This window comes from Desulfomicrobium norvegicum (genome assembly GCF_900114595.1).
In the GTDB taxonomy this organism is placed as follows: domain Bacteria; phylum Desulfobacterota; class Desulfovibrionia; order Desulfovibrionales; family Desulfomicrobiaceae; genus Desulfomicrobium; species Desulfomicrobium macestii.
On record NZ_FOTO01000015.1, the window covers coordinates 1 to 94,471 of the forward strand.

The following is a 94,471-nucleotide window of genomic DNA, read 5'->3' on the forward strand; positions in this document are numbered from 1 at the left end:
CGAACAGATGCCCCAGGTAAAAATGGCGATGTAAGAATGGCGGAGATTCCACCTAAAAATCAGGCGAATCTGTTCAAACAAACTGAGCCACTTCTGAGGTTTCAGTGGTCTCAAGTTTGCGATGCGTCTCCTCAAGTGATTTACGTAGATTGTCAGCACACTCAGCTCGGGCCTTCCACTCAGCAACCTGCTTCATGATATCCGTTTCGCGAACGGCCCAGGAAGCTTTGAGCACGCCGATTGCTTCGGACTGGTCCCGTAGCTCCTGGATTTTCAGGCGCAATTCGTCGACCTCGATTACGAGTTGAGATCCTTGGCTCTTCGCCTTCTGGAGTTCGAGCTTCAAGGCTTTGTTGTTCTCGACAAGATCTTTGATTTGTCCCTGAGCCTCTTCGGTCACCTTATCTGCTCGAGCTTGCACTGACACAGCTCCCTGCTCGGCTAGGAAAATCGTTGCTGCCATATGTTCAAGCGCTCTTTGCAGGAATTTGGTTATATCAGGCATGCTGCTCATGGCACTTGATAGCATCGGGGCATTGAGCTTCAGATTGGGTTGTTGAGTTTCGTAACTGGTTAATAACTCATTGAAAGCTTCTTCGGCTGTGCCCTTGCCTATACGAGCCTTGAAGGCTTCAAAGCGATCCCTCGTATCTCCGCTTACCCTTAATGACATCGGTTCAGTTTTCGTGTTGCTCATGGTTCTCCTTATGAATTATGTTTAATGTACACATGTTTACGATGTAAACATGTGTACATCTGGGTTAATCGTTAATTGGCCGCTAGCTTTGAGTTATGAAGCATGCGCTGTACGGTCGAGCGCGGAATGCCCGTGGCGTCTGCGATAGCCCTGGTCGTATTACCGTCTGCGGCAAGTTTTAAAACTTTGTCGAGTCTTTGGTCCCGCTTTTCACGCACTGCGTCCGAAGAGAGGGGCTTGCTTTGCCAATTGATTCCAGCCTCGGTGATCGACATTTCAAGCGAGAATGGCTTAGCGTCTTTGCCAACGATGCTCCGAGCTTTTTCAAAATGAACGTTAAAACGTGTTATTTCTTCGATTGAGGTGCTCTTCTGAGGCTTTAGGGACAAGACAACGTCCAGACTGTCTTCCCTGCTGCTGGTTCCACGCTGCTGTCCGTTTTTTCCGGCATGGTGTATGATGACAACAGCTATTCCAAGCTTGCGAACGTATAAGAGCCATTGCTTAAAGGGCCCCCAGCTTTCGGCATCGTTTTCGTTGATGCCCGAGGACAAAGATGAAATATTATCAATAAATATGACGTCAACGTCTCTGAGGAATGGCCCAAAGTCGTCTTGTCCGAAAGGACTAGCAATGTTTGGCATCTGCCCTTTGCAGAGGTCTGGCGTCATTATCCGAAAGTTATTCACGACTTCTGGCGGGATCTTCCCCCCCGAGATCGTCAACAGTCGGGACTGCAATTCGTCCGCCGCCATTTCTCCGTCGATATACAGCACCTTGCACGCCTTTTTTGCCTGGTATCTCTCAATGATAGTTATGCCGGTTGCTGCTGAATACGCGAGCGAAAGGCAGAACCAAGTTTTTCCCGCACCGCGAGGCGCATAGATCATCGCATGTCTGCGTTCGCAAAGTATCGGATGAAGGATATATTCCGCCGGAGGAATTTTTAATTCCAAGAAATCTTTTATATTGTAGCAGACTAGATTGTTTCCTGTTTCCATGAGCGGGTCGTGCCTGCTGGGCATGCCCGGAACGTCAGAGGTAGTTTTGTTTGTATTATCGATTATTTCCACAGAGTTTTTCCTATTCATATTGAGTTAGTTTGCTAGTAATGATTATTAATAAATTTCAATCATTAAACGTTAGTCACGGAGTCGATTGTTCAGCTCATTGGACTGACGGTACATCCATCAAGTACCCACGCCCAAGCCGTTTAATCATCGGCATGGCGGAGTTCCGAATAACTCCGCCATGCCTCAGGATCGATCACGCAGTGGAGTCCTTGGCCGCTAGTAGTTTTTATCAGTGCTCAACTCTCGAATCTCCAATAAATGTATCAAGGTCAGACAGTAAATAGCGAACAGATCGGCCAATTTTAACATATACTGGGGGCAGAGAGCGGAATCTTCTCTGTCGTAGCGTGTGGACGCTAAGTTCGAGATACTTTGCGGCGTCTTTTTCACACAATGCATTTTTTGAGTTACCTTTATCATTATACATGCTCATAATCACTCCATTTACTATTTTTAAATTTTGATAATCTTTGCCATGCATTTCAATCTGAAAAAAGTTTGAGATGCTCCATTGTTTATATATTTACACCATTTTAGGTGATCGTGCAAGCATTTTTTGGATTTCTTGTGCTTCAGCCCCTCAAAAGCAGTCATTTTGGTACTTATTGCGCTTTATTACTATTAATTCCGTGATTGGTGCATTATTATGATAAAATTATAATCACATAATCACAGAAAACGGCATCATCTGAAAAGGAGCTTGGCCGAAAACCTGTCAAGTGCTAAAAATCTGTCAAGTAGTTTGTGTGGGGCGGCGGCAATTAGGGTGGGTTAGAAGGAGAGGGTCTAGCGGTTGGCCAGGTCGGAGGGGGGAATGCTTGAGTTTGCTGACTAGGAAGATTGGATTGAGCGTTACTAGGTGACGATCATATCCTTATATATGCTCGAACCCGACGGGATCTTTTATGTCACGGACTGGGGATGGGGTAGTGTTTACAAATGGTGTTGCTGGACTTGACGATGATCGAAGCCGATGGGGGCGATTTCTTTCGTTTTGATGGACCACAATTCAGAAGCGGTTGGCTGGACTGCCCAGGGGGGGCTGCGCGATTTCATGAGGGGGCTGGGTTCAGAAGGGCGCTTGTCAACGTAGACGAGGTTATACGTGACGATGATGTGAGCTTGCTCAGGGGCGCGGATCTCGTGTTTCCAATGAAATCATTTACCCGGTCCGGGTTCACACCGGCGAAAGGCTTCGGCGGCTTGCAAGAAGAGCAACGTCCTTTGGATTGGCGGTACGGCGGAGACTCTTCAAAACTCTTTGCTGCGTTTCAGGTGTCCAGAATACCCGTAAGCGCTCACGCGCTCGAGTTACGGCAGTGTAAAAGATGCTATGTGTGATGTCGTCTTCGTTGGCTTCTGTGACAACGATTTTGACGGAGTCATACTCAAGGCCTTGCGCCTTATGGATCGACACGGCGTAAGCCACCTGGAAGGGCACGGTGGTGTTCAGAGAGTCGTCGTCCTCGTCGCTGGTGTCGTATTCGTAGACGGAGAATCGCACGGTAGAGTCACCCATCCATTCTAGATCATCGTTGACAATATCGAATGAGCTGAGTGGTCGATCGAGGGCTACGTCGAACTGGATCCGGCCAGGGACGTGGTCGATACTGACGATTCGGCCCTTTAAGTTGTTATAGATCACCGGTCGGAACCGCTCGGTTTCGTGGAAGAGCACAGGGTCACCGACCTTATATGTGGAAACGCGCCAAGTGATCGCTTCACCGGGGTTGCTACTTTGCAGAAATCGGTTGATGTTATTGATACCATAAAGGCCGTCATAGTTCAGGCATAGGATGATCTCGTCCTGGCCTTGGGCTTCGAACAGTGTTTTATCGAGCACGGTTGAGTAGCCGTTGCGTGCCATGATCTCGGCGATGTCGTCTTCGATGGATCGAACCTTGTCCCAGAAATTCAAGAGCGAGGCATTCTTGGTTCTGAACGGTGTCGTCAGTTCGAACACCGATGTGCTCGGGATGAATGAGCGTATAATTCCAAACCAGTTGCCGAACTGGATCGACTCGATTTGGAAGACGTCGCCGACGAGAACGAGCAACTTGAATGAGGTCTTGGACAGTACCTTGATCAGGTCTGCGTTGCTCACGGTGCTGCATTCGTCAATGATGAGGAGGTCGTAATCCTGAACGTCGGTACTCTTGGTTATCTGGCTGTGGATCGTTCTGAAAGTCGAGTTCTGCGCGGTTACCTTGCGCTTGAGGTTGTCGATTGCTGGATTGGTGTGAGCGAGGAATAGTTTCTCCTTGTCGATGAAATAATGCGCGATGTGGTCCACCATTGTTGACTTCCCAGTGCCAGCCGCTCCGTAGATCAGGGCTACGCGCGACTGGTGGAACAATTGCTTGAGTGCTTCCCTCTTGATCTTGTCGTCGATGCAGCGCGAAGTTTCGTCGAGCCAGCGTTCGACAGCTTGGGTGTAGCCATCGATCCCAGCCGATGAGTACTCTTGGAGCTTTTCAACGATGGAGACAGTGTCGTTCTCATAGCCGCGAATGAAAACGTGCCCTTTGTCAAGCTCGAGTTGGCGCTCCTTATGTGTTTTGTAGAGCTTGTTGTTGTAAGTGGAGATCAGAATGGGAACGTCTCCGAACTCCTCAAGGTCGGCAATGGGGGTGTAAAGGATTCCGTGATGTTCCACGTTGTTTTTCACGCGTCGGGCGAGTAGTTCGTGTTTCCGGGAGGTCGCATCCAGGCTCTCGGCGAGGTCCCAATACCGTGGGTTGTGTCCGCGCAAAGAGGTGCAGAACGGCATGGTATCAAAAGGAATGCAGCCGAACTGGAGTTTCATGCCGGAAAGGAGGCTGCACTCGTCCCGGTTGAGTTGAGGCTTGATGAATTGGTTGCGCATTCGCAACATAAGATATCGAAGGACGTTGTGGCCCGGATTGGCTGACCGCACAATGCGGCGTACTTCATCCAGCACGGGAAAGATCTGAGGCTTGGCAAGGCCAGTCGTACCTTCCGCCTTCATCATCGCGTATTGGGCATCAGGCATATCGACAAAATCGATTAGGCTACCAGATCCTGCCGTCAGTATGCGCATCAGATAGCGATATTCCTCAGACTTGGTCTGAACGGCGATGGAGAAGCCCAAGACGCTCGCGAAGTTGATGAATTCACATGGGCGGATCGAGACTTCCCATGCGCTGATGATCGTGATTGGCATCGTCTGGCCGAGTACTTCGATTGAGTCCCGCCGTAGCGTTAACATGGCTGCGTATTTGTCAGTCATGTCGATTTTGGTGAAGGCGATGATCCGGTCGAATTTGCTCACCTTGTTGACTGCACGATAGAAGGTGACTTCGTAGTAGATGCGGCCACTCAGGAAGAATGGTCGCGTTTTGTGGATGTAATACCGGTCCCGAGTGCTGCTCTTAGGAGTGGGGCGGACCTCCTCAATCCTTGCGACGATTTTTTCGTGGTATTCCCGTAGCGACGGATCGAGGTCGACCGGGAAGGCTTCCAGGTTGGCCAGTACCTCAATCCCGCTGTTTTCTTTTAGCAAGCTGCGGATGCGATGGAGGTATTCGTAGTACTTGAGCATCAAACGTTCGGAAGCGTCACCGTCGAGGGTATAGTGTGAAGCGCTTATTTGAATCAGTTTGTGAAATTTGCCGAGGAAGTTGAACTTTGCCTTGCTTTTGACGAAGGCGAGCCCCGGATCAACCGCTGCGTAGCTGAATTCGGCATCGAGTGAGCCAGTGTGGAGATGAACAGCAACTCCTTCGACTAAGTTTCGGAGTTGCGAAAGGACGTTTTGCGAGAGCAATGCCCGATGGTCGCTGAGCAATTCGATATTCCGACAGATCGTCTCGTCAGCGCTCTGGATCTGCGTGCTAACCGAAGTCATTAGCTAAAACTACCAAGTTTTGCTTGATTAAAGAAAGTCATGGGTGTCCCCTAGTCTTCGGCTCAAAACATTCGCGTTATAGGTTTGGGAAGAGATTGCCATTCTTCATTAAACATCCTCCGCTTTGGCTTCTTGTCGTGATGGGCGGGTGGTCGCGCTAGCTTTCATCAGAGTTGGCGTTTACGCCGATAGCCGCTAAAAGCGAGGATCGATTTTGAGCACATGGCAGACAAGCTGCCAAACCTCATAAACTAAGTGGATCTTACTTGCAATTTCAGCTAGAAGAGATGCACGAGAGGACAGCTAATTGGTGTTCGATAGGGCGTTGTCGCCAAGGTCGCGAAGGAAAGAATGAGGCTGGGTGCTGGGAATAATGCTGGGAAAAAATTTTTAGTAAACGAAAAGGGGTTAGATTTTTACATCTAACCCCTTGATTTTATTATGGCGCGCCAGGGAGGACTCGAACCCCCGACCGATTGCTTAGAAGGCAATTGCTCTATCCGCCTGAGCTACTGGCGCGCAAAATGGAAGCATTCCCTATTTTTTCCGGGGCTGAAAGTCAAGTGCAGGTCCGGGCTTTTTCTGTTGCTCCCGGCCCGGGAAACTTCTATGAATTCTCTTCGGATTGTCGGCCCTTGCGGCTTCAGTCTGTCGCCGCACCCGCGTTTTGACTCCCATTTTTCCGGGGCGGCTTTTTTTCAATCTTTTCCCCCAAATACACATGACCTTTGCCTCCTTTGCCGAATTCGAATCCCATCTGGACAGTCTGGGGCTTTTTTCCATGCAGCTCGGCCTGTCGCGCATGCACGAGGCCCTTGGGCTCATGGGCCTTGAGCGCCCCTCCGCCACGGTCGTGCATGTGGTCGGGACCAACGGCAAGGGTTCCACTTCGGGATTTCTGGAGGCGCTGGCGCGGGCTCATGGCCTGACCACGGGGCTCTACAACTCGCCGCATCTGGCCAGCGTGCGCGAGCGCATCCGCCTGCGCGGGGCCATGATCCCCGAGGACGGATGGCTGGCCGCTGCCAATGCGGTCATGGACAGGTGCGCGGGCGTGGGGCTGACCTATTTCGAGCTGCTGACGGTCATGGCGCTCTACATTTTTGAGCGGGAGGGCCTTGACCTGATCATCCTTGAGGCGGGGCTCGGCGGCACGCATGACGCCACCTGCGCCTACCCGGCCGACCTTGCGGTCATGACCCCGGTGGGCCTGGATCATGAGCAGATCCTGGGTCCGGCCCTGGCGGACATCGCCCGCGACAAGAGCGGGGCCCTGGGCCGCTGCCCGGCCGTGACGGGCGCGCAGGAAGAGGCCGTGATGGAAATTTTCCGGCAGGCCGGGGCAGGGCATCCGCTCCTGAGCCTTGAGGACTGCCGCACCTCCTCCGGATTTCTCATCCCGGCGGGCGCGGCATCCCTGCTACTGACTCCCGCGTCCCTGCCCACCCATCCGCCGTATCAGCTGCGCAACGCCGCCCTGGCCGCCCTGGCCTGGAGCCGTCTGGCCCTGGCCCGGGGCTGGCAATTTGACGCGGCACTGTGTACACAAGTCCTTGGCACGACGCGATTTTTCGGACGGTTTTGCAGGCATGGGCGGATTCTGGTGGACGGTGCCCACAATCCCATGGGGCTGACCGCCCTGTGCGAGGCGCTGGAGGCGGCCGGGGAGCATTTCGACGTGCTCGTCTTTCAGGCCATGCGCGACAAGACGCTGGAGCCTGCCGTGCTGGAACGCCTGCGGGCGCTGGCGAATACGGTCGTGATTCCGGGCCTGCCCATGGAGCGCGCCTTCGACGCTCGTGAACTGGCGGCGCGTTTCGGCCACGGTGCCAGGGCGGCGCACGACCTGCGCGAGGCCCTGCGCCAGGAAGGCTCGGTACTGCTTTGCGGCTCCCTGTATCTGGTGGGGGCCTATTACGAACTTTTTCCGGAACAGCTTTTGTAGGGAGGTCCGGTGTCTTCTCTTTTCAGACATATTCCGTCCGTCGACCGTTTTCTGCAGGACCTGGAACAGGATCGCTCTCTGGCCGATCTGCCGCGTCAGATGCTCAAGGATCTGGTGGGCGAGTTCCTGGATCTCTGCCGCGAGGAGATCCGCGCTGGAGTGGTCACGGACGAGAGCGCCCTGGCCTTCACGACCCTGGCCGCACGAGCCGGGGCCTACGTGCGGACGCGTTCCCGGCCGCATTTCAGGCGGGTCGTCAACGCCACGGGCGTGGTCATCCACACCAACCTTGGCCGCTCCATCCTGGCCGAAGAGGCCGTCCTGGCCGTGGCCGAGGGCTGCCGCCATTATTCCAATCTGGAGATGGACCTGGACACGGGCCAGCGCGGGAGCCGCTATTCCCACGTCGAGAAGCTGCTCTGCCGCCTGACCGGGGCCGAGGCGGGGCTGGTGGTCAACAACAACGCCGCCGCCGTGCTGCTGGTCCTCGACACCCTGGCCAAGGGCCGCGAGGTCGTGGTCTCGCGCGGGCAGCTGGTCGAGATCGGCGGGTCGTTTCGCATCCCCGAGGTCATGAAGAAGAGCGGGGCCGTGCTGCGCGAGGTCGGGGCCACCAACCGCACCCACCTGCGCGACTACGCGGAGGCCATCGGCCCGGACACCGCCATGCTCATGAAGGTGCACACCTCCAACTACCGCATCATCGGGTTCCACAAGGAAGTGGACCTGCCCGATCTGGTGGCGCTGGGCCGTGAGCGGGGCCTGTCCACCTTCGAGGATCTGGGCAGCGGCAATCTTTTCGATTTTTCCCCTTATGGGTTCATGCCCGAACCCACGGTGCAGCAGGTGCTAAGGAGCGGAGTGGATGTGGTCACCTTCAGCGGCGACAAGCTGCTGGGCGGCCCTCAGGCCGGGGTGATCGTCGGCCGCCGCGAATTCATCGAGCGCATCAAGAAGAACCAGCTCAACCGGGCCCTGCGCATCGACAAGATGACCCTGGCCGCCCTGGAGGCAACCCTGCGCCTGTACCTCGATCCGGAACAGGCCCGGCGCACCGTGCCGACCCTGGCCATGATCACGGCCGCGCCGAAGGAACTGCATGCCCGGGCCGGGCGTCTGCGGCGCAGGCTGTCCCGGGATCTCGCCGGGCTGGCCTCGGTGGCGGTCAAGCCCGGATTTTCGCGCGTGGGCGGCGGCTCCTTCCCGGAACAGGACCTGCCGACCACGCTGGTCAGCGTCGCGCCCACGGGAATGGACGTCGACTCCCTGCGTCAGGGCCTGTTGGCCGAGGACATCCCGGTCGTGGGGCGGGTGGAGGACGGCGCGTTCTGCCTCGATCCGCGCACGCTCATGGATGCGGAGTTCGCGCTGGTGGCGGGTGCCATGAAGGCGGTCCTCGCGCGGTGATGCCCTTGGCGCCCCGGCAGGGCGTCTGCTTCATGCCTTTTGAACGAATTTTTGCAAGCCGCGCATGCGGATAATCGAAGGGACGCGCATCCCGGCACAAGGGGGCGCGGCAAAGGAGAATGTCAATGACCAAGGTTCTGGTGCGGCCGGAGATGGAGGGTTTCAAGCCCTATTCGCCCGGCCTGTCCATCGATGAGATAAAGAAACGTTACGGCCTGCCCCGGGTCATCAAGATGGCCAGCAACGAGAACCCGCTGGGCACGTCCCCCGTGGTTCAGGAGCGGCTCAGAAATGTCAGTCCCCTGGCTTTCCGCTATGCCCAGGCCGGATCTCCGGCCCTGACCGAGGCCCTGGCCGCGCATCTGGGCGTGTCCGCGTCCTGCGTGGTGGCGGGCAACGGCTCCGACGAGATCATCGATCTTTTGCTGCGCGTGGTGGCCCGGCCCGGCGTGGACAACGTGGTGGCCTTTAGGCCCTGCTTCAGCATCTACGACGTGCAGTCCCGGCTGTGCGGGGTGGAGTTTCGGCAGGCCAGGCTGAACGCCGACTTCTCCTTTCCCTTCGACACGCTCCTGTCCCTGGTCGACGAGAACACCGCCCTGGTTTTCGTGACCAACCCGGACAATCCCTCGGGCCATGCCTGTCCGGCCTCGGATCTGGTCGAGCTCGCAGCCAGGCTGCCGAAGCGCGCGCTCCTGGTGGTGGATGAGGCCTATGTCGATTTCGCCGAGCCGCTGGAGGCATTCAGCATGCTGCCGCACCTGGGCGAGATCCCCAATCTGGTCGTCCTGCGCACCTTTTCCAAGATGTACGGACTGGCGGGGCTGCGTCTGGGCTACGGGGTCATGCCCGAGTGGCTGGCGGATCTGCTGCTGCGGGTCAAGCTGCCCTTCAGCGTGAACATCCTGGCCGAGCAGGCCGGGCTGGCCGCCCTGGACGACGACATCTTCGTGTCCCAGACCCTGCTTGTCGTGAGCGAAGGGCGCCGCCTGCTGGAGCGCGAGCTTTCGGCCATGGGCTGCAAGGTCTGGCCGTCACAGGCGAATTTTCTGATGTTCGAGCCGCCCATGGACGCGCGCACCCTTTTTGAGGCATTACTTGCCAAAGGGGTTATCATCCGGCCCCTTGGCAGCTATGGCATGCCCGAAAAGCTGCGTGTCAGCATCGGCAACGAGGAAGAGAATCTGGAATTTCTGGCCAAAACAGCGGAGGTGCTGCGTGATCACGATCGTCACTCTTGATGGACCGGCCGGGGTAGGCAAGACGACCATCGCCCGCGAGCTGGCGGACCGCCTGGGCATCGCCTATCTGGACACTGGAGCCATGTTCCGCTCCGTGGCGCTTTTTTTCGGGGACGGCGGCTGGGAACGGCCCGTTGATCAGCTGGTGCCCGAACTCAATCGTCTCGATTTCGACCTGGAAGGCACGGGAAAATATTCCGAGCTGCTCCTGAACGGGCTGCCCCTGGCCCCGGAGATCCGCAAGGAGGAGGTCGGCCTGTGGGCCTCGCATCTGGCCCGCATCCCGGTGGTGCGCGATTTTCTGCGCCGCAACCAGCAGGCCATCGGCCGGAGCACCTCGCTTGTGGCCGAGGGCCGGGACATGGGCAGCGTGGTGTTTCCGGGCGCCCGGCACAAGTTCTTCATGGACGCATCCATCGACGTGCGCGCCAAGCGCCGTCATGCGCAGCTCAAGGCCATGGGCATGGACGAGGACCTGGAGCGCATCCAAGGTCAGATCCGCATCCGCGACGATCAGGACCGCAACCGCGTGGTGGCGCCCCTGAAACCCGCCCTGGATGCGGTGATCATCGATACCAGCGCCTTGGACGCGGATCGGGTGCTCGAGAAGATTGTCGACCATATCCGGGAAAAAGGCCTCTGAGACCGCTGAAAATCGATTCTGGACTGCGTTGCGAACCGTTTTTCAGCGGTCTTGCCGATTTATTGGGGGGAGGGCGGCCACGCAGGGCCGCCCCTACAGTTTTTTCGGGATGGGATATCGTTCACGCAGGGCTGCCCCTACGGTTTTTTCGGGATGGGAGGGCGTCCACGTAGGGTCGCCCGTACGTTTTTTTCGGGGTGAGATATTGGTTACGTGGGGTCGCCCGTAGGGATTATCGGCGGGTGGCTTTGATTTCGTCCCAGAGGTTGTCCATTTCTTCCAGGGAGAGCTTGTCCAGTTCCAGGCCGCGTTCCCTGGCCAATTTCTCCATGGCTTCGAAGCGTCCCAAAAACTTGGAGTTGGCCACGGCCAGGGCCGAGTTGGCCTTGATTCCGCGCCGTCTGCCGTATTCCACCAGCGAAAACAGATAGTCCCCGAATTCCTCTTCCCGTGCCGCCGCGTCGTCCGTGGCCAGGGCGGCCTGCAATTCGTTCCATTCCTCGGCCAGCTTTTTCTCCTGGTCCGCGTCCGTGGCCCAGGTGAAGCCCGTGCGGGCCGCCTTGGAGTTGATGCGGTAGGCGCGCAGCAGCGGCGGCAGGCTTGCGGGCAGGGAGGCGAACACGCCGGGATCCTTGTCCTTTTCGGCCTTCTCCTGCTTCTTGATCTGTTCCCAGTTCTTGATCACTTCGGCCACGTCGGCGGCTTTTTCGCCATAGACGTGGGGGTGGCGGCGGATCATCTTGGCCACGTTGCCGGCCAGCGCGGTCTGCAGGAAATCCGGGATCTCCCGGTCGTGGCAGCGGCCGATGAAGAGCAGCAGGAAAAGCACGTCGCCCAGTTCTTCGGCGATCTCGGACTTGTCGTCCTGACGGATGGCCTCCACCAGCTCGAAACATTCCTCCACCAGGTAATCGCACATGGACTGCGGGGTCTGCTCCTTGTCCCAGGGGCAGCCGTCCGGTCCGGTCAGGGTGTCGATGACTTCAATGATGCGTTCGAAATTATTCTTTTCCACCAGGGGTTCCTTTCATTTCCTTGAGTTTTTCCACGACTCTCTTTTCCCACTCCTGCTGCAGCTCCTGGCTGCGGATCAGGAACTGGTCGCGCATTTCCTTGGGCAGGGCGTTCGAGAGCATGGTGTTGAAGGTGTTGACGTAGGGCATGATCTTCGACTCGGTCAGCATCGGGGACTTTGACGGCAGAAAGGCCGTCAGGGCCATGACGATGATGCTGCACAGGAGCGCGCCCTTGAAGAGGCCGAGCGCTCCGCCGCCGATGCTGTCCACCCAGCCGAGCATGATCATCTGCAGGAGTTTTCTGATCAGCGAGGCGAGCAGGAAAACCACGGCCACGACACCCAGAAAAATGGCCAGATAGGCTGCAAGCTTGGCCATGCCGGGGCCGCCCGGGAAGTTTTCGAACATTGTCGCGAGCTGCGCGTGATAGGTATTGGCCAGCACGAAGCCAAGGATCAGCCCCAGAATGGAGGCGATCTCCTTGACGAGTCCGCGAAAAATGCCGCGCAGGCCCAAAAATCCCAGAATCACGCAGAAGACGATATCCAGAGTGTTCATGCTTAACCTCCCGGTCATTGTGAGGGTCGGCTATCACAAAGGATGCTGATCGGAAAGGGCGCACCGGGCACGACCTTGACAGTGCAGGGCGCACCTCGTAGACACGAAACCTCGGCTCGTCCGGACTTTTCTGACGGGCGCACGAGTCCAGAAACACGATGAGGTGACAATGTACGATATCAGATTGGTGAAGTTGGTGAACGGCGACATGGTGCTCGGCAAATGGAACGAGGAGAAGGGGATCATCGCTGATCCGGCCATCCTGCAGACCATTCCCACGCAGCAGGGCGGCATGCAGATGCTGCTGCTTCCTTTCGGCTATCCCTTTGATCAGGAAATGACCGGAGAGATCGAGCTCAAGCACGTCATCTACCAGTACAAGACCGTACCCGAGGAACTCAAGACCAAGTATCTTGAGGCGACCACCAACCTGACCCTGTCCGCCCCCGGCGGCCTCGGCAATTTGGGCGGCATGGGCGGCGGTGTGGCCGATTTCAGCAAATTCTTGAAAAAATAACGCAGCAGGCGCTGCCGGGAAAAGGGTGGCTTTCCACCCTTTTTTTTTCTGCCCGGCCCAGCGCACGGCAAGGACCCATGAAGGCTCTGCTCCCCCTCTTTTCCCGCCCCAGTCATTACCTCGGCACCGAGATCAACAGCGTCCACAAGGACCTGAAAACGGTCCGGGCCCACGTGGCCCTGGCTTTTCCGGATCTCTACGAAGTGGCCATGTCCTATCTTGGACAGAAGATCCTGTACGACGTCGTCAACGGCACGGAACATTTCTACGCCGAACGGGTCTTCGCGCCCACCGAGGACGTGGCCGAGGTGCTCCGGGCCCACGACACGCCCCTGGCCACCCTGGAGAGCGACACGCCGCTCAGGGATCTGGACGGCGTGCTCTTCAGCATCACCCATGAGCTGTGCTACACCAACGTGCTCTACATGCTCGACCTGGGAGGGATTCCTCTTCGTGCGGCGCAGCGTGGCGACGGGCATCCGCTGGTCATTGCCGGAGGAGGCTGCACCTTCAACGCCGAGCCGCTGGCCGCTTTTGTCGATGTCATGGTGCTTGGCGACGGGGAGGAAATCCTGCCCGAGATGCTCGGACTCATCGCGCGCGGCAAGGACGAAGGCTGGACCCGCGTCGAACTGATCAGGCGCCTGGCCGAGGTGCCCGGCGTGTACGTGCCTTCGTTTTTCGAGGACGACGGCCATGGGGCCATGCGTCCGGTGGACGGCGAGACGCCCCGGGTCGAGAAGCGCATCGTCATGGACATGAACGCGGTCTCCTTCCCGACGCGCCAGATCGTGCCCTTCGGCAAGCCCGTGCATGACCGCTATTCGGTCGAGATCGCGCGTGGCTGCACCCGTGGCTGCCGCTTCTGTCAGGCGGGCATGATCTACCGCCCCGTGCGCGAGCGCGAGGTGGACGTGCTCGGCTCCATCATCGATCGCGGCCTGGCCGACACGGGCAGCGAGGAGCTGTCCTTCCTGTCGCTCAGCACCGGCGACTTCAGTGCGCTGGAAGCTCTTTTTCTGTCCTCCTACAGTCATTGCAGGCAGGAGCAGGTCTCCATCTCCCTGCCGTCCCTGCGCGTGGGCTCTGTTTCCGAGGATCTCATGCGGCTCATGGGCAAGATCCGGCACACGGGCATGACCCTGGCCCCCGAAGCCGGCACCCAGCGGCTGCGCAACGTCATCAACAAGGGCGTGACCGAGGACGAACTGCTCGATCACACGGAGAAGGCCTTTCGCCTGGGCTGGCAGCAGGTCAAACTGTATTTCATGATGGGCCTGCCCACGGAGACCCGCGAGGATCTGCACGGCATTCTCGATCTGTGCCTGAAGGTCGCGGCCAGCGCCGGAAAGAACGTCAGGCGCCTTCAGGTCACGGCGGCGGTCTCGCCGTTCGTGCCCAAGCCGCACACCCCGTTTCAGTGGGAGCGGCAGATCTCCATGGCCGAGATCGAGGAACGGCTGGCCTATCTGCGCAACATCTTCCGCCCCTACAAGAAGCTCAAGCTCAAGTGGCACCATTCGCACATGACCTGGCTCGAAGGGGTCTTCTCGCGCGGCGACAGACACCTGGCCCCCGCCCTGGAGGCCGCCTACGCCAAGGGCGCGCTCTTCACCAGCTGGTCCGATCATCTGCGCCTTGAGCCGTGGCTTGAAGCCTTTGCCGAAACCGGCATCGACGCGGAGTCCTATCTGCGCGAGCGCGATCCGGAGCAGCCCCTGCCCTGGGACCACCTCGCTTCCGGGGTCAGCCGCAAATATTTGCTCACCGAACGCCGCCGCGCCCTGGAAGAAGCCGCGACTCCCGACTGCCGCTATGAGGCGTGCCGGTCCTGCGGGGTCTGCAACCTGGACGGCCGTGAATCCGAGCTGGAGCGACAGGCCGCGAACCACGATATCGCGCCGGTCATCAACCGCGCCACCCGCGATCAGGAAGACGCCGGGCTGGTGGACGAGCCGCCAACGGAAAGTTCGGCTCCCGCCATCGACCTGCACAACAAGGAACAGCGCTTTCGTCTGTGGTATTCCAAGACCGGCCCGGCCATGTACCTCAGCCAGCTTGAACTGCAACGGATTTTCGAGCGCGCGTTCCGCCGCGCGCGCATGCCCCTGGCTTTCAGCAGCGGCTTCCACCCCGCGCCGCTCCTGTCCTTTGCCCGGGCATTGCCGGTCGGCGTAGGCAGCGTCTGCGAGTGGATGGATTTCTTCGTGCGCGAGCACATGATCGTCAAGGACCTGCCCGCCTTGCTTGAAGCCGAGCTGCCCCAGGGCATGCGCGTGGTCAAGGTGGACGAGCTGCCCTGTCAGGGCAAGGCGCCCATCTCGAACCACGAGCGCTTTTCCCTCGGGTTCGTGCGCGCGGAAGACAGCCAGCGCTTCGCGGCCCGGCTTCCGGCCTTTTTGGAGGCGGCGGAGTGGAAGGTGTTCAAGCGGACCAAGAAGGGTGAACCGGGAGAAGTGGACGTGCGGCCCATGGTCAGATCCATCACGGAAGACGAAAAGGGCTTTGCCATCGATTTCGACTGGCAGGCTCTCTATGTCAGCCCCATCTTCGTGCTGCAGGCCGTGGACCCGGAATTCACGATGCTGCAGGGACGGCTGATCAAGACGGCCCAGTTTTTCTGAGGCGCAAAATGAAAAAGGCGAAGCATGTGCTTCGCCTTTCAGGTTGGTACAGAGGCAAGATTACTTCTTGACCCGTTTTTCCCAGAGCTTCATGTCCTGCATCTTCTTGCGGCGGTCACGAGCCAGGGATTTGGCCACCAGGGACGTGCCCTTCTTGTAGCCCCATTTTTCCCGATATTCCTCGGGGGTGAGGCCGTGGGTTGCCAGGTGGCGTTTGGTCAGCACCTTGAACGACTTCGAGCATTCCATGCAGATGATGCTTTTTTCGCGGATGGCTTTTTTGGCATCATCAAGGGACAGGGTTGCTTCGGGTTCGGGCTGGTTTCCTTCGGCGACGTTCTTGATTCCTTCGGTCAACGAACGAATCATGGACGTCAGCTCTTCCTCGGTCATGTTGCGCACACTGGCTTGTGCTTTGACGATTTCGAGCGCTTGTTTTACATAATCTTCCATGTGTAACCTCCAACTATCGCGTATTTGTAATTCGTAGCATTAGTTTCGTTCTGTAAATTTGTCAACACGCTATAAATGTTTACGATGATACATCCAAAATTGAGTGCACGATATTTTTTCATTCAGGAAAACTAATCGATAATCACGCTACAGGGAGAAAAAAATGGCAATTCCGCACAATGCGATGAACGACATGGCCCAGGTTTTTCATTTTGAATTTTGGCTTCGCTATTATTTTATCGAAGAGCAGGAAGGCGGTCTTTTTATTAAATTGACTGAAGAGCAGGAAAAACAGATGCAGGCCAAATTCCCCGAGTACTGGGAATTGGTGGAAAGCGTGCAAGGCCGCCCTCTGTCCCCCGAGCTGTCCCAGCAGGCCGTGGTCGAGTTTCTCCAGGTCAACTTCGAAGGCAAGAAATACCCGGCCAACACCGTTTTGAAGGTTCTGGACAGCAAGGATTTTTCAGTTGAGATGTATCTGTTCGACACCTGGGTGGATCTGCATGAAGATCAGCTCATGCAGAAAATTTTTGGGTTCGACTACTGGATGCAGATTTACGGTGAATGGAAGACGACGGAGAAGGCGCAGCAATTGCTTCAGTCCCTCAAGCTGCAGATGCAGGGCGAGCACGGAGCCATGAACTGAAAAACGCTTGAGCGTCGGGTTTCGGACATAATTCTCGGACAAGGTGGGTGACGGGCAGCAGCATGGCTACTGCCCGTCACCCATTTTCACGCCCACGGCCGCAAGTTCAGCCCTAAGCTCCGGCAGCGCTTCCCGGGCCTTGTCGTAGAGGGCCTGTTGGGCCGCTTTTTCTTCGGCCTGCCGGGCCTTGAACTCGTCGTAGGCGATCTTGCTTTCCTTGAGGGCGGCTTCGTATTCGGACTGGGTCATGCAGGGGGCGAAGTTGATTTTGGGGAGGCCTTTGATGTATTTTTGGGCATGAAATTCGGCCGCTGCGCCAGCTTCAGATTTTTTTTTATCCTTCGAATACTCGCCATCATGGTCAAGTCGGACCGCCAGTGAAACATAGAAAAAAGCCTTTTTGCAGTCTTGCTCAGTCACGATATGTGTCCCGTGATCAGTATTTATACCATGTTCAAAGATGAGCGATAGCCACGCGGCTGCATTAGAGTAACCAAACCGAGCAGCCCGGTCCCAATAGTACAGGACCATGCGGCTTGTTTCCTCCACCGGCCAGCCTGGCTGCACATGTGCATATTCGCTTCCGACGAAAGCATTGGCCCAGGCATCCCCCAATTCCGCAGCCCGCACCGTCCAATACCATTTTTCCCGTTCCCCTTTCGCGATATAGTCCGGCATGGGATGCTTTAGTTCCTGGCCATGGGGCGGGGTGAAGTCGTCCCCTTTGGGGACGTGGCCGCTGGTGAAAAGCATGGACTTGCGGTTCCCGGCCAGGGCGCTTTTACGGAAATGGTCCGGGGCGTTCATGTACACGGGTGCGTGACTCAAGGGCGGGAAGCCGGAGAGCCAGTGCAGGTAGAACACGCCCAAAAGCCAGTGCCCTTCGGCCTCGCCCAGGTTACGGATGAGCCACGGCTCGATGGGCGAGACGTCAATGCCTTCGGAGAACTCCGGGTCCACATGTGGCAGGACGGCAGCCATGGCCAGGGCGTGGATGTCGCCCTGGAGGCCATTGGTGAGGAGCTCCTTGAACACGTATTGTTTTTCCTTCGCATCCATTGGGCGTCCGGATTGGGACATGGAAGAGCGGTATGCATATCTGATGATCCGGACATCCACGGACAGTTCCTTGTCTGTAGGGCCGGACGCCTCCTCGTAAAAGAACTTGGCTTCCTCGGCGGGCGTGGCAAAGACCACGGCCGGGAGGAGGGCCAGGCTGAACAGCACGGAAACAAGGCATAAAAGGTGTTTCATGATTTCGTCCCGCATGGTTGAGGTCTCGTTGGCGTCAACGCAATACGTCATCCGGCTATGCCGAGGATGTCCTGCTCGGAGAAGTCCGGTTCGGTAAGGTCCCGTTGCAGAATGATCCTCAGGGGCGCTCCCTCTGATCTGGCAAAGAGTTCCATGTCCGCGCTGTGCATGTGGAACACGGCGGCTGAAGGCTGAATCGTGTATTGCTGTTGTCTGCTGGAGTCGTATGGATCGACCCGGGGGGCACCCAGGACGTCTTTGGCCTGTAGAAGGATCTTGCTTACGTCGAATTCGAGGACGCTTTCCAGAATGCCGTTCTTTTCCTGCTCCACGGGCTCACGGGCGAGCTGTCCGCCGTCCAGGTTGCGTATTGGTCCATCACCGAAGAGTCCGGGAACGCACACTCCGACCCCGGCCGACGCCGGGCCCAGCATGGCCAGGCGGACGCAGCGCGTGGTGACGCGCAGGCGCTTGCCCACGACGTCGACGCTAATCCGCGGACCGAGTTCTCGGATAAGAAGGCTGACGGGCAGGGGCATGGCTTATTGTCCTTCCTCGATCTTCACGCCCACGGCCGCAAGTTCAGCCCTAAGCTCAGGCAGGGCTTCCCGGGCCTTGTCGTAGAGGGCCTGCTGGGCCGCTTTTTCCTCGGTTTGCCGGGCCTTGAACTCGTCGTAGGCGATCTTGCTTTCCTTGAGGGCGGCTTCGTATTCGGCCTGGGTCATGCAGGGGGCGAAGTTGATTTTGGGGATGCCTTTGAGGAATTTTTGGCCATAGATTTCGGCGACGGCACCTTTTTCGGATTTTTCTTTGTATTTCGAATATTCGCCGTTAGTATAATACCTTGCCCGTAGCGCAATATAAAAAAATGCTTTTTTACAGCTTTGATTTGTTACAATATTTGTTTCCTGCTGAGAACATTCACCGTCATCAAATATTTGAGTTAGCCATAAACTGGTCGCCGCATCTCCCAAAATAGCCGCTCGTTCCCAATAGAATAAAACCCTCCGACTTGCTTCCTCCAGAGGACGTCCTGCATGTTCCTCCGCGTATTGCAGTCCTGCGAAATAATTCGCCCACGCATCTCCCAGTTCCGCAGCTCGTACCACCCAGTACCATTTCTCTCTTTCACCCTTGGCGATATAGTCCGGCATGGGGTTTTTGATTTCCTGTCCCGGCAGGGGCGTGAAGTCGTCTCCCTTGGAAGAGTACTCACTGATGAACATCATGGATTTGCGGTTTCCGGCCAAGGCGCTTTTGCGGAAATGCTTCGGGGCGTTCACGTACACGGGAGCATGACTCACGGGTGGAAAACCGGAGAGCCAGTGCAGGTAGAGCACGCCCAAAAGCCAGTGCCCCTCGGCTTCTCCCAGATGCCGGATGAGCCACGGCTCGATGGGCGAGACGTCAATGCCTTCGGAGAACTCCGGGTCCACGTGCGGAAGGACAGCGGCCATGGCCAGGGCGTTGATGTCGCCTAGCATCCCTAATCGTATGAGTTCATTGAATACGATTTGTTTTTCGGCTGCGCCCATGCCGTTGCCAGAGCGGGAAAGAGCGGTCTTATAAATATAACGTATGAACTGCACTCCGCTGGACAGTTCCTCATCGGCAGGTCCGGAAGCTTTTCTGTAAAAGAACTTGGCCTCATCGGCCGGTGTGGCCTGAGCGCTGGGCAAAAGGGAAAGATTCCAGGCAGTTATTGCGATTGCCACGATTAAATATTTCATCGCCGCTTTATTGGTGGCTTGGGCTTCCGTCATGAGAAGTTCCCCTGAATCTGGGCGATGTCATTCTCAGAAAAGTCTTCAACCGTGACGTCGCGCCTCAATATCACCTCGATGAAGCACCGTGCCGAAGAGAAGAGCTCCATGTCTTCATTGAACATGTGGAAGACGGCGGAAGGCAGGACGATGGAGTAGTCACCTACTCCGGGAGTCTTTTCGAGACGATCCTTCACGTGTAGCAGGATCTTGGCCACGTCGAATTCGAGCACGGTCTTCTGAACTCCATCTATAGCATAATCCTGGGGCTCCGCGGCCAGTTGCCTGCCGTCCAGATCGACGGTCACGCCGCCCGCCCCGGACGCATCACGCACGATGATGCCCACGCCGGCTGCCACAGGGTTCGGACTCATTGCCCATCCCCGATCTTCACGCCCGCGACCGCAAGTTCGGCCTTCAGCTCAGGCAGGGCTTTTCGGGCCTTGTCGTAGAGGGCCTGCTGGTTCGCTTTTTCTTCGGCCTGCCGGGCCTTGAACTCGTCGTAGGCGATCTTGCTTTCCTTGAGAGCGGCTTCGTATTCGGATTGGGTCATGCAGGGGGCAAAGTCGATTTTGGGGAGGCCTTTGAGGAATTTTTGGGCATGAAATTCGGCCACTGCGCCAGCTTCAGATTTTTTTTTATCCTTCAAATACTCGCCATCATGGTTAAATCGGACCACCAGTGAGATATAGAAAAAAGCTTTTTTGCAGTCTTGCTCGGTTTCGATATGCGTCCCTTGTTTGGTATATTCTCCATCCTCAAAAATGAGCGATAGCCACGATCCAGCTTTATAGTAGCCAAACCGCGCTGCCCGATCCCAATAGTACAAAACCATGCGGCTGGTTTCCTCTACTGGCCAACCGGGTTGTACATGTGCATATTCGCTTCCGGCAAAAGCATTGGCCCAGGCATCACCCAGTTCCGCAGCCCGCACCTTCCAGTACCAGTTCTCCCGTTCCCCTTTCGCGATATAGTCCGGCATGGGGTGCTTCAGTTCCTGGCCAGGGGGCGGGGTGAAATCGTCCCCCTTGGGCGCGTAATCGCTGGTGAAGAGCATGGACTTGCGGTTTCCGGCCAGGGCGCTTTTGCGGAAATGGTCCGGGGCGTTTATGTACACGGGCGCGTGACTCAAGGGGGGGGAACCGGAGAGCCAGTGCAGGTAGAATACGCCCAGGAGCCAGTGGCCCTCAGCCTCTCCCAGATGGTTGATGAGCCACGGTTCGATGGGCGAGACATCAATGCCTTCAGAGAATTCCGGGTCTACATGCGGCAGGACCGAAGCCATGGCCAGAGCGTGGATGTCGCCCTGGAGACCACTGGTCAAGAGTTCCTTGAACACGTATTGTTTTTCCTTCGCATCCATGGGCCGTCCGGATTGGGACATGGAAGAGCGGTATGCATATCGGATGATCCAAACATCCGCGGACACTTCCGTGTCCGTGGGACCCGAGACAATGACATCATAAAAATACTTGGCCTCCTCGGCCGGCGTGGCAAAGGCCACGGCCGGGAGGAGAGTTAGGCTTAAGAGCACCGAAACAAGGCATAGGTGATGTTTCATGATTTTGTCCCGCATGGTTGTAATCAAGAGGGCGTCAGGCCAGGAGGCTCGCTTTCGTGATGCTGACGATATCCTGTTCGGAGAAATCCAGCTCAAGGATGTCCCTCTTCGAAATGACCTGCCAGGTTCCATTGTATTTTGTGAAAAGCTCCATGTCCGCGCTGTGCATGTGGAACACCGCGGTTGAAAGCTTCAGGAGATATCGATACCTGCCCCAGTCGACTTCCGCTTTTCTGCCAGTAGGCAGATGTATGGTGTCTTTGGCCTGCAGGAGGATCTTGACCATGTCGAATTCGAGGACGCATTCCAGCATGCCGTCCTTTTCCTGCTCTTCAGGCTCCCGCGCGAGCTGTCCGCCATCCAGGCTAAACGTCCCATTCCTGATCACCCCGACCCCGGCCGAGGCCGGACCGAGCATGGCCAGGCGGACGCAGCGCGTGGTGACGCGCAGGCGCTTGCCCACGACGTCGACGCTGATCTGCGGGCTGAAGAGCTCGACCACGTTCTCGTGCATGCTCTTGAAGAAGGCGAACCAGTCCTCCACGGCGAAGGGCGATTTGATTGTATGGATGGGACACGCATCCAGTTTGGTGCGGGCGTCCGTGGCCCAGTAATTGTTCTTGGCGGCCGATTCCAGGACTCCGTCCTGAAGCGAAGCCGCCGCGACGGAGAACGCGATGACGAGGACGAAGCCTCCCCAGCCCAGAACGGGCACGACCGCCAGGGAGGCCGCGGATGCGGCGGTGAAGAGGGCCGCGTCGTAGTCCCGGGTCTTGTACAGCTTGCAGAAGTCCATAAAGGTCACGATTTGGGCGATGGCTATCGTTGTCACCCGGCAGGCGGACGACGTGAACAGCCTGGCCAGCAAGGTGCTGGCGGAGCGCGTCACCCTGGTAGCCAAGGCCCACTGTATGAGCGTCAGGCCGTCCGCGGTCGCGGACAGCAGATCGCGCACAAAAGGCATGGGATCCCTGCGGGCGGACCGCAGCTCCTCGGGCAGACGGTGGACGGCCATGACCAGATTGACGGCGCTCAAGACGCCGTCCAGGGCGTTGACGGCCTGGCCCAGGCGGGTGATGAAGTGATGGCGGGTTTCGGCGTGATGGAGTGTCGTCTCTGCATTGAACCTTTCAATATGAGATACGCCGAATTCAACGCCTCTCACCCCATATTGCGCATAACTCTGCCGCCAACTCAGCTCCCTCTTTTCCAGCTCGGTCCGGAAGGCCTTTTCCAGCTTTTCAGCGGCCTCCTCGGCTTCTTTGCCCTGCGCCAAGCTCTCGCGCAGGTCGTCCAGCCGTGTCTGCAGGCCTAGAACCTCCCCTACGTGGGCGACGCGCAGGTCCGTAACGCTCATGGACACGCCCAGATCACCGCAGTTGATTTGATATTTCTGAATAAAGAGGATGTGTTCGCCGTCGAATTTGATCCTGGCGATTTCAGCTTCCTTGAAGATTATGTTCATGGATTTGCCCACACCCAAAGGATCGCGCCGGATCTCCACATCCTGTACAGTTAACCACTCCATGTTCTTCTGCGCCTTGGCCAGGTCAGCCTTTGCGTCAAGAACTGCGTCTTCCGGGCCGTACGTGCTCCCGGCCCTGCGCGCGGCATGGTGGTCATCAATGGTCCGGTTCAGATTGGCCCGAGCCTGGGCAAGGGCCCGTTCGCTTTCCGCAGGCCGCTCACCGCTTTGCGCCAGCCTGCGCTGGGCGTCCCGCTGGAGCTGTTGCGCCTCGTCGAACTTCGCCTTCGCCTCTTCGAGTTTTTCCAGGTCCTTGGCCAGGAAGGCTTGCATGGGCACGGACAACGCCTGGGCGCTGGTCTTCAGGATGCCCATGGCCCGCTCTGCGTCGGAATCCTCACGGATTTCCTCCAGCCCCGGGACGGGGGCGTATTCGCTTTTGTTCATCCAGGTCTCGGCCAGAAAGAGCCCCCGGCCCAAGGTGTTGGCCGGTTCGGCCGCAGGCAGGCCGAGGCGTTTGTTGAAGGCGGATATGAGCGGCAGGACTCCCTGGATCGTCTCCTCTTTCCTGGCTCGCTCCGCCAGATATCCCGTCAGGCTGGTGAGGATGAGACCGTATTCGTTGCCGGGCACGGCACCCTCGCCAACCGTCTTTTGGAACAGCTCCGCCAGGGGCGAATCCTGGGCTAGAAGTTTGTCGAGGATGGCGAATGATTGCGGCCTGGACGCGATATTGTGAAACGCCCCGGCCAGGATGGCCAGGCGGGCCACGGTCAGGGGATCGGCTGGGATTTCATCGCTGTTGAAGGCCGTGGCGGGGTCCACCGGGCAAGGATTTTTCTGGTCGTCGCTCAGGAAGAAATTCCCGAGCTGGAACTGGAAGGAGTAGATGGGCCTCGTGTCCTGCACGAGGGCCTGCCAGCTCCCGGTGATGAAATTCAGGCGATCCTCCAGATATTCCAGCGCTTCGGAGTGGCTTCGTTTGAAATTGTTGTAGGGCGCGAGGTCCGGCAGGAACGCTGCCCTTGGCTGCTCAGGTTCGTAATGGCAGTCGCCGGGCCTGACGGGCGGCTTGATGACGCGATTGTCCTTCCTCCCCTTCGACTCCACATAAAGCCTGGTCAGCTCCCCCGAAACGATCATGGGTTCGTGCCAACGCGCATACAGGGACAGATCTTCCAGACCATCGCTATACGCCGCGACCATGTCGTAGATCATGCCCACGGGGTCGGCCAGACAGGCCACGTGGGTGTCGTGGTGTGTCGACTCCGGCAACGGTTTGGCGCTAAAGGGCGAGGCCGAGGCATCCCAGCGTTTCCAGGGGGAGAGTCTGCCGCACAGTTCCTGCGGCGACCATTCCTTGCTTTCCGCCGGTTTGCGTTCCTCGAAAAGGTTGACCCCCGCGCCCTCTTGGCGCAGCCGCAGCAGGCAGCCGGGCTCTTCGGCGTATTCCTCCACATGGTTGGGCAGGTCGTCGGCATGAAAGCAGGTTGGGGATGCTTCATAGGAGTACTGGCGCAGTCCGGGGTTCACCGCCTTGCCGAGGGTCACGAGTTGCATCTGCCCGAAAGGGTCGGCCGCGAGGTTTTTGCGCATTTCCTTCCAGACGTTCCGGGTGCGGTCGTCGGGCCATTGCTCCTCGGATTCGGGGATGCGGATGAAGAGCATGTAGAGCTGGCTCACCTCCCGTGGCACCGCAATGGTGTCCGGCCTGCTCGCAAACCCCGTGCTGCGGGGTCCGTCAAGCATGGTCAGTCTGCCGCCCTTGGCAGCGAAGACGGCAATGTTTTCTTCGGTGGGGTTGGAGTTCCACGTGGCGAAGACATATCCGTTGTCCAGGGTGCGCAGAGTGTAGGTGTGGTTGACCTTGGGCAGGTTCGCGCCCGGCTTGAAGGCCCTTAGCACGTTGTCCGGGATGGTGCAGTCCGTGTGCGTGCAGAGAGCGAAGCGTACGGGGATGATGTGTCTGAAACTGCAAGGGATGATTTTTACCTCATTGATTAGCGGCATAAGGCGATCCTCCGGTGAGCGGGTATGGTCGTCTTCAGCAGATGCGCATCGAAGTCTCCGGTCGACTCCGGGTTGCCGTGCAGCAGCGTTCGGATATCCAAAAGTTGTGAGAAGTCTGTGATGCCGTATTTCTTCTGCAATTCGTGGCATTCGGCCCTGACCGCTTCCCGTTCGGCCTCGTTGACGGGTCCGTGGGAACGGCTGGACATGATGCGGACATCGCAGCCGTGAAAACGTCTCGAAAAGGTTTTTTCGCGCTCTGTGAGGTCGCCCTTCAACGTCGCGATATGACGGTCGAGAAGCCGCGTTTCCCGGAGTTCATGGAAGTCGTCCAGAAAGGAGAGCGGGATGCGCAACGCTTCTCGCACCTGCGTTCGGTCTTCCGGAATTTCGCAATGGACCCAGGCTCCGATGCTCTCGGCAATGTCGGCGCGCAAAAGAATGGAGAACAGGCCTCGCACCACAAACGGAAACACTGCCGGAATCTGCATGCAGTCGCACAGCACCTGCGGGTCCTGCCATCGGCACAAGGTGTGGCCCCCTGCTTCCCTGGACGGAAAAATAGCCTGGGTCAGCGTGGCGGCGGTCGTTTCGTGATCGCCCGGTCCCGAAAGAAAGACGCCGAGACAGGAACATCGATCTTCCGTGAGAAACCACTCCACCAGAGGGCTTTGCGCGGTTACGCTCACCAGCATGGGGCTCAGGGAGAGCAATGCTCCAAGTGACGGGTTCGACGCAAACAGGAATGCGTATTGAGGATTCTGCTCAAGGCTGAAAATGTCTTGCAGGCAGTCGTTCTTTGCCGCGCCTTCCAGGAGCAGCCAGGTGCGGCGTCCGGATTCGACTTGGAGCCGGAACCACTCATCGACCAACGTAGTCGCCTTGATCATGAGTCCTCCGTATGGATGAAACCCTCGCGGTCTTCGCATGCCTTGCACAGACATTCGGCCTTCGGACCCGGCGGGACATCCGGAATTTCCGAAACAATCGGCAAAAGCGGCCTCGCTCCAGACCCCGAACCCGGTCCGCCTCCGGCGTTCATCTTCACGATCTTGCCGACGATGGTGATCCCGGAGGCGTTGAGTTTGACGAAGTTGCCGCCGACCTTGAGGGTCAGCTCGCTCCCAGCCTCCAGCACGGTCTTGACGCCAGCTCTGGCGTGGACCTCGCCTCCTGTGCGCAGCAGCCATTTCCGGCCGATGCTGCCGTGGCTGCTGCCCCTGACCGTCAGGTGGTCGTCCGAGAGCAGTTCGACTTTGCGGTCTTTTTCCACTGTCTGCTGGTCCTCGCCTTTCACCAGCGAGTAGGAAAAATTGTCGATGGTGCGGTGCTGGTCGCGCAGGATGTGTTCCTTCCAGTCATTCTTGACGTGGACGTTCACGTCCTTTTCGGCGTGGGCGTAGATTTCTTCCTGGCCCTTTTTATCTTCGACCCGCAGCTCGTTGAAGCCTCCGCCGCCCGGCGAGGACAGGGTTTTAAGGACCGTGCGCGTCTTGTTTTCGGGCAGCTGGTAGGGGACCGGGTTTGCGGCGTTGTAGACCCGGCCGGTGATCAGCGGCCGATCCGGGTCCGCCTCCAGGAAGGAGACGACCACTTCGTGCCCGATCCTGGGGATGGCCAGGGTCCCGTACTGACTTCCGGCCCAGCCTTGGGAAACCCTGATCCAGCAGGTCGTTTTTTCGTTGTGGGCGCCCTTCCTGTCCCAGTGGAACTGCACCTTCACGCGGCCGTATTTGTCCGGGAAGATCTCTTCGCCCGCCGGGCCGGTCACGATGGCCGTCTGTCTGCTCGCGATGCGCCTCTTGCGATGCTCCGACGCGGGTACGAAGCGCGTCGTGTTCAGGATCGCCTGAACATGGGCCGCGTACGTCATGCCCCGGTCGGGGGCCTCGTGCTCCAGCACCTGCGGCTGCTCGCCCCGGTGTTCGACGCGCACGAGCCACCAGCGTGAATTCATGTCCGGGCGTGCATGACCGTGGAGTTCAAAGGTGAACCCGGGGATCATCCGCGACACGTCGGTTCTGGCGTCGATGCGGCGGCTTTGGTTCATGTGCCTGAGCATCTCGATGTCGGCGTAGCGTTTGCCTTCCTTCTGCTGCCGGTAGAGGTGCGGATAACGGTACTGCTCAAGCATCATGCCCGGCGGAACCGGTGCCTTGCGTGCGTCCGTCTCGGTCTGGGCGGCCGTGAGGCCGAGGCGCGTCTTCTCGAAGTTCCATTCCCTGAAAGTGGCGGAGTCGCTGCCTATGGTCTGGCTGAGTTCGATGGATTTTATGGTGGCGGCGTCCGTTTCCGTGCCCGCGCCGGGATGGAAACGCAGCGTGCTCTCGCCATCTATCAAAGGCCCGCCCTCGCGGTCCGAAAAGCAGAGCACATGCCGGTCCTCGGAGTGCTCGAAATAGAAGTAGATGCCTTCCTCCTCGCACAGCCGGGAGATGAAATGCAGCGCGGTTTCGCCGTACTGTACGCAGTATTCGCGGGGTGCGTAGTCGAAGAAGCATTTGAAGGCGTACGAATCCCCGGTGAAGTTCTGTTCTTTGAGGATCTGCTCGATGATCTGCGGCACGCTCATGTTCTGGAAGATGCGGTGGTCCGTGGTCAGGCCCAGGAACCAAAGGCGCGGGACAAGCAGGCAGCGGTAATGGGTGTGGTACTTGGTTGAATGCAGCTGTGACAGTCCGCGGATGATGCCATGCACATGACGGACTCCGCCGCTTTTGTCGGCTATACTCAGACAGGCCGGCTTGCGCAGAAGCTCTGCGAAATCGACGCGCGCAGAGTCGTGAACGAGCTCGATTTCATATTCGAAGGGTTTGTGGACTTCTTCGGCCCCGGAAAAGGCGTAGACTCCAAGGCCTGTTTCGGATGGTGTGCTGAACGTGAACCACTGGGTGTCGGCTGGCGGCGGATGCGGCATGGAACCTCCCTGTCCGCAGTTTGGCTGGCGGACGTTTTCTATCCATGTTGCCAGCTAGTTCCAGACCGCGCATTGGGGAGGATGTGTAATTTCAGGGTAATTGTCTGGGGATCAGGAGGGGGTATGCGATGGGTTTGCGAAGACGCAGACGGGAGATGAAACCCGAGATCGCAGGGTGCAAAAAAGAACCGCAGGCTCGCGCCCGCGGTTCTTTCATGCGTCTTAAAAACGACGGGGGCTTACTGGAAGAGCGCCCCCTGGCTGGCGAAGAACACCTGCGAGGTTCCGGCCGCGCCCAGCGTGTTTTTTTCCGCCGTCAGTTCCATGCGGTAGCCAAAAGAGATGTACAGCGGGCCGGACGAGCCCAGTGATTCGGGCGTGAGGTGGAATTCGAAGGGTACGCCCTTTTCGTGGTCCAGGCTCGTGGGCAGGTAGAGGCGCAGGTCCTTGGCCAGGACGCGGCTCTGGTCGTCGCTGAGGTAGATCTGCATCCACAGGTCCTGAATCCAGGTCGCCCATTCGGGGATGGCGCCGGCCACGGGAATGGCCGTGCCGGAGACGATCAGCCTGTTATCCTCCAGGCGGCTCGTGTAGTTGAATTCCCAGTAGCGCATGACAAGGGTCTCCTGCTGACCGAGGGTCCAGGGGTTCTTGTCCAGATGCACGACGCTCAGATGCGCGCACCCCGTAAGCAGCAAAACCGCAATCACAAGCGAAAATATCAGACGTGGACGCATGCTCGTCTCCTTGCATTTCATCGTGATCATCACAATTTGGGACTGCCCTGCACTATCATCTCGGCCAGGGTCAGATCAACCCGGGGCAGGGCGCGGATTTGCCTGGGGCCGACGAACTGCACTTCGAGCTCCATGAGCCTGGTATAGAGCGCCGTGCGGTCCAGGACAGGAAAGGAGTCCGCCCCGGCGCACAGCTCTTGGCTGCGGAAACAGCCTGGGAAATCGATGGCGCGGCCATCGGGGTAGCGCAGCCTGTTGGGCACGCCGTGCAACCTGCAGATCATCAGCCGGTGGGCGTAGACGCCGCAGCGCCCGTCGTCGTTCAGCGGACACATGATCGACGGGCGTTCGCCCCGGGACAGGGCGTCCGTGGCCTCGCGCACATAGGCGCGCGCCCGCTCCTCGTAGGCGGCCCGGCGCTCGGCAGGCAGCTCCTGAAGGCCGTGCAGCAGATAGGCCCACTCGATTCGGGTGTGGTGCTGAAAGAAACTGGTGCAGCAGTTCTGCGGGCAACCGTTGCAGCTCAGGCCCAGGGTCTGCGCGTGGGCGGAGTAGCTGGTCTGCATGTCGGCGTAGAGGGCGGCCAGTTTCCGGAAGGCCTGGGCGGGAAGTATTTTCTTGATCACGGCTCGTCCTGTGTGGTTCGGGATAGTCCAAGGATGATGGCGGAGCAGGATTGATCGGGAGTTGCTCCGTCAGTGTCCACCGTCAGCTGGGCGTAGCGTGCATACAGGGGGGCGCGTTCGTCGTAAAGGTCTTTGAGGGTCTGGCCGGGGCCGATGGCCAGTCCTCTGGAGGTCGGATTGGTCAATCTGTGGGAGATGGTCTCAAAGGACGACTGTATGTAGACAATGTGCCCCTGGCCACGCAGATGGGCCATGGCCGCCTCGGAATAGACCACGCTGCCGCCAGTGGCGATGACGCATTGGCTCAAGTGCACGCGCTGAATCTGCTGCGCTTCGGCCTGCACGAAGGCCTCAAGGCCCAGGTGATCCCTGATCTGCTGCAGGGGCGCGCCCCACCAGGCTTCCATGAGCAGGTCCGTGTCCACGAAGGCCCAGCCCAGCCGCCTGGCCAGACGCCTGCCAAGGGTCGATTTGCCTGTGGCGGCCATGCCGATGAGGATGATGTTCTGGTGATTCATGCTTTCGATCCGTCAAAAAAAATGAAGCCCAAGCATGACGCCCGGGCTTGTTGGAACACGGGAGGCGCCGAGGCCGTCAGCCTCCGAGATACGCTTTTTTCACGTCGGGATTGTTCATCAGTTCCCGGGCGTTGCCCGAGGCGACGATGGCCCCGGTATCGAGCACATAGCCCCGGTGCGCGAACTGCAGGGCGATACGCGCGTTCTGCTCGATCAAAAGCAGGGTCATGCCCTGGGAATTGAGTTCCTTCAAGGCCCGGAACATGTCGTACATCAGGAGCGGCGCAAGCCCCATGGAGGGTTCGTCGAGCATGATGAAGTTGGCTCCGGTCATCAGCGAGCGGCCCACGGAGAGCATCTGCTGCTCGCCGCCGGACAGGGATTCGCTGCGCTGTTTGCGGCGCTCGAAGAGCCGAGGGAAGAGGTCGTAGACCCGCTTGAAATCCACCTGGATCTGGTCGTTGTCCTTGCGCGCGTAGGTGGCGAGCTGCAGGTTCTCCTCGACGGTCAGGTTGCCGAAGATGTGCCTTCCCTCGGGGGACAGGGCGATCTTGAGGTCCTGTACGACCTTGTGCGCTTCCGTGCCGATCATGCTCTTGCCCTCGTAGAGGATGTCGCCCTGGGTGATCTTCGGTCCTTCCGGCGGCGGGACGCGGGTGATGGTGTGCAGGGTGGTCGTTTTCCCCGCGCCGTTGGCCCCGATCAGGGTGACGATCTCACCCTTGGCCACGGTGAAGGAAATGCCGTGCAGGGCTTCGATGTTGCCGTACTTCACATAGAGGTTTTTGACTTCGAGCAGCATTATATATTCTCGTCTCCAAGATAAGCTTTGATGACATCCGGATTGTTCTGGATCTGTTCCGGAGTTCCTTCCGCGATGGTCACGCCGAAATCGACGACCTTGATCCAGGAGCACAGCGACATGACCACGTCCATCTGGTGTTCGATCATCCAGATGGCGATCTTGAATTCCTTGTGAATCCAGCCGATGAGCTTGATCAGATCGTTGACGTCGGACGAGTTGAGCCCGGCCGCGGGTTCGTCGAGCAGCAGCAGCGCCGGGTTGATGGACAGGGCGCGCGCTATTTCGACGCGTCTTTGCAGGCCGTAGGGGAGGTTCTTGGGCTTCTCCTCGGCGAACTGCCGCAGATCGAGGGCTTCAAGGATCTCATAGCCCCGGTCGGCGATGCGCTTCTCGTTGCCCATGTAGCGGCGGGTGCGCAGGAAGGCGTCCACGAGATTGTAACCGAGGTTGTAATGCTGGGATATCTGGATGTTCTCAAGCACGGTCATGTCGTGCCAGAGGCGGATGTTCTGGAAGGTCCGCGCTATTCCCATGGCCGTGACCTGATGCGGCTTGAGACCGGCCAGGGACTTGCCCTTGAAGACCAGGGACCCTTCCGACGGCGAATAGAATCCGGACACCAGATTGAACACCGTGGTCTTGCCCGCTCCGTTGGGACCGATGAGGGCCATGAGCTCGTTGCCTTCGATGGCAATGGAGAAGTCCGACACCGCGCACAGGCCGCCGAAGGTTTTTGTCATGTTTTGAATCTGCAAAAGGGACATAGAAGCTCCGGATGATGAATACGATCGCTTTTCGCTGTTGTGAGCGCGTTACTTGAACGAGTAGAATTTTTTCAGTTTCGGGAAGATGTCGGACAGCTCCCGATTGCCCATGATGCCTTCGGGCCTGAACTGCATGAGCAGGATGAGGATGAGGGGAATGATGACCCATTTCCAGACCTGACTCAGCTCATAGCTGTCGGGGAGCAGGTGCATGTAGTGCATGGCGGTGTCCATCCAGGGGATGATGAAGCGTAGCGATTCCAGGAGCAGGGTGAACAGGATCGCGGAGATGACCGAGCCGCTGAGCGAGCCCATTCCGCCAAGATAGACCATGACCAGGCATTCCGTCGACTTCAGGATTCCGAAGGAATTCGGGTTGATGTAGCCCAGAATGTGGGCAAAGAGGCCGCCCGCGATGCCGGCCAGGCCGCTTGAAAGCATGAAGGCCACCAGCTTCATCCTGTTGGTGTTGACGCTCATTATCTCCGCGGCCACCTCGTCCTGCTTGATGGCGATGATGCCCTTGCCGTAGGTCGAGGTCACGTAGCGGCGGATGATGAACACCGTGCCGAAGGTGAAGACGATGACCCAGAGCAGAATCCAGGGGATGTCGTAGCTGTCGCTCATGGCGAAGAGCACTTTCTTCATGCCCATGAAGCCTCTGGCGCCGCCGATCTTGTCTATGTTGATGATGGTGCTGATGATGATGAAGTTGGCCGCGATGGTGATGATCGCCAGGTAGTCGTCGCGGGTCTTGAACGAGGGAATGGCCACCAGCACGCCGGCCACCGCCGCGGCGGCTCCGCCGATCAGCAGGGTGAAGGGGAAGAGATAGACGGCCGTTTCCGGGGGCAGCAGCGCCGCGCCGAAGACCTTGTCGTCGGTGAAGAGCATCACGTTGATGACGGACGTCACGTAGGCGCCAACGGCCATGAATCCGGCATGCCCGCAGGCGAACTCGCCCATGTAGCCGTTCACGATGTTGAAACTGCTGGACAGGATGATGTTCACACCCATGAACATGATGACGGACTGAATGTACAGGTCGATGTATTCCTGATGGGACATGAATACTATCACACCGGTAATCGCCAGCAGGAGCGTGGGGACGGTTAATTTTCGCATTGAATTCCTCGAGTACCAAATGAAAAAGAAGAGAACGCTCGATCCGATTCTGTATCCGTCTTCAGATCTTGGTCGTGCCTGCCACGCCGAACATGCCCGTGGGCTTGATGCACAGGATGGTCATCAGGATGGCGAAAGCGATCAGGTCCCTGTAGGTCGACGGGAAAACCGCGACGACGAGAATTTCCACGAAACCGAGGAGAAAGCCGCCCAGGAAAGCCCCGCGAATGTCGCCGATCCCTCCGACTACGGCGGCGATGAACGCCTTCCAGCCGATCATTGCGCCCATGTAAGGATCCAGGATGGGATAGGAGAGGGCGAAAAGCAGTCCCGCCAGTCCGGCGAAAGAGGAACCGAGAATGAACGTGAAGACGATGACCGTATCGATGGGGATGCCCATGAGCGGTACCGCGAACTTGTCGTAGGAGATGGCGCGCATGGCCATTCCGATCTTGGTCTTGGTGACGATGAAATGCAGAAAGATGAAGACCAGGATTGCTGAAAACACGACTCCGATTTTCAGGTTGGTCATGCTCAGATCGCCGACGGTGTAGACGACCTTGTCCACGAGTTCGGGAAAGCTCTTGCGGCTGGCACCGAGCAGCGCGAGGTTGCCGTTTTCAAGAACCAGCCCGCACATGAGCGCGGTGATGACGACGTACAGGCGATGTGCGCCCTTGCGGCGCAGCGGCCGGTACGCGATGCGTTCCAGCGATACGCCCACCAGAGCGGTGAGGATCATGGTCAAGGGTATGACCATGGCCAAAACCACCCAGCCTGGGAGCGAGACGGCCATGCCCAGGATGGCCGTGGCGATGAAGAACGCGATGTAAGCGCCAACCATGAAAATGTCGCCGTGCGCGAAATTGATCAAACGCAACACGCCGTACACCAGCGTATAGCCAAGCGCGATCAGGGAGTAGAAACTTCCCCACTGAAACGCGTTGAAGAGGTTCTGGATAATACTTGCGAGCACGAGTTTTCCCCTATGAGTCCAGTGTCCCGTTGACTTCTGTTGACAATGAAAGGCCCCGCCGGGCTTTGAAACAAAAAAAGTGCGCGGAGTTCAAACCCCGCGCACCTTGATCAATCTGTTACGGGCAAACGGATTTGGTGAACACGAATTCGCCCTGCTCGCTGATCTTGACGACCACCGCGCATTTGATGGGATCGCCTTCGGCGTCGAACTTCATGTTGCCGGTGATGCCCGGGAATTCGGGGATGGCGGCCATGGCGTCGCGGATGGCCTTGCGGTCGGCGCGGGTCTTGCCGGACAGTCCGCCGGTGTTCTGGACGGCCTTGAGCACGAGGTTGGTCGCATCCCAGGTCAGCGCGGCCACGTCGGCGGGCTCATAGCCATACTTTTCCTTGTAGCGGTCGATGAAGACCTTGGTTTCGCCGGTGGCGCCGGCGGCCGCGTAGTGGGTCGAGAAGTACTGGCCCTTGCAGTTGTCGCCGCAAAGCGCCATCAGCTCGGAGTTGCCCCAGGCGTCGGCGCCCATGAAGGGGTTCTTCCAGCCGAGGTCGTGAGCCTGTTTGATGATCAGCGCAACTTCGTTGTAGTTGTTGGGCAGGAAGATGAAATCGGGCTTGGCGGCCAGGATGGTGGTCAGCTGGGCGCTGAAGTCCTGATCCTTGGAGGAGTAGGATTCGAAGCCAACAACGGCGCCGGCGCCGTTCTTGGCGTTGAAGTCATCACGGAAAATTTCGGCCAGGCCCTTGGAGTAGTCGTTGTCGAGGGCATAGAGGACGGCGGCCTTCTTGGCGCCGAATTGCTCCATGGCGAAGTCGACGGCCACGGGACCCTGGAAGGGATCAAGGAAGGCGGCGCGGAAAACCCAGGGGCGGTCCTTGGTGGTGTCGGGGTTGGTGGACCAGGGCGAGATCATCGGGGTCTGGTTGTCGTCGCAGACCTGACCGGCCGGAACGGCCTGCTTGCTGGAGTTGGGGCCGACAATGGCCAGCACGCTGTCGCGCTCGATGAGCTTCAGGGCGGCGGAGACGGCGGATTCAGCCTTGGACTCGTTGTCTTCGTAGATGAATTCGAGCTGGTACTTCGTGCCACCGACATCAAGGCCGCCTGCGGCGTTGATGTCTTCCTTGAGCATCTCGGCGGCAAACTTTGATTCTTCACCCACTTTGGGGATGTCGCCGGTCAGCGGGATGTTGAAACCGATCTTGAGGGTCTCGGCTCCAGCAGCCGCGGCAAAGAGCAGCACACATGCCAGGGCAAGTAAAACACGGGCGGATTTCTTCACAAACAACCTCCATGAAGTAAGTGTTACAAAGTGATGGCTTTTCTAATGGAAATAACCAAAAAAAGAAAGTTATTTTAGGTGCGTGCACGCTTTTCGACGAAATTGCGGGTCCCGCAAAAGAACTTCGTGATTCAGCACCTTTAGCCCTGAATTGATTGTGCAATCATTATGCCTGAACGACACGAAGGCGAGATGCGGTCCCTGAGAGTGCGCCAATGTTTGACAATCCGGATGGATTGGTATTTTTGAAAAAGGGCAGGTGGGTATTTACTTGGGGGCTCGATGTCGAAATTGTCAAAACAAAGAGCGGCCCTGCGTGGTATATTTACATATTTGTGCAAAAGGCCGGGCTTGATGCGAGGAAGAAAACCTTGCCAAAGGGCAGGGGGGGACTTAGAAACCATGGTCCTGTTCAACGAGCCGGGAGGTGTCCATGACGGAGCGGGTGCACAAGATCATAACGGACCATGCGCATGAAGGCGCCGTGCTGCGCAAGACCTTTTTTGCCGACAATGCCGCCCAGGTGGCCGAAGTGGCCCGGGCCATGGCTCTCAGCCTCACGGCCGGCGGAAAGATCCTTTTCTGCGGCAACGGCGGCAGCGCCGCCGATGCGCAGCATTTCGCGGCCGAGCTGGTCAACCGCTTCATGATGGAGCGGCCTCCGTTGCCGGCCATCGCCCTGACCACGGACACCTCGGCCCTGACCGCCATCGGCAACGACTATTCGTTCGACCGGATTTTCAGCAAGCAGGTCCAGGCCCTGGGGCGCCCGGGGGACGTGCTGATCGGCATCTCCACCTCGGGTCGCAGCGCCAACGTCAACGAGGCGCTGCGCGTGGGGCTGGAGAACGGGCTGGTCACGGTGGGCCTTGGCGGAGGCGGCGGCGGAGCCATGCTCGCCCACTGTCATCACGCCCTCATCGTGCCGGACACGCGGACGCCTCTGGTCCAGGAAATTCACGGAGCCATCGGCCACCTTCTGTGCGGTCTGGTGGACTATTATCTGTTTGAAGCGGTTGCGGAGCTCGAACCTTTCCTGGGTTCGGAGCAACCATAAGGAGGAAACATGCCCATCTTCGAATATGTCTGCAATTCCTGTCACAAGGAATTCGAGGAAATCGTTCTTGGCGGGGAGCAGCCCGTCTGTCCGACCTGCGGAGCCGCGGACACGACCAAGCTCATTTCGCGTGGCGTGTTCCGGACCGGAGGCCCCATCGTCATGGGCTCTCCCTCTGCCAGCGCCATCACCACCAGAGGCAAGAGCGGTTGCGGTACCTGCTCCGGCGGCAATTGTTCCAGCTGCGGCTAAAATCCTAAGGATCCATTCTTGATGAACACCATTCGCATCGCCACCCGTGGCAGCAAGTTGGCCCTGTGGCAGGCTCATCACATTTCCGGTCTGCTTCGTGCCCAGTATCCGGGCATGACCGTCGAGCTCAACATCATTAAGACCAAGGGCGACAAGATCCTCGATGTGCCCCTGGCCAAGATCGGCGGCAAGGGCCTTTTCGTGAAGGAAATCGAGGAAGCCCTCCTGGCCGGCGAGGCCGACATCGCCGTGCATTCCATGAAGGACGTGCCGGCGCAGCTGCCCGAAGGTCTCAAGCTCGGCATCATCCCCGAGCGCGAAGTGCCTACCGACTCCTTCCTGAGCGTCAACTACCCTGACATCGCGTCGCTTCCGGCCGGAGCCCGGGTCGGGACCAGCAGCCTGCGCCGCCAGACCCAGCTCATGGGTTTGCGCCGGGACCTGTGCATCCTCTCCCTGCGCGGTAATCTGGACACGCGGGTGGGCAAGCTCATGGCCGATGAATTCGACGCCATCATCGTGGCCACGGCGGGCATGAACCGCCTCGAACTCTCCGCTCCGCACATGCAGGAGCTGGCCCCGCCCATGTTCTATCCGGCAGTGGCCCAGGGGGCGCTTGGCATCGAGTACCGCGCCGACCGGCCGCAGCTGGACGAGCTTCTGGCCTTTCTGGACCATGCGCCTTCCAAGGTCTGCGTGGAGGCGGAGCGGTCTTTTCTGTTCGGTCTGGACGGAGGCTGCCAGGTGCCCATCGCCGGCTACGCGACCCTCAGCGGCTCGGAACTCACCCTCACGGGCCTGGTGGCCGATCTCTGCGGTGAGCGGGTCATCCGTCGCCAGGCTACGGCTCCGGCAGACGCGGCCGTCGCCCTTGGCGCGGATGTGGCACGGGCCGTGCTGGCCGACGGCGGCAAGGATATTCTCGACGAGGTCTACCGGAGCGGCGCGGCGGTCTGAGTCGGATCCTGATCTGGAGTGCAACGAAAAAGGGCAGGCGGTTTTTCCGCCCGCCCTTTTGACATTTCGGGCAGGGTCATGGCTGCTCGTCGCTATTCTCCGCTGTGTACGCCGGCCGCCGAGAACGTGGCCATGTCGGTGTAGAGGTTGGCCGCGCTGCGCAGGATGAAGATGGCCATGGCCGCGCCGGTGCCTTCTCCGAGACGCATGTCCAGGTGCAGGAGCGGGGTGGCCTCCAGACGCTGCATGACGGCGGCGAACCCGGGTTCTGCCGAGGCGTGGGAAAAGAAGGCGTATTCGGCCACCAGCGGGCAGATGGCGCGGGCCGCGACATAGGCGCTGGACGAGATGAATCCGTCGATGACCAGAGGCATGCCAAGGCTCGCTCCGCCCAGGATCATGCCGGCCAGGGTCGCGATTTCAAATCCTCCGAGGCTGGCCAGGATATCGATGGGGTCGGCCTTGGCGATGGTGGGGGCGTGCAGGGCCAGGGCCTTTTCGATGACCGCGATCTTGTGGCGCACCCCTTCGGCCCCAAGGCCCGTGCCGGGGCCGGTGATGGCGGCGGGGGTCAGGTCCAGGCAGGCGCAGAAGAGGGCCGTGGCCGGGGTTGTGTTGGCGATGCCCATCTCTCCGGTGCCGAGGGTCACGATGCCGTCAGCGTGCGCGGCCTTGGCCAGGGCGATCCCGTTCTCCAAGGCTCTTACGCATTCCTCACGGCTCATGGCCGCCTCTGTGCTCAGATCCCTGGTGCCGGGCGCGACCTTGCACTGGACAAGGGCCGGGTGATCGGGAAACCTGCCGCCCAGGCAGCCCGCATCCACGACCTTGAGGTCCACATCCGCGGTGCGGGTCAGCACGTTGATGGCCGCGCCGTTCATGACGAAATTGGTGACCATCTGCCGCGTCACTTCCTGGGGGAAGAGGCTCACGCCCTGGGCGGCCACTCCGTGATCCCCGGCGCAGGTGTAGATGCGGGCCGGGTCGACCCTGGGCGCTTCGCCACCTGCCATGGCCACCAGTCGGCAGGCGACCCGCTCCAGGACACCGAGGCTGCCTTTGGGTTTTGTCTGGGAATCGAGGTGGGCCTGGGCTTTTTGGAAGAATGCGCGGTCAAGGGGGCGGATCTTGGCGATGGTGGACTGAAGCATGGATATGAAGCCTCCGGAATTTCACGTTATTTTGATGCGAATTATCGCGTTCAAAGGGCTACAGGATGGAGAAAACGATGACAAGAACGGATTTGAAGGACTACGGCCCCATTTTGGTCAGTGCCTGTCTGCTCGGGATCTATTGCCGCTATGACGGACGCTGCGAGACGGACGAGAGGGTCATGGCCCTGTCAGAGGGTCATGTCCTGATCCCTGTCTGTCCGGAACAGCTGGGCGGTCTGCCCACGCCGCGTTCGGCCGTGGAACTGCTCGATGGCCGGGCCGTGACCAGGGACGGGGCCGACCTGACCGAGGCCTTCGAACGCGGTGTCCTGCAGGTAGAGCGAGTGGCCCGTCTGACCGGGGCCCGGGCGGCCGTTTTGCAGCCGCGCTCGCCGAGCTGCGGGCGGGACATCATTTATGACGGCACCTTTTCCGGTCGACGCATCGAGGGGGACGGCGCCCTGACGCAGTATCTGCGGGCGCAGGGTTTTTTGCTGCTCGTGCCCGACGAACTTGACTGACCCGGGCTCTTTTCTTTTGTCACGGATGAATTAACAATACTGGAATCATCCGGATGAACGGAGGGAGCAATGACAAGCACGGCAAACAGGCGCGAATTCGAGCGTCAGCGAAAAGAGGTGAGGGTGCGGTACAGTCTGCTCGGCAGCGAGGAATACAGCGATGCCCGGCTCGTGGACGTGAGCGAGGGGGGGCTTTGCATGGAGACCAGCACGCCGCTCAGGACCGGCACCCAGATCTATGTACAGCTTTTGAACATCAATCCCGAAATTTCGGGGCTGGCCGCGCACAGGACCTCCCACGGCAGGGTGCGCTGGACCAGGGATTTGGGCTGTTTGGAGCAAACCCGTTTCGGGATCGGGGTGCAGTACACGCATCCTGTCTGTCACTGATGAACGCAAGCAGGAAGAAGCATGTCCGCATTTGAACAGGAGCTTGAGGCGACCGGGGAACTGTTGAAGAATGAGAAAATTTCCAAGGAGTTGGCGCGGGCTCATGCCAGATCTCTGGCCTGGTTCAGACAGAACCTGGCCGAGCTTGAAGCGGCGGGCTGGAGCGTTGACGAGCTGTACCGCATCGGCACCCTGTCGTTTCCCTATTCGGAGTGGGGGCCGGGCTGGCTGACCTTGTGGAACAATGAAAAATGTTCGCCCCGGCTGGGTCGTCGGGGCGAGATAGAGTTCGTCCTGCACGAGGCGGGTGGGGACGTTGTACAATCCTGCCGCCTCGACAAGAGTTATTTGTCCTGACTTATTGTCCCTGGCCCAGGGTCTCGTTGCCCGTCGGCACCGGGTCCACTTCCGGCTGGGGCTCCAGGGCTCGTTCCTGCACGGCTTCCGCCGTCCTGACCAGAAGATCTCCGGCCTTGGCCACGCCGGCCATTGATGCCGGGTCATCCAGACTGCGCCGGTGCACCCATTGCGCCATGTAGATCAGCTCAGAGGCGTCCATGCCCTGCGGGTTCGAAGCGCTGACGATGGCTTGCAGGAGACGCTGGCGCGAGATCTCGCGGGTCTGAATGGTGGTCTTGATGCGGGCGCTGGCCTCGTTTCTGGCCGAGATGGTTGCCTCTTCCCCCTGCATGTTCCAGAAGGCCAGGTGCGCCTGGCTGACACTCTCCATATCCTCAAGATATTTCGTGACCAAAAGCCGGATCGAGTCCGTTCTGGCCAGGCTGCTCATGGTCTTGCCGATGGTTTTCAGCCGCGCCGCCAGCAGCGTCAGCATTTCCTTGCGCTGGGCCTCGCTCACGACGGCCATCTGTCCTGAAGGCAGGGTGTAGGTGGTAGATTGCAGCGCCCGCTCCAGGCTGTCCAGAAAGAGCGGCGTGTATGCCGCGTGCAGAAAATCGAGCACGGGCTCCTTGAGCACGTGGGTGAAGATGACCTTGCGCGCTCCCAGCGTATCGGCCGGATCGACGTTCAATCCGTTGAAATCGACTCCGTAGCGAATGTTCACGGACTTGACGTTGAGATCGAAACGTCCCTCGGCTCCCGGATTCTTCTTGGTCCCGCCCGGCAGATAGCGGTCGACCAGATAGCGGCTCATATCCTCGATGAAGTCATGGCGCACGATCTCGTCGGCCGGGAAGGCAGGCGCGGTGGCATTGCCTTCTGCGGTGGCGTTGTCTTCAGGCGTGGTGACGGTCGCGTTGACGGGTTCCTGCACGGCAACCACGGGGGCCGGCTGTCCTGTGCCTACCTGCCAGCGCTGCGGGGCCACTTCCGTGGCGACCGGTTTCGGAAAAAAACGGTCGCGGTTCTGCATGAACCAGTAGCCGCCGGCCAGAGCCAGAATGAAAGCGATGGCGAGAATACGTTTCATGAGCTTCTATGCCTTTGTGGCGCAGTTAAACATGGATTGGGGTTGTCCGGTGGATTCCATGACCGATCTCCAGTAGTTGGAGTAGATGTTGAGCTTGCGCCGCTTGGCGGTGACCAGGGGCAGGGGCAGGTAGAGGTAGCGCTCCTGCAGTTTGGACACGACCATCCCGGTCTTGCCGGCCATGGCCGCGTGCACGGCATGCTGTCCGAGGAAGCCGCAGTAGATGCGGTCGTTGGAATTGGCCGGGATGGAGCGGATGATGTAGCTTGGATCGATGTATTTGAGGGTGTAGGGAAAGTCCTCGGCCGCGAAGAATTTTTTTATTTCCGAGCGCAGCACATCGCAGATGTCGCCCAGGATGGGGTTGCCCGAGAGATCGACCTGGTTGTCGATCCGGCAAAGGTCCTGACCGGCCCCTTCGGCCACGACGATGACCGCGTGCTGCCGCTGCTCCAGGCGGGTTTTGAGCTGAACCAGAAAGCCGTCCGGGCCGTGCAGCTCGAAAGGCGCTTCGGGGACCAGCACGAAATTGACCTCTTTCAGGGCCAGGCTGGCCTGGGCCGCGATGAAGCCCGACTCCCGGCCCATGAGCTTGACCATGCCGATGCCGCCGGGTGCTCCCAGGGCTTCGATGTGGGCGCAGCGGATGGCCTCGGTGGCTTTTTCCACGGCCGTGTCGAAACCAAAGGAGCGGGTCACGAAGTTGATGTCGTTGTCGATGGTCTTGGGGATGCCGATGATGGAGATCTTGAGCCCCCGCCGCAGGACCTCCTCGGTCACGGAGCCGGCAGCCTTCATGGTCCCGTCGCCGCCGATCATGAACAGGACCGAGATGTTCATGCGTTCCAGCGCGTCCACGATCTCTTCCGGAGCCTGGGGCCCGCGCGAGGAAGACAGGATGGTGCCGCCGAATTCATGGATGTCGCGGACGCTGTCCGGGGTCAGTTCCATGATGTCGTGCTTGTATTTGGGGATGAAGCCCTGCAGGCCGTAGCGGATTCCGTAGATTCCGGAGATGTGATAGTTGTGGTGGGCGCTCATGACGATGGCCCTGATCACGTCGTTGATGCCCGGACACAGCCCGCCGCAGGTCACGATGGCGCATTTGGTCTTGGGCGGATCGAAATAGATTTTTTGCCTGGGTCCCGCCTCCTCGAATTCATAGACGTTTTTTGACGTCGCGCCGTCGAGGATTTCGCTGGAGAGATAAAGGGGCATCTTGGAACTGTCGTCGATATGGTGGCAGTAGGGCAAGGGATTGTCGACCTTGCATGGGCCAAGGGTGGGGACGGAAGTATCGATGCGTGGCGCGGTGCCCATTGCGTCTCCATGAGGTTGCGTTCTTGAAAAGGGCGTTGAAATGAGAAAAGCTTCCTGTTTGTTAAGCCAGGGTGGCCTAAAAAACAAGAAGCGCGGCGAGTTGTAATAATTCAGGAGGAGCGTGCGGTCTTGAATGCGGGGATGATGTCGGCCAGGGCCGCGTCAAGGTCCGGAAAGGCGAATTCGAATCCAAGGCGCACAAGTGCCTCGGGCTGGCAGCGCTGACCGGTCAGGAGCATGCCGGCCGCCTCCCCGAGGGCCAGGCGCAGCGCGAAGGCGGGTACGGGAAGAATGGCCGGCCGGCCCAGGCTCTTTGCCAGGCTGTGGGTGAAACTCGCGTTGGTCACGGGTTCCGGGGCGCAGGCGTTGAACGGGCCCGAGGCTTCAGGCGTTTCCAGCAGAAAGCTCATGACCCGCGTCAGATCGTTGATGTGAATCCAGGAGAACCACTGCCGCCCGTGCCCTATCCTGCCGCCGAGGCCCAGGGAGAAGGGCGTGATCATCTTGGCCAGCGCGCCGCCATGGCCAAGAACCACCGAGATGCGCGGGATGACCACCCTGTGTCCGAAATCCCGGGCATGCAGGGCCTCGGCTTGCCAGGCCTTGCAGACCTCGGCCAGGAAGCCGTTGCCGCGCGGGGTTTCCTCGGTGCAGACGGTGTCTCCGGCGTCGCCGTAAAAGCCTATGGCGTTGGCGCAGAGCAGTGTCTTGCCCGTGGTGCGGGCCAGGGCGTCGACAATGTGCCGCGTGCTCATGACCCTGGATTGCAGGACGGCTTCCTTGCCGGCCTTGTTCCAGCGGGCCATGACCGGGCTTCCGGCCAGGTTGACCACCGCGTCGTGCTCGCCGACCAGATCCTGCCAGGGGCCCGGCGTGACCGGATCGGCGGTCACAACGCGAATCGGAGGGGAAAATCTGGCCTTTCCGGAGCGGGCGGCCACGGTAACCTCGTGGCCGCGCTCGGCGAGATGGGGCACAAGGTGCGCCCCCACGAATCCGGTCGCGCCGAAAGCAAGGATCTTCATGGAAGCCTCCCGTCCGTTACAGCCCGAAGTGTTTCTGAATGTAGCCCGACATGACCGCCTGTGCGTTCTCGTGACATTCCCCGCAGCCGGTGCCGATCTTGGTCATGTCCTGCAGTTCCGAGAAGCTTCTGACGCCTTCAAGGACGGCGTGCTCGATGTCCTCGTCCGTGACCTGCATGCACTCGCAGACGATCTTCGCGCTCTGGGTCTTGATGCGGTCTTCCATGCCGTTCTTGCCGTAATAGTCGTCGATGGCGGCCCTTAGAGCCTTGTCGCCAAGCACCGAGCAGTGCACCTTGTTGTCCGGCAGTCCGCCCAGCTCTTTCAGGATGTCCTTGGCGGTGATGGCGTAGGCCTGGTCCAGGGTCATGCCGATGACCATCTCGGAGAGGATGGAGGTGCTCGCGATGGCGCTGGCGCAGCCGTATGTCCGCCACTTGCACTCGGTGATGGTCAGGTCCGCGGGGTCGACCTTGATGTAGACGATCATCTCGTCGCCGCACTTGATGTTGCCCGTCTGTCCAATGCCGTGAAAGTCCGCCTCGTTGTCCTCGCGCAGAATGTTGCGTGGGTTCATGAAGTGGTCCTTCACCTTGTCCGAATAGGTCCATTTTGACATGTTATTTTCTCCTGTACGCAGTGGACATGGTCCGGATGCGGTCGATGATGATAGGGAGGTGGTGGAGCATGTAGTGCACGTCTTCCAGGGTATTCTCGCGGCCAAGGCTGATGCGTACGGAGCCGTGGGCGTTTTCCACCGGCACGCCCGTGGCCATGATGACATGTGACGGGTCCAGGGAGCCCGACGCGCAGGCCGATCCCGTGGACACGGCGATGCCGACCAGATCGAGGTAAAGAAGGATGGCTTCGCCCTCGGCCCCGGCAAAGGAGACGCTCAGCGTGCCCGGAAGACAGTGCTCGGGGTGGCCCATGAAGAGCGCGTCCGGGATGGCTTCGGCGATGCCGGCCTTCAGGATGTTCTTGAGCTCGAGCAGGCGTTTTTCCTCTTCTTCCATTTCTATGGCGCGCAGTTCCATGGCCTTGCCCATGCCGATGATGCCCAGGGAATTTTCCGTGCCCGCGCGGCGGCCGCCTTCCTGATGTCCGCCCAGGATGAGCGGGCAGTAGGGCGCGCCCTTCTTGACGTACAGGGCTCCGATGCCCTTGGGGCCGTAGAGCTTGTGGGCCGAGATGGTCAGAAAATCCACGTCCAGGTCGCGCACGTCCACCGGGATCTTGCCCACGGACTGCACCGCATCGGTGTGAAAAAGGGCTCCGCCCTCATGGGCGATGCGGGCCGCGGCCTTGATGTCCTGAATGGTGCCGATCTCGTTGTTGGCCATCATGATGGAGACCATTCCAACCTTGTCCGTGACGGCCCGGCGCAGTTCCTCAAGATCGATGCGACCGTGTTTGTCCACGGACAGATAGGTCACTTCGTGGCTCTTGCGCCCGAGGTCGCGGGCGGTGTTCAGCACGCAGGGATGTTCTATGACCGTGGTCACCAGGCCGCTGCGTCCGCTCAGCGCGCACGAGCAGCGCGTGCTGTCGCAATGCAGGAGGGACAGCACCGTGTTGTTGGCCTCGGAGCCGCTGCCGACAAAAAGGATTTCGTCGGCATCCGCACCGATGAAGGACGCGACTTTTTCCCGCGCATCCTCGATCCTTTCCCGCGCCTCGCGGCCGAAAGCATGCATGCTGGAAGGGTTTCCAAATATTTCAAGACCCTCGATCAGGGCTTCTTTCACGCCCGGATGCAGGGGAGTGGTGGCATTGTTGTCAAAGTAAACGGTTCTATTTTCCATGGCGGCTCCTTGTTTCGCAAAATTACGATGAAATCTTAAGCCCTAATCCGGACCTGTCCACCCCGAAAAGGGGTGAAGAATGCCTGGACTCGGGGATTTCGGCTCTTCGCCGTCTTCGTGCCAGAGTCCGTCTTCCCAGCAAAAGAGCTGGTGCGGATGGAACCCGGCCTTGTAGGCCATGCGTTCACACCCAGGCACTACATAACCCAGGTAGTAGTGGGCAAGCCCCCGTTTTTTCGTCTCCTCGATCTCGCGCAGCACGCTGAAAATGCCTGGGCTCAGGTTCGACGCGGCGGGATCGAAGACGAAATAGACGGAACTCAGGCCATCGCTGCCAAGGTCCAGATATCCGGCCCCAAGCAGACGACCGTCCTCCTCGTAGCGGGCCAGCAGGTTCGGGCAGGGCGAGGAGTGCAGGTTGGCGATGAATTCGTCGAAGGTGCTCTCTTGTCCGAAACGAACCCTGGAATGTACATGATACAGGTCAAAAAGTTCTTTTTCGTAGCGAACTGGGCCAAAGCTGACGCCGACATGGCTGCAGCGGCGCAGCACGCGTTTTTGCCCGCGGCTGGGCTGGAATCGGTGCACGGGTATGCGCAGGGGGGTGCAGGCCCGGCAACCCGGGCATGCGGGACGAAAGAAATAGTGGCCGAACTTGCGCCAGCCCCGGGACAGAAACCAGGAAAGCTCGGCGGCGTTCAGGCTGTCGGCAAAGAAGAAGGAATAGACCAGGGTCCTGTCCGGCAGGTAGGGGCAGGGCGCGGGCGGCGAAAATTCGGGTTGGGAGTAGAGAATCATGGCCGCGCCCAATGCTCCTTGCGCACACCGGACGACATGCGGGATTCGTCCCGCTCGATGCCGTCCGGCCTGCTCATTGCCGTTCTATTTCGCCGTCTTGGACCAGGAATCACGCAATGTGACGGTCCTGTTGAAGACCGGGCGGCCAGGCCCGTGATCATGGCGGTCCGCGCAGAAAAAGCCCTGCCGCTCGAACTGGAAGCGCGCCTCGGGCGCGGCCTGGATCAGGGATTTTTCGACCTTGCAGTCGGTCAGCACCTCCAGGGAGGCCGCGTTGATCTGGGTCAGGAAGTCGGCGTCCTTGCCCGGTGATTCCACCGTGAAGAGGCGGTCATAGAGGCGTACCTCGGCCTGTGCGCAGTGCCGGGCGCCGACCCAGTGCAGGGTGCCCTTGACCTTGCGCCCGTCGGGGGCGTCCCCGCCCCGGCTTTCGGGGTCATAGGTGCAGATCACGGCCATGATGGTCCCGTCGGATTTTTTGAGCACATCCTGACAGGTCACCAGATAGGCTCCGCGCAGGCGCACCTCGCGACCGGGCGAGAGGCGAAAATACTTGCCGGGCGGGTTTTCCATGAAATCCTCGGCTTCGATGAAGATCTCGCGCGAGAAGCCGACCTTCCGGCTGCCCATTTCGGGGTTTTTGGGATGGTTGGCCAGTTCGAAGAACTCTTCCTTGTCTTCGGGGTAGTTCTCGATGATCAACTTTATGGGCCGCAGTACGGCCATGGCCCGGGGGGCGGCCGCGTCCAGATTCTCGCGCACGCAGTTTTCGAGCACGCCCATGTCCACGCAGCTGTCCGAGCGGCTGACCCCGATGCGCTCGCAGAAGTCGCGGATGGCCGCGGGCGGAAAGCCCCGGCGGCGCAGGCCGGAGATGGTTGGCATGCGTGGATCGTCCCAGCCCGCCACGACGCCGCCATCGACCAGGTTCTTGAGCTTGCGCTTGCTGGTCACGGTATAGTTGATGTTCAGACGGTTGAATTCGTACTGAACGGGACGGCTGGGAACATCGAGCTGGTCGAGGAGCCAGTCGTAGAGGGGCTTGTGATCCGCGAATTCGAGGGTGCAGATAGAGTGGGTGATGTGCTCCAGCGAATCGGACAGGCCGTGGGCGAAGTCGTACATGGGGTAGATGCACCACGCATTTTTCGTGTTCTGGTGCTCCTGATGCAGGATGCGGTACAGGGCCGGGTCGCGCATGTTCATGTTCGGCGAGGCCATGTCTATCTTGGCCCGCAGGATGTGCGCGCCTTCGGGGAATTCCCCTGCGCGCATGCGGGAGAAGAGATCCAGGTTTTCCTCCACGGAGCGGTCGCGGTAGGGGCTGTTTTTGCCGGGTTCGGTCAGGGTGCCGCGATACAGGCGCGTGTCTTCGGCGCAGAGCGAACAGACATAGGCCTTGCCCTTGGTGATCAGCTCAACCGCGAAATCATGAAGGCGATCGAAGTAGTCCGAGGCATGGTAGAGGTGCTCACCCCAGTCGAAGCCGAGCCAGCGCACGTCCTCCTTGATGGAATTTACGTAGACCGGATCTTCCTTGCCCGGGTTGGTGTCGTCGAATCGCAGATGGCAGCGTCCGCCGTAATCGCGCGCCAGGCCGAAGTTCAGGCAGATGGACTTGGCGTGACCGATATGCAGGAACCCGTTGGGCTCGGGGGGAAATCGGGTGCAGACCCGGCCGTCGTTCTTGTTGCTTCTGAGGTCTTCTTCGATGATGGCGCGCAAAAAATTTGAGGGTGCGGATGGCGTGTCCATGGTGATCCTTGAATGCTGCGTGGCGTCTTTGGGGTTATGAGTGTTGATCGCTTACGGTCAGGGGCATGGGCTCACAAGCCCGCCCGTTGATATGGGCCAGGAGCGCGTCGCGGGTGCTCGGAAAGGCCAGCTTGTCCCAGGGTATCTGCTCGCGCGTGAAGAGGCCGAGGTCTTCGGTTTCCTCGCCCGCGCTGGGTTCCGCCGTGTCCATGTGGGCGCTGTAGACGATGATGACCGGCGGCCATCCTGCATAGGAGAAGACGCCGACCAGTCCGTCCAGGGTGATGTCGAGATTCACCTCTTCGCGGATTTCGCGGATGGCGGCCAGTTCGACGGGCTCGCCCTCATCCACGTAGCCTCCGGGCAGGAGCCATTTGTGGCTGTCGTCCGGGCGCTTGCGGCGCAGGAGCAGGATCTTGTCGCCGATTTCGAGAATGACGCAGGTCACGACCTTGGGGTCGAGATAGACTACGCCGGCGCATTTCGAGCAGACCAGGCGGGGCGGCTCGTCCGGGCGCAGGCGTTGCAACTCCAGGGGGGCTCCGCAGGCGGGGCAGAAACGGTAGCGGTCGTGGCGGATGGGACCGGCGGTTGTGGTCATGAGTAGGTATTGGTCCTGATCGTGTGATCCTTGAGGGTTTCGCGGGCGTGACCCGCGAGGGATTTGGCCGGATACCCGATGCTGATGATGGATTCAACCCGCAAATGGGGTGGTATGTGCAGAATCTCGCGCACGCGGTCCTCGGCCGATCTTTCCTGGTCGTGGGGGCGCAGGCGGATCTGCACCCAGCAACTGCAAAGGCCCAGGCTTTCGCATGCCAGCTGCAGGATGATGGAGGCGATGGCGCAGTCCTCGATCCAGGTGTCGGCCTTGTCCTCGTTGCCGAGCACGGCCACGCCCAGAGCCGCCTCGCGCAGAAAATGCGCGCCGTGCGGTTTGGCCGTGGACAGGGCCTCAAGGAGGGGCTTGTCCGTGACGAAAATGAATTCCCAGGGATCGAGCCCCCGGGATGACGGCGAGCGCAGCACGGCCTCCTTGAGCTGGGCCAGGACTTCGGGCTCGATGGCTTGCGGAGTGTAGTGGCGGATGCTGCGGCGTTTGCGCAGGATTTCGAGCATATTTTCTTCTCCCGGGCCGATCTTCAAGGATCGGCCATGGTGGTTGTGCGCGCACTCCTTGATCAGTGCGGACGCATACCGTATCAAAGCCCTCATTGGGCGGCAATCGCCTAATCCTGATGCTATCCCAGGAGGAACAATGGAGGAACAATGGATGGACTGATTCTCGTCTTGACAGCGCTGGCCGGGTGTCTCATGCCGGTCCAGCCGGCCGTTAACGCCGTGACCGCACAACTGATGAGCAGTCCGTACCTGGCCTCGTTCTTTTCCTTTCTGACCGGAACGTTGGTCTTGGGCCTGTTGTGCCTGACCCTGCGCCTGTCCTGGCCCGACGGGAAAATCATGATGAGCCTGCCGTGGTGGGCCTGGACGGCCGGGCCCATGGGGGCCTTCTTCGTGACCATGACCATCGTCGCCGTGCCGCGCCTTGGAGCCATGAGCGTCATGGCTCTCTTGATCGCCGGACAGATGGGCATCTCCCTGGTTCTCGATCATTTCGGGTGGCTTGGAATCCCGGCCCAGCCCATCTCCCTGTGGCGGATTCTGGGCGCGATCCTGCTCTTCACCGGCGTGGTGCTGATCCGCAAATTTTAAGGAGCTTGCTTATGAAAACAGCGCTGTTCGTATTCAACGGCGACCCCATGTGCTTTATCCACGTACTTCTGAACGCGCTCGACATGCACGCCGCCGGTCACGAAGTGCGCATCGTCATGGAAGGCGCGTCCGTGGCCCTGCCCCCGGCCCTGGTCAAGCCCGAGCACCCCCTGGCCAAGCTTTTCGCCAAGGTCCGCGAGGCCGGGCTGCTTGACGGCGCATGCAAGGCCTGCTCCGTCAAGCTCGGCGTCGCCGCCGAGGTCGAAGCCGCGGGTGTCGCGCTCATCGGCGACATGAACGGCCATCCGTCCATGCGCTCCTACATGGAAGCGGGATGGCAGGTCATCACGTTTTGATCCGGGACAGCCAGACCTGCCGGGGTGATGACGCTCCGCTGGTCATCCGGGTCGGTTCGCTCAACCCGGTCAAGCTCGGAGCCATCCGCGAGGTCATGAGCGGGCCTTTCCCCCTGGCCCGGTTCGAGCCCGTGTCCGCTCCCTCCGAGGTGCCGGATCAGCCTCTCGGGCTGGAAGAGACCCTGCGCGGAGCAAAGAACCGCGCCAGGAACGCCTTTGCCGGTTGCACCCTGTCAGTGGCCCTGGAATCGGGGCTCATCGAGGTGCCCGGATCCAACACCGGCTATATGAACCTGACGGCCTGCGCCATTTTCGACGGCCGTGAAATGTATCTGGGGCTGGGTCCCGCCTTTGAGCTGCCCCCGGAAGTGACCCGGCTGGTAGTGGTCGAGGGCCTGGAACTTGATCCGGCCGTGCGTCGGGCCGGGCTGACCGAAAACGAGCGTATCGGTTACGCCCAGGGCATCATCGGGGTCTTGAGCTGCGGCCGGGTCACGCGCATGGATTACAGTCGCCCGGCGGTGTCCATGGCCCTGGTCCGCATGGGGCTTTAGCCGCCTGACCCCGTTCCGCGGGCTGTCCGCGTCGCCTTGAAAAAACCGATTTTAGTGTGCATTGTCATGCCCTGCGGTCCCGGTTTTCTTGGCGCGCCCAATTTTGTTGGTCCACCTGCAGGAATCGTTTTAAAATAATCGTACGTTCAACCATATTGCCAACGAGGAAAATATGTCCCGCTCATATCTGGTCTATCGCTGCAAGGAAGGAGAGGTGCTCAAGAAGCCCGAGGCCGTCATCGCCCTTTGGGACGAGGATGTGCCGCGTTTCTCCGAAATCCTGGACGAGGCCACTGCCTCGCATCCCTCAAGGGCCCGCAAGCCAGGGGAATACTGGGAGATCGTGACCAAGGAAAAGGCCGACCCCTATGACTGGGAAAAGGTCGTGGCGCCGGTGAAGAACAAGGACCACGATCCGCTTGGCGACATGTGGAAGGAGCGCGCCAAGATCGAGAAATTGATGGAAGAGGGCGCGAGCCTGGAGCAGGCCCTGGACGTCATGACGCCGTTCAGCCACACTTTTCGCTACGAATCCGAGGCTCCAAAAAATCTTCTTCCCAAGATGGGCGAAGTCGAATCGTAGCATTTTCGGGGCCCCGGCGCCCCGCAAAGGAGACGCTCATGCGCTGGATCATGCTGTGCCTGCTTCTCATTCCCCTGCCCGGATTTTGCGGCGGCCCGGTTCTGTCCTCGGGCCAGTTGCTTTACGTGCCCGTGTATTCGCACATCTACACCGGGGACAAGGAGCGGCCGTTCAATCTGGCCGTGACCCTGTCCATCCGCAATACCGATCCGAGCGGCAGTCTGAAGCTTACGGCGGTGGACTATTACGATACCGACGGGCATTTGGTCCGACACTACCTTGACGCGCCTTTGGTGATGAAGCCGCTGGCCTCGATTCGTTACGTGGTGGCCGAAAAGGACGTAAAGGGCGGTTCGGGCGCCAATTTTCTGGTGCGCTGGGAGGCCTTGGATGCAATCAATGTCCCGGTGGTGGAGTCGGTCATGATCGGAGCCCAGTCGGGACAGGGTATTTCATTCACTTCCCAGGCGAGGGAAATTCAAGAACACTCACACGATTAGGGAGTACGGATGGAGAACGTGATGGAAGAACTTGAGGCGTTTGTCTCCAAGTGGGACACCTGCGACGCCAAGGAAGCATTTCTGGTTTTCAGACAGGCTCTTGAGGCTGTCGATGGCGTAACCCTTGATTTCAAGGCCCGCCCGGGCATCACCTATTCCCTGCGCGGCGCGCATCCGGCCCAGCAGGGGCGGGACCTCTTCGCGCTGATCGACGTCATAGACGACGATCCGGAACAGCGCTGGCTTTCGGTCTGCTTTTACGACGATCTGGTCACCGACGAACAGGAGCAGGGCGACTGGGTCCCCGGCGGTCTCATGGGCGAGGATGCCCGCTGCTTCAACGTCGACGAGGCCGACGAGGATCTCGTGGCCTATGTGGTCGAGCGCATCCGCGAAGCCGGAGCCGGCGCGGCAAAATAGGGCGGCTCGGCTTTTTTGACCGAAGAGGGCGTGTCCTTGCCGGTCACGGCCCATACCCTGCGGACGTTGAGCGGATCACTGCTGTTATGTTCAGGAGCAGCGCATGGCTTATATTCTGGCCGCCGACATCGGCGGGACAAACAGCCGTTTTGGTCTTTTCGGTCATTTTCCGGGCCAGGATCCGGAACTTCTGGAGTCATTTGACGTCCTGACCGACTCTGTCTCTTCCCTTGAGCAATTGCTGGGGCGGATTCGGGAGGAGGGCTTGGGCCTTGACCCCATGGACGCGGATCAGGTCGTCCTGGCCGTGGCCGGACCTGTTCGGGGCGGGAAGAGTTGCAGCTTGACCAATGCCTCCTGGGACATCGATCTGCGTGAGTCCACGGGCGGATTGCCGTTTGAGCGAACCGTCCTGATCAACGATTTCGTGGCTCAGGCCCTTGGCTGCCGGACCCGCGACGCGGCTGGGTCCTCCATTTCGATACAAAAGGGAGTGCCCCGGCCCGGAGTGGTGGCGGCGGCGGGCCCGGGGACGGGGCTCGGCCTTTGCGCCCTGGCTCCCCTGGCCGCCGGGTGTCCTGATTTTCTGGCCCTGCCCTCCGAGGGCGGGCACGCCCCCCTGGCCTTTGTCACCGAACACGAGTTCGAGTTTCTGCGCTTTCTCAAGGACCGAACCGGCCATTCCCACGCATGCGGCGACATCGTGGTTTCGGGACGGGGCCTTGTCGCCATGCACCTGTTTCTGACGGGGCGCGACCTGTCTCCGGCGGAGGTTGCCCGGGAGATCGGGCCCGAAAGCGAAACGACTGCCTGGTTCGCACGGTTCTTCGGCCGCGTGTGCAGGGGCTATGTTCTCAATGTGCTGGCCTTGGGCGGCCTTGACCTTTGCGGCGGGATAGCGGTCAAAAATCCCTTTTTTGCCACTCACGACGAATTTTTGCGCGAATTTTGCGATTGCCCGACCTATGGGCATCTTCTGGCCGAGGTTCCCATCCGGCTTATCACCATCCCCGACACGGGCCTTCGCGGCGCTGCCAGCCACGGAAGATCGCTTCTTGACGCGGGAATAAAGGACGCCAGCCACGTTTTTGTGAGGTAGCAACCTACGAAAGTGTCGGTATTTTTTAAGCGTCAAGTATAAAAATCAGATAGTTGTGGCTGGCACAAGAGCTGCTTCAGTCTCCTCAACAGGAGGCTGCCATGCCCGTCATCACAACGCCTTTCGGAGTTCTTGAAACCCTTCCCGACATCGAGTTTTTTTCGGGCGGCGCCGTGCAGTCCTGCATCGCCGCCCGGTCCTGTACCCTGTCCACGCCCCTTGGTCCCCTAGTCCCCCAGTTCACCGCCAGCAGCCTGCGCAAGCGCCAGTTGCCGGCCATCTCCTTTCATCCAAACGGCATGATCCGCAATCTTCCGCTGGAAGAGCAGGTCATGGTCCCGACTCCGCTGGGCATGCTGCCTGCCGAGCAGGTCACCTTCTACGATACCGGAGCCGTCAAGCGCGTCTTTCCCTTGAACGGAACCTTGAGCGGCTACTGGACCCAGGAGGACGAGGCCGCCATGGCCACGCCCCTGGTCCTGGACACGCCCATCGGATGCGCCCGGGTCAAGGCGGTCTGCGTCTATTTTGGTCCCGAAGGCAATCTGCGCAGCCTGACCCTGTGGCCGGGCACGGTGCTCGAAGTGCCCACTCCGCTTGGAAACATCGGCGCACGGTCCGGAGTTTCGTTTTTCGACAGCGGCGTGCTGCGCTCCTTGGAACCGGCCAGCCCCGTGGCCGTGCGGACGCCTCTGGGCGAACTTCTGGCCTTTGATCAGGATGCGGTGGGTATCTGCGGCGATCAAAATTCACTGCGCTTTCGCGAGAATGGAGCCTTGCTTGGCCTGACGACGTCGGCTCACGCTTTCGAGGTGGAGCTGGAAAACGGCCGCAGGAGGTCCCTGACCCCGCCTTTGCGCCGTCACCCTTGTGACGGCGAACGCATGGAGGCGGGCTCCATCACTCTTGATTTCAGCCCTGGACAGGTCAGCTTCACGTTCGCGGATTCCCCGCGCATCAAGGTCAGGACCGAAGGAGTCACGGCGTCCCGATTTTTTCTGCCGCTGCCCGGACTGTCGCCCATGTGTTCCATGGGCGCGGGCAAGTGGTAGACCCACACGAACCAATCTGCAAAGGAGGAACTGTGAACGTAAGTTGTCTGGAAAAAGTGGTGGAATACGCATCCATGCCCCTGCATGGGACACTCTCGCGCAAGCTCAGAAAAGGACTCAAGATTCAGATCAACGAAGGCCGAACCTATGAAAAGGCCGTCCTGTTCCTGGGTTCCGACTTTCTTCGCGTGACCGAGAAGGAAGAGGGAATGTCCGTAAATACCTACTATGGCTGGGAGGAGATCGCCTCCATCCGTACGTACAGTTCGGAACCGGAGGAATAGCCTTACGGGGCCAGCCCCCCGGACCAAGACCGGTCCCACCGAGGCATCGGTTGGGACCTGGTCATTTCAATGCTGAATTTTCCCGCTTGCCCCTGACGGAATCGAAAAACCGGAAATGACTGACGCCAGACATTTCCGGTTTGACCCGCGCGGGTTTCCTTTTTTCATGGGTGCTGATTGCGCGGCCTATCCCGCCATCCGGCGCAAGGCGGTGAGGAAGCTCGAGCGCAGCTTTTCGCCGAGGAGCGCGCGTTTGACCGGCGGGAGTTTCAGGAATCCGCCGACAAGGGCGCGCATGAACTCCTGGGTGCGGCTCTCAGGATTGTCGAAGATGAAGGTCTGGAAGGTGTCGCGCTCCAGCGCCTGCAGCATGACCCGCTCGAAGCTGTCCTCGGGGTGATACACTTTTTGCGGGCGAGGCTTAAGGGTGAGCGCCCCGGTCGGACATTTCAGGGCGCAGACCCCGCAGCCCAGGCACACGGCTTCGATCCGGGCCAGTTTCGCGGGTTTGCGGGACGCACTGGCGGCGTCTTCCCGTGGGTGCATGCTCACGGCGTCGACCGGGCAGGCCTTGGCGCACAGGCCGCAGCCCGTGCACAGGTTTTCGTCCACCACGGCCACGAAGTTCGATGTGACCAGGATGCCCGTGTAACCGGTCTCCCGCACGCCCTGGAGCAGATTGCAGCAGCAGCCGCAGCAGTGGCAGATGAAGCCGGCGTCGCGGCGGACGTTGTCGGCGGTCAGGGTCAGGCCCTGGTCCCGGGAGCGGGCCAGGATGTCGCGCATCTGCATCCTGTCTATGGGTTTGGCGAAGCCGTTGCGGATCAGGAAGCGCGCGCCGGTGCCCATGGAGGTGCAGGTGTCCATGGGCGTGCGGCAGGGCGCGTGCCCGAGATGGTGCTTCTCGTGGCGGCAGGAGCACAGCCCGAGTGAAAATTCCGTGTGTTCCTCGATGAGCGCGGAAGCCTTCTCGTAATCCAGGATCTCCACATGTTCCCCCAGCGCCTCTTCGTGCGGCAGGGTGCGCATGACCGAGGTGGCCTGGCCGTCCCCGAAATTGGCGTGCAGGAAATCCTTGTCCCCGAACATGTAGGCCTGAAAAAGCTCCGCCCAGCGTGCACGCGGCAGATCCGGCCCGGTGCGCATCATCGTGAACTCGAAGAAGCCGATGACAATGGGGCTGACCATGTACTGGTAGCGCGCGCCGTCCCAGATATCTATGACCAGCCCTTTTGCGCAGAGTCCCTCGATCATGGGGCGCAGGGCGTCTTCGGGTTCGCCCAGCATGGTCGAGATGCGCTCCAGGGTAGAGGGGCGGTAGGGCATGCGCGCGACCAGTTCGGCCTCGGGCCGGGAATACAGCTCTTCCACCAACTGTCTGAAGATCGGTGTCCATGGAGTGCGCACCGGGGCCTGGTCGAGGCGGTGTCCAAGTTTGCGGAAGATGTCCTTGCTTGTGATGTGTCCCATGATGATCCCTGGTTGCGCGGTTGATGGGTGATGATGCCTCCGCCCCGGCCGGAATTGCAAGCACGAATCCGTTCATTCGCGCCACGCGGCGTTGACAAGCGCGTCAGACTGGTTCAGACATTGGTCCTACCAATTTATCGGGTCGTTCGCGGCATGTCCTGCGCGGCCTCCATCGGGAGGATCTCATGTTTGAAGTAGTCGCTTTGTATCTGGCCGTGGGCGCGGTGGCTGGCGTTCTGGCCGGATTGCTGGGCATCGGGGGCGGACTTGTCATCGTGCCCATGCTGGTTTTTTGCATGGAGTTGCAGAATCTGCCCCAGGAGCTGATCATGCATCTGGCGCTGGGCACCTCCATGGCCAGCATCATGTTCACCTCGGTTTCGAGCTTCATGGCCCATCACCGCCGGGGCGCGGTGGAGTGGAGCGTGGTCAGGCGCATCGTGGCGGGCATCCTGGTCGGTACGTTCCTCGGAGCCTGGGTGGCCGCGCAGATGAGCACCGGGGCGCTCAAGATATTCTTCGTCATTTTTCTTTACTACGTCTGTTACCAGATGCTCTCCGGGAAGAAACCCAAGCCGTCGCGCGTGATGCCGGGAACGGCAGGGATGTTTGGGGCCGGCAATGTCATCGGGGTGGTTTCGAGCCTGGTCGGCATAGGCGGGGGCACCCTTTCCGTGCCGTTCATGGTCTGGCACAACATTCCCATCCATAAGGCCATAGGCACTTCCGCCGCCATAGGCTTTCCCATCGCCGTGGCAGGAACGGTGGGCTACATCATGAACGGCTGGGGCGTGGACACCCTGCCGCCCTATTCCCTGGGCTATGTCTCTCTGGTGGCCTTGGTCTCCATTGCGGTCATGAGCGTCATCACCGCTCCCTTGGGCGTGCGTCTGGCACACAGCCTGCCCGTGGACAAATTGAAGCGGGTGTTCGCGCTGATCCTCTTTCTGGTCGGCACCAAGATGCTGGTTTCGCTTTTCTAGCCGGGGTGGGGCGGCCGGGTCTTTTGCGGTCCCGTTTTTTTTGCCCGGCCGGATGATTGCGTCTTTGAGTGATCCGGAACGATTCTCCCAGAGCGGGGAATCGTTCCGTTTTTTTTTGGCCTTTCGCCGGGCGCTCTTGGCTGCGTTCAGCCGAAAGGGAGCCGGAGCGTTCGGCTTTGGGACAGGGGCGGTCCTACATGTACCAGCGCCAGCTCTGCCCGGCCCGGAAGAGTTCACGCAGGGTGAGCGGCCTGTTGCCGGCGATCTTCTTGGCCAGATAGATGAAGAGGTAGGCTGTCTGGAGGGCATCGCCCAGGGCATCGTGGGCCGTGAAGCGGGGTAGTTCAAACTCCCGGGCCAGGTCGGTCAGCACATAGGAGATGCTCAGGTTGTACTGTTCGTAATGCGAGGGCGTGCGTTTCTCGCGCCACAGCATGGCCATGCGCATGGTGTCGAGGCAGGGGTTGGCCAAGGGGCGGCCGTGATTCTTTTTGCAGGCCCTGTTCAGGAAACTCATGTCCAGCCCCACGTGGTGCCCGACGATGAGGGTGCCCTTGCAGAATTCGATCAGTCCGGGAAGAACCTCGGCCAGGGGCGGAGCCTCGGCGATGGCCTCGGGGGTGATGCGGTGGATGAGGGTGCTTGTCTTGGGGAGCGGGATGCTGGGCCGCACCAGAATGCTGAAACTTTCGCCCGGCACGATGGCCAGTCCGCGCACACGCACGGCTCCAATGGAGACGATCTCCTCCTTGCGAGCGGAGAGGCCGGTCAGCTCCGTGTCCAGCACCGTGTAGACGTACTCCTCCAGGGGGCGGGTCTGGTCCAGCTTTCGGCACAGACGGTTGTTTTCGTCCAGCGCGGGCAGGCTTGAGGCCCTTTGACCAAGCCCCATCAGGGCGAGCAGATTTTTCGGTGTGGGAAGATTCATGCTCATGCCATGTTCAGCCGGAAGACTTCGCGCAGCACTCCGTGCAGCGGGGTGATCACTCCAAAGGCTTCGCGCAGGGTTCTTTTTTCCAGGGCCGAGAGGGTCCCCGGGTCAAGGCGGTTATCCGGTGGCACGCCCTGCTCCATCTGTTCGAGCTGGTGCATGAGCCGTGAATGCAGCAGGAATTCGAAGGCCTCCCGCGCTTCGTGGAACAAATCGCGCGACAGATGCCCCTCCTGATGCAGCAGTTCAAGCCTGCCGAGGGTGCTCGTTTCCCGGATGCCGTGATAAAGGGCCATGACCCGCGCAAAATCCATGAAGGGCAGCAGGCCCCTGGTCTTTATGTCCAGTGTGTTCTTGTGGGCTCCATCCTTTTCGACCATGAAATTCTTGAAAAATGTCAGCGGCGGTTTGGAGTTCAGGCACTCGACGGCCATGTAGCGCAGAAACAAATCTTTGCCGGCGCAGGCGTTGGTGACGTGTAGACGCAGGTTTTCGGCCAGATCCTTGTGCCCGTAAACGCCCCGGAAATCGAAAAAGACGGAGCTGGCCAGGACGCGCTCGGGTTCCGGTGCGGTGGTCCAGGTCGTGACCCGGTTTTTCCAGGCATCAAGCGAGCCTCGCCATTGGGGGTTCGAGGCCATCATGTCTCCCGGGCAGCGCGGAAAGCCGCAGTTTATGAGATGGGCGACCATGCGTTCCGTGAAGGCCGAAAAATAGGTCTCGGCCGCGCGCTCCAGAAAATCCACTCCGCAGTTTTCAGTCACCAGGGCGTTGTCCTGGTCCGTGGCAAAGGTCTGCTCACGGCGGCCCTCGCTGCCCATGAGCAGGAGGCAGAACTTGACCGGAGGCGGCCCCAGTTCGCGCAGCATGAGATCAAGGAGCTTGGACATGATCTGATCGTTCAGGATTGCGATCATGCGGGTGATGTTGCCCGCCTTGGCCCCTTGCTGAACCAGGGTGCGGATGACCGGGGTGATGCTGTCGTGCAGCGGATAGAGCCCGGGGATGGTGGTGCGCGAGGCGATTTCCCGGAACACGGACATGGGCGAACGACCCTGCAGGAGCATGATGTCGTGGGAGCTGATGATGCCTTGCAGCCTGTTGTTGGACTTGACCACGAGATGATGGATGTTCTTGGACATCATGGTCAACAGGGCGTCGAAGCACACCGCGCCGGCGTCGATGCTTTCCACCGGCGTGGTCATGATGGTCTCGGCCGGGGCCTGCAGGTCGAGGCCCAGGGCCATGGCCTTGCGCAGGTCCGTGTCCGTGATGATGCCGCAGATCTCCCCCGAGGGTTCACGGAACAGAAGCGAGCCCGTGTTGTGCCGGATCATTTCCTTGGCCGCGGCCTGGATGCTCAGGCCAAAGGGCACGCTGACGGGTTCGCGGGAGACGAGATCGCCGACGGGATTGCTGAAGAGGTGCAGGCTGTGGTCTTCATGAGCCGGAAGGGTCTTGCAGCGCATTTCCTCGAATGCCTTGGACAGGAAGGTGTCGGCGAAGGACTTGAGATAGAAGCGCGGGATGCCCGGGTTGAGATGCACGGCTTCGAAAAAGCGTTCGCGGGGAATCTTGATGATGAAGGTGTCTTCGACCGTTTCCGCATCCATGGCCGCCTTTTCACCGTTGAAAAGCGACAGCGCGCCAAGGGATGCCCCTTCGGTGCGGATGTCCATGAGAATGCCCTCGTCCTCCAGAAAAAGGCGGATGGCTCCTTTCTGGATCAGATAGAGGCCGTCGACCTCGGTAATCCCCCGGCGCAGCAGGCGCGTCCCGGCCGGAAAGAAGTCCACCAGGCAGCCTCGGGCAAGACGGACAAGACTCTGCCTCTCCAGTTCGGAAAAGGGCAGAGTGCTCTCAAGAAAGGTGATGATGCTGTCGTATCCCGCAGGCTGGATTCCCGCGTTCATGGCGTTGTCCTTGGGTTGTGGGGCCGGTTTCCCGGCCCCTGTTTCATTTGGCTAGTGATCGATGGCCGCACCCGCTCCGCGCGGGATGCGCACGCTTTCCACCATCTCCTGCACGGCGAGCGGCGGAGCCTTGGTGATCATGGAGACACCGTATGTGACCGCGAAGTTGATGACCATGCCCACCGTTCCTATGCCTTCGGGGCTGATGCCGAAGAACCAGGGAGACACGCCCATGAACTTGGTCTGCACGATGTAGAGCATGGTGAATCCGATGCCGCTGATCATGCCGCTGATGGCTCCTTCCTTGGTCGCGCGTTTCCAGAAGATGCCGAGCACGATGATGGGGAAGAAGGAGGACGAAGCCAGTCCGAAGGCCAGCGCCACGACCTGGGCGACAAATCCCGGAGGGTGGATGCCGAAGTATCCCGCGATGATGACGCCCACGCCGATCATGACCCGGCCCACGAGCAGGCGTATCTTTTCCGAGGCGCCGCGGTTGATGATGCGGTAGTAGAGGTCATGGGAGATGGACGAGGCGATGACCAGCAAGAGTCCGGCCGCCGTGGACAGGGCCGCTGCGAGTCCGCCTGCCGCGACCAGGGCGATGACCCAGGGCGGAAGCTGTGAGATTTCGGGTGTGGCCAGGACCATGATGTCGTTGTCTATGTAAAGTTCGTTGGCGTTGTCGAGAGGCGTGTTCGTGACCAGACGCTGCCCGTGTGCGCCCGTTTCGCCGCTGTAGGTCGGTTTGCCCGCGAAGGCCGCGCCGGCCCGGTAGGTGATGATGCCGTCATTGTTCTTGTCCACCCAGGCCAGAAGACCTGTCTTTTCCCAATTGCCGAACCAGGCCGGTACCGAGGAGTACGGTGTTTCGCTCAGTGCGTTGGTCAGGGTATAGCGGGAGAACGCACCCAGGGCCGGAGCCGTGGTATAGAGGATGGCGATGAAAAGGATGGCGTAGAAGGCCGAGAGGCGCGCGGCCCGGACGCTGGGCACGGTGTAGAAGCGGATGATGACGTGGGGCAGGCCGGCCGTGCCGACCATGAGGCACATGGTGATGGCGAAGACGTCGATCATGGGTTTTGTGCCCGCGCCAAAGGCGCTGGTGTACTCGGCGAAGCCCAGATCCCTGCCGATCTGGTTCAGGGTTTCGAGCAGATACTTGCCCGAGTCGGCTCCACCGAGGATGGTGCCTCCAAAACCTACCTGCGGGATGGGGTTGCCGGTCAGCTTGAGCGAGATGGCGATGGCCGGAATGAGGAAGGCCGTGATCAGCACGCAGTACTGGGCGACCTGGGTCCAGGTGATGCCCTTCATGCCGCCGATGGCCGCGTACAGGAAAACCAGGACCATGCCGATCATGACTCCGGTGTTGACGTCGACTTCCAGGAAGCGGCTGAAGACGATGCCGACCCCGCGCATCTGCCCGGCCACGTAGGTCAGGGAGACGAAGATGGCGCAGATCAGCGCCACGAGCCTGGCCGCCGAGGAGTAATAACGGTCGCCGACGAAATCAGGGACCGTGAACTTGCCGAACTTGCGCAGATACGGGGCCAGGAGCAGGGCCAGGAGCACGTAGCCGCCGGTCCACCCCATGAGGTACATGCAGCCCGCGTAGCCCATGAACGAGATCATGCCGGCCATGGAGATGAAAGAGGCGGCGCTCATCCAGTCGGCCGCCGTGGCCATGCCGTTGGCCAGGGGCGGAACTCCGCCTCCGGCGACGTAGAAGCCCTTGGTGTCCTTGACGCGGGAAGTCCAGGCGATTCCTATGTAGAGGGCGAACGTCGCGCCCACGATGAGATAAGTCCAGATTTGCAGTGACATGTTTCCTCCGGTTGGTCAGTTGCTATTCGTGCACGTCGTATTTCTTATCCAGCCGATCCATGAGCAGAAAGTAGGCAAGGATGATGAGTACGAAAACATAGATCGAGCCCTGCTGGGCAAACCAGAAACCTAGAGGAAATCCGCCAAGATGGAATGCGTTGAGTTGTTCGACGAAGAAAATCCCGAATCCGTAGGATACCGTCGCCCAGATGGCCAAAAGGATGAGCATGTACGTTTTGTTTCTTTTCCAGTAACTTTGCATTGACATATCCATGTTGTCCCCCCTGTGAAAAAAGCGTTGATGAAATGTGGCTTCACCCGATTGAGCTTGGATGTTTTCTGACACGGTTTGCAATGTATTGCATCTGCTTTCCGGTGAATGGAGGGAGAAACAGGTTATTGGCGAATGGAGTCGAATTGGACTGGTGAATGGGAATTTGTTGCCGCTGACCGGGTTGCGGCAACCGTTCGGTTGTAGGTGATAAGTGATGGTAATAAGTGAATGTTCAAGCTAAGTACGTATATTGTGCGGAGGGTCTGGAGGTGTTTTATGGCGGGGAACGGACTCGTTTTGGCCGTGACTTGCGTCAGACGCAGGGTCAGCGGTCGAATTCACGCATTGCCGAGTGAAGGAGAGATATCATGATTTCCATTGTCGTTGCCGACATCACGACATTGCAGGTGGATGCCATCGTCAACGCCGCCAATTCCTCGCTCTTGGGCGGAGGCGGGGTGGATGGCGCCATCCATCGCGCGGCAGGCCCCGAACTCCTGGCTGAATGCCGCACCCTTGGGGGGTGCCCCGCAGGAGAGGCGCGGATAACCAAAGGCTACCGTCTGCCGTCCAGATACGTGATCCACACCGTAGGCCCGGTCTGGAGAGGCGGCGGGCAGGGCGAGCGGGAAGTGCTGGCCTCCTGCTACGCGGCCTGCCTCACTTTGGCGCTGGAGCACGGTCTTGGCAGCGTGGCTTTTCCGGCCATCAGTTGCGGAGCCTACGGTTTTCCGGCGGCTGAAGCCTGCGCCGTGGCCGTGTCCCAGGTCCTGGCTTTTCAGCGCGAGCATCTGGCGCCTGCCTCGGTGGTTTTTGCATGCTTTTCCGAATCCATGCGGCGCTTGTACGAGCAATGCCTTGCCAAAGAAGACGTCCGATGATTCCGGATGCGGGGCGTTTTCTTGATAGAGGTTTGCGTCCGACTTTCGCGCCCTGCGCGGAGCCCCTTTATTTTGCGGGGGGCATGGGCTAGACCTTGGGCAACAAAGCGTTTCGAATCCGCCGCTTATCTGCGATGAGCATCCACTGAACACAATTGCCGGGAAGAACATGAAGATTATCGTCTGCCTGCTGTGCCTTTTCTCCTTTTTTGCCTGCGCCGGGCAACGCGCTCCGGCTCAGGCGCCGGTCGCGGTGAAATCGCCCATTCTTCCCCAGTTCGAGGTACTGAACACCCTGCATCAGCAGTTTCTCGTTTTTCGGGAAGATGACATTTTTCGGCGCTACGGCTTTACGTACAATTCCCCCTACGCCGATTGGTTGCAGCGGGTCCGAGGTCTGGAGCAGGACCCGGTCATGGGTGACGTGGCCCGGCTTTTGGCCGGTCTTTCCATTGCCTACCGCACGCATGGGGCCGGTAGCGAGGTGTACGCGCAGTTCGAGGAACGATTCGACACGGCGCTGCGCGCTCCCGTGGCACTTGAGCCCACGGTTCGGCCCGTGCCCGCGCCCGCCGCGCCTCCGGAACCCGGCGTCACGATTCTTTTCAGTGGCGACACCCGGGGAGACGTGTTTCCGAAGTCCGGCCTGACAGGAGACGTGGGCGGCTTGGCTCGGCGTCCGGCCACGATCGCCTACTTCAGGGAAATGGATCCGGGTGTCCTCCTGCTTGACGCGGGAGACGCCTTTGCCTCGGGATTTGCGGGGGCGCAGATGACAAACAAGGTACTGGTCCGGGCCATGAACCGGATGGGCTACGACGCCATGGGACTCGGGCCGCAAGATCTGGCCATGGGCGAGGTGGCGCTTCGGGAGCTTGTAGGCATGGCGAAATTTCCCCTTGTCTGTTCCAATCTGGAGTTCGGAAAGGGCGTTTCGCCATGGATCAGGCCTTATGCGGTTTTCGAGCGAAACCGGCTCAAGGTAGCCGTCGTGAGCCTATTGCCTTCGATTCCCGGGGCGGTGATTACCGGAGCACGCTTCATTGCCCCGGCTGACGCCCTGCGCGCTCTTTTGCCGGGGCTGAAAAACAGGGTCGACTGCATTGTGCTGCTGACGCAGTTCGGAAGCGAGGACGTGGCCAGCCTGCTTGGCGGAGACGAGGAGGTCGGGGTGATTCTGGGCGACAGTATGGAGTTTTCGCGAGGAAGACCCGCATACATCCCCGCTGTCCCTGGTGGGCGGGGTTTTGGATCTGTGCGTCTTAAGCTCCGGGATGCAGGCATTGCGCGTATCACCCAGTCCATGCCAGTGCTCCTGGGGGCGGAAGCCGATGCGCAAATCCTTGAAATGCTGGATGAACTCGAATAGTTGGAAAAAATGCTTGCTTTTTCAAAAGGGTTTGGGCAGTAACCGTTTTCGCGTTGTGGGGCTGTAGCTCAGCTGGGAGAGCGCTTGAATGGCATTCAAGAGGTCCGCGGTTCGATCCCGCGTAGCTCCACCACTTAAACGCTTAAAAAACATTACGTTTACTTGAATGCCGCAAACGAAAAAGCCGTCCGAAAGGGTGGCTTTTTTCGTTTGCGGCGTTTTTTTTGCCGTACGGCCGCCAGACTGCCTGCATCCTTTCATAATGGCCCAGAATCACTCCAGACTTCCCGCGTCGATCCCCTCCCTCATCTTTCGCCTTTGATCCGCCGCCTCGCTTCTGAGTACAGGCGCTGCTCCCGGCGGGCCTTGGTCGTGGTTTTCAAGGTGGCGCAGCGCAAACCGATTGCCGCTAGAACAGAGCCTCCGGGATTTCGCTTTTGACTGTTACTCTCCTCTTCGAATTACTACTCACCTGTGCCCAGATTATTTTCTCCGTCATTTGAGGATTGTGGTGTTATTTTTGGTCGCGGTTGCATGGTGTTGCAAGCCAGATGATGGTTTTTCAGCTTGCTGTTGCGTGCAGTATTTGCTCGTAATTACAGTATATTGCTGATTTTTATTTTGGATGGTGCAAAAGATTTTCGATGAATTCATTCAATTCTACGCAACAGTTTTCTGATAAGTACGTATCAAATTGAGTAGGGAAGCGTTTATGAAAATACTATTGAATAGGCATTGTAGCTAAGAAGTATATGCAAGTAATGTAAGTACTCATGGGTGAGAATTCATTAATTCTTGCGATATCTAATTTAGAATAACGATAAAAACCATTTTCTTGCAAGAGGTTTTTATGCAAAACCAAAATTTAATAAGCGAACTTGATCAATTACATGTTCATTTGAATGATGAAATTGATCATTACGATGAAGAATTGGATGAATGCAGAATTCTTATTGTAGATGATTTTGAAATCAATATTCTTGTTTTGATCGAGGCGCTTAAATCATACTCAAAAATTTCCGTTTCTCAAGACAGCAAGATTGCTTTTGATTCTTTGTCATACTCGTTGCCAGACATAGTGCTTCTTGATTTGTTCATGCCTGACATGAATGGTTTTGAAATTTGCAAGTATATAAAAAACAATGAACAAACTAGCGATATTCCGATTATTTTCATTACATCAGAACACGATCCTTTAAGCTTGAGTAAAGCTTTTGAGCTTGGAGCTGTGGATTACATAAAAAAACCTTTTGATACGATTGAGGTCAATGCTCGGTTACGAACACACTTGAAGCTTAAAATCGCTGAGCGAAAATTGAAAGAGCATAATGCAAATCTTGAAATAAAAGTGACTGAGAGAACAAAAAAACTTGAAGAAAAAAATATTGAGCTGAATGAAGTAAAGCGGGAAACGATTTTTAGATTATGTCTTGCTGCGGAAATGCGTGATGTAGACACTGGAAATCACATCAACCGCATTCAAGCATACACTGAAGTGATTGCTTTGAAATGCGGAATGTCACGAGAAGAAGCCGAGCAATTGAGCTTGGCAAGCTCAATGCATGATCTTGGGAAAATAGGCATTCCGGATCACATTCTACTCAAGCCGGGCAAGCTCACTCCTGAAGAATCTGAAATCATGAAGCAACATACCGTGATCGGCGCGCGGGCCTTGGCGGATGGAAAGTCTGATTTGTTGCGGGTGGCACACCGCGTGGCCTTGTCGCATCACGAACGCTGGGATGGAAAGGGGTACCCACAGGGCTTGCGCGGAGTGAATATACCCATTGAAGCGCGGATTGTCGGACTTGTAGACGTCTTTGACGCCTTGATTTCACGAAGAGCGTATAAACATGCATTTACTGTGGATGATGCGATTATGATCATTCTCAGCGAGAAAGGAAATCATTTTGATCCCAAGCTTGTGGACATCTTTATCGCATCTTTGAATGAAATAATGGCCATCAAGGACATGTTTTCTTATGAATGAATTTACTTTTTACAAGTCAATTATATCGAAATATGCATCATTTCTTGATGAATTGAATTTGGATTTATTATCAATGCGTACCTCTTGCGGGAATCATAGCATTGAAGACGATGGTCGGTGAGGCGCGTGCATCAAAGAAGGTAGTGGGGCCGTAAATGAACGCCAGGATCGTTCCGGTCACTTCAAGGGAAACGACGATGCAAGGGAGAGATGAAATGAACTCGCACAAGAATCGGCCGGAATTTCAGGCTCAAGTTGAAGGAATAGTTCCCGAGAGCGGCCCGGAAGCTCCTGCCGCACCAAAAATTGAATTGACCCGACGGTCCGAAGCACAGGGCAAAGATGGCGGGGTCTATGGGTTCGTGGGTGAGTTGCGCGATCTTGATACCAAGGATCAGTTCGTGGCCAATATTATTTTGATTGCCGCCATACTCTTGTTTGTTGTTGCTATTTCGTGGGCCGCTCACGCGCCGCTCGATGAAGTTGTGCGCGGTTTTGGCAAGGTCATCCCGTCATCCGATATAAAGCGTGTCCAAAATTTCGAGGGAGGAATTGTCAAAGAGATTCTGGTCCGCGAAGGGGAGCTGGTTTCAAAGGGGCAACTGCTCATCCTGCTGGATCAGATCCAGATGGAATCCAGATTTCGGGAACAGCACTCGGGCTACCTTGATTCGATTCTCGCCATCGCCCGCTTGGAGGCTGAACTGAACGCAAGGGAGGACATGGATTTCCCCGAAGAGATCCTGAAGCAAAAGCCGCACCTCGTCGAGAACCAGCGTCGGCTTTTGCGTTCGCGAAATGACAGTCGCCGCAGCGCATTGAGCGTGCTTGAGTGTGAGCGTGAGCAACGCTCGCAGGAGCTCAAGGAGCTCAGGAGTAGGCTTGATTTTCAGCTGAGAACCCATGCTCTGCTCAAACAGGAAGTGGAGATGATTCGCGAGATGACGGCCAAAGGCGCTGCTTCGGACATGGATCTCCTGCGGGCGCAACGCGAATTCTCCGACCTTTCCGGCCAGATTGCCGATACGCGTATCGCAATCCCCAAGGTGATCGCGGCTGTCGAGGGGGCGAATCACCGCATCGAGGAAGAAAAGGGCAGGCAACGCTCCGCCATATTGGACGAACTCACCGCGATTCGCACGGAAATGGAAGGAGTGCGAGAGACCTTGCCCGCGCTGGAAGACAAAATGGACCGCACGAGTGTCAGGTCGCCGGTGGACGGCACGGTCAAGCGGGTTTTTGTGAGCACGATCGGAGAAGCAGTCGGTGCCGGCAAGGAGATGCTTGAAATCGTGCCGAGAGAAGACTCTCTGTTGGTAGAGGCAAAAGTTTCACCGCGAGATATCGCATTTCTTTATTCCGGTCAGGCTGCCGATGTAAAAATCACGGCGTACGATTTTTCAATCTTCGGGAGCATGCCGGGCATCGTGGAACACATAAGCGCCGATGCCATCACGGACGAGCAGCAAAAACAGAGTTACTACCTCATAAAGGTAAGAACGGAGAAAGCATCCCTTAAAGGGCGGGATGGAGAAGAACTTCCGATCATACCAGGCATGGTGGCGGAGGTGGACGTACTCACCGGAAAGAAGACCGTGTTGGAATATATTCTGAAGCCTATCCTCAAAACAGCGCAAAGCTCGTTACAGGAAAGGTGATGGGACGTACTTACTACGGAGAAAGGGCATGAAAAAAACGATTCTCTTGGTCGAAGATGACCTCCTGTTGCGCAAGGGATTGAAAACCATGATTGAGATGCGGGGCGGCTTCAGTATCGACGCGGATACGGGCAGTGGAAAGGAGGCGCTGAGGCTTTTTGGAATGGTCCACCCGGATATTGTTTTGCTCGACCTGCGACTTCCCGACATCCCCGGCACGGAGGTGCTGCGGCAGTTGAAACAGGCGGCGCCGAAGGTTCCCGTTATCTTGCTGACCATTTGCGAAGAGAACGAACTGCTTTTCCAAGCTCTTGCCCTTGGCGCCAACGCCTATGTGCTCAAGGGGGCAGGGCCGGAGGAATTGTTCCTGGGGATTCACTATTCCCTGAAAAACGAGGTGTTTATAAGCCCGAAATTGGCCAAGATAATTGTCGATGATTATCTTTTGGTCAACCAGCATCGCAAATCCCTTCCTCCTCTGCACAATCTTACGGCACGGGAAAAGCAGATAGTGAGGCTTATTATTGACGGTAAAAAGAGCAAGGAGATTGCCGATATTCTATTCATCAGCATCAAGACCGTGAATAAACACAGATCAAATATTCTCGTGAAACTCGGAATTCACAATCTTTCTGAGCTTCGCCAAAGAAAACTTTACGTATTGGATACTATAATTGACGAAAGTCAGAAAAAAAAATTGAAAAACTAACGCAGAAGAAAATATGAAAAATTTCATATCCGCATAAAAGATTATTTGTTTATGAAAAATTCAAAATCCTTCGGTTCATATTTTTAATAGTGAGCGTGGGATTTTTTATTTGTAGCAAGATTTTTCATTATCGCAAAAAAGTCGCCATCCCCGTAAAGAAGGGGATGGCGACTTTTTTACTACATGGCCCGCCTACCCATGCTGGGCACAAGTACGCGGGGATGACTCTCAGGTTCTTTCGCTACTTTTTTGCAGTGCGGTCTTGGTCTGCCTTTGGTCGGGTCATGTTTTTTTTGTGCCCGATTCAGGCCGGGGCTATGCTTCCGCGTAGGCTTTCAAGGCGAGCAGGCCCTTGCGAATTTCGTCCGCGCCAATGCCCGAATAGGCAAGGCGTACGAAGCGCCGTTTCTCGCCGGGCAGAGGGCGGCCGAAGTGCAGGCGCGTGCAGAGCGAGACGCCCGTCCTGACCAGGACGTCCTCGGCGAAGGCCGCATAGTCGGTGCCGAAGCCCTTGTTCGCCATGAGTTCCGTGACTTCAGGGAAGAGGTAGAAGGTCGCTTCGGGCCTGGGACAGCTCACGCCCGGCATGGAGTTCAGCAAATCAACGGCAATGTCGCGCCGTTCCTTGAGGGTTTCAAGGATGGCTCTGGGACCGGACTGGTCGCCGGTCAGGCCTTCGAGGGCTCCGTGCTGGATGAAATGGTTGGAGCAGGACTCGTCGTTGACGTTGAGCTTGGCGATGATGTCGATGACCGCCTTGGGTCCGATGGCAGCACCCAGGCGCCAGCCCGTCATGGCGAACTTCTTGGAGAAGGTGTAGAGGATGATGCTGCGTGCCCGCATGCCGGGAATGGAGGCCAGCGAGGAGCTTCTTCCGCCGTAGCGGATGTCGAAATAGGCCTCGTCCAGAAGAACTGACAGGTTGTGGCGCATGGCCAGATGGGCCAGGCGTTCGCGCTCCTGCGGCGTGCATTCGGCCCCGAGCGGGTTTTGCAGGTCGTTGATGATGATGGCCCTGGTGCGCGGCGTGACCAGGCTCTCCAGGTAATCGAGGTCGATGTGGAAGCCCGCGTCGTCGCGTACGTAGCGGTAGGGCACGGCGACCCCTCCGTGGTATTCGATCTGGGACTCGTAGATGGGGTAGCCGGGATTGGGGTAGAGGACCTCCTCGCCGGGGTTCATGCAGGCCATGATGAACTTGCCGATGACGGGCTTGCCGCCTGGCTGGATGGCCACATTTTCCATGGAGTAGTCCACGCCCCTGGCCGCGCTCACATCCCCGGCCAGGGCATCGCGCAGTTCCGGGATGCCGGGGCTTGGGCAATAGCCGGTCTTCCCGGCGCGCATGGCGCCGCAGGCGGCGTCCATGACGTTTTGGGGCGTCGGGATGTTCATGTCGCCCAGATGGAAGGGGAAGACCTCGTGGCCGGCGGCCTTGTGCGCGGCTGCGCGGGCGGCCACGGCAAAGGCCGTCTCGGTGCCGAGTCGTGCGATTCTGTCTGCGATGCGCATGGATGACCTCACTTGAGTTTGAAAATTGCTGATTCGATGAAACGCCAGGCAACCGGATAGTCCTCGCCGTGCATGAGCCGGGTGATCTCGTCCTCGATGCTGTCCAGCATGGTTCACACGGCATTGGTCAGGCGCGCATTGGCCTTGAAGGTGCGCCTGATGTCCCCGTGGGCAGGCGAAGTGTCCGATGTCAGATAATCGTTGTACCCGTATCGTCGGAGGTAATGGAGGAGCTTCACGTATTCAAGGTATTGTTTGGTGTCGCAGAAGCAATCCAAGTTCCCCCTGCCATTTTTATAATATTGGCAAAATCGTTGTCTTCTTCAATAAAAAGCGCATATTATTCTTTTAAAAATAAGTATTTACCCTGATTGTGGGTCGAGGATTTTCTCTGCACTGTCACGACGCAAACACGGGACGGAATCGTCTTTCCCGTCATGTCTATCAGGCCACACTGTGCGTCCGTGCGCGCAGGATTGGTGATGAGTCCTGCCATGACCGTCTACGCGTTGAAATCCAAGTTTCAGAATATGCTCCGCCCCGCCTGCCGATTTCTGGCGGATAATGGTGTGACGGCAAATCAGGTCACTGTCTCGGCCACGATCTTGTCTGCGGCTGCGGGCAGTCTTGTCTGGCTTTCCGCAGGGGCACGGTGGACCCTTGCGGTTGTTCCATGCGCCTTGTTCGTGCGGATGGCCCTCAATGCTCTGGACGGGATGCTGGCGCGGGAGCACGGAATGGGGTCCGATGTGGGCGCCATGCTGAACGAATTGGGCGACGTGGTCTCCGACGTGGCGCTGTATCTGCCTCTTGCCGTGGTGCCGGGGTGCTCGGCGCCGTTGGTCGTGATGGCCGTGGTGCTGGCGGCGCTCAGCGAGATGGTCGGGATTCTCGGTGTCCAGTTTGGGGGCGGTCGGCGATATGACGGCCCCATGGGCAAGAGTGATCGTGCTGCGGCCTTTGGTCTGCTCTCGCTGGCCTTTGCGAGCGGGGCGCCGCGAGAGGCCTGGCCTCATGCTGTTATGATCGGGATTGTCATGCTGCTGGTCGTCACGATTTTCCGGAGGGCCGGGAAGGCTTTGCAGGGAGGAGTGGCATGATCGCGCTTCACGCGTTGCCTCCTTCCAGACTCTTCATGATCTCCACACTTGCCGTCCTGGCCGTGGTCACCCTTGGTGTGGCCCTGAAGGATGTACATCGCTCCGGCCAAGACAGGCAACGCAGCGAAGTGCTGGTGCGCACGAGAACATGGTGGCTCATCGTGCTTCCGCTGTTCGGAGCCCTGTCCGCCTCACGGGGTGCCGCGATCAGCTTTTTCTGCATCGTGTCCTATCTGGCATTCAAAGAGTACCTCACGTTCATTACTACCAGAAGGGCCGACCACAGAGTCCTGTTCTGGGCTTACCTCGCCATACCGATCCAGTATTATTTTGCCTATATCTCCTGGTACGGGATGTTTATAATCTTCATTCCGGTCTACTGCTTCCTGCTGCTCCCCGTCAGGATGTTGCTACGCGGGGATACGCAAGGGTTTCTCAAGGCCGTGGGAACGCTGCATTGGGGCCTCATGACCACGGTGTTCAGTCTGAGCCATGCGGCCTTTCTGCTTACCCTTCGCGGCGAGGATGTGGAGGGCGACTACGGAGTCAGTCTGGTTCTGCTCCTCGTCATTCTGACGGAAGCCAATGATATCGCTCAGTTCTGCTGGGGCAAGGGGTTTGGTCACGCCAAGGTGGTGCCTTCGGTCAGTCCGAACAAAACATGGGCGGGTCTGATCGGCGGCGTGGCCACCACGGCGCTGCTGGCGTGCCTGGCTGGCCCTTTTTTCATCTCGATGACGGTGTTGCAGGCGCTGCTGGCAGGGGGGCTGATCGGCATTTCCGGCTTTTTCGGGGACATCTGCGTCTCGGCGATCAAGCGCGACATCGGCATAAAGGACACGGGTAACATGCTGCCCGGTCACGGCGGCATTCTGGACCGGGTGGACAGCCTGACGTTCACGGCCCCGGTCTTCTTCCATTTCATCTACTACACGTATCACTGAGACATGAAAGGCATTCTCAGATTGCTTTGGTTCACCCTGTTCGCCAGTCCCCTGATTTTTTTGATCATGGGGGTGAACGTCAGAAACCGCCAGGGCCTTGGCACAACTTCTCCGTCCATCGTGGTCGCAAATCACAACAGTCACCTCGACGCTCTGGTCCTTATGTCGATGTTCCCCCTGTCCAGTCTGAGAAAAGTGCGTCCGGTGGCCGCGCAGGACTATTTCCTGAGAAACAGGTGGCTGGCCTGGTTCGCCCTGAACGTCATCGGCATCATTCCCTTCATGCGCTTGGCCGAGGGGCGCAGGGATGATCCCTTTGCCGCCTGCTCGGCGGCGCTGACAGGCGGGGAGACTCTTATTTTCTTTCCCGAGGGCAGCAGGGGGGAGCCGGAGCGCATGGCCGAATTCAGGACCGGGATTGCGCACTTGGCCAGACGGCATCCGAATACACCTGTAATCCCCGTCTTTCTGCAGGGAACCGGTAAATCACTGCCCAGGGGCGAATGGGTTCTGGTTCCTGTCATTTGTGACGTTGTCGTCGGGGCCGCGTTGCATTGGGACGGGTGTCGCAAGAGTTTCATGAAACGTCTCGCGGACAGCTTCGAAAGGTTGGCGTCGACAGTGAGCCGCCATGGTGTCGACTGAGGCCTGGCCTGTAGCGGGCACAACAGATTCGGGAGGAGCATTATGGAGTGGATCGAATCCGAAGGAACATTCTCCAGCTGGGATGGCGCTAAGTTGTTCTATCGCAGCTGGCGTTCGTCAGAGACGACTGACAGGGCGCTGATCTTCCTGCATCGCGGGCATGAGCACTCCGGGCGTCTGGCCCGTGCGGTGCAGGAGTTGGGGCTGGGCGATTTCAGCGCCTTTTGCTGGGACTTACGGGGGCATGGCCGATCACCGGGAGACCGGGGACACGCAGAGAACTACTACGATTTGGTCAGAGACTTGGATGCGTTTGTCCGTTTCGTTTGTGTCGAACATGGTATTTCGGCCGAAAATATCGTCATCGTGGCCAACAGCGTGGGCGCGGTCACGGCCTGTGCCTGGGCGCACGACTTCGCGCCGCGAATTCGGGCCCTGGTCCTGCTCGCCCCAGCTTTCCGCATCAGGCTATATGTCCCCATGGCCATGCCGCTGCTGCGCATGCTTCTCAAATTTAAGGAGAAGGCCTTTGTCAGCAGCTACGTGAGCGCGGCCATGCTGACTCACGACTCCGAGCAGCGGCGTCTCTATCGAACAGACCCTCTGATCACGCGTCGCATCTCCGTCAATGTCCTTGTGGAGATGCACGACACGGCCGGTCGGATCATGGACGACGCCGCCGCCATCACCACGCCGACGCTGATTCTCGCGGCGGGGTCGGACTGCGTCGTCGAAGCCGAGGCCCAGAGAAAATTCTACAGAAATCTCGGGGCGACCCGGAAGGAAATGCACGAGTATCCCGGCTTCCATCATGCCCTGCTTCACGAGGCGGGCCGGGATTGCATCATGGAGGATATCCGCGAGTTCGTCATCCGGTCCTTTACGGAGGATGTGGACCGCTCGCTTCTGCTGAACGCACACAAGGGTGGCGCTATGCGCGTGGAGTATGACCTGCTCCGGCAGTCCACGTCAGCTCTAAGGACAGCGTTCTTTTCTATGCAAAAATATGCGTTGCGGGCGCTGGGCAGGCTGAGCCGCGGAATCGCGATCGGTCTGGAGACCGGTTTCGATTCGGGGAGAAGTCTTGATTACGTGTATGAAGACCGCGCCCGTGGCCTCGGCCGCATAGGCCGGGCCATCGACCGCGCCTACCTCGACGCCATCGGCTGGAAAGGCATCCGCATGCGCCGCCGCCATCTGGAAAAACAGCTTCACGTCGTGATGGACAATCTTGAAGCCGCTGCGTCCCAGGTCACGCTTTTGGATGTTGCAACAGGCTGCGGCCGCTATGTCCTGAGCGTCCTCAAGGCGCGGAAGGGCGAAGTCGATGCGACTTTGCGGGATTGGGATGTCGGAAATCTGGAGCAGGGCCGGGCGCTGGCTTCAAGCCTCGGTCTCGGTAGAACGTGTTTCGAACGGGCCGACGCCTTTGACCCGGAGTCGATCCGGGCGGTCATCCCGCGTCCCAATGTGGTCATCGTGTCCGGCCTTTACGAATTATTTCCTGACAATGACCTGGTTCTCGCTTCCCTTACGGCCATCGGCGAGGTGACCGAGCCGGGCGGGTACCTCATCTATACGGGGCAGCCCTGGCATCCACAGCTTGAGGTCATCGCCAGGGTCCTGCCCAATCGTGACGGCGCGTCATGGATCATGCGCCGCCGTTCCCAGGCGGAACTGGACGAGATGGTCAGGTCGGCCGGATTCGAGAAAATCGGTATGGAGATCGACCCATGGGGAATATTCACCGTCTCGACGGCGCGTCGCGCCAGGGACTGACAGAGGCGGCTCTCGTCGCCGCATTCACGTCTGTGCTGTTCATCACGGTGTACGGAGGCTGTTCATGGCTGACTTCGCTGCGCGGCGATGTCGGGTCCGTAGTCTTGGCGTGGGAGCGGATGATTCCTTTCGTGCCCCTCATGATCATTCCGTACATGTCCATAGACCTGTTTTTCGTCATGGCGCCCTTTGTCTGCAAGAGATCTGACGAACGCCGGATGTTCGCCAGGCGCATCGGTTTCGCCATTCTGATCGCGGGTCTGTTTTTTTTGTGCTTCCCGCTGCGGTTCGCCTTCGAACGCCCGGCACCTGACGGATGGCTTGGAGCGATCTTCAGCTTTTTGCACGCGTTCGACCGTCCGTACAACATGTTTCCTTCGCTGCATATCGCGTTGCAAGTCATTCTCGCCGAAGTGTACGCAGCCGCCACCACGGGGTTGCTGCGATTGGCCCTGCTCGCATGGTTCGGTCTGGTCGGATTTTCGACCGTTCTCACCTGGCAGCATCATGTCGTCGATGTCATCGGCGGCTTCGTTCTGGCCGTATTCTGCTGTTACCTTTTTTCGCGTGGTCCGAGGGAACATGGAACCACGAATTATCGTGTAGCGCTTCTCTACGGTATTGGCGCGGTCTTGTTCGGCCAGGCAGCGGCAGCAACGGGGCATCTGCTTCCGGCGTGGCCAGCCGCGGCAATGCTTCTGGTCTGCAGCGCATACTGCGGGCTTTTTCCCAACGTGTATCGCAAGCACGGCGGTCGTTTGCAGCTGTGCTCCCGCATCCTGCTGGCTCCCGTCATTCTCGGCCATTTCGTGTCGCTGGTGTATTACTCCCGTCGGTCCGGTCCATGGAACGAAATACTTCCCGGTCTCTGGATGGGCCGAAGACTGTCTGATGCGCAGGCGCGTCAGGCAATCGGCCTGGGCGTTACCGCAGTTTTGGATCTGACGTCGGAATTCTCCGAGGCTCCTTCCTTTCGGGCCGTACGCTATCTGAATGTGCCCATCCTCGACCTGACCGCCCCGACCAGCGTCCAGTTCGCCGAAGCCGTCTCGTTCATCAAAAACGAAATGGAGCGCGGAACGGTCTATGTGCACTGCAAGGTCGGATATTCGCGCAGCGCTGCGATCATCGGCGGTTATCTCATCGAAAAGGGAGACTGCGGGGATGCCCGTGATGCGGTTGCTCTGTTGCGCGGGAAGAGGCCTGGTCTGGTAGTGCGTGACGAAGTCGTGTCTTTTCTGCAAACGTGTACGGTTCTGGACTGATGTCCGTCAGGCGGAAATGAAAGGAATCCTCGTAATCATCCAGTGTATCATCGCTGCCGGTTTCGCGATCCCGGAAAGGATCGTGATCCCGGTGGTCGGGGTGACACCCGGCGACTGGAACCGGAAATCCTTCTGGCATGAGTCGTGGGGCCTGTCCGGGGTCCACAAGGGCATCGACATCTTCGGCCGCCTGGGGACAGTCGTGACGAGCGCCACGGCGGGCATTGTGCTTTTTGTCGGGAGCATCGCCCGGGGCGGCAACGTGGCCGTGGTGCTGGGGCCGAAATGGCGTCTGCATTATTACGCCCACCTGAACTCCATCACGGCGTTCGCGCTTCGTCTTGTCCCGCGCGGCGGCGAACTGGGAACACTCGGCGATACCGGCAACGCACGCGGCACGCCGCCCCATCTGCACTACTCCGTAGTACGCATTTTTTCCGTCACGTGGGACATCGACGGTTCGACGCAAGGATTCTGGAAGGCGTTTTATCTCGATCCTGATCCATATCTCTTCGGCATACCATGTTTTTTCGCTTCAAGGCCCACAGCAGCTGAGTATCGATGTTTTATCCGACGCAACCGAGAACGAGGATACCGGTAATGAAAAGTCTGAGTAAAATGTGCGCATTCACTCCCTACATCCTGGTGGTGCTCCTCAACGCGATCACCGATCTGGGGCACAAAATCGTCGTTCAGAACACGGTCTTCAAGACCTTTTCGGGAACTGAACAGATCGCACTGACCGCCACAGTGAACGCCCTCCTGCTACTGCCGTTCATTCTTCTTTTCACTCCGGCCGCCTGCATCGCCGACAGGTTCTCCAAGAGCCGGGTCATCAGGATTTCCGCGGCCGCTGCGATCCCTCTGGCAGTGCTGATCGTGATCTTTTACCATGCGGGGCTGTTCTGGCCAGCTTTTCTCATGACATTCTTGCTGGCCGTGCAGAGCGCCTTCTATTCTCCAGCCAAGTATGGCTACATCAAGGAAATGACAGGACAGGAGGGTCTTACACAGGCCAATGCCGCCGTGCAGGCGGTCACCATAGTGGCGATCCTCCTTGGCGCAGTGATTTTTTCCATGTTTTTCGAGGCGTTTTTGCCGGAAACCATGCCCGCTAGTCCGCATGAAATTCTGAGGGCCATCGCTCCGTGCGGTTACATTCTGGTGGCCGGAACCGTCCTGGAAACCATCCTCGCCTTCCGGTTGCCGGAAATCCGTCCTGGAGACCGAGAGGTCGCGATCGACAGCATGAAATACCTCCGGGGAAGGTATCTGCGGGACAACGTGAAGTTGCTCAGGGAAAAGCAGGTCATCTGGCTCTCTATCGTCGGGTTGACCATTTTCTGGTCCGTGAATCAGGTCCTTCTTGCGACCTTTGGGGCTTATCTCAAGGATGTCGCCGGGGAGATGAACACGGTCGTGACCCAAGGCATGCTGGCTCTGGGCGGCTTGGGCATCGTCGTTGGTTCCGTAATGGCGGGCAAGGTGTCGCGCAATTTCATCGAGACCGGCACCATCCCCTTGGGAGCCATGGGCATGACCGTGTGCCTCTTCCTGTTGCCGAACATCGAGAGTCGGGCACTGCTCTGCACGCTCCTTTTCGCTTACGGCGTCTGCGGGGGGCTTCTGGTTGTGCCGCTCAATGCCCTGATCCAATTCTCGGCCCGGGACCGGGAAATGGGGAAAATTCTGGCCGGAAACAATTTTCTCCAGAATATCGGCATGCTGGCCTTTCTGGGGCTGACCCTTGCCATGTCGCTCGCAGGCATTGGCAGCGTGCCTATTTTCTATATTCTCGCAGTAGTCGCTCTGGCCGGCACTATATATACGCTCGGAAAGCTGCCCCAGTCCCTGATGCGGTACCTGCTCTACATTCTGTTCTCCCAACGTTACAGGTTGTCGGTGGTCGGACTCAACAGCCTGCCGGCAGACGGCGGGGTGCTGCTGCTGGGGAATCATGTCAGCTGGATCGACTGGGCGGTGCTGCATCTGGCCGTCCCGCGCCGTTTGCGTTTCGTCATGGAGCGCTCCATCTATGAGCGCTGGTACCTGAAGTGGTTTCTCAGGCGCCTGGGCATGATTCCCATTTCCTCGCGGGGCAGCAAACAAGCCCTGCGGGATGTGGCGGCGGCCCTCAAGGCTGGTGAATGCGTGGTTATCTTCCCCGAAGGCGCCATCAGTCGCAACGGACAACTCGGCGAGTTCAAACGCGGTTTCGAGATTCCGGCCCGCGAGTCGGAATGTGTGATCGTCCCCTTCTATCTGCGCGGTCTCTGGGGCAGCCTGTTTTCCTTCGCCGGTCCGCGACTGCGGGAGACGTCACGCATCCGCGGCATCCGTGACGTGACGGTCTGCTTCGGGCCACCGATGGCCGCAGCGAGCTCGGCTTTGGAAGTCAAGAAAATCGTTTCCAGGCTGTCCATCGCGGCCTGGAAGGAGTATTCTCAAACTTTCGATCCCCTACACATGGCCTGGCTCAAGACAGCCAAGCGGTATCCGGGGCGGCGCGCCGTGGTCGACTCGACGGGGAGCGATATGTCCCAGCGCATGCTTCTGGCCACGTGCATTTTCGCCTCCCGCATGCTGAGAAAAAGGACCGTCGGCCAGAAGAACGTGGGTGTGCTTCTGCCGGCCAGCGTCGGAGGGGTCATCGCCAACATGTCCCTGCTTATGCTCGGCAAGACAGTGGTAAACCTCAACTACACCACGGGGCCGGACACGCTGCCGGGGATTCTCGAGCGGGCGCATATCGGGACCATCGTGACATCCGAGGCGTTTCTCGCCAGACTCCGGGGCAGGGGGATCGACCTGGACGGGATTCTGCGGGACCGTGAGGTGTTTTTCATGGAAACGCTGCGCTCGGGCATCGGCAAGGGCGCTTTTATCGCTACCATGATCGCGTCGCAGGTTCTGCCCGCCTTTGTCCTGCGGCTTCTCTTTTTTCATCGGGTTTGCCTGGAGGATACTGCGGCCATTCTCTTCAGCAGCGGTTCCGAAGGATCACCCAAGGGAGTCATGCTCACTCACGAGAACATCATGGGCAACATCAAGCAGGTGGCCAGCCTGTTCAACGCCCGGGATCATGATGTCTTCCTTGGGACGCTGCCGCTCTTTCACGCTTTTGGCCTCACGGTGACCACGTTCATGCCGCTGATTGAAGGCATACCTGTGGTCTGCCACCCCGATCCCACGGACGCCTACAGGATCGGATGCCTTGCCGCCGAACATCAGGCGACGTTCCTCTGCGCCACCCCGACATTTCTTGGCCTCTACGCCCGCAATCAGAAACTGCACCGTCTCATGTTCTCCTCTCTGCGTCTGGTTGTCGCCGGTGCGGAGAGGCTCAGCGACGAGACACGTCGGGCCTTCAAGGAAAAGTTCGGGTTGGAGATTCATGAAGGCTACGGCACCACGGAGACCACTCCGGTGGCCAGTGTGAATACCGTGGACGTGCTTAACACCAATGGATTCTCGGTGCAGGTGGGCTCGAAGCCGGGGACGGTGGGCCTGCCATTGCCAGGAAGCGCCTTGCGCGTCGTGGATCCGGAAACACTTGAGGATCTGCCCACAGGGGAAGCCGGCCTGATCCTCATTGGCGGCACTCAGATCATGAAGGGATATTTTGATGACGAGACCAGGACAAGGGGCGCCATTGTCGAGCAGGACGGCATCCGTTGGTACAAGAGCGGCGACAAGGGACGTATCGATGAGGACGGCTTTCTTGTAATTATGGACCGTTATTCGCGTTTCGCAAAAATCGGCGGGGAGATGGTCAGCCTGGCTACCGTGGAGGAAGCGTTGCTTCGCGCCGCCCTTGCGGGTGCCGAATGCGTGGCCGTAGCCGTGCGCGACGTGAAAAAAGGGGAACGAATTGTGGCCCTGGTCAGTGGCATGAATGAGCCTGCGGTTCTCAGGAAAACCATGATCGAAAGCGGGACGAATCCGCTCTTAGTCCCTGACAAATTTTATGCCGTTGAGGAAATCCCGAAGCTCGGGACCGGCAAGAAGGATCTTGCAGGCGCAAAAGCAATGGCGCTTGAATTTGCGACTGCGTAAGGGAGAGTTGAGTCGTCGTTCTTTATCAGTCTCTTATTGTTAAGCAATTTTTCAAGTTGCTCGACGTTGCGAAGATGTCTTGACGGAGCGCTCAGGTTTTCTTCTGGCCTTCTTGAAGATGCGAGGTGCATTTGTCCAATTATCGCATTGCTTCCATGGTGCTTCATTTCATATGAAGCGGATGAAGAGTGGCCACGGAGGCTTTAGAGCAGTCCGGTCAGCCAGTACAGCGTGGGCAGTACCACGATCAGAGCCAGGGTGGAGGCGAACCAGCAGGCGTTGGCCAAGTCGATGTCCAGGTCGTAGATGGATGGCGGGATGAGGGCCGTGAAGGCCACTGGCATGGAGGACAGGATGAGCACGACCTTTAGGGGTGCGCCGCCCATGATGCTTCCAAATCCCAGGGCGGCCGCAGCTCCTGTGGCCATAATGGGCATGCACACGAATTTGATGCCCATGATGACCGCGCATTCTCGCAAATACTTGCTCAGGCGTGTGAAGCGCATGGCAAGGCCGATGGAGAAAAGCATCATGAGCGACCCTGTCGGCACGAGGATGCTGTTGAGCAGTGGGAAGAAGGAGGGGCGCTCAAGGCCGGAAAGGTTGAGGATTCCCCCGAGCAGCATGGAGGACAAGGCCACGATGATGAACGGGTCGGTCACGACGCGCCGCAGGCCCGCCATGGCCCCGCCGCCCTGCCTTCCGCCCTCGGCATAGGCCCGGGCCAGGGGGAAGCCGAAGGAGAAATAGACGATCTCTTCGAAGAGCTTGTAGGCCGGGACCAGGGCGAAGGCCGCCTCGCCCAGGAAGGTGTGGCAGACCATGGCCCCGATGGCCCCGATGTTGGTGAAGGAGCCGCAGCAGTAGAAGGCTCCGGTCTGACGTGCGCTCAGGCCCAGGGGCCTGGCCGCGGCCAGGGCCAGGAAGCCGCCGAGCAGGAACACCGAGGCCCCCACGAAGGGCATGGCCACCAGTTCCACGTCCCCCAGGGACAGGTTCCAGATGGCCCCGCAGTAGGTCAGGGGCAAAACCCATAGCAGCGCCGCCTTCTGCAGGCCCACGCGCAGCCGCGGCATGTCGACGGGCAGGTTCAGTCGGCCTGCGTCCACGGCCATGCGCACGAGCCAGCCCAGGCCCAGGCCGGTGACGATGACGGTCAGGGAGAAGAGAACTTTGTCCATGTCGTGTGCTTGCGTCAGCCGCGTTTGCTTCCGCGGAAGGCCACGTCAAAGGCCGTCTCGGTGCCGAGTCGTGCGATTCTGTCTGCTATGCGCATGTGCTCAACTCATTTCAGTTTGATGATTTCAGCTTCCAATCCGTCCAGCGCCGTGCGGTGAAACGCCGTTACCCTCTGCCTCTTGATCTGCCCCGGGTCGGCTGCGAGGGCCGCGAATCGGGCCTGCCGCTCCTAGAATTTCCGCCACGCCTGCTCGCACCCGGGTCTTCCGACCGTTCATTGCGTCTGCCGCGTCCCTTCGACTCCGGTTTTGAATCAGCTCCGGATTTGCCGCGTCCCTTCGATTCCGGTTTTGAATCAGCTCCGGATTTGCCGCGGGCGTCCGGCTTGTCGCTCCTTCTGCCACGCGCACTCGATTCGGGCTTCGCGCCGGTGCCGGATCCACCTTTGGCGTCGGGTTTCTCCTTCCTTGCGCCGCGCGGCTTTGATTTGGAGCCCGAATCCTTTTCGGAGTCTGACTTTTTGGAGCTTCCGGACTTCACGCGCAGTTTGGCGTCCGATTTCTTGGCCACCAGCGCCTTGATTTCCCTCGGGGCGTTCCTCTCGCTCTTCATGTTGCCTGGCCGGTAAAGCACGAAATCGGGAAGGTCGCTGTCTTCCGTGAATCCCTTGACCGCTTCCACGGGAATCTTGTTGCGCAACAGGTTCTCTATGGCCAGCAGGAGATTGTGCTCCTCGGGGCTGACCAGGGACACGGCGATGCCGCTGACACCGGCCCGGCCTGTGCGGCCGATGCGGTGCACGTAATCCTCGGGAGAGTTCGGAATATCGTAATTGACCACGAAGGGCAGGTTGCTGATGTCGAGTCCGCGAGCCGCCACGTCCGTGGCCACGAGGATGTGGATCTTACCGTCCTTGAACTCTTCGAGGGTGCGCTTTCTGAGCGACTGGCTCTTGCTTCCGTGCAGGGCCGCGACGCTGATCCCGTGCGCGGCCAGCTTGTCGGTCAGCCTGTTGGCCCAGGTCCGGGTGCGGGCGAAGACCAGGATGCGGTCCTGGTTCTGCTTTTCGATGAGGTGCAGCAGCAAGGGAAGCTTGTTGTCCTTGTTCACCATGTGCACCTTCTGCACGACCGCTTCTGCCGCGGCAGTGTCGGGCGTGACCTCTATGTATTCCGGCTTGTCCAGCATCCGCGCGGCCAGCGCCTTGATTTGTGGCGTGTAGGTGGCCGAGAAGAGCATGGTCCTGCGGTCCTTGGGCAGAAGGTCCAGGATGGTGTTGATCTCGCCGCTGAATCCGAGGTCGAGCATCCTGTCGGCTTCGTCAAAGACCAGAAATTCGATGGACGCGAGGTTGAGATGCTCCTGGGTGGCAAGGTCGATCAGACGCCCCGGGGTGGCCACCAGGATGTCGATGCCGCGTTGCAGTCGCGCGATTTGGGGTTCGATGCGCACTCCGCCAAAGGCCACGGTACAGCGCAGGGAGACCTTGCGCGCATAGGCCTTGATGCTCTCGCCGACCTGTAGGGCCAGTTCCCGCGTGGGGGTGAGGATCAGGGCGCGGGGGTGGTGGCCGTTGCCGCGCGTCTGTCCCAGAATCTGGACGATGGGCAGGCCGAAGGCATCTGTCTTGCCCGTTCCGGTCTGAGCGCGGGCCAGGATGTCCCGCCCGGAGAGGATGACGGGTATGGCCTGAGCCTGGATGGCGGTGGGGGCTTCATAGCCCTTGTTCTTGACAGCTTTCAGAAGTTCGACCCGCAGGCCAAGTTGATCAAATGACATAATATTCCTTCGACGGTGGGTGATGAAAAAAGTGTGTGGGCGAACCGGGGTGTCCGGAGATTGGATTAAGTCCGAAAAAATGGGATGCGGATTTGAATGCGTTCGCAAGCCATTCTCTAGTCAGTTCCGGCGAGAGTGTCCACTCTGCAAGGAAATGGTAACCGGAGCGGTTTTGCAGGTCTTGAATTTCAGTAATTCCGAACCTTATGAATATATTGCCGCACGAATGCCAACGTGCTACTTGGAAATAAATTTCCACTATGGCTGCTCCGATTTCCTCACGCCCCAATAGTGGCACGAAATCTGGAGCCTTTGAATGAACGCGATCTTTTATACCCGGGAGTGGATCATGGGCGACAAGGGCGGAAAAAAAGACAAAGACAAGATGCAAAAGCAGAAAGAAAGCAAAAACGCTGAAAAGAAAAAAGAAAAACAGGACAAACAGGTTAAGAAAGTTTGATTCTGTTTTAATGCTCTTTTTTCTATTTTGTCATTCATTTAATGGTGTTGGTGAAGATTCAAACGCATGGATCTGCAATGGAGGGGAGAAGTCTCCCCTTCATTGTCTTGAATTTTCATTTTAAGCACTCGACTCGATTCCTTCCCAGGTTTTTGGCGTTATACAATGCCTGATCCGCACGAATCATCAAATCGGACACCGTTTCCGCTTTCAGACGAAGCTCCGCGACTCCTATGCTGGTCGTGATGTGCACGGGCCGAGCATCCTTTGTAAAAAGTTCCATTTTTTCCACTCGGGCACGAATTCTTTCGGCAACCGTGCAAGCCGTTTCCATGTCGGTTTCCATGAGCAGCAAGGCAAACTCTTCGCCACCGATGCGGCCAAAGAGATCGGAAGTCCGCAATTCCTCCTGGCAGGTTTGGGCAAAGGCTTTCAGGGTCGAATCGCCCATGGCGTGTCCGAAGGTGTCGTTCACGGCCTTGAAATGGTCGATATCAAGCATGAGCAGACTCAAGGTGCAGCCATGGCGTTCGCAGCGCTTGATTTCTTTGAGCACGGAATTCAGGAAATGTCGTCGGTTGGCTACGCCGGTCAGGCTGTCGGTGGTGGCCTGGCGTTCGAGTTCGAGGCGCAGGTCCCGGCGTTCGGAAATATCCCGGGTCACGCCGTGGATTTCCATGGCTCCTGTTCTGTCGCTTCTGACGTAGCGCACGATGGCTTCGGTCCAGACGGACGAACCGTCTTTGTGAACCTGTTCGACTTCGCTCGTCAGGTACGTGTTCTCGTCAATTTTACCTGCAAGAAAGTCATCAAGGTTGGCCTTAATGATTTGCTTGAGCCTTTTGGCTTCGCCTGGGGCCAGGGCCGCGTCGAGGGGTTGGCTCATTATCTCTTCCGGGGTGAATCCTCGCAGGCGTTGAACGGAAGGGCTCACGTAGGTGAAGCGCAGCGTGCTCGCATCCAGAATCCAGACGACGTCCTTCATGGTTTCGGTCAGGTTGCGGTAATGGGCCTCTCTTTCGGTCAAGGCGGCCTGCGCCTGTTCGCGGCGTTCAATCTCGACTTGCAGACCTGCATTGGTGAGCCTCAGCTCCTCCTTGTTTTCCTTAACGGTGCGCAGGGATTCTTCCAGTTGCGTGGTCATGGAATTGAAGGCCTTGGAGAACTCTCCCATGAAATCCAGTCGCTGGCTGAAATCGCCGGTCGCGATCATCTGTGTTTGCCAGGTCATGTGCTTGAGGTTCGCTTGTAGCGTCTTCAATGCACCGGCGGTGTAGCCTTTCAAAGGGGTTTTGACGGAGAGGTCGCCGCCGGCGATGGCCATGACGATGCGCCGCAACTCCAGGAGTTCCGCATACAGGTGCGCGAATTCGGAATCGTCGGGAAGATCGGCGGGTATCGGCGGGGGGACCTTTGCCGTCAGGATTTCGCGCAGCAGGGCGCAGTTCTTTTCAGGTTCCAGGCTCACGCAGTCTCCTGTGCCTGTGCGGTGAAGCGGCAGGTCCGGTCTCCGGTGCACCAGCAGTCCACTTCCTTGACCTTGAATTTTTTGCCGGTGAAGCTCTCCATGAGACCGGCGATGAAGCCTTCGTCGTAGACGCAGACTTCGTAGTCCAGTTCAGGGAGTCCCGAACAATCGAGGTCTTCGGACATGGTGATGACGAAGGAGCCCTTCTCTATATCCGCCGATTCAACGCGCATGATGCCAATGCCCAATTCTCGCAGGATTTCCTGCAAGGTTCGCACGAATTCATTCAGATCCGTGATTCCCTGACAGAATTTATTGTAGAACGCCGTGCCCGCCAGCTTGCCTGCCTCATGAAAGAGTGCGTCGGTTTGCGCGGTACCGTAATGACTCTCCAGTACGTCCCGGAAAACGAACTGCATAAGACGGTAAACCTCGATTCGCGTCATGGGCCCAAGATTGGGACGCCCCAGTTCAATGTCGCCGATGAGGTCCCAGGAGAATTTGTATTTACGGTCAGACATGGTTCACCATCGTTGTTAAGATTCAAATATGTCAGACATATCTGTCCGGATGGCGAATATCAAGGAGCTTGTGATTGTGGGCAGAACTGTCGATTCGAACGGCACTGAACTGTTGGCGATATCCTCACGTTTTGGATGGTCAATCACGTGACCGGGGAATGGTTTGTTCAAGCCATGCGGCACTGATTCAAGTCATCATTTGCTTATGCCGATTTGGTCTCACGCAGAATTTGACATTGATTCAGCGAAGATGTGTTTTTGCATCTTCACTGTCCGATCTGAAAATTTTGACGGTTTTGTTAAATAACGTTTCGTTATATTTCAAAAAAAGTAAATCGGGCATCAGTCCGTCGAGTGCATGCGTGCCATTTCCACGAGGCGCCCGAGATCAACGTCCGCGCCAAGCACTCCTCGAAGGGTGCCCGATGCGTCGAGGATGGGAGCGGAAACCGTGAGGCAGTAAGCGTCGGTGGCGGCGGAGCGGTAGAAGTCCGAGACATAGGTTTTGCGCCGTTCCGCAGGGTGGCGGAACCAGGGCCGCTGTGACCAGTCCTTGCCAAGGCCGGTGTCGCCGTAGATTGTGGCCACCTGGCCCACGTTGTCCACGATTTGTCTGCCCTTGGCGTCGGTTACGTAGAGCAGCTCGAAAAGCCCTTGGCTCATGGCGTTGCGCAGGGCGGTTTCCACCGGGCGGCGCTCCATGGCGCTGATGCCGGCGTCACGTACCAGGACTTCAACGGCGCACCGGGCCCGCTCATGGGCGGCGAATCGCAGCCTGCCCACGGCTGCAAGCTGGCTCTCGGACGTTTCGCTGACCTGCCGGGCATGGATGGCCAGGGTTTCGGCCTCGCGAGCCTGGGAAGCGCTGCCGTCTTGCAGCGCGACGAGGCTGTCCTGCACGGCGGCTACGTCTCTCACGATATTCTGGCTTTCGCCGCGCAGATTCGCGGCCAGTGCCCCACCTTCCTCCACGCATGGCCGGGCCACCCGCGCATCCTCCAGGCAGGCGTCCATGGAAGTCTGCATCCGCCCCACAAAGTCTTCCACCCGGCGCACAGCCTCGACCATGGAGGCGACATTCCGGCCGATTTCGTCGTTCTGGTCGTCGACACGAGTGGTGGCGTCCACGGTCTGGTGGGATAGGGTGCGGATTTCGTTGGCGATGACGCCGAATCCTTTTCCCGCCGCTCCGGCATGGGCGGCCTCGATGGTGGCGTTGAGGGCGAGCATGTTGGTGTTGGCGGCAATGTCGCGGATGGCGTGGGCAATGGAGCCGATGCCCTTGATGCGCGTTTCCACCGTGGCCACGAAGCCGAGCAGTTCGGCCATGGCGCCGGAGAGTTCTTTGGCGCGCATCTCGACTTCGCCCAGACGGGATTCCAGGCGGGCCATGTGTTCTATGGCGGCCTGCGCCATCTCGGCCTGACGCGACGCGTGCCCGTTCATGGCATCGGCGCGGTCGGCCACTGCGGCGGTATGCGTCCCGATCACGGCCACCTGCCTGAGCCCATCCTCGGTGGTGGCATTGACCCGCGTCCCCAGAGCGTCCAGGGGGCTGGCCAGCCGCTGCAGGGCAATGGCCCCGGCAACGGCGTCAAGCAACGCGGCATCGGTGCGCGTGTCCGCGCCGGGGGGTGTGCTTGCGGGTGAAGAAACGACCTTGTTCCGTTTGCTTATCCAAAATTGTAAGAATTGCATGGTGTTGCCTCCTGGGGAAAGGAGGAAAGCAAGTGCTGTGCCGGGAGAATGGGAGACGAACCGGGATTTGCAATCTTCAGGGCAAAAAAAGAGTGGTAAAAAAGCAGATCAAGCCTTGAGTCGGTCTTGCCTTGATACCACCCTGGCCATGCAGGCAGGACATCGGAGGTCACGTATCGAAGATTTCCGTCACGGCCTTGTCTTCGTGACGTCAGCCCTGTTTTTTCCAGACGCGGTCCTCCGGAAACAGGTGAAAGCCGGTCGCGATCTCCAGAGGTTTTGCAAGCCAGTCCTGCGTGGTTTCAACCCATCGTACAAAGTGGGGAGTTGCCTTGTGTTCTTCGAAGGCTTCAGCACTTTGATAGACTTCATAGAGGTGGAGAAGGTTCTCGTCATCATGATCCTGAACGATATTGAAAAGCAGGCAATCCGGTTCATTGTTTACTGAGCCACGCCCATCAGCGAGCATTTCTTCAATAAACATCTTTTTGTGCTCCGGCTTGATGTGAACTTTTACGATAACGGCGAACATGCATTTCTCCTTTTGCTGTGTCAAAATGTCACATATGTTTTATGGTACAAGATAATCTGAAGAAGATTACACGAAATGAATAGGTTGCGGCAAGCATTTCGCACTGGAAAATTCATTTGTCTTGCATTTTTAAAGTTTGGATTGCCGCTCATGAAACGTGAATTTCTGTGCGAACATGCTGCCCAAACGCTGACATGGCGGTTCAGGAAGATGTGGCCGGCCGTATGCCGGATGCGCTCAATCAGCCGCGGACGGTTCGATCGCGGCCCTGTTTCTTGGCCTGGTAGAGTGCCGTGTCCGCGCGTTGCAGCAGCGTGTCGGCACTATCGCCGGGAACGTACGAGGCGACCCCTATGCTGATCGTGCAGCGTCCGACCGAACCGAAGTCCGTCTCATGCATACTCTTGCGGATGCGCTCGGACGCTTCCAGGGCATGGTCGGGGTCCGACTCGGGAAAGAGCGCGAGGAATTCCTCGCCACCCCATCGGCCGGCAGTGTCGGTTGTGCGCACCATCCGCGCGAGGATGTTTCCGACCAGCTTGAGCACCCTGTCACCGGCTAGATGGCCGTGCTCGTCGTTGATCATCTTGAAATGGTCCAGGTCCAGCATCGCGATGGAAAGCGGGCGGCCGTAGCGGTGGGCTCGCTGCAACTCTGAATCCAGGCCCTCCATGATCGCCATCCTGTTGGCCAGTCCGGTCAGGGCATCGGTCCGTGATATGCGGGCGAGTTCGTGGTTGTGTCTGCGCAGTTGCCACGCCCACGCCAGCATGAGGGCGATGACGGCGAAGCTTCCGGCCGCGACCCTGGCCAGAAGCCGGTAATCGGTTCCGGCGTGGACGTTTATGGACACGTGCTCATTGGCGATGCGGCCGCGCTCGGTCGGACCGATGGAGGCCACGGCCCGACTCAGGATGTCCCTTAGCCTCGGTTCCTGCCGGGATACGCCGATGCGCAGAATATTTTCGTAATCGGGAAACTTGCCGGCAATTTTCAGGTTGAAGAGCCCTTCCTTGCGGATGGTGTAGGCCGCGACGATGAGAGATCGCATGGTCATGTCCGCCTTCCTGGTCGAGACCATGTCCATGGCTTCAGCCTCGGTTTCCGTGACCAGCACTTTAAGATTGGGGTAGGCCGCGCGGATACGTTCTTCCATGGCCGTCCCGCGCGGGAAGACGATGGTCTCGCCATTCAGTTCGGCCGGGTCGGAGATGAAGGGGTGCTCTTCCCTGGTGATGAACACGTTGGGGTCCGAGAACAACGGTTCGGTGAACAGCAGCCATTCGTCGCGCGTGGGCGTCTGGTTCAGGAAGCTGAGCGCCAGGCACTTCCCCTGGCGTGAGAACTCCAGACTTTCGTCCCAGTCCTTGGTGTGCAGCAATTCGAAGCGAACGCCGGATCGCTCGGAAACCAGCGCGAGCAGATCGGCGGCGATGCCCCGGTATGTACCCTGGCCATCGACCTGCTCGAACGGGGCCCAGTCCGGGTCCACGCACAGGGTGATCGGGCCGAGCGTATCGAGATATTCCCTTTCATTCAGCGAGCTGTCGGAAGCCCGGCCTGCAACCTGTCCGGGAAGCAGCGCCAGGCACAACAGCGTCAAACAGAATGCGGTCCAATGCGGTTTCTTCATTTTGGTCACGTTTGCGAAGTCAATGTAGATGAATGATGGTCGGATGCTTGTACTGCTTGATGTGAACAATTCGTCAGAACGTCACTTCATCAAGACGCGCATGCCATGCTGTCTTGCCTATAGCCGCCAGAAACATCGGCTGGTTCATTCCGCCGGTCCGGCCGGGTCAATCCGGCGCATGCGGATAGATCAAATATTATTGATAATGTCCAGATTAGGAATAGTCACCAGATAGTTGGCGAGGCTGTCGATATGTTTTGGTGAAGAAAGCCGAGGAGCACATGGTGTGGCAAGTCTTGGGGAGACAGGGCTATCTTCGCTTTGGCGGACACACCAACTCCCCCTGACGGGAATGAGAGGCGTGTTCATGAGGAGGCATCGCAAGCACGATCCTGATTTCGAGCGAGAGGCAGTCCGTCTGGTCATCGAAAACGGCGTGGGAATCCGCGAGGCCGCGCGCAGTCCGGGCATGACGTATGGCGTCTTGAAGGGTTGGGTGCAGAAGCGGCGAGAGCATTGAGACGCGGCCGTCGTGGGCGGTCATGCTGCGCAATTCCGAGCTGCGCAAGCCGGCTGAAACTACGCCTCGCGTCTGAACTCCAGGACGAATGTTGCGCCCTGAGTGCTTGCCCCAAGGCCGATACCGGCCCCATGGGCCTTGAGCACGGAGCGGCAGATTTCAAGGCCGAGGCCTGTGCCGCCCGAAGCACGGCGGGTGGTGAAGAACGGCGTGAAGACCTTGTCGCGGTTGGCCTCGGAAATGCCTCGTCCATTGTCTGCGACAGCAAGGCGGATTGAATCCGGCGTCGGCGAAACGGACAGCCGGATTCCGTCCGCTCCGTGCTGCAGGCTGTTCTCGGCGAGATTGCCCAGGACCATTTCCAGCGCGTCCTGGGCGATGGGGAGTTCGGTTTCGCAATCTTCGTCAAAATCCACAGTCAACCCTCGATCCCTGAAGGCGCTGCGCACGGAATCCGCCACGGTGCCCAGCCTGCAACGGCTTCGGCTTGGGGGCATGGCGTCTGCCCGGGCCAGTTCCAGCAGACGGTTGACCAGCAGTTTCATGCGCCGGGTGTCTGCCTGAAGATTGTTCAGGAACAGCCTGCTTTGCTCCGGGTCCATGGTGCCCAAGTGCTCGGTGAGCAGTTCCAGAGCCCCCTGCATGGACGCCAGAGGCGTCTTGAATTCGTGGGAGACATGCCCGGCGAACCGTTTGATGTAGTCGGCGCGTTCGGCCAGGCTTTCGGACATGGTCACGAAACTTTCGGACAGGCGCGCCATCTCCTGCGTGACGGGCCTGGCGATGGGTTGCACGGTGCGGATTTCACCAGTGCGCAGAAGGTCGATTTGCCGCAGCAGTTCGCGAATGGGCCGGGCGATGCCCGATGAGACGAAGAGGCCGAGCAGGACGGTCAGCAGGCTCATGACAAGCATGGCCAGCGCGACTTCGTAGCGCACATCGAACAGACTCTTGAGGATGCTCACGGGCGTGCGCGAAAGGTAGACCACGCCGAGCACGGTCTCACCGTCCAGGACCGGCATGGCCACGAACACCCGCACGTCCGTGCCCCGACTGATGGAGTAGATGGAGGGCCTGGGTTCATCGGAGATCCGCCGGCGGATGACGCTGGCGTATTCGCCGGCCAGGGCCTGCCGCACTTCCGGTACATGGGCCAGGGACAGGCCGGTCTCGGAACGGCCTGCCAGGACCGTACCGCGTTCGTCGAGCAAGCGCATGCCGGCCAGAGTGATTTGCTGGGTTTCGCGCATGATCCGGGCAAAGAGCGATGCAGCCCGCACCAGGTTGGGTGCGGGCGGCGTTTCGGCGGGCTCGGCTTCGGGACGCGGCGGGGCGACGGGATCGTTCAGGCTCAGGCGCGGAGCGATGGGCGTCAGGGGAAGATCGTCCGTGAATTCCCGTGCCTGCTCCAGAACGAGATTGCGCCATGTGGCGGAAAGGACCGCCGCCTGGCTGATGAGTTCCTGCTCCGTCTCGCGGACCAGCACGTTTTCGAACGTCCGGAACACATGGATGGCCCCGATCGGCAGGGCCAGTACCGAGAGCATGACGGCAAGAAGGATGGTGCGCAGGCGATACAGGCGTTTCATGGCGGTCAGACCCGGGTCAGGGTGTATCCGACGCCGTGCAGGGTTTCGATCAGGCCGGGGGAACCCGCATCCGCGAATTTCCGGCGGATGTGCCGGATATGGCTGTCGATGGTGCGGTCGCTGACCACGGTTTCCGGTCCGTAGGCAACATCCATGATCGTGTCGCGGCTGAAGACGCGGCCGGGCTGGCGGATCAGCATTTCGAGGATGGCGAATTCCGTAGCCGTCAGCCTGACGGGCCGCGTGTCCCAGGTGACCGTGCGCCGTGCGGGACACACTTCGAGGGGCCCGTGGCGCAGCACTTCCTGCTCGGGCGCGGCCTTGCCCATGGACCGTTTCAGGATGACGCCGACCCGGGCGACAAGTTCGCGCGGGCTGAAGGGCTTGGTCACGTAGTCGTCGCCGCCGATCTCCAGACCGAGCACTCGGTCGATTTCCTCGTCACGGGAGGAAAGGAAGAGGATGGGCACATCGGAAGTCCTGCGGATGACGCGGCAGACCTCGAGGCCGTCCATTTCCGGCATGTTGATGTCCAGCACCATCAAATCCGGCCTCCGCGCGGCGAAGGCTTCCAAGGCCTGGCGCCCGTCCCGGGCCAGGGTGACCCGCATGCCGGCCTTGCCCAGGGCGAAGCTGATGATTTCGAGAATGTGCTGGTCGTCGTCGGCAACGAGAATGTGTTTTGTCATGAATCCTCCGGTCATGCAGAGTTCCTGTCGCTAGCGTGTTTCGCGCCGGAAGGGAATCGGTGCCGGAGAAGATCCGGCACCGTCCATATCACTCCTTCGCCTCTTCGAAGCTGAAGGTTTTCGGCGGTTCGGTCTTGGCTGTTAGGGCATACCAGTCGAAACGGCGGGTGCCGAGCATGATCGCGCTCAGCACGGCGAAAAGCAGGAGGCTCCCCATGACGAGGGCGTGATCCTCGGCTTGCAGAATGATGTAAAGCAGGGCGTAGAGCGCACTCAACCCCGAACCCAGCACCAGCCCGTGCCGCCTGCTGCGCAGGATGGCTCCGAAGTAAGCCGTCAACAGGCCGGTACAGGCAAGGGAAGCGCATACGTACGCCCACAGGAAGCTGATGTGTTCGGACAGGGCGATGAGCAGCAGATAGAAAATGAGCAGGGCCACGCCGACAAAGGTGTACTGCACCGGATGCAGCGGCAGTTTCTTCAGAAGTTCGAAGAGCGTCATGCAACTGAAGGTCAGCAGCAGAAAAAGCAGGGCGTATTTGATGCTGCGCTCGGATTGCTGATACACGTCGACGGGCTGCACGAAATTGACGCCCACCGTGCGTTGCATCAGGTTTCTGCCGTCGCCGTTGTGCAGGCCGGCGAGCGCTTCGGCCGTGTTGCCGGAAAAGGCCGAGGAACGCCAACGCGACGAAAAGCCCTTGTCATCGATGTCGCGAGTCTCCGGCAGCATGTCCCCGAAAAATCCCGGATGGGCCCAGTCAGCCGACAGGCGGATGTCCATGGTTTCGGCCAGCAGCGCGAACTGCATGGATTTCATGCCTTGCAGATCCATGTCGAAGGCAAATGGGATGGTCTCGCCGCGCTGCGTGTCCAGCCTGGGCACCTTGACGTGCATTCCGTTGGTGTATTTGGGCGTGTCGCTGCCGGGTTTGAATTCAAGCTCCTGCCCCATCCACTGCAGCGGGCCGCTCCGGACAATGCCGCGCTGGTCCGAAACGAGCACACTGACCTGCGGCGTTCCCCATTCGATGCGCTTTTCCGGGTTCTCCGAGACAATGTCGAGCAGGGGTTGGGTGTCGAATTCCCCCTTGAAACGTGCCGCACCCGAATAGACCGGCACCTCGTAAATCCCTCTGTAGCGAACGGTTGTCTCCAGTTCGGAGGCCGCCTCCAGGGTCTTGGGCAACAGATAGGCCGTGCTGTGACTGACCTGCTGACGGGTGACCACGCGCTTGCTTCCGTCGTTGATGACTTCGCTGACCATCCAGATCATCTGGTATGGCACTGCCAGGATCGGCCCACCCAGAGTCTGCGCCCCCGGCCAACTGCGTTCGATGCTGGAGTAGGCCCGCAACCTCCAGCCCTCCCTCTCGGAGATGAGCGAGTCAAGCATCATCTGAGGGATCATGAGCAGGATGATAAGCAGGGCAATGAATCCGATTTTGTACAGGAAATGGTTTCGCATGACGTTCTCCTTCCGTTGTGGTGCTGGTGTCATGGAAGAAGTATCCGTTCCTTGTGCAGATGAAGGCAGCGGCTTGTGGAATGTGCGTGCAGAATTGTGCAGATTGTGTGCAGGCCAGATCCGTGAGGGGGGATATTATCTGCAAACAGTCAGTTGTCGGTAATCGGCCTCACAAGAGAACATGTCTGGATTTGTATGCTTTGGGCCAGAGAAGGTGGTGTTTTGGGCGGCGTTATCAAGGTGATTATCCATTGCGGTTGGCCACGTCTGACAGCAAGGTCCGGCTTTGCACGAAGGTTCAGAATGTTACGAGCAGGTCATAATGACACGCGCCTCCATCGTGGTACCGTCGCTTCGTGTAGGGATTGACATGTAAATCCAGATGTGGGGGTACCAGTTGTCCTGAAGGGTACCGCAGAAAAAAGTGGTGTTGTTTCAGGCTGATCGCTGGCGTATGGCCTGTGGGATGAACCCGATCAACAACGTCCATGACACACTCTTCAGGCAAACCATGAGTCACAAGGACGTGGCTGCGGACTTTCTTCGCAACTACCTGCCCGAAAACGTGACCAGACATTTGCTTTTGGACACTCTGTCCATTGGCAAGGACACCTTCGTAGGTGGGGATCAACGAGAGCATTATTCAGACATGCTTTACTCGGTTCGGCTTGCGGGCGGGAAATCTGCGTACGTGTACCTGCTTTTTGAACACAAGAGCAGCCCCGACCGTTTTGTCGCGCTGCAACTGTTGCGCTACATGCTCGAAATCTGGGAGCTTCATCGCAAGCAGAACAAGGGCGCAAAGACCTTGCCGCTCATCCTTCCCATAGTCGTCTATCATGGCCGTACCCGCAGGCAGGCCGTCAGACTTCTGGAACTCATGGGCCTGCCGGATTCGGATCTTGGTCGATACGTGCCGGATTTCGATCAGGCCTTTTATGATTTTTCTCCAGACTCGGAGGAAGAGATCAAGGGAGCCATCCTCTTGCGCCTCGCGCTGACGTGCCTGAGGGCCAAGAACAATCCGACCGTTGAGCGACATGTGCGTGAGATCTTCCGGATGTTGCGCGAACTTGGAGATGACGCGCCTTCGCTGCAATGGCTGACGACCATTGCAGGATACGTGTTTCAGACCATGGACATCGACCGTGACGTCATGCACACTATCGTCAGAGAAACTCTCGGACCGGGAAAGGAGGAAGCAGTCATGACAATCGCGGAACGTTTACGCAGCGAAGGTCGGACGGAAGGTCGGATGCAGGGACGGACGGAAGGTCGGATGCAGGGACGGACGGAAGGTCGGATGCAGGGACGGACGGAAGGCGAAGTTCTGGGACGGTACGCGGTTCTTCAGCGCCAACTCACCAAACGCTTCGGCCTGAGCATCCTGGACCTCCGCACCCAGGAGCGTCTGCGCACCGCCACGGCCGGTCAACTCGATCTCTGGGCCGAACGCATCCTGGACGCAAGGACAATCGAGGATGTGTTCCGCGAATACTAGGCCTTTCCGCATACAGATGATTGTCATTGATGCCTTATCTATCTCTATATAACGTTTAACGTATCAACGTATCGGTTCAGAGCTTCCGTCAGCAGATCCACTGAGGATCAAGGCAAATGGGAGCAGCATAGGGGCAAATCTGCCGTTTGCTTTTGTCGATGGCATGTATAGTAAATTTTATTGCTAGATATTTCCTGATTCTTCTAATTACAAGTTCGATTGGTGGCTGGCATTAACTCGATCGAAAATCAAAACTCCAGTACACCAGTATCCCCAATAAAACTCACCGTCGAAACCTCTCTCTTCCCAGTCTGCAGAATTTCTGCCTTGTAAGACCCTTTCTTGATCTCAACCTCTTTGCTCTGCCCCTCTCTGATCTCCATATGGACAACTCGGCGGATGGTGTAGTTGTGTTTTCTCGGACTGAAGTTGGAGGACGTCGGCATCCACATGACCGCACATAGCTACTCCAAATTTTCGGTCTATCTAAAATCGTGTGAGTATGGATACTTATTTAGTCGATCCTGAAAAACTGTTAAAACGCCACGTCAGGCACAAACCTGTAGCGGCTGAACATTAGGTCGAAGTACGTGTCCAAGGAATTTGAGGC

General features: G+C 58.8%; 88 protein-coding genes and 2 tRNA genes. 39 read left to right on the forward strand and 51 right to left on the reverse strand.

The window, feature by feature from the left end; genetic code table 11:
• Nucleotides 1-73 precede the first annotated feature (73 nt).
• From BMZ24_RS16760 to BMZ24_RS16780, 5 genes are all read right to left on the reverse strand, one after another.
• On the reverse strand, nt 74-697 hold the full coding sequence (locus BMZ24_RS16760) for a hypothetical protein (protein ID WP_092193915.1): 624 nt from the start codon (nt 695-697) through the stop codon (nt 74-76).
• Nucleotides 698-768: 71 nt separating this feature from the next.
• Nucleotides 769-1,770, reverse strand: coding sequence for an AAA family ATPase (locus tag BMZ24_RS16765; protein WP_161949210.1), 1,002 nt, complete (start codon nt 1,768-1,770; stop codon nt 769-771).
• Nucleotides 1,771-1,999: 229 nt separating this feature from the next.
• A complete protein-coding gene (locus tag BMZ24_RS16770; protein WP_341864732.1) occupies nt 2,000-2,251 on the reverse strand; it encodes a helix-turn-helix domain-containing protein in 252 nt (83 codons plus the stop codon).
• Between the two features lie 696 nt (nt 2,252-2,947).
• On the reverse strand, nt 2,948-5,578 hold the full coding sequence (locus BMZ24_RS16775) for an ATP-dependent DNA helicase (protein ID WP_208599877.1): 2,631 nt from the start codon (nt 5,576-5,578) through the stop codon (nt 2,948-2,950).
• A 502-nt stretch (nt 5,579-6,080) separates the two neighbouring features.
• A tRNA-Arg gene (locus tag BMZ24_RS16780) sits at nt 6,081-6,157 on the reverse strand.
• Nucleotides 6,158-6,359: 202 nt separating this feature from the next.
• On the opposite strand from BMZ24_RS16780, the gene BMZ24_RS16785 reads away from it, so the two are divergent.
• The 4 genes from BMZ24_RS16785 to cmk all read left to right on the forward strand — a co-directional run bounded on the left by BMZ24_RS16785 (nt 6,360) and on the right by cmk (nt 10,874).
• Nucleotides 6,360-7,583 carry a bifunctional folylpolyglutamate synthase/dihydrofolate synthase gene (locus BMZ24_RS16785; protein WP_143077943.1) on the forward strand — a complete coding sequence of 408 codons (1,224 nt, stop codon included), beginning with the start codon at nt 6,360-6,362 and terminating at the stop codon, nt 7,581-7,583.
• Nucleotides 7,584-7,592: 9 nt separating this feature from the next.
• A complete protein-coding gene (selA, locus tag BMZ24_RS16790) occupies nt 7,593-8,990 on the forward strand; it encodes an L-seryl-tRNA(Sec) selenium transferase (RefSeq protein ID WP_092193919.1) in 1,398 nt (465 codons plus the stop codon).
• 125 nt (nt 8,991-9,115) lie between these two features.
• Entirely contained in the window at nt 9,116-10,231 is a 1,116-nt protein-coding gene (hisC, locus tag BMZ24_RS16795; protein WP_092193920.1) for a histidinol-phosphate transaminase, read from the forward strand.
• Complete coding sequence (gene cmk, locus BMZ24_RS16800) at nt 10,209-10,874, forward strand: (d)CMP kinase (protein WP_092193921.1); 666 nt, start codon at nt 10,209-10,211, stop codon at nt 10,872-10,874. The genes hisC and cmk overlap by 23 nt, the downstream gene beginning before the upstream one ends.
• Before the next feature lie 232 nt (nt 10,875-11,106).
• Here the strand turns inward: cmk and mazG are convergent, their stop codons facing one another.
• Together mazG and BMZ24_RS16810 are read right to left on the reverse strand one after the other, a co-directional pair.
• A complete protein-coding gene (mazG, locus tag BMZ24_RS16805) occupies nt 11,107-11,889 on the reverse strand; it encodes a nucleoside triphosphate pyrophosphohydrolase (RefSeq protein WP_092193922.1) in 783 nt (260 codons plus the stop codon).
• Nucleotides 11,876-12,448, reverse strand: a complete 573-nt coding sequence (locus BMZ24_RS16810) for a CvpA family protein (RefSeq protein ID WP_092377991.1) — start codon at nt 12,446-12,448, stop codon at nt 11,876-11,878. The genes mazG and BMZ24_RS16810 overlap by 14 nt, the downstream gene beginning before the upstream one ends.
• 169 nt (nt 12,449-12,617) lie before the next feature.
• On the opposite strand from BMZ24_RS16810, the gene BMZ24_RS16815 reads away from it, so the two are divergent.
• Nucleotides 12,618-12,965, forward strand: a complete 348-nt coding sequence (locus tag BMZ24_RS16815) for a hypothetical protein (protein WP_092193924.1) — start codon at nt 12,618-12,620, stop codon at nt 12,963-12,965.
• Nucleotides 12,966-13,042: 77 nt separating this feature from the next.
• Nucleotides 13,043-15,589: a TIGR03960 family B12-binding radical SAM protein gene (locus tag BMZ24_RS16820; protein WP_092193925.1), complete on the forward strand. Its 2,547-nt coding sequence runs from the start codon at nt 13,043-13,045 to the stop codon at nt 15,587-15,589.
• A gap of 60 nt (nt 15,590-15,649) precedes the next feature.
• On the opposite strand, the gene BMZ24_RS16825 is transcribed toward BMZ24_RS16820, so the two are convergent.
• The gene (locus BMZ24_RS16825) at nt 15,650-16,042 is read right to left on the reverse strand and encodes a Ros/MucR family transcriptional regulator (RefSeq protein ID WP_092193926.1); all 393 of its coding nucleotides are present in this window, start codon (nt 16,040-16,042) and stop codon (nt 15,650-15,652) included.
• A gap of 163 nt (nt 16,043-16,205) precedes the next feature.
• Here BMZ24_RS16825 and BMZ24_RS16830 point away from each other — a divergent pair, with 163 nt between their 5' ends.
• Nucleotides 16,206-16,688 carry a hypothetical protein gene (locus BMZ24_RS16830; protein WP_092193927.1) on the forward strand — a complete coding sequence of 161 codons (483 nt, stop codon included), beginning with the start codon at nt 16,206-16,208 and terminating at the stop codon, nt 16,686-16,688.
• A 66-nt stretch (nt 16,689-16,754) separates the two neighbouring features.
• On the opposite strand, the gene BMZ24_RS16835 is transcribed toward BMZ24_RS16830, so the two are convergent.
• The 16 genes from BMZ24_RS16835 to BMZ24_RS16910 form a co-directional block, all read right to left on the reverse strand.
• Entirely contained in the window at nt 16,755-17,942 is a 1,188-nt protein-coding gene (locus BMZ24_RS16835; RefSeq protein WP_143077944.1) for an SEL1-like repeat protein, read from the reverse strand.
• 47 nt (nt 17,943-17,989) lie between these two features.
• On the reverse strand, nt 17,990-18,481 hold the full coding sequence (locus BMZ24_RS16840) for a hypothetical protein (RefSeq protein WP_092193929.1): 492 nt from the start codon (nt 18,479-18,481) through the stop codon (nt 17,990-17,992).
• A 3-nt stretch (nt 18,482-18,484) separates the two neighbouring features.
• Complete coding sequence (locus tag BMZ24_RS16845) at nt 18,485-19,705, reverse strand: hypothetical protein (RefSeq protein ID WP_092193930.1); 1,221 nt, start codon at nt 19,703-19,705, stop codon at nt 18,485-18,487.
• Complete coding sequence (locus BMZ24_RS16850; RefSeq protein ID WP_092193931.1) at nt 19,702-20,079, reverse strand: hypothetical protein; 378 nt, start codon at nt 20,077-20,079, stop codon at nt 19,702-19,704. Before BMZ24_RS16850 ends, BMZ24_RS16845 begins: the two co-directional genes overlap by 4 nt.
• A complete protein-coding gene (locus BMZ24_RS16855; RefSeq protein WP_143077945.1) occupies nt 20,076-21,266 on the reverse strand; it encodes a hypothetical protein in 1,191 nt (396 codons plus the stop codon). The genes BMZ24_RS16850 and BMZ24_RS16855 overlap by 4 nt, the downstream gene beginning before the upstream one ends.
• Before the next feature lie 34 nt (nt 21,267-21,300).
• Nucleotides 21,301-24,741, reverse strand: coding sequence for a hypothetical protein (locus BMZ24_RS16860; protein ID WP_092193933.1), 3,441 nt, complete (start codon nt 24,739-24,741; stop codon nt 21,301-21,303).
• Nucleotides 24,732-25,631, reverse strand: coding sequence for a DUF4123 domain-containing protein (locus BMZ24_RS16865; RefSeq protein ID WP_161949211.1), 900 nt, complete (start codon nt 25,629-25,631; stop codon nt 24,732-24,734). Before BMZ24_RS16865 ends, BMZ24_RS16860 begins: the two co-directional genes overlap by 10 nt.
• The gene (locus tag BMZ24_RS16870) at nt 25,628-27,658 is read right to left on the reverse strand and encodes a type VI secretion system Vgr family protein (protein ID WP_092193935.1); all 2,031 of its coding nucleotides are present in this window, start codon (nt 27,656-27,658) and stop codon (nt 25,628-25,630) included. Before BMZ24_RS16870 ends, BMZ24_RS16865 begins: the two co-directional genes overlap by 4 nt.
• A 239-nt stretch (nt 27,659-27,897) precedes the next feature.
• Nucleotides 27,898-28,395, reverse strand: coding sequence for a hypothetical protein (locus tag BMZ24_RS16875; RefSeq protein WP_092193936.1), 498 nt, complete (start codon nt 28,393-28,395; stop codon nt 27,898-27,900).
• Nucleotides 28,396-28,424: 29 nt separating this feature from the next.
• Complete coding sequence (locus BMZ24_RS16880) at nt 28,425-29,021, reverse strand: hypothetical protein (RefSeq protein ID WP_092193937.1); 597 nt, start codon at nt 29,019-29,021, stop codon at nt 28,425-28,427.
• Nucleotides 29,018-29,539, reverse strand: coding sequence for a homoserine kinase (gene thrB, locus BMZ24_RS16885; protein WP_092193938.1), 522 nt, complete (start codon nt 29,537-29,539; stop codon nt 29,018-29,020). Before thrB ends, BMZ24_RS16880 begins: the two co-directional genes overlap by 4 nt.
• 76 nt (nt 29,540-29,615) lie before the next feature.
• Nucleotides 29,616-30,341: an ABC transporter ATP-binding protein gene (locus BMZ24_RS16890; protein WP_092193939.1), complete on the reverse strand. Its 726-nt coding sequence runs from the start codon at nt 30,339-30,341 to the stop codon at nt 29,616-29,618.
• On the reverse strand, nt 30,341-31,108 hold the full coding sequence (locus tag BMZ24_RS16895) for an ABC transporter ATP-binding protein (protein WP_092193940.1): 768 nt from the start codon (nt 31,106-31,108) through the stop codon (nt 30,341-30,343). The genes BMZ24_RS16890 and BMZ24_RS16895 overlap by 1 nt, the downstream gene beginning before the upstream one ends.
• A 48-nt stretch (nt 31,109-31,156) precedes the next feature.
• Nucleotides 31,157-32,233: a branched-chain amino acid ABC transporter permease gene (locus BMZ24_RS16900; RefSeq protein WP_092193941.1), complete on the reverse strand. Its 1,077-nt coding sequence runs from the start codon at nt 32,231-32,233 to the stop codon at nt 31,157-31,159.
• Nucleotides 32,234-32,294: 61 nt separating this feature from the next.
• Nucleotides 32,295-33,209 carry a branched-chain amino acid ABC transporter permease gene (locus BMZ24_RS16905; RefSeq protein WP_092193942.1) on the reverse strand — a complete coding sequence of 305 codons (915 nt, stop codon included), beginning with the start codon at nt 33,207-33,209 and terminating at the stop codon, nt 32,295-32,297.
• Nucleotides 33,210-33,327: 118 nt separating this feature from the next.
• Entirely contained in the window at nt 33,328-34,491 is a 1,164-nt protein-coding gene (locus BMZ24_RS16910) for an ABC transporter substrate-binding protein (RefSeq protein ID WP_092193943.1), read from the reverse strand.
• A 433-nt stretch (nt 34,492-34,924) separates the two neighbouring features.
• Here BMZ24_RS16910 and BMZ24_RS16915 point away from each other — a divergent pair, with 433 nt between their 5' ends.
• From BMZ24_RS16915 to hemC, 3 genes are read left to right on the forward strand one after another with little or no spacing between them, the layout of a single operon-like run.
• Entirely contained in the window at nt 34,925-35,548 is a 624-nt protein-coding gene (locus BMZ24_RS16915; protein ID WP_092193944.1) for a D-sedoheptulose 7-phosphate isomerase, read from the forward strand.
• Nucleotides 35,549-35,557: 9 nt separating this feature from the next.
• Complete coding sequence (locus BMZ24_RS16920) at nt 35,558-35,800, forward strand: FmdB family zinc ribbon protein (RefSeq protein WP_092193945.1); 243 nt, start codon at nt 35,558-35,560, stop codon at nt 35,798-35,800.
• Nucleotides 35,801-35,821: 21 nt separating this feature from the next.
• Entirely contained in the window at nt 35,822-36,757 is a 936-nt protein-coding gene (gene hemC, locus BMZ24_RS16925) for a hydroxymethylbilane synthase (protein WP_092193946.1), read from the forward strand.
• A 92-nt stretch (nt 36,758-36,849) separates the two neighbouring features.
• Here the strand turns inward: hemC and cobT are convergent, their stop codons facing one another.
• Nucleotides 36,850-37,908 carry a nicotinate-nucleotide--dimethylbenzimidazole phosphoribosyltransferase gene (gene cobT, locus BMZ24_RS16930; protein WP_092193947.1) on the reverse strand — a complete coding sequence of 353 codons (1,059 nt, stop codon included), beginning with the start codon at nt 37,906-37,908 and terminating at the stop codon, nt 36,850-36,852.
• 77 nt (nt 37,909-37,985) lie between these two features.
• Between cobT and BMZ24_RS16935 the strand changes: the two genes are divergently transcribed.
• The 3 genes from BMZ24_RS16935 (at nt 37,986) to BMZ24_RS16945 (ending at nt 39,179) form a co-directional block, all read left to right on the forward strand.
• On the forward strand, nt 37,986-38,432 hold the full coding sequence (locus BMZ24_RS16935) for a 2-thiouracil desulfurase family protein (protein WP_092193948.1): 447 nt from the start codon (nt 37,986-37,988) through the stop codon (nt 38,430-38,432).
• A 69-nt stretch (nt 38,433-38,501) separates the two neighbouring features.
• Nucleotides 38,502-38,822, forward strand: coding sequence for a PilZ domain-containing protein (locus BMZ24_RS16940; RefSeq protein WP_092193949.1), 321 nt, complete (start codon nt 38,502-38,504; stop codon nt 38,820-38,822).
• A gap of 21 nt (nt 38,823-38,843) precedes the next feature.
• Complete coding sequence (locus tag BMZ24_RS16945) at nt 38,844-39,179, forward strand: hypothetical protein (protein WP_092193950.1); 336 nt, start codon at nt 38,844-38,846, stop codon at nt 39,177-39,179.
• Nucleotide 39,180: 1 nt separating this feature from the next.
• On the opposite strand, the gene BMZ24_RS16950 is transcribed toward BMZ24_RS16945, so the two are convergent.
• The 9 genes from BMZ24_RS16950 to BMZ24_RS16990 form a co-directional block, all read right to left on the reverse strand.
• A complete protein-coding gene (locus BMZ24_RS16950) occupies nt 39,181-40,254 on the reverse strand; it encodes a hypothetical protein (protein WP_092193951.1) in 1,074 nt (357 codons plus the stop codon).
• A 6-nt stretch (nt 40,255-40,260) separates the two neighbouring features.
• Nucleotides 40,261-41,574, reverse strand: coding sequence for an ATP-dependent 6-phosphofructokinase (locus BMZ24_RS16955; RefSeq protein WP_092193952.1), 1,314 nt, complete (start codon nt 41,572-41,574; stop codon nt 40,261-40,263).
• A gap of 110 nt (nt 41,575-41,684) precedes the next feature.
• Entirely contained in the window at nt 41,685-42,599 is a 915-nt protein-coding gene (locus tag BMZ24_RS16960; RefSeq protein ID WP_092193953.1) for a TIGR01777 family oxidoreductase, read from the reverse strand.
• A gap of 16 nt (nt 42,600-42,615) precedes the next feature.
• On the reverse strand, nt 42,616-43,218 hold the full coding sequence (locus BMZ24_RS16965) for an iron-sulfur cluster assembly scaffold protein (protein WP_092193954.1): 603 nt from the start codon (nt 43,216-43,218) through the stop codon (nt 42,616-42,618).
• Nucleotide 43,219: 1 nt separating this feature from the next.
• Nucleotides 43,220-44,404: a cysteine desulfurase family protein gene (locus BMZ24_RS16970; RefSeq protein WP_092193955.1), complete on the reverse strand. Its 1,185-nt coding sequence runs from the start codon at nt 44,402-44,404 to the stop codon at nt 43,220-43,222.
• 42 nt (nt 44,405-44,446) lie between these two features.
• Nucleotides 44,447-45,202, reverse strand: coding sequence for an arginyltransferase (locus tag BMZ24_RS16975; protein ID WP_092193956.1), 756 nt, complete (start codon nt 45,200-45,202; stop codon nt 44,447-44,449).
• 84 nt (nt 45,203-45,286) lie between these two features.
• Nucleotides 45,287-46,957: a glutamine--tRNA ligase/YqeY domain fusion protein gene (locus tag BMZ24_RS16980; RefSeq protein ID WP_092193957.1), complete on the reverse strand. Its 1,671-nt coding sequence runs from the start codon at nt 46,955-46,957 to the stop codon at nt 45,287-45,289.
• Nucleotides 46,958-46,991: 34 nt separating this feature from the next.
• Nucleotides 46,992-47,558, reverse strand: a complete 567-nt coding sequence (locus tag BMZ24_RS16985; RefSeq protein ID WP_092193958.1) for an NUDIX hydrolase — start codon at nt 47,556-47,558, stop codon at nt 46,992-46,994.
• Nucleotides 47,555-48,076: a nitroreductase family protein gene (locus BMZ24_RS16990; RefSeq protein ID WP_092193995.1), complete on the reverse strand. Its 522-nt coding sequence runs from the start codon at nt 48,074-48,076 to the stop codon at nt 47,555-47,557. Before BMZ24_RS16990 ends, BMZ24_RS16985 begins: the two co-directional genes overlap by 4 nt.
• A gap of 150 nt (nt 48,077-48,226) precedes the next feature.
• Here BMZ24_RS16990 and BMZ24_RS16995 point away from each other — a divergent pair, with 150 nt between their 5' ends.
• From BMZ24_RS16995 to BMZ24_RS17035, 9 genes are all read left to right on the forward strand, one after another.
• Nucleotides 48,227-48,670 (forward strand): DMT family transporter, encoded by a 444-nt coding sequence (locus BMZ24_RS16995; protein ID WP_092193959.1) that lies wholly within the window; start codon nt 48,227-48,229, stop codon nt 48,668-48,670.
• An 11-nt stretch (nt 48,671-48,681) separates the two neighbouring features.
• A complete protein-coding gene (locus BMZ24_RS17000) occupies nt 48,682-49,026 on the forward strand; it encodes a DsrE family protein (protein WP_092193960.1) in 345 nt (114 codons plus the stop codon).
• Nucleotides 49,005-49,580 (forward strand): inosine/xanthosine triphosphatase, encoded by a 576-nt coding sequence (gene yjjX, locus BMZ24_RS17005; protein WP_092193961.1) that lies wholly within the window; start codon nt 49,005-49,007, stop codon nt 49,578-49,580. The genes BMZ24_RS17000 and yjjX overlap by 22 nt, the downstream gene beginning before the upstream one ends.
• Before the next feature lie 172 nt (nt 49,581-49,752).
• A complete protein-coding gene (locus BMZ24_RS17010; RefSeq protein ID WP_092193962.1) occupies nt 49,753-50,163 on the forward strand; it encodes a hypothetical protein in 411 nt (136 codons plus the stop codon).
• 38 nt (nt 50,164-50,201) lie between these two features.
• Nucleotides 50,202-50,663 (forward strand): DUF3124 domain-containing protein, encoded by a 462-nt coding sequence (locus BMZ24_RS17015; RefSeq protein ID WP_092193963.1) that lies wholly within the window; start codon nt 50,202-50,204, stop codon nt 50,661-50,663.
• A gap of 21 nt (nt 50,664-50,684) precedes the next feature.
• Nucleotides 50,685-51,083: a hypothetical protein gene (locus BMZ24_RS17020; RefSeq protein WP_244150401.1), complete on the forward strand. Its 399-nt coding sequence runs from the start codon at nt 50,685-50,687 to the stop codon at nt 51,081-51,083.
• A gap of 103 nt (nt 51,084-51,186) precedes the next feature.
• Nucleotides 51,187-52,182 carry a glucokinase gene (locus BMZ24_RS17025; RefSeq protein WP_092193965.1) on the forward strand — a complete coding sequence of 332 codons (996 nt, stop codon included), beginning with the start codon at nt 51,187-51,189 and terminating at the stop codon, nt 52,180-52,182.
• 101 nt (nt 52,183-52,283) lie between these two features.
• Entirely contained in the window at nt 52,284-53,234 is a 951-nt protein-coding gene (locus tag BMZ24_RS17030; RefSeq protein WP_092193966.1) for a hypothetical protein, read from the forward strand.
• A gap of 32 nt (nt 53,235-53,266) precedes the next feature.
• Entirely contained in the window at nt 53,267-53,518 is a 252-nt protein-coding gene (locus BMZ24_RS17035; RefSeq protein ID WP_092193967.1) for a hypothetical protein, read from the forward strand.
• A gap of 186 nt (nt 53,519-53,704) precedes the next feature.
• Here the strand turns inward: BMZ24_RS17035 and BMZ24_RS17040 are convergent, their stop codons facing one another.
• Nucleotides 53,705-54,988 carry an ATP-binding protein gene (locus tag BMZ24_RS17040; RefSeq protein ID WP_092193968.1) on the reverse strand — a complete coding sequence of 428 codons (1,284 nt, stop codon included), beginning with the start codon at nt 54,986-54,988 and terminating at the stop codon, nt 53,705-53,707.
• Between the two features lie 185 nt (nt 54,989-55,173).
• On the opposite strand from BMZ24_RS17040, the gene BMZ24_RS17045 reads away from it, so the two are divergent.
• On the forward strand, nt 55,174-55,971 hold the full coding sequence (locus BMZ24_RS17045; protein ID WP_092193969.1) for a sulfite exporter TauE/SafE family protein: 798 nt from the start codon (nt 55,174-55,176) through the stop codon (nt 55,969-55,971).
• Between the two features lie 193 nt (nt 55,972-56,164).
• On the opposite strand, the gene BMZ24_RS17050 is transcribed toward BMZ24_RS17045, so the two are convergent.
• From BMZ24_RS17050 to BMZ24_RS17065, 4 genes are read right to left on the reverse strand one after another with little or no spacing between them, the layout of a single operon-like run.
• Nucleotides 56,165-56,905: a 3'-5' exonuclease gene (locus tag BMZ24_RS17050; protein ID WP_244150402.1), complete on the reverse strand. Its 741-nt coding sequence runs from the start codon at nt 56,903-56,905 to the stop codon at nt 56,165-56,167.
• Nucleotides 56,902-58,815 (reverse strand): DUF294 nucleotidyltransferase-like domain-containing protein, encoded by a 1,914-nt coding sequence (locus BMZ24_RS17055; RefSeq protein ID WP_092193970.1) that lies wholly within the window; start codon nt 58,813-58,815, stop codon nt 56,902-56,904. The genes BMZ24_RS17050 and BMZ24_RS17055 overlap by 4 nt, the downstream gene beginning before the upstream one ends.
• A 51-nt stretch (nt 58,816-58,866) precedes the next feature.
• Nucleotides 58,867-60,642, reverse strand: a complete 1,776-nt coding sequence (locus tag BMZ24_RS17060; protein ID WP_092193971.1) for a sodium:solute symporter family protein — start codon at nt 60,640-60,642, stop codon at nt 58,867-58,869.
• A 22-nt stretch (nt 60,643-60,664) separates the two neighbouring features.
• Nucleotides 60,665-60,916 (reverse strand): DUF4212 domain-containing protein, encoded by a 252-nt coding sequence (locus tag BMZ24_RS17065; protein ID WP_092193972.1) that lies wholly within the window; start codon nt 60,914-60,916, stop codon nt 60,665-60,667.
• A gap of 368 nt (nt 60,917-61,284) precedes the next feature.
• Here BMZ24_RS17065 and BMZ24_RS17070 point away from each other — a divergent pair, with 368 nt between their 5' ends.
• The 6 genes from BMZ24_RS17070 (at nt 61,285) to BMZ24_RS17095 (ending at nt 67,523) form a co-directional block, all read left to right on the forward strand.
• Nucleotides 61,285-61,797 (forward strand): O-acetyl-ADP-ribose deacetylase, encoded by a 513-nt coding sequence (locus BMZ24_RS17070; protein ID WP_092193973.1) that lies wholly within the window; start codon nt 61,285-61,287, stop codon nt 61,795-61,797.
• 169 nt (nt 61,798-61,966) lie between these two features.
• Nucleotides 61,967-63,166, forward strand: coding sequence for a bifunctional UDP-sugar hydrolase/5'-nucleotidase (locus BMZ24_RS17075; protein ID WP_092193974.1), 1,200 nt, complete (start codon nt 61,967-61,969; stop codon nt 63,164-63,166).
• A gap of 57 nt (nt 63,167-63,223) precedes the next feature.
• Nucleotides 63,224-63,299, forward strand: a tRNA-Ala gene (locus BMZ24_RS17080).
• Between the two features lie 717 nt (nt 63,300-64,016).
• On the forward strand, nt 64,017-65,156 hold the full coding sequence (locus BMZ24_RS17085) for a response regulator (protein ID WP_092193975.1): 1,140 nt from the start codon (nt 64,017-64,019) through the stop codon (nt 65,154-65,156).
• 215 nt (nt 65,157-65,371) lie between these two features.
• A complete protein-coding gene (locus BMZ24_RS17090; protein WP_092193997.1) occupies nt 65,372-66,814 on the forward strand; it encodes an HlyD family type I secretion periplasmic adaptor subunit in 1,443 nt (480 codons plus the stop codon).
• 28 nt (nt 66,815-66,842) lie between these two features.
• Nucleotides 66,843-67,523 carry a response regulator gene (locus tag BMZ24_RS17095; protein ID WP_092193976.1) on the forward strand — a complete coding sequence of 227 codons (681 nt, stop codon included), beginning with the start codon at nt 66,843-66,845 and terminating at the stop codon, nt 67,521-67,523.
• Between the two features lie 315 nt (nt 67,524-67,838).
• On the opposite strand, the gene BMZ24_RS17100 is transcribed toward BMZ24_RS17095, so the two are convergent.
• Nucleotides 67,839-69,035 (reverse strand): pyridoxal phosphate-dependent aminotransferase, encoded by a 1,197-nt coding sequence (locus BMZ24_RS17100; RefSeq protein WP_092193977.1) that lies wholly within the window; start codon nt 69,033-69,035, stop codon nt 67,839-67,841.
• Between the two features lie 113 nt (nt 69,036-69,148).
• Nucleotides 69,149-69,313 carry a hypothetical protein gene (locus BMZ24_RS19725; RefSeq protein WP_153304617.1) on the reverse strand — a complete coding sequence of 55 codons (165 nt, stop codon included), beginning with the start codon at nt 69,311-69,313 and terminating at the stop codon, nt 69,149-69,151.
• A 216-nt stretch (nt 69,314-69,529) separates the two neighbouring features.
• Between BMZ24_RS19725 and BMZ24_RS17105 the strand changes: the two genes are divergently transcribed.
• Genes BMZ24_RS17105 through BMZ24_RS17135 form a run of 7 tightly spaced genes read left to right on the forward strand, consistent with a single transcriptional unit; the run spans nt 69,530 to nt 78,824 of the window.
• On the forward strand, nt 69,530-70,135 hold the full coding sequence (locus BMZ24_RS17105; RefSeq protein WP_092193998.1) for a CDP-alcohol phosphatidyltransferase family protein: 606 nt from the start codon (nt 69,530-69,532) through the stop codon (nt 70,133-70,135).
• Nucleotides 70,132-71,079: a phosphatidate cytidylyltransferase gene (locus BMZ24_RS17110; RefSeq protein ID WP_208599878.1), complete on the forward strand. Its 948-nt coding sequence runs from the start codon at nt 70,132-70,134 to the stop codon at nt 71,077-71,079. Before BMZ24_RS17105 ends, BMZ24_RS17110 begins: the two co-directional genes overlap by 4 nt.
• Before the next feature lie 3 nt (nt 71,080-71,082).
• Nucleotides 71,083-71,724, forward strand: a complete 642-nt coding sequence (locus BMZ24_RS17115) for a lysophospholipid acyltransferase family protein (protein ID WP_143077946.1) — start codon at nt 71,083-71,085, stop codon at nt 71,722-71,724.
• A gap of 42 nt (nt 71,725-71,766) precedes the next feature.
• Complete coding sequence (locus BMZ24_RS17120; protein WP_092193978.1) at nt 71,767-73,503, forward strand: bifunctional alpha/beta hydrolase/class I SAM-dependent methyltransferase; 1,737 nt, start codon at nt 71,767-71,769, stop codon at nt 73,501-73,503.
• A complete protein-coding gene (locus BMZ24_RS17125) occupies nt 73,458-74,768 on the forward strand; it encodes a phosphatase PAP2/dual specificity phosphatase family protein (protein ID WP_092193979.1) in 1,311 nt (436 codons plus the stop codon). The genes BMZ24_RS17120 and BMZ24_RS17125 overlap by 46 nt, the downstream gene beginning before the upstream one ends.
• A 16-nt stretch (nt 74,769-74,784) precedes the next feature.
• Nucleotides 74,785-75,369 (forward strand): M23 family metallopeptidase, encoded by a 585-nt coding sequence (locus BMZ24_RS17130; RefSeq protein WP_092193980.1) that lies wholly within the window; start codon nt 74,785-74,787, stop codon nt 75,367-75,369.
• Nucleotides 75,369-78,824 carry an acyl-[ACP]--phospholipid O-acyltransferase gene (locus tag BMZ24_RS17135; RefSeq protein ID WP_092193981.1) on the forward strand — a complete coding sequence of 1,152 codons (3,456 nt, stop codon included), beginning with the start codon at nt 75,369-75,371 and terminating at the stop codon, nt 78,822-78,824. The genes BMZ24_RS17130 and BMZ24_RS17135 overlap by 1 nt, the downstream gene beginning before the upstream one ends.
• A gap of 203 nt (nt 78,825-79,027) precedes the next feature.
• Here the strand turns inward: BMZ24_RS17135 and BMZ24_RS17140 are convergent, their stop codons facing one another.
• Complete coding sequence (locus BMZ24_RS17140; protein WP_092193982.1) at nt 79,028-80,005, reverse strand: AEC family transporter; 978 nt, start codon at nt 80,003-80,005, stop codon at nt 79,028-79,030.
• A 163-nt stretch (nt 80,006-80,168) separates the two neighbouring features.
• Nucleotides 80,169-81,782: a DEAD/DEAH box helicase gene (locus BMZ24_RS17145; RefSeq protein WP_092193983.1), complete on the reverse strand. Its 1,614-nt coding sequence runs from the start codon at nt 81,780-81,782 to the stop codon at nt 80,169-80,171.
• A 316-nt stretch (nt 81,783-82,098) separates the two neighbouring features.
• On the opposite strand from BMZ24_RS17145, the gene BMZ24_RS19730 reads away from it, so the two are divergent.
• A complete protein-coding gene (locus BMZ24_RS19730; protein WP_153304618.1) occupies nt 82,099-82,242 on the forward strand; it encodes a hypothetical protein in 144 nt (47 codons plus the stop codon).
• A 115-nt stretch (nt 82,243-82,357) separates the two neighbouring features.
• On the opposite strand, the gene BMZ24_RS17150 is transcribed toward BMZ24_RS19730, so the two are convergent.
• From BMZ24_RS17150 to BMZ24_RS17170, 5 genes are all read right to left on the reverse strand, one after another.
• Entirely contained in the window at nt 82,358-83,710 is a 1,353-nt protein-coding gene (locus tag BMZ24_RS17150; protein WP_092193984.1) for a sensor domain-containing diguanylate cyclase, read from the reverse strand.
• Nucleotides 83,707-84,231, reverse strand: a complete 525-nt coding sequence (locus BMZ24_RS17155; RefSeq protein WP_092193985.1) for a V4R domain-containing protein — start codon at nt 84,229-84,231, stop codon at nt 83,707-83,709. The genes BMZ24_RS17150 and BMZ24_RS17155 overlap by 4 nt, the downstream gene beginning before the upstream one ends.
• Before the next feature lie 342 nt (nt 84,232-84,573).
• Nucleotides 84,574-85,929: a methyl-accepting chemotaxis protein gene (locus BMZ24_RS17160; RefSeq protein WP_092193986.1), complete on the reverse strand. Its 1,356-nt coding sequence runs from the start codon at nt 85,927-85,929 to the stop codon at nt 84,574-84,576.
• Between the two features lie 211 nt (nt 85,930-86,140).
• Complete coding sequence (locus BMZ24_RS17165; protein ID WP_092193987.1) at nt 86,141-86,461, reverse strand: putative quinol monooxygenase; 321 nt, start codon at nt 86,459-86,461, stop codon at nt 86,141-86,143.
• Between the two features lie 241 nt (nt 86,462-86,702).
• Nucleotides 86,703-88,094 carry a diguanylate cyclase gene (locus BMZ24_RS17170; RefSeq protein ID WP_092193988.1) on the reverse strand — a complete coding sequence of 464 codons (1,392 nt, stop codon included), beginning with the start codon at nt 88,092-88,094 and terminating at the stop codon, nt 86,703-86,705.
• 367 nt (nt 88,095-88,461) lie between these two features.
• Here BMZ24_RS17170 and BMZ24_RS17175 point away from each other — a divergent pair, with 367 nt between their 5' ends.
• Entirely contained in the window at nt 88,462-88,614 is a 153-nt protein-coding gene (locus BMZ24_RS17175; protein ID WP_161949212.1) for a transposase, read from the forward strand.
• A gap of 59 nt (nt 88,615-88,673) precedes the next feature.
• On the opposite strand, the gene BMZ24_RS17180 is transcribed toward BMZ24_RS17175, so the two are convergent.
• From BMZ24_RS17180 to creD, 3 genes are all read right to left on the reverse strand, one after another.
• A complete protein-coding gene (locus tag BMZ24_RS17180; protein ID WP_092193990.1) occupies nt 88,674-90,203 on the reverse strand; it encodes a sensor histidine kinase in 1,530 nt (509 codons plus the stop codon).
• Nucleotides 90,204-90,208: 5 nt separating this feature from the next.
• Nucleotides 90,209-90,892, reverse strand: coding sequence for a response regulator transcription factor (locus BMZ24_RS17185; RefSeq protein WP_092194000.1), 684 nt, complete (start codon nt 90,890-90,892; stop codon nt 90,209-90,211).
• A gap of 88 nt (nt 90,893-90,980) precedes the next feature.
• A complete protein-coding gene (creD, locus tag BMZ24_RS17190) occupies nt 90,981-92,360 on the reverse strand; it encodes a cell envelope integrity protein CreD (RefSeq protein WP_208599879.1) in 1,380 nt (459 codons plus the stop codon).
• Nucleotides 92,361-92,826: 466 nt separating this feature from the next.
• Between creD and BMZ24_RS17195 the strand changes: the two genes are divergently transcribed.
• A complete protein-coding gene (locus tag BMZ24_RS17195; RefSeq protein ID WP_161949213.1) occupies nt 92,827-93,861 on the forward strand; it encodes an Rpn family recombination-promoting nuclease/putative transposase in 1,035 nt (344 codons plus the stop codon).
• Nucleotides 93,862-94,471: the final 610 nt, after the last annotated feature.

What these genes read in the sequence shown, in the direction of transcription:
- BMZ24_RS16760 (WP_092193915.1), bottom strand. Translation starts at nt 697, where the DNA reads ATGAGCAACACGAAAACTGAACCGATGTCATTAAGGGTAAGCGGAGAT.
- BMZ24_RS16770 (WP_341864732.1), bottom strand. Translation starts at nt 2,251, where the DNA reads ATGCATGGCAAAGATTATCAAAATTTAAAAATAGTAAATGGAGTGATT.
- BMZ24_RS16785 (WP_143077943.1), top strand. Translation starts at nt 6,360, where the DNA reads ATGACCTTTGCCTCCTTTGCCGAATTCGAATCCCATCTGGACAGTCTG.
- hisC (WP_092193920.1), top strand. Translation starts at nt 9,116, where the DNA reads ATGACCAAGGTTCTGGTGCGGCCGGAGATGGAGGGTTTCAAGCCCTAT.
- BMZ24_RS16810 (WP_092377991.1), bottom strand. Translation starts at nt 12,448, where the DNA reads ATGAACACTCTGGATATCGTCTTCTGCGTGATTCTGGGATTTTTGGGC.
- BMZ24_RS16815 (WP_092193924.1), top strand. Translation starts at nt 12,618, where the DNA reads ATGTACGATATCAGATTGGTGAAGTTGGTGAACGGCGACATGGTGCTC.
- BMZ24_RS16820 (WP_092193925.1), top strand. Translation starts at nt 13,043, where the DNA reads ATGAAGGCTCTGCTCCCCCTCTTTTCCCGCCCCAGTCATTACCTCGGC.
- BMZ24_RS16825 (WP_092193926.1), bottom strand. Translation starts at nt 16,042, where the DNA reads ATGGAAGATTATGTAAAACAAGCGCTCGAAATCGTCAAAGCACAAGCC.
- BMZ24_RS16830 (WP_092193927.1), top strand. Translation starts at nt 16,206, where the DNA reads ATGGCAATTCCGCACAATGCGATGAACGACATGGCCCAGGTTTTTCAT.
- BMZ24_RS16835 (WP_143077944.1), bottom strand. Translation starts at nt 17,942, where the DNA reads ATGAAACACCTTTTATGCCTTGTTTCCGTGCTGTTCAGCCTGGCCCTC.
- BMZ24_RS16840 (WP_092193929.1), bottom strand. Translation starts at nt 18,481, where the DNA reads ATGCCCCTGCCCGTCAGCCTTCTTATCCGAGAACTCGGTCCGCGGATT.
- BMZ24_RS16845 (WP_092193930.1), bottom strand. Translation starts at nt 19,705, where the DNA reads ATGACGGAAGCCCAAGCCACCAATAAAGCGGCGATGAAATATTTAATC.
- BMZ24_RS16850 (WP_092193931.1), bottom strand. Translation starts at nt 20,079, where the DNA reads ATGAGTCCGAACCCTGTGGCAGCCGGCGTGGGCATCATCGTGCGTGAT.
- BMZ24_RS16855 (WP_143077945.1), bottom strand. Translation starts at nt 21,266, where the DNA reads ATGAAACATCACCTATGCCTTGTTTCGGTGCTCTTAAGCCTAACTCTC.
- BMZ24_RS16860 (WP_092193933.1), bottom strand. Translation starts at nt 24,741, where the DNA reads ATGCCGCTAATCAATGAGGTAAAAATCATCCCTTGCAGTTTCAGACAC.
- BMZ24_RS16865 (WP_161949211.1), bottom strand. Translation starts at nt 25,631, where the DNA reads ATGATCAAGGCGACTACGTTGGTCGATGAGTGGTTCCGGCTCCAAGTC.
- BMZ24_RS16870 (WP_092193935.1), bottom strand. Translation starts at nt 27,658, where the DNA reads ATGCCGCATCCGCCGCCAGCCGACACCCAGTGGTTCACGTTCAGCACA.
- BMZ24_RS16875 (WP_092193936.1), bottom strand. Translation starts at nt 28,395, where the DNA reads ATGCGTCCACGTCTGATATTTTCGCTTGTGATTGCGGTTTTGCTGCTT.
- thrB (WP_092193938.1), bottom strand. Translation starts at nt 29,539, where the DNA reads ATGAATCACCAGAACATCATCCTCATCGGCATGGCCGCCACAGGCAAA.
- BMZ24_RS16890 (WP_092193939.1), bottom strand. Translation starts at nt 30,341, where the DNA reads ATGCTGCTCGAAGTCAAAAACCTCTATGTGAAGTACGGCAACATCGAA.
- BMZ24_RS16895 (WP_092193940.1), bottom strand. Translation starts at nt 31,108, where the DNA reads ATGTCCCTTTTGCAGATTCAAAACATGACAAAAACCTTCGGCGGCCTG.
- BMZ24_RS16900 (WP_092193941.1), bottom strand. Translation starts at nt 32,233, where the DNA reads ATGCGAAAATTAACCGTCCCCACGCTCCTGCTGGCGATTACCGGTGTG.
- BMZ24_RS16915 (WP_092193944.1), top strand. Translation starts at nt 34,925, where the DNA reads ATGACGGAGCGGGTGCACAAGATCATAACGGACCATGCGCATGAAGGC.
- BMZ24_RS16920 (WP_092193945.1), top strand. Translation starts at nt 35,558, where the DNA reads ATGCCCATCTTCGAATATGTCTGCAATTCCTGTCACAAGGAATTCGAG.
- hemC (WP_092193946.1), top strand. Translation starts at nt 35,822, where the DNA reads ATGAACACCATTCGCATCGCCACCCGTGGCAGCAAGTTGGCCCTGTGG.
- cobT (WP_092193947.1), bottom strand. Translation starts at nt 37,908, where the DNA reads ATGCTTCAGTCCACCATCGCCAAGATCCGCCCCCTTGACCGCGCATTC.
- BMZ24_RS16935 (WP_092193948.1), top strand. Translation starts at nt 37,986, where the DNA reads ATGACAAGAACGGATTTGAAGGACTACGGCCCCATTTTGGTCAGTGCC.
- BMZ24_RS16940 (WP_092193949.1), top strand. Translation starts at nt 38,502, where the DNA reads ATGACAAGCACGGCAAACAGGCGCGAATTCGAGCGTCAGCGAAAAGAG.
- BMZ24_RS16945 (WP_092193950.1), top strand. Translation starts at nt 38,844, where the DNA reads ATGTCCGCATTTGAACAGGAGCTTGAGGCGACCGGGGAACTGTTGAAG.
- BMZ24_RS16950 (WP_092193951.1), bottom strand. Translation starts at nt 40,254, where the DNA reads ATGAAACGTATTCTCGCCATCGCTTTCATTCTGGCTCTGGCCGGCGGC.
- BMZ24_RS16955 (WP_092193952.1), bottom strand. Translation starts at nt 41,574, where the DNA reads ATGGGCACCGCGCCACGCATCGATACTTCCGTCCCCACCCTTGGCCCA.
- BMZ24_RS16960 (WP_092193953.1), bottom strand. Translation starts at nt 42,599, where the DNA reads ATGAAGATCCTTGCTTTCGGCGCGACCGGATTCGTGGGGGCGCACCTT.
- BMZ24_RS16965 (WP_092193954.1), bottom strand. Translation starts at nt 43,218, where the DNA reads ATGTCAAAATGGACCTATTCGGACAAGGTGAAGGACCACTTCATGAAC.
- BMZ24_RS16970 (WP_092193955.1), bottom strand. Translation starts at nt 44,404, where the DNA reads ATGGAAAATAGAACCGTTTACTTTGACAACAATGCCACCACTCCCCTG.
- BMZ24_RS16975 (WP_092193956.1), bottom strand. Translation starts at nt 45,202, where the DNA reads ATGATTCTCTACTCCCAACCCGAATTTTCGCCGCCCGCGCCCTGCCCC.
- BMZ24_RS16980 (WP_092193957.1), bottom strand. Translation starts at nt 46,957, where the DNA reads ATGGACACGCCATCCGCACCCTCAAATTTTTTGCGCGCCATCATCGAA.
- BMZ24_RS16985 (WP_092193958.1), bottom strand. Translation starts at nt 47,558, where the DNA reads ATGACCACAACCGCCGGTCCCATCCGCCACGACCGCTACCGTTTCTGC.
- BMZ24_RS16990 (WP_092193995.1), bottom strand. Translation starts at nt 48,076, where the DNA reads ATGCTCGAAATCCTGCGCAAACGCCGCAGCATCCGCCACTACACTCCG.
- BMZ24_RS16995 (WP_092193959.1), top strand. Translation starts at nt 48,227, where the DNA reads ATGGATGGACTGATTCTCGTCTTGACAGCGCTGGCCGGGTGTCTCATG.
- BMZ24_RS17000 (WP_092193960.1), top strand. Translation starts at nt 48,682, where the DNA reads ATGAAAACAGCGCTGTTCGTATTCAACGGCGACCCCATGTGCTTTATC.
- yjjX (WP_092193961.1), top strand. Translation starts at nt 49,005, where the DNA reads ATGGCAGGTCATCACGTTTTGATCCGGGACAGCCAGACCTGCCGGGGT.
- BMZ24_RS17010 (WP_092193962.1), top strand. Translation starts at nt 49,753, where the DNA reads ATGTCCCGCTCATATCTGGTCTATCGCTGCAAGGAAGGAGAGGTGCTC.
- BMZ24_RS17015 (WP_092193963.1), top strand. Translation starts at nt 50,202, where the DNA reads ATGCGCTGGATCATGCTGTGCCTGCTTCTCATTCCCCTGCCCGGATTT.
- BMZ24_RS17020 (WP_244150401.1), top strand. Translation starts at nt 50,685, where the DNA reads ATGGAAGAACTTGAGGCGTTTGTCTCCAAGTGGGACACCTGCGACGCC.
- BMZ24_RS17025 (WP_092193965.1), top strand. Translation starts at nt 51,187, where the DNA reads ATGGCTTATATTCTGGCCGCCGACATCGGCGGGACAAACAGCCGTTTT.
- BMZ24_RS17030 (WP_092193966.1), top strand. Translation starts at nt 52,284, where the DNA reads ATGCCCGTCATCACAACGCCTTTCGGAGTTCTTGAAACCCTTCCCGAC.
- BMZ24_RS17040 (WP_092193968.1), bottom strand. Translation starts at nt 54,988, where the DNA reads ATGGGACACATCACAAGCAAGGACATCTTCCGCAAACTTGGACACCGC.
- BMZ24_RS17045 (WP_092193969.1), top strand. Translation starts at nt 55,174, where the DNA reads ATGTTTGAAGTAGTCGCTTTGTATCTGGCCGTGGGCGCGGTGGCTGGC.
- BMZ24_RS17050 (WP_244150402.1), bottom strand. Translation starts at nt 56,905, where the DNA reads ATGAGCATGAATCTTCCCACACCGAAAAATCTGCTCGCCCTGATGGGG.
- BMZ24_RS17055 (WP_092193970.1), bottom strand. Translation starts at nt 58,815, where the DNA reads ATGAACGCGGGAATCCAGCCTGCGGGATACGACAGCATCATCACCTTT.
- BMZ24_RS17060 (WP_092193971.1), bottom strand. Translation starts at nt 60,642, where the DNA reads ATGTCACTGCAAATCTGGACTTATCTCATCGTGGGCGCGACGTTCGCC.
- BMZ24_RS17065 (WP_092193972.1), bottom strand. Translation starts at nt 60,916, where the DNA reads ATGGATATGTCAATGCAAAGTTACTGGAAAAGAAACAAAACGTACATG.
- BMZ24_RS17070 (WP_092193973.1), top strand. Translation starts at nt 61,285, where the DNA reads ATGATTTCCATTGTCGTTGCCGACATCACGACATTGCAGGTGGATGCC.
- BMZ24_RS17075 (WP_092193974.1), top strand. Translation starts at nt 61,967, where the DNA reads ATGAAGATTATCGTCTGCCTGCTGTGCCTTTTCTCCTTTTTTGCCTGC.
- BMZ24_RS17085 (WP_092193975.1), top strand. Translation starts at nt 64,017, where the DNA reads ATGCAAAACCAAAATTTAATAAGCGAACTTGATCAATTACATGTTCAT.
- BMZ24_RS17090 (WP_092193997.1), top strand. Translation starts at nt 65,372, where the DNA reads ATGAACTCGCACAAGAATCGGCCGGAATTTCAGGCTCAAGTTGAAGGA.
- BMZ24_RS17095 (WP_092193976.1), top strand. Translation starts at nt 66,843, where the DNA reads ATGAAAAAAACGATTCTCTTGGTCGAAGATGACCTCCTGTTGCGCAAG.
- BMZ24_RS17100 (WP_092193977.1), bottom strand. Translation starts at nt 69,035, where the DNA reads ATGCGCATCGCAGACAGAATCGCACGACTCGGCACCGAGACGGCCTTT.
- BMZ24_RS17105 (WP_092193998.1), top strand. Translation starts at nt 69,530, where the DNA reads ATGACCGTCTACGCGTTGAAATCCAAGTTTCAGAATATGCTCCGCCCC.
- BMZ24_RS17110 (WP_208599878.1), top strand. Translation starts at nt 70,132, where the DNA reads ATGATCGCGCTTCACGCGTTGCCTCCTTCCAGACTCTTCATGATCTCC.
- BMZ24_RS17115 (WP_143077946.1), top strand. Translation starts at nt 71,083, where the DNA reads ATGAAAGGCATTCTCAGATTGCTTTGGTTCACCCTGTTCGCCAGTCCC.
- BMZ24_RS17120 (WP_092193978.1), top strand. Translation starts at nt 71,767, where the DNA reads ATGGAGTGGATCGAATCCGAAGGAACATTCTCCAGCTGGGATGGCGCT.
- BMZ24_RS17125 (WP_092193979.1), top strand. Translation starts at nt 73,458, where the DNA reads ATGGGGAATATTCACCGTCTCGACGGCGCGTCGCGCCAGGGACTGACA.
- BMZ24_RS17130 (WP_092193980.1), top strand. Translation starts at nt 74,785, where the DNA reads ATGAAAGGAATCCTCGTAATCATCCAGTGTATCATCGCTGCCGGTTTC.
- BMZ24_RS17135 (WP_092193981.1), top strand. Translation starts at nt 75,369, where the DNA reads ATGAAAAGTCTGAGTAAAATGTGCGCATTCACTCCCTACATCCTGGTG.
- BMZ24_RS17140 (WP_092193982.1), bottom strand. Translation starts at nt 80,005, where the DNA reads ATGGACAAAGTTCTCTTCTCCCTGACCGTCATCGTCACCGGCCTGGGC.
- BMZ24_RS17145 (WP_092193983.1), bottom strand. Translation starts at nt 81,782, where the DNA reads ATGTCATTTGATCAACTTGGCCTGCGGGTCGAACTTCTGAAAGCTGTC.
- BMZ24_RS19730 (WP_153304618.1), top strand. Translation starts at nt 82,099, where the DNA reads ATGAACGCGATCTTTTATACCCGGGAGTGGATCATGGGCGACAAGGGC.
- BMZ24_RS17155 (WP_092193985.1), bottom strand. Translation starts at nt 84,231, where the DNA reads ATGTCTGACCGTAAATACAAATTCTCCTGGGACCTCATCGGCGACATT.
- BMZ24_RS17160 (WP_092193986.1), bottom strand. Translation starts at nt 85,929, where the DNA reads ATGCAATTCTTACAATTTTGGATAAGCAAACGGAACAAGGTCGTTTCT.
- BMZ24_RS17165 (WP_092193987.1), bottom strand. Translation starts at nt 86,461, where the DNA reads ATGTTCGCCGTTATCGTAAAAGTTCACATCAAGCCGGAGCACAAAAAG.
- BMZ24_RS17170 (WP_092193988.1), bottom strand. Translation starts at nt 88,094, where the DNA reads ATGAAGAAACCGCATTGGACCGCATTCTGTTTGACGCTGTTGTGCCTG.
- BMZ24_RS17175 (WP_161949212.1), top strand. Translation starts at nt 88,462, where the DNA reads ATGAGGAGGCATCGCAAGCACGATCCTGATTTCGAGCGAGAGGCAGTC.
- BMZ24_RS17180 (WP_092193990.1), bottom strand. Translation starts at nt 90,203, where the DNA reads ATGAAACGCCTGTATCGCCTGCGCACCATCCTTCTTGCCGTCATGCTC.
- BMZ24_RS17185 (WP_092194000.1), bottom strand. Translation starts at nt 90,892, where the DNA reads ATGACAAAACACATTCTCGTTGCCGACGACGACCAGCACATTCTCGAA.
- creD (WP_208599879.1), bottom strand. Translation starts at nt 92,360, where the DNA reads ATGCGAAACCATTTCCTGTACAAAATCGGATTCATTGCCCTGCTTATC.
- BMZ24_RS17195 (WP_161949213.1), top strand. Translation starts at nt 92,827, where the DNA reads ATGAACCCGATCAACAACGTCCATGACACACTCTTCAGGCAAACCATG.